Origin of the sequence: Atopobacter sp. AH10, from assembly GCF_003664595.1 — a bacterium.
Taxonomy (GTDB): domain Bacteria; phylum Bacillota; class Bacilli; order Lactobacillales; family Aerococcaceae; genus Atopobacter.
Map to the genome: position 1 here is coordinate 1 of NZ_QXPZ01000015.1, position 115,343 is coordinate 115,343.

Here is a 115,343-nt window from a genome sequence, read left to right on the forward strand (position 1 = left end):
GTTGGTCAAGCGGCTGGATTTTTAATTGCCACTTGGCTGATTTTTAGTTTACCAAATACATTAACTGCTTTTTTAAAAGCATGTTCCATTACTTTTATATCCTTAGATTGAAAAAACACAGAGTGGTTACCAGTTTCCTTATCTTTCATAACAGAAAACTTCACTCCGTGTTTATTTAAAATTTTCTTTAGTTCTTTTAACTCAGGATCTTTTAGATTAATTTCTTCTAACTGTCCCTTTTTAACCATATCTTTTAGTTTTACTTCTTCTCCGTTATTTTTTATTACATTTTTCAAGCCGCCTTGTTCCTCTATTTGCTTGTGTACTTTCTTTAAGGCATCAAGAATTGCTTTACTTGTTGCTTTTGCAAGTCTTACTTCAAGATTAAGACTTGACCTAGATACTTCTTCATTAATCATCTATTCCACCTCCATATAAAAGTAACTCTTTGTATTTTCTTAACTTCTCTTGATGGATTTTTCTTCTAAAATCTTCTCCTGTAACTTTAACTGGTATTGTCATTTCAAGTATTCTTGAATATATCCTCTGATACTCAAGGTCAATATTAGGATTTTGAATAATTTCCAATGATAAGTTTGTAGTGAAAATTGTCGGCCTGCCTTTTAAGTATCTTGAGTTTATAATGTTATATACTTGTTCTCTTGCATAAGATGTATCCCTTTCAATTCCAAGGTCATCTAAGATTAACAAAGGAATATTAGAGAGGTTATTGATAATTTCATTTGAATCTAGCTTAAATGCTGATTTTTGTATTTGGTTTATAACCTGAGATAAATTCATAATTTTAACTTTAACTTGTTTTCTTTCAATTAATTCATTTGCAATTGAACAAGCTAGATAAGTCTTTCCACTACCAACATCTCCATAAAATAAAAGTCCAACATTGTCTTCCTTCATTTGTTCAAAACTTTTAGCATAATTGTAAGCAACCTTGTAAGCTTGACCTTTTTCATTTAAGTATTTATCAAAAGTATATTGGTGTTGGAGCGGCGATGAGAAGCAATCTCTTTTCAATGATGATATTTTCATCAGTCTTTCTCTTTCTTCATTTTCCTTATCTCTTTTTATTTCACATTCGCATATAATTCTGGGAATAAACTTTGTAAATCCAAGGTCAAGTAATTCTCCATCGACTCTTTTACCGCATACCTTGCAATAGATATGCCCATTTCTTTCAATATCATTTTCTCTTAATACAAAATCTTTTAAACTTGTCATAAACTCTCTCCTATATCGTAATTCATTTTCCTTGTTGTATTATCATTAATGTTTTTCGCCTGATCATTAAGATACCAATTGATTATCGTTGCCTTGTGGTCTTGATACTCTCTGTTATTTGCTTTCATATATGACGAGAGCCTATCAATGTATTCATTAATTCTACTTCCTAACTCATTTGTTAAGTCCTTGTATTCTTCATCAGTCAAAAATATATTTTTATATATTCCATAAGGCTTTTGACCTTTACTAAAATCATTCTTTCTTAACTCATTATTATTAATATTGTTATAGTTACCTTCCGATTTTCGGAAATCTTGAAGTCTGTTATTCGGAGTTCTTGAATTCCGATTATCGGAAGTCTGGACTTCTGCTTTTCGGAAATCTGGATTTCTATTATTTGAATCATAGAAAACACTCATAAAATCTTTAACATATATCCTATTTGGTTTTCCAAGTCCTTGTCTTTTCTTTTCTATCAATCCAATTCCTGATTTTGTATCAAGCTCATTTATAATCTTTAAGGCTTTATCATTAGCACAGTTAAATTGCTCTTTAATAGCATCCATTGTGTAGTAAATAAAAACTTTTCCATCTTCATCTATCCAGCCATTTTTATATGAAAGACCCATTCGATTGAGCATATATGAATACAAAACTTTAGCTTCAATAGAAATGCTCTCGAAAATCTCATCTTCCATTAATACCATAGGTAACCTAATGAAGTTATACATCTCAGATTGCCTATTATAAAAATAATCAAAATTCATTCCTACCTCCTCTCTTTAAAATAAAAAAAGACGACAGAATTATTGCTTTCTATCGTCTACGGTTGTCTTATATTTATTTTTCTTCAAATTGATTTTATTGTATAGTTTAATAATTCTAATAATCCAATAACATATATACCTAATTTAGGTAATCCAAATGGACTAAATAAAAATGCTAATATTAGTGCTTCAATTACAATTTGCTTGTCTCCTTGAAAAATGCTAGCTATTCCAATTATAAAAATCAAAGTAGAAACTACGCTTAACAACGCAGTACTCAAACTTAATATGAAGGTTAAAAAAGCTATGAGCAAAACTCAACACTAATCTTATCGGTAATAAAATTATTCTAATTATCCATCTCATACATACTCCTAAAAATTAAACTGGGATTCATAACAAACCCCAGTTTCATAATTAGCGTGTCCTTTAATATAATTTTGATCCTGCTGGAATATTATCATCCAGCATTATTAAGTTAAGTTTTTCTTCACCGTCATACTCACAAATTGCAGATATAATCATACCTTCTGAGTCGATTCCCATCATCTTACGAGGAGGAAGATTACAAATTGCAAGTAGTGTCTTTCCAATTAAGCTCTCTGCGCTGTAATATTCCTTAATACCAGATAAAATAACTCTTTCTTTTTCAGAACCATCATCTAATGTAAATTTCAAAAGTTTTTTTGACTTAGGAACTTCTTCGCAGTTTTTAACCTTTACAACTCTAAAATCAGATTTTGAGAAAGTTTCAAAGTCTACCATATCTTCAAATAATGGTTCAACTTTCACTTTTGAAAGGTCAATTTCTTCTGTCGTAAGTTTGTCGTAAGTTTCGTAAGTTTCTTTTGACAAACCCCCATTTTCTGCCTTTTCTAAGCCTATTGGCTTCATTGTTGGGAATAGTAAAACATCACGAATAGATTGAGAGTCTGTTAATAACATTACTAAGCGGTCAATACCAATCCCTAATCCACCTGTTGGCATCAAGCCATATTCCAACGCTTCAATAAAGTCTGCATCATAAGGATGAGCTTCGTCATTCCCTGCATCTTTTTCTTCCACTTGTTTCATGAAACGTTCACGTTGGTCGATTGGATCTGTTAATTCGGTAAAGGCGTTCGCATATTCGTGCTTCATGATAAACAATTCAAAGCGGTCAGTGAAGCGTGGATCTTCATCATTTGACCGGGCCAATGGTGAAATAGCTTTTGGATGGCCATAAACAAAAGTAGGTTCTAAAAGGGTTGCCTCTACTTTTTCTTCAAAGAATTCGTTCACCACATGACCATATGTATAGTTATCTTCCACTTCAATGCCATGTTCCTTGGCAATCGCACGTGCTTCTTCATCGGTCATTTCTTTCCAGAAATCGACGCCTGTTTGTTCTTTGATCAAATCAACCATGTGGGCACGTTTCCATGGTTTGCCTAAGTTTAATTCGTATCCATCATAAGTGATTTCAGTTGTACCAAGAACACTTTCCGCAGCATATTTGATAATGCCTTCTGTCAAGTCCATCACATCTTTATAGTCCGCATAAGCCGTATAAACTTCAATCGAGGTGAATTCTGGGTTATGGGTGGTGTCAATCCCTTCGTTACGGAAATTACGGCCAATTTCATAAACCCGTTCCATCCCCCCAACAACCAAGCGTTTCAAATGGAGCTCTGTCGCAATACGGAGGTACATTTCCATATCTAAGCTATTGTGATGGGTAATAAATGGACGTGCTGCCGCCCCACCTGCAATAGTTTGCAAGATTGGCGTTTCTACTTCTAAATAGTCACGTTCATCTAAGTAACGACGGATAGCTGTAATGATCCGTGAACGTTTAACAAAGCGTTCCATGCTCTCATCATTAGCAATCAAGTCGAGGTAGCGTTGACGGTATTTTTGTTCGGTATTCGTTAAACCATGGTATTTATCTGGTAAAGGACGTAAAGCTTTCGTCAAGTGCGTCACTTTTTCTGCCTTAACAGTTAATTCACCAGTATCTGTCACCATTAGATGACCTTCTACCCCAATAATATCCCCTAAATCCGCATGCTTGAAGATAGCATAGTTTTCTTCGCCGACTTCATCTTTGCGCACATAGATTTGGATACGAGCCGTGCGATCTTTCAAGTGAGCAAAACCCACTTTCCCCTTGCCACGTTTGGTCATGATACGTCCAGCAATTAAAACATGGATAGGATCCTTTCCTTCAAAGTCTTCTTTCGTTAAGTCCCCATATTCATCAGCTAAATTTTTAGCCAAATGTGTTGGACGAAAACCCATGCTAAAAGGGTTGATCCCATCTTTTTTAAGATTTTCCATCTTTTGGCGTCGTGCAATCAGCTGATCATTTAATTCTTCAGTCAACATTGTTCCTCCTCTATATGTAAAGCCACAAATATCTTTAGTCCTCTTTGTCTCATTCTACCATTACCGGTATTTTTTTTAAACACGAATCCACTCGTCTAAGGAAGCTTGAGCCTTTATCGCTTTCTTTTCTAGACTTTCCCTATAATTGGCCTTCCTTGCTTTCTTCCCTAGACTTTCCTTCGCCTAAGGAAGCTTTGCCCTTTATCGCTTTCTTTCCTAGGCTTTCCCTATATTTTTGCCTTCCTTGCGTTTTTCGCAAGCCAAAACAAAGCTATCCACCAAGTCGACAATCTCTGCTTGCGTGCTAGCTTGGGTGATCGCTGCTTTGGTTTTGGATGCTCTAGGTACTCCCTTGAGATAGTAACCTGCCAATTTACGAAATTCTTTAGCCGCTACATGTTCCCCTTTCAATTTCACTAGACGGTCGAGATGGGTTTTAGCAATCTCCATTTTTTCTCGAACCGTTAATTCGTCTAAGAGTTCTCCCGTTTCAAGGTAATGAACGGTTTGCTTAATCATCCAAGGATTAGCTAGGGCTGCTCTACCGATCATCACTCCGTCTACACCAGCAATTTCTATCATCCGCTTGGCGTCTTCTGGTGTCCTTACGTCCCCATTTCCCATTAAAGGGACTTTTTTCAAAGCAGCTTTGACTTGGCCGAGAATTTCCCAATCAGCTTTTCCTTCATACATTTGTACCCTGGTCCGTCCATGCATGGCAATGGCACTAACCCCTGCTGCTTCTGCCGCTAGTGCATTTTCAACGGCATAGAGATGTTGATCGTCCCAGCCCGTCCGCATTTTTACGGTGACTGGTCGCTTGACACTCTTTACCACTGCATCGACCATTTCATAAATTTTATCTGGGTCAAGTAACCATTTAGCGCCTGCTTCAGCCTTGATGACCTTATTTACCGGGCAACCCATGTTGATATCGATAATAGCCGCATCTGTATGTTCTTCAACATACTGGGCTGCTTCTACTAAACTATCTTTTCCTCCCCCCATAATTTGAACACTGAGGGGGTATTCATTGGGTTCAATATGCAACATCTTTAGGGTTTTTTCGTTATGAAAATGGATCCCCTTGTCGCTAATCATTTCACAGACCACAAGCCCTGCCCCAAATTCTTTCACTGTCACACGAAAGGCAGCATTGGAAATCCCTGCCATAGGAGCAACAACGACTGGATTAACAATTTCCACATCGCCTATTTTAAACATGACTTTAGTCCTCGCTCCCTTCGTTTCTCGCTTTCTTTTCTTGTATCACATGGATTAAGTCCCGCAATTCTTCTTCAGTAAATTGATAAGCGTTATGGCAGAAATGGCAAACAGCTTCTGCTCCATGATCTTCGTCTATCATGGCTTGCAATTCTTTTTCCCCGATAGAGATCAGGCCTCTTGCAAAAATATCCTTGGAACAATTACAACGATAGGCAATGGCTTCTTGGCTTAAGATATGGCTATCCGTGTTTTTGAAAATTTCTTTGACTAAATCTTCTGGTTTTGGATTAGCGGACATAAAGTCTGACAAGGCGGGAAGTTGATTCAAGATCACTTCTAATTCGTTAACCGTTTCTTCATCCGCTCCTGGCAAGAGTTCAATCATGAATCCGCCTGCTGATATAACCGAATTGTCTACATCCACATAAACGGACAAGCCCATCGCTCCATTGATTTGCTCCGACACAGCCATATAGTAGGTGAAATCAACGCCCAACTCCCCATCCACAATAGGGATTTGCCCACTAAAAGGTTCCTTCATCAAAAGGTCTTTCACCACAGTGATGCTTCCCTTAGTTCCAACGACACGGCGGACATCGATCTTTCCTTTATCATTTGGCGGTAAAGTCAAATGTGGCTCTGCAATATAACCTCGGACATAGCCATCAGCTGTCCCTTCTGTCACAATAGCTCCTCCCAAGCCATCCCCTCGTACTTGAATGGAGAGTCTTTCTTCCCCTTTTAACTTTTTGGAAAAAAGTGCTGTTGCAATTAAGCTACGCCCCAAAGCAGCAGTGGAAGCACTCCAAGTATCTAATTTTTCTTGGATTTCTCGGATGGTTTCTGTCATATTCACTGTGTAAAGCCGGACATTATCTTTATATCCTAAAGCTTTCACTAAGTAATCTCCCATGTCTATCCCCTTTTCTCTAATCCTTTCTCAAAAAATGAGGCCGGTTTACACCGGGCCTCATTTTCAATCCTTTAGCTCACTAGATGAAATACTTAGAGAATTTAAATCTATTCTAGCTTATGTCTAATTCTCTTCTTCAGCTTTATCTTCTTTCCCATCAGCTTCATCTACTTTTTGTTCTTCTTCATGAGTTGAATCTGTTGAACTTGTATGGTCATCTTGGTCATTTGTTCTGCGTTCACGTTCCTTATTTTCTAAAGCTTTCTTGCTTTCTTCAAAGGTTTTCGCAGAGTGTTCTCTTTTATATTCTTCATCACTATCTTCTGGCATCTTTCCAGTTTCAAAGAGAGACTTGATTTGACGAGCATCCAAGGTTTCAAGTTCTAATAGTTTTTCAGCAATGATATGTAACTGTTCTTGGTGAGAAGAGATAATATCGATCGCTTGTTGGTAGGATTCTCTCATGATGCGTTGGATTTCGCTATCAATTTCAAAGGCTACCTGTTCAGAATAGGTCTTAGTTTGCCCATAGTCACGTCCAATAAAGACTTGATGGTTCCCTTCATATTGAACAGTTCCTAACTTATCGGACATCCCATATTCCGTTACCATAGAGCGAACAATTCCTGTAGCTTGCTCAAAGTCATTGGAAGCCCCTGTAGTTAGCGCATCAAAAATCAATTGCTCCGCTGCACGTCCACCCAAAAGACCTACAACTTGATCTAAAAGTTCACGTTTGGTCATTAAGAAGCGATCTTCTTTCGGTAACATAATCGCATAACCACCAGCTCGGCCACGAGGCACAATGGTAACTTTATGGACAATACGGGCATCGCTTAAGACCAAACCACAGATGGTGTGACCTGCTTCGTGGAAGGCTACCATGCGACGTTCCTTTTCAGAAATAGCCTTGTCCCGTTTAGCAGGTCCGGCAATTACACGGTCATGAGCTTCATCCACATCAGCTTCATCAATTTCTTTCTTATCTAAACGAGCAGCGAGCAAGGCAGCTTCATTCAATAAGTTTTCCAAGTCCGCCCCAGAAAAACCTGGTGTTTGTTGGGCTAAGACTTTCAAATCAATGCTGGATTTTAATTTCTTATTACGGGCATGGACACGTAAAATAGCTTCACGTCCCTTAACATCTGGACGACCCACTAAAATTTGACGGTCAAAACGTCCTGGTCTAAGCAAGGCTGGATCCAAGACATCTGAACGGTTAGTCGCTGCAATGACGATGATTCCTTCATTACCGGAGAAGCCGTCCATTTCAACTAACAATTGGTTCAGGGTTTGTTCACGTTCATCATGACCGCCACCCATACCGGCGCCACGTTGACGACCCACTGCATCAATTTCATCAATAAAGATAATCGCTGGGGCATTTTTCTTAGCATTGTCAAACAAATCTCTCACACGACTTGCCCCAACACCGACGAACATTTCAACAAATTCAGACCCAGAAATAGAGAAGAATGGTACCCCTGCTTCACCTGCTACGGCTTTAGCTAGCAAGGTTTTCCCTGTTCCTGGAGGCCCTTCAAGTAAGACACCTGCTGGGATACGAGCCCCTAATGCGGTAAATTTCTTAGGATCTTTCAAGAATTCAACGACTTCCACTAATTCTTGTTTTTCTTCTTCTGCCCCAGCTACATCAGAGAAGCGTACCTTGATTTTTTCTTTGGACACGTCTTTTACCTTAGTGCGTCCAAAACTCATCGGTCCCTTGGCTCCACCTTGAGTGGCTTGGGTCATGGAATAGATAAAGAAGCCCACAATTAAGAATGGAACGAGCTGTGCCAAAAGGCCAAGCCACATCCCCGTTTGACTTTCCGGCATAGCGACTTGTTTGGTATTGCTCTTCTTCGCTAAACGGGTGATTTGCTTCAAGGTATCATCATTTGGCAAAATTTTTGCTTCGAAGTGTTTGCTTTTTCCTGATCGATTGTCAAAAATAGCTAAATCCTTCTCTTTACCCTTCACCGATTTTGAGGCTTGGGCTTTATAAAAATCACCAGTAGCTGTGTAAATCCCTTGTTCATATTGCAAGGAGAATTCATCTATTTCTCCTTTTTCAAGGCTCTTCATAAATTCACTACTGGAGATCTGGTTGACTGGTCCATTTAATGAGCCTGTTGCCAGATTAAAGAGGTATACCCCAGCAAGAAGTAGCATGACCACTCCGATGATATTACGGAATATGTTTCTCTTATTATTCATTGTTCCCTCCTACTTGCCCATCGTTTTTATCGAATTCAACGAAGGAAGACTCATGATGTGTCCGTCTAGGCTTTTCCGCGCAGTGGGCAACTGCAGCTTGGCGGATCTCCGTTGATCTCGTTCATCTGTACTTTGTCATGATAACACATTTCAAGAGAAAGACCGAAAGAAAATCTTCATCTTTGTCGATTTTTAGAACCTTTCCCTTCTTTTTTTAATGGAGTCGGCATCCTAACGATACCGACCCCTCTATTTTAGCTGTATTCTTCAATTTCTACTCGTAAATATCTGCTTTTAAAACCCCAATGTAAGGCAAGTTCCGGTAATGTTGTCTGTAATCCAAACCATAACCCACTACAAATTCGTTTGGCACTTCTAAACCGATGTAATCTGGCGTTAAACCAAATTCCCGACGTTCTGGCTTGTCTAAAAGGGTACAGATACGAACAGATTTTGCTTTTCTTAAGGCCAATAATTCTTTCAAATGGTGAAGGGTTCTTCCTGTATCAATAATATCTTCCACGATCAAGACATTCCGTCCGTCCACTGAAGTAGACAAATCTTTAACAATCTTCACTTGCCCACTAGAAACCGTTGCATCTCCGTAAGAATCGATATCCATAAAGTCCATTTCACATTTAACCGTGAGATAGCGAACAAGGTCGGTCATAAAGAAGGCCGCTCCCTTTAAAATACAAATCACCAAAGGATTCTTTCCTGCGTAATCTTTTGAAATTTGTTCACCTAGCGTCTTGATCCTGTCTTGAATTTCTTCCTCTGTCACTAAAATACGTTCGATATCTTGACTTAATTCGTTAATCATGCGAATCCTCCTTGTAAACTTTCAGTTGTAAATAACGATGATCACTCGCTAATTGTTTATCAGTCGTCATCAACCCCAGCAAACCAATCACTGTATTTTTTTCATTCAAAACCAATAAATAAGATTCCCGTTGATCATTTGGAACTTTTGTATTAATAAAAAACCGAGCTACTTTTTGATGAAAAGGCGTCCGTCCTGGGCTGGAAAAGCGTATGATATCTCCATTTTCCCGGTGGCGTACAGTAATTTTTCCTAGGGACTCTATAGGGAATAAGCAGGTCTTGCCCATCAAATCTAAGGCTTCGTCATCCTCTAATTCACGTTCGACTGATAAAAGAACCTTCCCTTCTGGTAAAGGGGCTTGCACTGGTCCATTCAAATGAATTGGATGGGTGAGACGTTCTTTCATCACCCTGGCATCTTTCTTTATATAAGCGACTTGGTAGCTCTTTTCAAAGGTCCAATCATTTGGCAAAGACAGCCTGGCTTGTGGCCTAAAGGGATCCGTCAATAAAGAACTGATATCCTCTACCTGCTGGCGACTCAAGGTCAAATTGTATTGCGTAATCAATCGTTCTGCCAAATACATCAAGGCTAATCGTTGCTGATAGTTAGACCATTTACTATAGACATCTATAGATAAGGAAATCCTCTTTCTGTCAAAGCTGCACAATTCTTCCAGCCAATTTTCACTATACACACGTAAAAGTCGATCAGCTGCTCGAATGTCAAACAAGATATGCCGCATTTGTTCAGGAAATTGCGGATATTTCTCCCTCACCTGTTTAAGTAAAACATTTCTCCACCAATTACGTTCATAGGATAAATCCATATTAGATGGATCTTCAAAAACAGGCAAACCTTTTGCTCTGACATAGTCTTCTAAAGTTTTCTTTTCTTGCATCAACAAGGGTCTGACAATAGGTGATCTTCCCTTGAAGTCAGCTCTTAAAGCCATGGCCGATAAGCCGTTGAGAGTAGAGGCTCTAACTAACTTTAAGAAAAAAGTTTCCATTTGATCATCGAAATGGTGAGCCGTCACAATAGCGCTATTAGGGTATTGATCCGCAATTTCATTTAAGAAACGATAACGAGCATCTCTAGCTGCAGCTTCTGCTCTTTCTGGGGCATCCCACATTTTCATCACAAAGGGGAAGCCACGTCCACTAGCATAATCCATCAAACTTTGTGCTTGTTGTGAGCTCTCACTTCTTAGACGGTGGTCAAAATGCGCAACGACGACATGCTTGTCTTGACAATGTTGTGCCAGCAAATCTAAAAGAGCCATTGAATCAGCTCCTCCAGAAATCGCCGCAACTAGCGTATCAAAGGGTTCTAACACTTCTTTATTCCATTCCATGCTCGTTACTCCTTTGTTTCATCAAAAAAAGGACATGAGAAGCCTCATATCCCAAGCTAGGTCTTCTTAACTCCGACGACCACCACGACCGCCACGTTTACCTTCCGTATTTTTCCGTAAAGAGGCCAAACGATCGTCACTATCCTTCAAAAATGCACTCATCATAGAATCAAAATCATTGCTTTTGGCTTTAGAAGGTGCTGGACGACTTGGAAAAGATGGACTCTTCACTGGACGATGTTCAACCGGCTTGGCTTTCGTTTCTTTTGGTTGAGCCTTGCGAATCGACAAGCTGATCTTCCCATCATCAGCAATCTTAATGACTTTTACCTTAACTTTATCTCCGACAGCAAGATAATCAGAAATTTCTTTCACATATGCATCTGCTACCTCACTAATGTGCACAAGACCGGACTCATTCGCCTCAAGTTGAACGAAAGCTCCAAATTTCGTAATCCCGGTAACTTCCCCTTCAACAACTTGATTTACTTCAACTGACATATAACAAGCGTTCCTCCTTAATTCTTCCATCCCGCTTTAGATGGCATATATTATCCTACTCATTAAATGATTAATTACTTCCCGTTTGCTCGGTGGGTAATTGAAAAATAATTTCATCATCAAAACTATAATGATACTTCGAGCGAGCTAGTTCTAGGATATAGTCTTCACTTTGCAAACGTTCAATTTGCTCATGAAGGTCTTTATTTTCAGCCTTCTTCTTAGCCACAGCTAGACGTACTTGTTCAGTTTCGACTTTCGCTGCCTGGATATCTTGGACATCTTTCATCGTCCGATAAATCACCACCAAGGCAAAAATAGCGCACAGCACGAGGGAGCATTTAACAGAAAATGCATATTCATAGCGAACTGACGCCCCTTTTTTTGTCTTTCTCATGATGATACCCCTCCAAGGATCGAAAAAATTATAATCCTAGCTAAAGTATAGCAATAAAGCCCTAGAACTGTCCAATGAATTCTTGCTTTTTTTTAGATTTCTAAAGGCTTTTTCTAGCCTCTCACTTCTTCTTAAGCTTTTCTATAAAAAGTAACCGTCATTTGATGAAAAAACTTACATTCTCATCAAATTTTTCCTTTCATCCTTATGGATCAATTTTGTGGCTTGTTCCTTTTTCAAAAGCCTTTATTCTTTCAAGGACATTGCCCAGTCAGTTACTTTCTTACAAGTTTCATTCAAGGACTTTGCCCTGCCAGTTACTTTCTTACAAGTTTCATTTACGGGCAATGCCCAGTCAGTTACTTTGTTATAGGCTTCAATCAGAGTCATTGCCCAATCAGTTACTTTCTTACAGACTTCATTCAAGGACAACACCCAGCATTAAAGGCTTCTTTTAGCTAGCCTTTTTCTCTACATGTCTTCTTTTTGAAGGGGAATTTCTTTTAAAATAGTATACATTTCTTTGACATCACTTTTTTTCGTACTGTCCTGAATTTTATCCACCCGAACAGTCAATGTTTTATTGCCATAACGAATGGTCAATTCATCTCCTTCTTTCACATCTGTCGAGCACTTAGCCACACGTTCGTTAATCGTAATACGCCCTTGATCTGCTACCTCTTTAGCCACCGTACGACGTTTGATCAAACGAGAAACTTTTAAAAATTTATCTAATCTCATCTTCTTTATCCCCTCTGGTTTTTATTTATCTGGAGCTGAATTTATACAATAAGCCATTTTTTCTTCATCTAACTTTCATTAGCTCGCTCCTATAAGCTATCTATTTCCTTATAGCTAACATTGGGTTTGTTCTATAAGGCATCTATCCCTTTTCAGCTAACATCAACTTTATCCTATAAGACTCCTATCCCTTTTTAGCTAACATTGGGCTTATCCTATAAGGCATCTATCCCTTTTCAGCTAACATTGAGCTTTATCCTATAAGACTCCTATTTCCTTCTAGCTAACATTGGGTTTGTCCTATAAGACTTCTTTTCTTCTTAGCTAGTGAAAAAATATGGTCTACACAAGTGGCTAGATCTCCTTTACTTAGCGAAAAAATGCTTTTTTAGTCCTAATATTTTTTCTCCTAAGGGCAGGATTTCCCACTCTTCTTTGGTCAAATAGTTAGCTTTCAGGATAAAGAAAATCCCTAGCCCTAAGCCTATTCCTACTTGTAGACCTAAAGTAAGCAAATGCCCCCAGCGATTCTCTGGGCTAATCCCGTAAAATACCGCTAAACAGATAGCCCCCATCAAGCCTACTTCCAAAAGTTGCCGTAGACTATCTCTCATGGTGAAAACAAAGCCTACATCACTTTTCCTCTGCAATTCTAAGGCAATCACCGCTAAAGCAAGTGTTGTAGCTAAAGAAGCCCCTACTATCCCCAAATACCGTGTTAAAGGATAGGTCAAAAAAGCTTTGACCGTTAGTCCTAGAAGAAGGGCTAAAAGGCTATGACGAAAACGACTTTGCCCTTGATAAATGGCTTGCTGGCTCAAGATGAAAGACAGGGGCAAAAGGCCTAAAGCAAAGACTTGTAAAGCAAGGGAACCTGCCGAATCTTCGAATAAAGTAGTATTTAATGCTTTCATGACCGCTATTAAGCCCATCGTTAAATAAAGAGAAGATAGCTGATTGATTCGCAACAATTCTTTCGCTTTTTTCCTAAATATCTCTTTGTCCTCGCTAAAACTTTTTCGTAAAGTCGGCATATAGGTTGTTGCCAAACTAGTGACAAAGACTGCCCCTAATTGAATAATCGGTTGACCCCTATCGTAAACTCCCTTTAAAGATTTAGCCAAGGACGCTTTCCCCTCCAATGCCTTTAAGGCTTTAAAAATACTAAAAGAATCTACAGCTTGAAAGGCAATCAAGAGGGCTGCAAAAGCAATGAATACACTCGCTTGCTCTAGGAATATCTTTGCTTCCTTGAGCCAAAAAGCGATGCGGTTCTCACCCTTTATAGAAGACCGCTTTTTATTTTTTGACCATAAGGGTAGCTTAAGGCCTGACATCATGAGGAGGAAAATAGCTGCTAATCCACCGAAGAATCCTCCTAACATGGCTACAGATGAGACCTGATAAAGAGAATTGGACAAGAAGCCATAGCAGGCATACAGAATAACTCCGACACGCACGGCTTGCTCCACAATCAAACTGTAAGCGAGCAAAGTCCATTGCCCCTTAGCTTGCAATTGCCCTCTCATTAAAGAAAGGGGGGCTATCAAGCAATAAGCCCAACTCACTTGTTTGATTACGCTAGACAAGGCCTTATCTCCCATCCAAGAAGCAATCTCCCCTGCAAAAAAGAATAGGGCTAGAGCCATTAGAAAGGATAAACTCCCTATAAAGATAAAGGATTGACGTAATATATCCCCCTCATCTTTTTCTCCCTGACTCTCCACTAAACGTCCAGCTAAAAATTGGGGTAAACTACTCGCCGATAAGAGTTGAGCAAAGGCATAGAAAGGATAAGCTTGTTGAAAAACATAGAAGCCCGCATCCCCCAACTTGTTTTGGAAAGGAATCCGGTAGACTGCACTCAAGAATTTGACCAAAAAGCCTGCAATCGCAAGCCCTGACGCCCCCTTCAGCAGTCGATTTCCATTTCCTCTTATCATTTGGCCACTATTTCCCTTTTGCCCCATGAGTCATCTCCTCCATTTGCTCATGTGTTTTTTGGAAAAACCGCCTCAATTCCGTGATAAAACTATCTGGAGTCCGCTTAGCTATCCGGAAACATAAAACAAGTTGTCCATCAGCCATTTGTACATTGGCCTTCATTTGCGTTGCAGTTAAACAAGAGAAGAGACTTTCCCCAGCTAATAAGAGGGAAGCTTTCCCATCAAAAATCACAGTGATCTCATCCGCTTTTTGCTTGATGGATAAGCAGCCTGATTCTTGCGCTTCATACCTTAACCAACCAATATCTAGTAGGTGAGCTGCTTCGTCTGGAAAGACACCAAAACGATCAATGAGATCATCCTGAATTTCCCGATAGGCTTCCTCCCCATCGATAGCGTGAATACGTTTATAAAATTCTACTTTTTGGTATTCATCAGCCATGTAAGAAGAAGGGAAGTAGGCAGGCACGTTCAAGTTAATATCCACCTCTTCTTTTTCTTGTTGAGGGGTTTGATGCTCCAACTCAGCCTTCTTTCGATCGACAGCTTCTTTAAGCAATTGCACATAAAGATCATAACCTACCGAATCAATAAAGCCGTGTTGTTGTTGACCGACTAAGTTCCCAGCGCCACGAATAGACAAATCCCGCATGGCAATTTTAAAGCCTGATCCTAAATCGGTAAATTCCCTCATCGTTTCCAATCTCTTTTGACCAATTTCTGTAATAGTCTTATCCGGCTGATACATGAGGTAGGAGTAGGCTAAACGATTGGTTCGCCCTACCCTTCCTCTCAATTGGTAGAGTTGAGAAAGGCCAAAGCGATCAGCATTTTCAATAAAGAGCGTGTTCACATTAGGCAAGTCGATCCCTGTCTCAATAATCGTCGTGGTCACTAAAACATCCAATTCTTTTTCATAAAAATCCATCAATACAGCTTCTAATTCTCGTTCAGTCATCTGCCCATGAGCTATACCTACTCGGGCACTTGGCACTAAACTTTCAATATAGCCCCGTTTTTGTTCAATAGTTTCTACCCGATTAGATAGGTAGAAGACTTGACCTCCACGAGCCAACTCTCTTTCAATAGCATCACGAATGACTGCCCCATTTTGTTCCATCACATAGGTTTGAATAGGGTAGCGATTAGCTGGTGGTGTTTCGATCACCGACAAATCCCTAACCCCTAACATAGACATGTTTAAGGTTCGAGGAATCGGTGTCGCCGTTAGGGTCAGTACGTCTACTTGTGTTTTCAATTTTTTCAGTCTTTCCTTGTGGCGAACCCCAAAACGTTGCTCCTCATCCACAATCAAAAGACCCAAGTCTAAGAAATCCACATCTTTACTTAAGACACGATGCGTCCCTATCACAATAGCCGTCTGTCCCTTTTTCAAGCGTTCAATCGTTTCCTTCATTTGCTTTTGCGTCCGAAAACGACTCATCAATTCAATCTCGAAAGGAAAATCTTTAAATCGATCTTTAAAAGTCTCGTAGTGTTGCTCTGCCAAAATAGTAGTCGGGGTTAAAACAGCCACTTGTTTCCCGTCCATCACACACTTAAATGCTGCCCGCATCGCCACTTCAGTTTTCCCATAACCCACATCTCCAATCAAGAGACGATCCATGGGTTTAGGTTTTTCCATGTCTTCTTTTATTTCTCGAATACTCCGTAATTGGTCTGGCGTTTCTTGGTAACCAAAAGATTCTTCAAATTCAGCTTGTTCCTTTGTATCTTTAGAAAAAGCATATCCCTTTTGGAAACGGCGTTGAGCGTATAAATCAATTAAATCGTCTGCAATGTCCTCTACCTTAGAAGCTACTCTCGCCTTAGTTTTAGCCCATTCTGTCCCACCTAATTTATTAATTTTCGGTGTTTTAGATTCAGAAGCCACATACTTCTGTACCAATTTCAATTGATCGATTGGCACATAGAGATGTCCCCCGTCTTGATAGGCGATAGACATATATTCTCTTGTAATCCCCGACACCACTAATTCTTTAATGCCTTGGTAGATCCCAATCCCATGATTGACATGAACAACATAATCGCCCTTTTTCAACTCCGTATAACTCTTCAAACGTTCAGAGTTGGACAGGTTATTGCCAATCTTTCTTCTCTTTTGACGTTTATTGAATAGTTCTCTTTCGGTAATCACTGCCAAATTATCCATCGGCAACTCAAAACCTGATTGAATTGGCTCTTGTATAATTTGAAGAGCACCTTGGACATATTCTTTTTGATCACTATAGATGAAATTAATCCCAAAGTCTTCTAGAACTTGTGTCACTTGCTCTTTGGCTTTACTTGAAGACAAGGCTAACAGGACTGTCATGTGTTGTTTCTCTAGACGTTTGATTTCTTGTTCTAACATAGGCATTTGAGAGAAAAATTCTAACATAGGTCTAAATTCCACCTGATGAACTGCGTCAAAATGCAGTTGCCCCAAGCCTCGTTGAATGCTGGCTAAAAAGCTGGTCGAATGCTTTGTCGCAAGGATTTCTTCCCGTGGATTGAGCACAAAGTCTGTCTCTGGTAGCCAAATACCTTCTTGTCGTTGATCCACAACCCACTGCCCTGCTTCTTCTAAAATCAAGGCTGATTGTTCACTAAAGCGCGCATAATCATCCACAACAATCGGAGAATCCTTTGGCAGATAAGCCAGCAAACTCTCTAATTTGCTATGAAAAAGGCTCAAATAATAAGCCACATTAAGGGGCTCTTCGCCATTCTCCATTTGCGTGATCAAATCTTCTAAATGCAATTGCCATTTAGCCAATAATTCTGGATATTTCCGTTTTCTCTTCACACTGGCCAAAGCTTCCTTCAACTGCTTTATAACAGCTGGATAGGCTTCTTTTGTAAATTGCCACTCCTGACTAGGCCACACATTAACTGTTTCTATTTCGCCAATAGATTGTTGCGTTTCAGGATCAAATTCCCTTAAACTATCAATTTCTGTATCAAAAAAATCTAAACGAATCGGTAGGTTACGGTTCATGGGGAAGATATCAATAATCGACCCTCTTCTCGCATATTCCCCTGGCCGATTCAACTGGCTTTGCCCTTGATAGCCCAATAATTCTAAACGATCCACCAAAGCTTCCAAACTTCCCCAATCGTCTCCTACTCGAACGGAAAACTCTTGAGCTGCCCAGACCTTTGGCGGCAAAAGTGGCTTAGATAAACTAGCTGTAGCAGCAAAAACAAGCCCCTTACGCCCTTCTAATAAGTGGATCATGGCTTTCAAGCGTTCAATTTGGTGAGGCATGGACGCAATAGCCATTTCAGAGGCTAAAGATTCTTCAACAGGGAACTCTGTCAGTGTCAAATCCTTCCCAGCGTATTGTTCACACTCTTCCTTTAAATCCGTCAAGGCTAATAGGTTCGGTAGAAGGACTAAGACTGGTCGGTCGCTCTGTTCCGCCAACTCCACTAAGCTTAAAGCCTTAGCCGATCCTCCTAAGCCAATCACTACTTGTCTTGAGTATTTCCCCACCCCTTTTAACCACTGACGAATGGGAGATTGTTCTTTTGTTAATTTGAGTATAGTTTGCATCTTTCTTAAAACCCTTTTCCTCTTCCTGTACTCCTTGACTAATTCCTAGTGTCTACTAGTAAAGCCTTACTGCTTATACTGACTCATTACTACTTGCGCTAACTCATTACTGCTTGTGCTGACGCATTACTGCTTGTGCTGAATCATTACTGCTTGTGCTGACGCATTACTACTTGTGCTGACGCATTACTGGTTATACTGACTCATTACTGGTTATACTGGCTCATTACTGCTTCAAATTTCTTTCCTGAAGCCCAATCCTTCAGGGCATCTACACCCGCTAAAACAGCTCCTAATACTGCTTCATGTTCATCTTTTTTGAAGGGGGTTAAGACATGATCAACGACCGCTTGACGCCCATTCGGATGGCCAATACCTAATTTTAATCGTTTGATTTCTGTCGTCCCCATCCATTCTTGAATATCTTTCATCCCCCGATGGCCACCTGCAGACCCTTTAAAGCGTAGACGTAATTTACCAACTGCTAAATCCATATCATCATAAACGACTAAGAGGTCCTCTGTATCTACATTGAAATAGTCCATAATAGGTCCCACACAATGGCCAGAACGATTCATATAGGTCAAAGGTTTGACTAACAAAATCTTCTCCCCATTCACAAACCACTCCGCATATACACCTTCAGCTCGTTCACGATTAAAACTTAAGCCCTCTTGATGGGCTAATTCATCTAAGGTAATAAAGCCCATATTATGCCGAGTATTTAAATATTGACTACCTGGATTTCCTAAACCAACAATAACTTTCATTTTTTCACCTTTCACTCAAAGGGTCATAGTACCCCATTTGAGATTATTCATTATTCTAACGCTTGATTTATTTCTTCTTCGCACACGCTTGATTGCTCTTATTCTAAACGATTCATTTGCCACTTTTCCATCATGCGCTTCATTTGCCACTTTTTCTCATCTGTTTCATTTATTTTTCCTCATACGCTTCATTCGCAGCTGGCTTTCATACGCTTCATTTGTTTATTTCTTTTTTCTCAAACAATTCATTCGCAGCTTATTTTAATACGCTTCATTTGTTTCTTTTTCTCCACTCTTATTTATCCCTTTTCCTCTAGCGTTATTTTATCCGTCTTTAGAAGCAAACTGTTTCATTTTTTTGAGAAACTGTAGTAAACGCTTTCGCTATGTTTAGCGTTTTCATGCTAGCTTATATTAAAAAAGCCTTGTAAGGCAGATTTTCTGAAAAATTTCTGTTTGCTTACATTATAAAATTGTTCATTTCAGAAGACAAGCCGATTCTAAAATGGTATACTAGCAATAAGCAAAAAGTGAATCTAGGAGGTTATTCACCATGGCTAATGCCAACATTAAGAACAAAAAAATCATTCTCGTCGGCGACGGCGCTGTAGGATCTAGCTACGCTTATGCACTCGTTTTACAAAACATCGGTCAAGAATTAGGGATTATCGACATTGCTAAAGAAAAAACTGAAGGGGATGCTTTAGACCTTTCTCACGCTTTGGCTTTCAACTCTCCAAAGAAAATTTACGCTGCTGACTACGCTGACTGTAAAGACGCTGAAGTTGTCTGCATCACTGCTGGTGCTCCTCAAAAACCAGGTGAAACACGTTTAGACTTGGTGAACAAAAACATCCGCATCTTTAAAGGTGTTATCAAACAAATCATGGACAGCGGTTTCGATGGTATCTTATTAATTGCTGCTAACCCAGTTGATATCTTGACTTACGCTGCATGGAAATTCTCTGGTCTTCCTAAAGAACGTGTTATCGGTTCTGGTACTTCTCTTGACTCCGCTCGTTTCCGTCAAACTCTTGCTGAAGAATTGGACGTAGACGCTCGTAACGTTCACGGTTACATCCTTGGTGAACACGGTGACACAGAATTCCCTGTATGGTCACACGCTAATGTCGGTGGTTTACAAATCTACGAATGGGTTAAGAACCACCCAGAAATCAACGAACAACGTATGGTCGAACTCTTCTTCGAAGTTCGTGACGCTGCTTACACCATCATCGAAAAGAAAGGTGCTACTTTCTATGGTATCGGTGCTACTTTAGCTCGTATCACCCGTGCTATTTTGGATGATGAAAATGCTATTCTTCCACTATCCGTTTACTTAAACGGTGAATACGGCGAAAGCGACATCTTCATTGGTGTTCCAGCCGTTATTGGCAACAGCGGGATCAAACGTGTCATCGAAATCCCTCTAAACGATTCTGAACAAGCTAAAATGAAAGAATCCGCTGCTACTTTGAAGGGCGTTCTTCAAAAAGCTTTAGAAGAATTAGAAAAAGAAGCTCAATAAGCTTTACTTTATTGAAACGAAACCATCACCATTATGGGTGGTGGTTTTTTGTTTACCTGGCTCCTGCCCTAAAGTGACGTACGCAAGCTAACGCACCCTTCCAAAAGAGGGGTGCGTTGCTTTTGTCATATTCACTAGTTTTTCTTTTAGTCTTCTCCATCAAATTTTTCATTGAAGAGCGGGCTAACAGACTTATCTTCATGAATCCGGAAGATAGCTTCAGCCAATAATTTAGCTACGCTGACTTGACGGATCTTATCAATTTTCTTTTCTTCAGGAAGTTGAATAGAGTCAGTAACGATAACTTCTTTAATGACAGAATCTTGTAAACGTTGAATAGCTGGACCAGACAAGATTGGGTGAGTGCAGCAGACATAAACTTCTTTAGCACCGGCATCCACTAAGGCTTTAGCTGCCAAAGTAATCGTCCCAGCTGTGTCAATCATGTCGTCGATGATCACACAATATTTCCCATCGACATTACCGATAATATTCATCACTTCTGCCACATTGGCTCTAGGGCGACGTTTATCAATAATGGCAATTGGTGCTTTCAAAAATTCTGCTAATTTGCGTGCACGAGTTACCCCACCATGGTCTGGAGAAACTACTACCACATCGCTGGCATTATTTTTGAATGTCTCATGTTCTAAGAAGTAGTTTGCCAATAAAGGCGCTCCTAATAGGTGGTCAACAGGAATATCAAAGAAACCTTGAATTTGAGCCGCATGTAAGTCTAAAGTCAACACACGGTCAGCCCCCGCAACAGTGATCATATTAGCAACCAACTTAGAAGTGATCGGTTCTCTCGATTGAGCTTTACGGTCTTGACGAGCATAACCATAATATGGAATCACTACATTGATCGTCTTAGCAGAAGCCCGACGTAAAGCATCGATCATGATCAACAATTCCATCAAGTTATCATTTACTGGTTGTGATGTAGATTGCAAAACATAAACATGACAGCCACGGATACTTTCTTCAATGTTGATCTTTACTTCACCATCACTAAATGTTTGGCTTGCCGCTTTGCCTAGTGGAATACCTAACGCTTCCGCCACCTTTTCTGCCAAAGGTTGGTTAGAACTTAAGGCAAATAGTTTAAATCTTGAATCTTTTATTTCGTGCACCATTATTCCTCCTGATATCATATTTTTGCTGAAAACATTTGTGACACATCACATATCATTCTACCACGTTTATCTACGATGTGGCAGTTTTTTCGCATAGTTTTCTTTATTACTTTGACGATTTCTTGCGATAGCTAAGCCATCTGCTGGGACATCCTTGGTAATGACACTACCCGCAGCTGTAAAAGCCCCATCTCCAAGATTAACTGGAGCCACTAATGACGTATCACAGCCAATAAAGCAATCATCCCCTACTGTTGTATGGAATTTATCTTTCCCATTATAGTTGACAAAAATAGTCCCACAACCTACATTGACTCTCTCGCCAACTGTCGCATCCCCAATATAGGTTAAATGACCGACTTTGCTATCTTTCTTAATCGTTGCCTTTTTCACTTCAACAAAATTACCAATATGGACATTTTCACCAATATCCGCTTGAGGACGTAAGCGACCAAATGGCCCAATATTTGACCCATCTGCCATACGTGCAGATTCAATAACAGATTGTGTCACAGTAACCCCATTACCAATCGTCGCATCAATAAGTCTAGACCCCGATGTAATCGTACAATCTTCGCCAATAACCGTTTGGCCTTTAATAGTAACTTGCCCTTCAATCAGGGTATCAGCACCAATTTTTACTCCAGCATCAATAAAAGTAGTCGTTGGGTCAATCATGGTCACCCCATTCAGCATGTGTTCTTGATTGATCCGCTCTTGCATGAAACGTGTCGCCTTAGAGAGAGCTAGTCGATCATTAACGCCAAGCCCCTCACGAACATCCTCCATTGGATAGGCCGAAACAACTTCGCCCCAAGACTTCAGAATGGCCACCACATCAGGAAGATAGTATTCGCCTTGAGCATTGTCATTCTTCACTTCTTCTAAAGCTTTGAACAAGGATCGGTTATCAAAAACGTAAGTTCCAGAATTTACTTCTTTCACTAAACGTTCTTCATCCGTTGCATCTTTTTCTTCCACAATTTTTTGAACAGAACCCTCTTCATCACGAATAATTCTCCCATAACCTGTAGGATTTTCTTCCAAAGAAGTTAAAATCGTGGCTTTTGCTAGAGTTTCATCATGATGCGCCAATAAAGCTTTCAAGGTTTCCGGACGAATCAAAGGCGTATCGCCACAGATGACAATAGTTTTCCCCTCTTTATCCGCCAAAAGGTCTTTAGCCATCTTTACGGCATGGGCTGTCCCCAATTGTTCTTCTTGGAAGCAATAATCCGTGCGATCAGCTAATAAATCTTTGACAGCATCGCTACCATGTCCTACCACAGTAACCAAATGCGATACCCCGGCTTCTTCTAGGCTATCCATTACATGCAAAACCATTGCCTTACCGCAAACAGGATGTAAGACCTTATACAATTTGGACTTCATCCGAGTCCCCTTACCTGCTGCTAGCACAATTCCATACACGTCTTTTTCTTGCATCACTCACTCAACCCTTCTGCTTTATAGTGGTCAAAGAAGGAACCTAAAGTTGTCTGAACCCTTTTTTCTTGCTCATCTAAGTCAGTGATGCGCACGATAGATTCAATTTGCCCCAACTGCTTTTCATCTGGTCGATGTAATTCACAGAGAACACAATTCCCCACAACCTTAGCTCCAAATTCTTCTGCCAAGATTTGCATCCCCTGCATGGTTCCTCCTCCATTTAAAAAGTCATCGATGATAATCACACGATCGCCTTTTTTCAAGGCTCGCTTCGTTACTTCCATCTTTTCAACACGGTTGGTTCGGTAAGATGGATAATTGATCGAGACAGTTGATCCTTCTGTAATCTTTGATTCCCTCCGCACCATCACAAATGGGACAGACAAATATTGTGCCGTTGCTTCTGCAATCGGTATCCCTTTACTAGCTACGGTAACCACAGCAGTCACATTTTCTTTGGCATAACGCGAGGCAATCATCCGCCCAATCCTATTCAATACGGATGGCCTAGACAATAGATCCGTTAAGAAAATAAAGCCCCCTGTCAAAATGCGTTCAGGATTCGCAATGGCAGCTGCCAGATCTTCCCCCACTAACAAGGCATCGCTGGTCTTCATCATAGGGATAAATCGCACGCCACCAGTAGCGCCTGGAACAGTTTCAATCAAACCAATTCCTCGATCCATAAAGGTTTTCTTTACAATCCCTAGATCCTCGCTAATAGAAGACTTAGCCGATTGATAGCGTTCCGTAAAAAAGCCAAGCGTAATTAATTCATGTGGATGATGAGCAAGATAGTATACCATGTCAACCAAACGTTCACTTCTCCGTGTTTTCATCGCTGGCCTCCTCTCTTTCTGCTTTATTATACCGATAATCCTTCCTAAAGTGAACTCATTCTCTCTTAAATGTTCGTTAAATGCATTAAATATCCAACAGATCCTATATGAATGTTCGGAGAAACTTTAGGCCAAGCTATTCGCAAACAAGTGCGCTCCCTCTAAGTTAGGGTTGACTAAGCCCAAAATTTTCCTGACCAAAAAATAAAAACCCTCCTCACTAGGAGAAAGGCTTTTACTCGATTTATTTTTTAAGAGAGAATCTGGCACGACTTTTCCGTAAAGTTATCGCTAAGACTAATAAAATAGCCAAACAAATGGTGATGGTCGCTCCAGGAGGTGTATCAAAAGCATAAGAGGCAAATAAACCTAGATACATCCCCAAAACACCTGAAATCACTCCACTCACTACTGCTGTTTTAAAACTCGTTGCCAACTGCAAGGCAATAGCCCCTGGTAAGATAATCACCGCAGACACTAACAAAGCACCTGCAATTGGCATGATGACCGCAATAACAGCTCCGATAGCTACAGTGAGCAAAGTAGACATCAAGCGCACCGGCAAGCCAGCTGTATGAGCAGTAGCCGCATCAAACATTAAAACATACAATGGTTTTCTGAAAATAGAAAATCCAATCAAGACAAGAAGCGTTAAAGCGGCCAATACAAGCAATTGTTCATTTGTAATCGCAATAATGGATCCAAATAGGAACTGGTTAATGGACATAGATGTCGTACTTTCTTGTAGGCGCATCAAGACCAGGGCAACCGCCATCCCCACTGACATCACAATAGCAATAGATACTTCTGAATAACCCTTGAAGGAACGAGCTACTTCCTCTAATCCTATCGCTGTGAGCACGACTATCAATAGAGTAGTATAAGTTGGATTAAAGCCTAACAAAACACCTAAAGCAATCCCAATCAAAGACACGTGAGAAAGGGTATCCGCCAATAGGGATTGTTGACGAAGAATCAAGAATATCCCTAGTATTGGCGCCAAAATTCCCATTAAACTTGCGGCGATGAAGGCTTTTTGCATGAAGCCATAGAAAAACACTTCCAAGGCGAATCCTCCTTTCTTTCCAAATGAATATGTTGATCCCCATAAAGAATTTCATCATCGTGGTGGGTCACCATTAAGACAGCCTTTTGATGGAGGCGGCAAGAGTGTTGCAATAAATTCAAAAATTTCTTCCGGGATTCTTTATCCATACCAGTCGTCGGTTCATCTAAAACAAAGACATCTGGATCAGACGCAAAAATCCGAGCTAAACAGATCCTCTGCTTTTGACCTCCAGACAAGTCCCCAATTTGACGATGGCGGAAGCTCCACATCCCTACTGACTCCAAGGCTTTCTGAACATGTTCGTCATCTTCTTTTGTTAAAGCTTTAAACCATTTCCCTTGTTGAAAACGACCTGAAGCCACCAATTCCTGCACCGTGCTAGGAAAACCACTATTAAAAGACGCTATCGTCTGAGGCAAATAGCCAATCGAAAGTTTCCGACCTTCTGTATTCTTTTTCGCCCAAGTTACCGTCCCCGTATCTGGTTCTAGTAAGCCAAGTATATTCTTCAATAAGGTTGATTTGGCCGCCCCATTTTCACCAGTTAAAATCGTCAAGTCTCCCGCATCCAAAGTGAAAGAAATATCTTCCAAGACACGTTCGTCATCATAGGAAAAAGCTAGATTTTTCACATCTAAATAGACCACCTTATCCCTCCTTCATTTCTTTTATTCCTGTCAATTCAATTATCCTTGCAACTTGCCTTGAAAATCCTGTCAATTCAACTACTCTTGCATCTCTCTTTGAAAATGCCTGTTACATCAATTATCCTTGCTTATCTCTTTTATGCCTGTCAATTCAACTTATTCATAAGCGAAAAAGATTCTATCAAGAGGGCAGGCAATAGTTTTCTTATCTTGGCTTTTTCGCCAATTCTTTTAGTAAATAATAGCCGTTACGATTTACAGAAAGAATACCCCAATACCCCTCTTCCTGTCAAGCTATAATCCTGCTTTTTGGCATGAAAAAAGACCGAGATAATTCGCGGTCTAGTCTTTCTAACTACTGTGGTCAGGTGATCGGTTATGGTTAGGTCATCCGTCCCACTAGATCTCTAAAGGAGTTTAGAAGGACAATTCTTCATCTTCATAACTAAGCACGATTTCCTTGGTCAAAATATCTGTATAGCTATAAGAAATTCGATCAATCGAGGATTCATTACCTAATTCAATAATAAACACAGATGGGTAAGTCTCGCATAACACGCCATTACTTTCCCGTACACGATTGCGTCCTAATTCAGCTGTAACTTTTAACGTTTTACCTAAATACTGGTCTAAAACCTGCTTAATCGCTCTAATATTTGATGCCATACTCTCACCTCATATAGCTATTATAACATAAAGTCAAGATTTTGTCATTCTTTCCACCTTGCCAGTATGCGTCAACTCATTGGCGGCAAGTTTCAAGAAGTGACTTTTTCCCCTTGCCTGTATGTGTCAACGCATTGTCGGTAATTTTCAAGAAGCGACTTTTTCCCCTTGCCTGTATGCGTCAACTCATTGGCGACAATTTTCAAGAAGCGTCTTTTTCCCCTTGCCAGCTGTCAGCGCAAGGATTTTTCTGTTATCCCCTTAAGACAAAAAGGACTGGTCTAGCTTCCAGTCCCTTCTATGCTCCCCTTCAACTTATCCTACAACACTTTAATCCTGTGCCTTTATTAACGGGCGTAAATCAGTTTTAGAACGAATCGCCTCATATAAACGAGCAAATTCTTGAATAGACAATTGCTCCGCCCGACTTTGTTCTGGTATTTGAGCTTCTTTTAGAGCTTGTTGTAAAGCAACTTTTACCATCTCAGCTTTGCCAAAAGCTTGCGTTAAGTTGTTCCATAGCGTCTTGCGCCGTTGAGTAAAGCATTGACGAACAATCCATTCAAAGGATTCGATAGAATCGACTGGCACTTTTAATTCTTTGCGGCGTTTTAAGACTAACACAGCAGAATCCACACGAGGTTGAGGATTAAACACAGTCTTAGGTACGGTAAAAGCTATTTCACTTTCACATACTAGATCAATGGCAATCGTCAAGGATCCATAGGCTTTGCTATGAGGCTGGGCGGTCATTCGTTGGGCGACTTCTTTTTGCATCATCAAAACAAAGCAATCTACCGGTAGGCCACTATCCAACAAATGCATAATGATCGGTGTTGTAATATAATATGGCAAATTGGCCACAACAGCTAAACGTTCCACCTGTTCTGGTAAATCATCTTTCAGATTGACTTCTAAAATATCTTGGTTAATGACCTTTAGTTTTCCCTTATCTCCTAACTCTGTTTCAAGTAGCGGGATAAAGCGTTGGTCAATCTCAAAAGCAAATACCTCTTTTGCCTTATACAAGAGTTGCTCCGTCAAAGCCCCTATCCCTGGCCCAATTTCAATGACCGTTGTAGACTTATCAATTTTTCCAGCCTCTATCATCTTATCTAGGATATTCGTATCCATCAAAAAATTTTGCCCCAAACTTTTTTTCGCATTGAGCCCATACTGTTTTAGCAATTCAGCTGTTCTCTTAGGCGAAGCGATAGCTTTTTCCATTAGGCTATGTCGTCCCCTTTCCTTTAAACGATACACAATGATTTAAACTTCCCCATTCCCATCAATAGGCCTCACTCTTCTCCCTACACATAGTAAAGAGCGGATTCTATGGCTATTCACTCTAGTCGTTTATTTTTTCTCTTTCACAATATAAACTGGCCTTCTTTTTGTTTCAAGGAAAATTTTCCCAATATATTTCCCGATAATTCCAAGGCAAAGCAATTGTAAGCCTGCAAAAAAGATGACAATCGCCACCAAAGAAGGCCAGCCTGCTGTAGGATCTCCATAAACCAAAGCTCTAAAGACCACAAATAATAAGGCTAAACCCGATAGGCAACAAGACACTAAGCCTACAATCGAGGCGATATTCAAAGGCGCTTCAGAGAAATTCACAATCCCATCAATCGAATATTTCAAGAGGCTAAAGAAAGACCAACTCGTCTCCCCGGCTTGACGTTCCCTATTTTCAAAAGAAATATACTCGGTTTCGAATCCCACCCAAGAAAAAAGTCCCTTGGAGAAACGATTGTATTCACTTAATTCTAAAATAGCTTCCACCATCTGACGGGTCATCAAGCGAAAATCTCTCGCCCCATCTACCATCTTGGTCTCCGAAATAGTCGCAATCAAGCGATAGAAGAGACGGGCAAAAAAGCTTCGAATAGGCGGTTCTCCCTCACGATCCGCTCGTCGGGTTCCAACACAATCGAGTTGCTTTTCCTCCATTAACTTTATCATTTCTGGCAACAATTCTGGTGGATCTTGCAAGTCAACATCCATTAAAGTCACTAAATCTCCCCTAGCTTCCTTGAGTCCGGCATAAATAGCCGCTTCTTTCCCAAAATTACGAGAAAAGGAAATATAATGTACGTTTGGAGCTTCACTAGATAAGGCTCTTAATAAATCTAATGTTTGATCTTTTGACCCATCATTCACGAAAATGTATTCCAAGTCTACAGGCAAGTGTTGGCGTATTTTCTCCATAGCCTCATAATACAAAGGTATAGACTCTTCTTCATTAAAACAGGGAACAATAACTGATAATAGGCGTCTCGACATAAAAAACCTTCCTCATCCAAATTTTTACTCGCTAGTAGAATCTTTTCCATACTTACGCTTTGTAGCTAGCGCTAGTTCATTTTGCCATATATCGACAATTTGTAGCAAGCACTAGTTCATTTTGTTGTATACCGGCAATTTGTAGCAAGCGCTAGTCGCTACTGTATACCGGCAATTTGTAGCAAGCACCAGTGGCTACTATGAAAAGAGTCTTTAGACTAGCTTCTTTACTTTTTCTGCTAATTTTCCTTACCCATCCTAACCATTTTATTAAAAGCCGTCCGATTAAACAAGACAAAAAAGGTGACGTTAGCCTAGTGCCGCTAAAGTTGATCATAAAGGATCAACTTGTTGAAGCTAGCACAGGTCTCGTCACCTTTTGTATTAAAAGTCTATTAGCGTTTGTCTAAGCTTGAAATCTCCAAAGCTTCTTTTTCTTCTTGCATTTCTCTCACATATTTATGGAGGAGAATGATCCCGATAACGTTAGGTACCACCATAAAGGAGTTAAAGAGGTCGGACATGTTCCATACCACATCAATTTTTTGAACGGATCCAAAAACAATACAGAACATGACAAGAATCCTATAAGGCCAAAGAGCTTTTTCTCCAAATAGGAACTTCATATTTGTTTCCCCAAAGTAATACCAGCCAATAACTGTTGAAAAAGCAAAGAAGGCTAGGGATATTGCTAAAGCACCCGCCCCAAAAGCGCCAAACGCACGTTGGAAGGCCTCTTGTGTCACTAAGGCTCCTTCAAGTCCAGAGGTATGGGCTCCTGTTACCAAAATAATTAAAGCTGTTGCGGTACAAACCACGATCGTATCAATGAAAACACCCACCATAGCAATATAGCCTTGGTCAGCAGGATGATCGACCATAGCTGTCGCATGGGCATGTGGTGTAGACCCCATCCCTGCTTCATTCGAGAATAATCCACGTGCCACACCTTTAGTGATAGCTTGACGAACAGTAACCCCCAAAGCTCCACCTAAAGCTGCTTGTGGATTAAATGCTGCTTTAAAAATCAAAGCTAGTGATGGAAGCAATTGCGATCTAAAGTTAAAGAGAATCAAGACGGCTAAGACCAGATAAATGACCGCCATCACCGGAACAATTAATTGGGCAAAATTGGCTATACGCTTGATCCCACCAGCAAAAATGAGTCCCCCTAAAATCGCAATGATCACACCTGACCACAAAACGGGAATTTGGAAGGCCTTTTGCATGGCAGTCGCAATGGAATTAGATTGCACCATATTTCCGATAAAACCTAAAGCAACCGTGATAAATATAGAGAATAAGACAGCTAAAATCTTCCCAAGTTTAGGGAACTTTGCCCCAACACCATAAGTGAGATAGTAGGATGGTCCGCCTACATAGTTACCTTGGCTATCTTTTCTTCTGAACTTTTGCGCCAAACAAGCTTCAGCAAAGATGGTTCCCATCCCTAAGATGGCAGCAATCCACATCCAGAAAATAGCTCCTGGTCCCCCAGCAATAATCGCTGTAGCTACCCCAGCAACATTCCCAGTACCAACCTGAGCAGCGATAGCTACTGCCAAGGCTTGAAAAGAAGATACCCCATCTTCTGACTTTTTGAACACTCCGCCAAAGACGCTCTTAAAAGCTGGGCCTAGTTTTCTAAACTGCACGCCCCTAGTATAAATGGTAAAAAATAGCCCACAGCCTAACAGAGCTAATACCAATATGTTATTCGATAAAACGTCATTAATCTTCAATATCAGATCATTTACCTGATCCATTTGTCTCCCCTCCAAATTAATGCTAATTATCCACAAAAAAGCCCTCTTAAGATAAAGAATGGTCCTCCTCCCTTTTTAAGCAACCGTTTCCATTTCGTTAACTATCATTATAATACAATTAGTTTATTATGTCCATAAATGATGTATGTTTTATGATTGATTTTATTTATCATCCATAGAAGATACTTCTCTTGTTTCTATGCCTTTAAATCCCCTTTGCCAAGGCTTCCTTTCCCTCATTTTAATTACCTAAGCACTGGCTTAACCAAGTCATTAGATCAATTTTTTTAATAAATGTCTCCACTAGATCATTTAGCAAAGTGCCCATAAGAAAAACACCGCCTCAAAAGAAGGAGAATGCTATCCAACTTTTTAGGGGCAGTGTTGATCATGTAGCAGTAAATTTCACTTTTTTTGATAAAATAGTTCACTTGATTTCCTTAAGATTCCTACTTAGAAAAGATAAAGTCAATTCTTCTATCCTCTACCCTTTGTAGAAAAGCTTTTTCTTAATTCATATTGTGCAATAAATAAAACGCAAGCTAGACTAAGAAAGGACACAAAGTAACTTAGCTTTTCATACCATTTATACGGATAAGTTAAGGTCAATCGATGGTGGCCTGGTGGTGAATCCACTTGTATACCGCCATTACGAGAAGAAGCTTTCAACTTTACCACTTGCCCATCTAGGCGAGCTATTCCACCAGCATAATAATAAATTGGTAAATTCACCCTAGCAGTATGTTGAAAAGGATTGATGAAATCGGCTTGATAGTGCGACGGCTCCATCTGTTCTTTGGGATAGAAACGTTTCCCATCAATCGTCGCTTGTCTTTGTTCATAAAAGTTTCTACCCACTTGATCTGCATACGCTTTGGGCGAGTAATCTTGCGTGAAAGTGTTCCGAGTGACTCTCTCAATTTTCCTATAGTCAATTTTACTAAATCGATAACCTTCTTGTTGTAATAAATGCGAAAAGCTATAGGTATGAAGAAACAAGCAGGCAATGATACAGATCATTACCCACCATTTTCCTGAAATGGCACTTTTGGAATAGATCTTGTCTCTTTTATTATTTTTTAAAAAAGCATGATCCACACTAACATATATGAAAAATAACGTTGAAAACAGATTCAATCTAAAAGGAAACTGTATAAAATATAAAGGTGTATATTCTAATAATTTCCATGAAAATTTATTCGTACACATGTACAAACTAATCCCTGCCAAAGTAACGAGTAATTTATTGACTGATGTCAGTTGCGTGAAATGAAGTAGGCAATACATCATCCCCAAGAAAACTACTAGTCCTACGGTATAGCCAGACATGTCATTTTTCAACATTGCCTTTAACAAAATATTAGGCGTTTCCCCTACCATTTCAAATTTAAACGGAAAATTTAGCTGATTTTGCTTCATCCGATAGGCCATCACCGTTATTTGTCCTAAATTCATGCCCAAAGAACAGAACGCCGCAAGACATAATACTTTCAATCGTTTTGTCCGCTCTTTGCCAAATAGGAGAAACACAATTCCAAGTATAGCTAACACACATACAAGCAAGAAAGTCGTCACAACATGCGAAAACATGACGCAGGTCATACCTAGACTTAAAAGAAACCATCTTTTAGGATTGCCCTTGAAAATTTCATACATCCCCCAAAATACAAGTGGCAAAAAACTCATGGCTATAAACTCTCCAATAGCAAAGCGAAATAAGCCATTGATGGCGCGATAGCATGAAAAAGTGTACAGGATAGCAAAAGCCATCCCTTTTATCTTATTTTGAGTTATTTCCCTAACAGACCAATAACTAATCTCCAATGTCAACCAGTTCAGCAAAATGTAATAGACCCAAAAGCCCTTTGCTACATTGTGAAAAAGCCTCGTCAACATATACGCTGGATAGAAAGTCTGCCAAGGATAAAACGGATTAAGCATTATCCCATTCATTTGAAATATCGAAAAATTAACCGGAGATCTAAAGACATTTCCTAAACTCATTAATCGACAAAGATGAAAATTTGTATCTTGCTCTGTAACTAAAGGGTAGTATCTAAAAGACAGCAATGGCCAGCAAAAGGCGATGGCCAAAACTAGGAACAAGGCTATTCTTAAAGCCATCTCTACTTTAGATTCATTCTGATTCATCCCATACCTCCTGAAAATGATTGAAAGTTTTGTCCAATGAAAAGGGTCAAGCTTCTTAATTAATAGAAGAAACTTGACCTACTTTCTCGATTTAACTTTTAGAAAATGACCACATTAGCACCGACCCCAAATGTCCGGTACAGCTTACTTACAGCTCCTAATGGCGTATTCACACAGCCAGCAGACCCATAACCGATCCGATAGCGATTGCCACCGTAACCATTATGTTGCCAATTAGCATCATGAATCCCCCACATATTTCCCTTAAATGGAATCCAATATTTTACCGGAGATCTCCAAGTAGGGCCAACTAAAACAGTAGGAGAAGCTTTATAAGGTTGGATTTTAAAGTGCCCACGTGGTGTATCAGCTCCTGGTCGACCCGTTATAACTGGCGTATCTACAACAATTTTATTATTTTTAACGCCCCAAAGTCTTTGATTTCTGATATCCACTGTGATAAAGTTTTGACCCACATTGTAACGACGGTTGCCTGCATAGAGGACACCATTACGAAGTTGCCATGATTGCGCCCTTAAGCCTCTATCTTCAAAGGCTTGCTTGTCAATCCAGCCAGAAAGACCATCATTTAAAGTAATATAAGCCCAATTAGCTCTAGTCGTCGACACTTCTTTAGTTACTTTTACGGCTTGTCCGTAGTAAGCAGCCATTTGGTTGACTCCTCTCAAGGTACGGAAGCCATCCACTCCCCAAGGTTTAGAATCCAAAGTATGGTGGGTATCTAAGAGATGAGCGCTATAATCCACTTCTTTGACTTCGCTTGTGTATTGATCTCCCTTATGCAAAGGAACTTCTTTAGGCAAAGGCTTTTCTGTCGATGCAGGGAAATCTTTGTCAGCTACTTTCTTCAAGCCATTCTTGTCATACCAACCATTCAACCCATCCTTGAACTCAATAAACGACCAATTAGCTCGTTTAGTTTGAGCAGATTGAGTCACGTGAGCCACTTGACCGAGATAAGGTCTCATTTGAGCCCGAGATCGAATTTGCCTGAAGCCTTTTGTCCCCCAAGGTTTACTATCCAAAGTATGGTTAGTAGAAATGACTTTTGCATAGTAATCTTCTTTTTCTGGTTGAGCTAGAAAAGCTTCGCCAGTGATCGTAATAGCATTTTTATCGATCCAGCCACTAAGCCCTTTATTAACTATATTGATATAAAGCCAAGAAGCCCGATTGGTCGAAACACTCTTTGTCACTAAAACTTCAGCGCCACGGTAGTCTTTATAATCTCTTCTATCTACAATAGTTTTAAAGCCATCGATCCCCCAAGGTAAGCTATCAATCGTATGAGACTTTCCTGTTATTTGACCGACTAAAGCTTCTTCTTTAACTGCGGAAGTATAGTGGTCTGACGGTGCTTTTTCTCTTTTAGTTATGGTAGACAAGGCAACGACATCTATCCATCCAGAAGTTCTGTCACTGAAAGTCACATAGGCCCAAGTTGCCCGAGTCGTTTTCACCACTTGTTGCACCTTTACCGTTTGACCCACTCGTTTGTTCACTTGACTTTCTAGCGTTTTCCAACCTGCTGTTCCATAAGGACGCGTATCTAAAGTATGACGACCTCGAATGACTTTAGCTTGTCCATCAAGCTTCTCTACTTCCCCTAGGTAGTCTTCTGCTTTATAAATAGCTATCCGGTCTACCCAGCCTGTTAAACCATCTTCAAAAGTCACCTTGAGCCAGCTTGCCCGAGTCGTCTTTGCTTCCTTGGTCACTGTCACGGCTTGGCGGTCATAGTCTCTTAAATCATGCTTAAGGGTTCTATAACCAGCTACCCCCCATGGCTTCGTATCAAGAGTATGTTTTGTCCTAACCAGAGTTCCTTTGTAGTTCACTTCTTGGGGCCTTACAAGGTATTGGTCACCTTGCTTTTTAGCATCCTCCGTTGAAGAAAGATCTACTTCATCTCCAGAATCGCTATAATAATTGCTTTTTTCTTCCTTATCAGTAGCCGTAGCTTCTTTATTGTCAACTGCTAGGCTCTCCTTTTCATCCGATGTAGCCTTTGATGCACTAGCACGATCTTCAACAGAAGTATTTGCTTCAGTAGATGTCTCACTGTTCCGTTCATCCTTTTTGCTTTCATCAGTAGCCACTACACTAGTAGCCAAGTCATCTGTTGATGCTTCTTCATCCGCATAAACAGTTTGATTAGCCACGATAGTTCCTAAAGTGAACACACAGGCACTCAAAAGCAAATGCTTTCTCTTCATTCAGGTCATCTCCTCAATCAGTTTCTTACTTTCATTATATCAGTTTATGAGTAAAGAAACCCCAAAATCTACGTTTTTTGTTCAGAAGCTTTAATCATCCCTCCCCTTCCGCCATAAAGAAAAGCTGCTAAGCTTTATAGGCCCAGCAGCTTTTAAATATATCCAGTGACTTTACTAGCTTTTCAACATATAGGCTAGGGCAGTCTTTAATTTAGAATACTTCAACACTATATAGAGAATATATACAGCTAAATAAGCTATCGCTGCAAGAGAAAACGGTAGTCGCCAGCAGATAAGAATAAAACTTGCTGCTATTATACTATCCATAAGAATTCCTTTACCCATATTCATCCCCAATTGTTTACCAAGAAAATACTCAGAAATAATCGCCTTCAAAGCAACCATCAGAGTGATGTTCAGAATAGACAATTGTAGATTTTTCAAGCAATAAGCGGTCAAAAAAGTCATGCCAGCAGATAGCGCCAGCACAGCAAGATTAATCAATAGCATAGCCCTTTCAAAACGCAATGTTTTTAAAAAAGAATTGATCAATAAGACCATCTTGCTTTCAAAGACAATCATCGGAAAAAGTAAAATCATATAGTCGAAACTTGCTGCATAGTGAGGTAACCAACGCCCCAAGATGAATACAATTGGAAAATATCCCCATAAACACGCAAAAAGGGCTGCCATCAAAACTTCTCTAATGGTCTGATAAGTTAGAGCCAATTTATCTTTATTCATTCTCCTAAGCATAGGGAACATGATGACCCCAACTGCATTAACCAGTAACATCATCATATTACTTAAACTCAGGGTTAAAGATACTTGCCCAAAGGTTTTTATTCCCCAATTGCGTTCTACCCCAAATCGGATGATCCCAATAATCAAAATACCTGATAAATTGGCAACCATCAATTTACTTCCGATGCGCATATTGATAAATAGTTCCTTGATTGTCGTCCGCCAATCTGCCATTTCTCCAATAACGATCTCTTTCATTCTAAAAGCCGCAAAAAGGTTAGAGGCTACTCTCCCTAAAATATCTGCTACAATCATCCATTTAAAAGAGTAAAAGCGGAACAATAACATTCCCAAAACGATAAGGAAATACACCGCTTTTTCAATGATAATGGTCACAGCATTGTCTTTAATACGATTGGTTGCCTGCATACAAAAAGTCAGCAAAGATTTTGGAACAGTCAGCAAAGCTACCATACAGACAAATAGAAGAATGAAGGCTCGATCTGCATCTGTGATCCTTGGATAGATAGCCAAATAGGCCCCTACACTCACTAAAACCTCAAAAGCCGCTAAACTCCAATATTGTGCGATCAATTTCTTTCGAGGCAAGTCTTCATACTCTAAACCACCATAACGTAAATAGATCCCATCCGTTATGCCTAAAGACATGTAGGCTATATAACCGGAGTAAAAGACAAATAGTTGCCAATAACCGTATTCTGCTACTCCGATTAACTTAGGAATAATGAGAATAAATAAAGAAGAGACAAAGGTTGAAAAAATATTGGCAAAGAAGGTATAAGACAAGCCTGTTATAAAAGTTTTCTTAGTGCTCTTCATCCTTGCCCCCCCTTCTATCGCTTGCTCCATTTCCTTCCAAAGCTTCTGCTTTCACTTTCCATTTCATCTGAAATCTTCTGAACAAATGCCAAATAAGTAATGGCATATTCCCATAAAAATAGCCCCTATAACGCCTATACTGGCAGTCCATACTTTCCATAGGCAGGCCTAATTCTTTTGCTGTCCCACGATAGCGATGAAGCAAGCGGAATATATTGCGCTTGATCAAAGCTTTTGTCCAAGTATCCACATCTTTTCTATCCAATAGCGGTAGAAAAGCATCCAGATATTTTAAGCGACCATCTATATGAAATAAACCTTTTTTATCTTGAGTAGCTGATTGAGGATCTTTGACATAAGCATAGAGACATTTATTCGATAGATAGACAGAAGAATTTGGATGATCCAGTAACCAATTCAAGCAAAAATTCATGTCTTCGCAATGGCTTAATTCTTCGTTAAAACGATAATTCTTTATCGCTTTAGCTTGGAAAAATTTATTCCATACAGAACCCATGATACGATTATCATATAACATCCGTCTTGCCAATGATAAGGCCGACATTGCTTTTGACTTTTCAAAATGGATCCTTTCATGTTGCCATATACGCCCGGATTTCGCCGCTACTGTGAAGCCAAAAACAAAGAGAGCTTTATTAGGATGATCCTTTACATATTGACTCATTTCTTTCAAGGCTCCAGGAAAGAAATAGTCCCCTGCATCACAAAAGCCAATCCAATCTCCACTAGCCACATCTAAACCCAGATTACGTGCAGCAGAAACCCCTTTTTGTAAACTCTTTTTGACTAAAATAAAGGGGTAGCGTTTAGACCATTCTACAGCTTTATCAAAGGTTTTATCTGTCGAGCCATTTTCAATGACCACTACTTCTTTATGGGGATAATCTTGATCCACAATAGATTGTAAAGTTCTATCCAGATCTTTTTCGGCTTGATAGGCGGGAAGTATCAGAGAAATAAACGGCAAGTGCTCTTGCCCTCTTTTCATTGATGATCCCATTTTATGACTCCTCTCCTAACAGCAGTTTCAAAAACAGTTGCCGCCATTTTTCAGTGACGACTTCTTTTGTATATTGACCTAAATCTTTATTGGCTTTTTTTGAAAAAGCAAGTCGTATTTCTGGATGGTCAATTAAATAATTAATCTTATGCGCTAAATCTTCTTGATCCTGGTCTTTCACCAAATAGCCATTGACCCCATCATCAATCAGCGTACGTGGTCCAATTGGACAATCATATGAAATAGTTGGTAATAGTTGCGATTGGGCTTCTTGGACAACTATAGGGCCTCCTTCATAACGAGAGCAAACGACTAAAAAGCTATATTCACTTAAAATATCCACTGGATTAGGGTGAGATCCCTTTAAAAAAACATGCTTTTCTAAATTAAATTGTCTTATTAAAGATTCTAAATGACTTCGCTCGTCTCCTTCACCGTAAATATCCCAAGTCCAATCAGGATGGCGATCAAATACTTTCGAAGCTACGGCAATGGCATGGTCAAATTGTTTGATTGACTTCAACCGTCCCACGCTAACAATGCGTTTGCAGTCTATACGATAGGGTTGAGTTGGTGGAGTGAAAGAAAAATAATTGGGAATAGCTGTCACAAAATTTTTATCCAATCGGAAAGTTTCACAAAAAAATTGGCGATCCGCTTCTGAAAGCGTCACAATATGACAGGCCGTACGAACCCCAATCCATTGGCGCAGACGGTGCTTCAAGCCATAGGTATTATTTTTTAAATTAGAATGTTCCCAATATAGCCAAGGTAGCTGCGCTTTTCTAGCGGCTAATGCGGCTAAACTGTTTACCCCTGCTGTCACAGCGACTAGCATATCGACTTCTTCTTCTTTCAAAATTTGGGCAATCTTGTTAGAAAAGCCTATCAAATGCAAAGGTATTCTAACGGTCTCATCACTGATCACATATTGCTTTATATCCGGTCTAACCGGCAGGATAGTTTTTCCTTTTTCTTGAAACACACTGATTAAAGTGATGCGATAGTCCTTTAAATCATTGGCTAACATTAAGGAAATGCGTTCTGCTCCCCCTATTAAGGACGTATCATAAATTAACATCGCTATTGAGCGCATTCGTCTAACAGCTCCTTCAAAAAGTCATAGACACGTTGAGAATTATTTTGATCATACAAAGGGAAATAGCGGTCAATTTTAGCCAAATATGCCTCTTCTAATTGGAAGTCATTGGCAAAAGACTTCTCTAAATAGGCCACCACTTGTTTCGCTCCCTCTTTTATCACCGGTCCAAAGCCATCTTTTTCATAATCGAAATACCCCTTAGCATATTGTCCTTTTCGAAATTTTCCCTGATCAAATTGGTAAAACAACATAGGTTTCTTCATATAGGCGAAATCCATAAAGACACTGGAGTAGTCCGTTATCATAAAGGCTGAGCTTTTCAACAAGTCTTGTATATCATGTTCTTTCCAAGAGGCCATTTGGATATGATCAGAAGTTTTCGTAAATTCATTCAAATGCACTTGCATGTTGCGGTGAGGATAGAATATCAATTGTAGATCGTTCTTCTCCAAGAATTCTTTTAAAGTTGGATCAGATAAAAATGCATTCCACTTTATAAAATATTCAGAAGCAGTGAAATCGTCTCCTTCATTAAATTCATAACGAGCATCCGTTTTATTCACTAACCAACTTCTCCAAGAAGGCATGAGTAAAATTTGCCTAGGATTGACCTTTGTCTCATGTAATTGATCAAATCTTGGAAAGCCTAAATACCGTACAGAAGAGTCAGGATAGCCAAAATCGTTCAAAATCGCATCATATTCTGGTTTGGCTCCACAAATAAATCCTGAAAATTTAGTCTGATCATAATAAAGCCACTTCGCATCAGAAATAGTGATCCCATGTTGGAGAAAAACCCGTTTATTTTTTAGAAAACCTGCAACTTCTAAAAAATAAAAGAAGGCTGTATTCGGTCTGCATTCTTTTTGACTCACTGCAATGACCCCACAAGATAGGTAATAGACCCAGTGTTTAAAAGAGCCATAAGGAATACACTCGCCTAAATCCCTTACCTTATCGTAATCCGGAGAATCAAAATCGATCACATAAGCCACTCTTTGTTCAGGAACTTTTTCTCTAATATAGCGAAAAAGCCAGTAGCCATTATCCCTAGCCTCAGCTCTAGATTCCCCAATCAATATCAAATCCTTTTGCTTGCGATAAAATAATTTAGCAACGATATAAGCGAAAGGAAAAATCATAGGGGCAAGCCAATCTTTCGCTTTAAGCTCTCTTAAGCGTTTAAGATAACGTTTCACTGTTTTTCCCTTCCCTCATCCACAGTTCATTGTAATAAAATCCTATCCCCACTAAGAACCAAAAAATTATATTAAAACCACTTGGGGAATACATAATGATACTTTCAACTAATTGCACTGGTAAATAGGCTAGTGCAAGTGCCATAATAATCTTTCCATCCACATTATCCGATAAAAGAATGTACTTGCTGAAGGAAAAGGCAATGTAAGCCAATAAGACGATAAAGCTTACCAAACCAAGCATTCCTGAAGCCACAAATACAGTCAGAAATATGTTATGAAATCCACCGCCTAAAGCCTCTTTCATCTTAAAAGTCTTAAAGAATTTCGCCATATTCGGTTTGATATTCCGGAATCCATACCCAAATACAGGTTGCTTCTGTCCCATTTTTAGGGCTCTCACCCAGATTTGGGAGCGACTACCTGATTTGACACTAAATTCTCTACTTTCCCCATATTCTCCCTCGTCATCTGCAGATTCGAGCCTTTCAATCGATTCTGAACGAATAAATTCCCCATATTTCTCAGCAACTTTTATGGTCATAAAATAAGCAGAAAAAAGAAGTAGGAAGCTCGTCATAAGCAAGAGGATTTGTTGCCGAATTCTTTCCTTCTTAAAAACAAAGGCGGTCAAAAGAAACAAGACCGTCATAGCACATAAGAGCGCCCCCCTACTTTGCTGTAAGGAAAAATAAATGAATTGTAAGGCCATGTTTGTCATTAAAGCTTTTTTATATTGAGGATAGTGACGATAAAGATAGACAGCTAGGGTCATACTAATAACGGCTAACAGAGCTCCCCCATTAGGGTTCAAAAGACCAAACAATCTCCCCCCATGAAACCCTAAACGTAATGCCACATGTTTCCCATAATACAAGGTGGTTGACAGACCAGATACAGCTAATGCAAGAGCGAACACGGAACAAGCAAAAGAGAAAAATTGTAGGCAAATAGCTAGCCATTTTACTAATTTTTCCCCTACTTCCTTATCGCCAACTAGGGTAATCAAGCAAATGCTCATGACGAAAACAATATGTACTAGATTCCCTATTAGATGACTTCTGGCATTAGCAAATGTAGCTAAAAACTGCGTCCCAAGGAAAAGGGCAAAAAGCCATATAAAATGTTTATCCCTATATTTTTTTCCCCATAATAGCCAGCTTGTGATCAAAAAGACCATCATAGTTGCCAATTGATAGGCCGGTTTGATCCAGTCATATACAACAGGTAAACAATTGATGATTCCTAGTAGGCAAAACATCAACTTACTCCACCATTCGATTTTAGATACTGATAATTTTTTCATAGCTTTCCTTTCTAAAACAAGTCCTTATAAAAGAGCTGCTCCCCTTAACAAACGCTCTTATGCTTCATTTTCTCTTTTTCCTTAATAAAGTATCATACAATTTTGCCCTCAACCATCCGGGAGATAGATTCACCAACAATTGAGCTAATTCTCTGATCCATTTATCTTTAGGAGAAGCTAGACCCACTTTATAAATCGTCTGATAGGCCTTTTGACTGGCTAAAAAGTAGCTCAATCCCCCTCTTCTCTTATACATTTCAGCATTGGCTCTTGCATTCACTAAATTCTCTTTTAAATTAGCTGCAATGGCGCCTTTTTTCAGCATCCTCACCCATAAATAATAGTCTTCATAGCCTTTTAGGGCTTGGTAATTTCCTGCTTTTAAGACCACTGATTTTTTATAGACAACTGTCATATGATTGAAAGGATTCCGACGTTTCGCATATTCATATATTTCTTCATGCGTTTCTGGTACGCTTCGAATGGCTTTGATCTCTTTAGGATCTTGATCAAACTCTGTAATATTCGACCCTAAAATATCCACTTCTTTATGTTCACTTAAATAATTTAGTTGTTTTTCAAAACGATCAGGTCTGGCAATGTCATCCGTGTCCATACGAGCGATATATTCATACTTGGCCAATTTGACACCATCTGCTAAAGCTTCTCCCAGCCCTCTATTTTCTTTAAAGCGCTGAATTCTCGTCCTGTCAGGAAATTGATCATAAAAACATGCCAATTCTTGATCTAATTCTCTGGTTAAAGGGCCATCACATATGATCAACCATTCATCAGCTAACAAGCTTTGATTTTTCATGCTTTCTAAACATGCTCTCAAATATTCCGGCTTTTCCTTCTCATAAACAGACATCAAAACGGTGAATTGAGGTGTTTTTGTCATCATTTTCCTCCCTTCCATTGTCTATTCTCCTTTCCATCACTATCTCATTCTTTATAGCTTTTCTACTTCTATAAGCTTGTTTTTCATCTTCACAAGTTTCCTAGCTCTTGTTATACTTGATTTATTAATGCAAGATGGAGGAATTCTCATGAAAGGTATTATTTTAGCTGGAGGTTCTGGCACACGCTTATACCCTATTACGCGATCCATTTCTAAACAGCTACTTCCAGTCTATGACAAGCCAATGATTTATTACCCTCTTTCGGTTCTCATGCTGGCCAATATCAAAGAAATTCTTATTATTTCAACACCAGATGACACCCCTCGTTTCCAAGAATTATTGGGGGACGGGCATCAATTAGGTCTAAAGCTCTCTTACGCCGTCCAATCTTCTCCAAGAGGTCTGGCAGAAGCCTTTATTATCGGTGAATCCTTTATTGGCGAGGATTCCGTCGCTCTCATTCTAGGGGACAATATATTCTATGGCGATGGCCTCAGTCGCCTCGTTCAAAGCGCTGCAAAGCAACAATCTGGTGCTACTATTTTTGGCTATCACGTTTCAGATCCAGAACGCTTTGGTGTGGTAGGTTTTGACGATCAACAAAGGGTGACATCTATTGAAGAAAAACCCTTAAAGCCAAAGAGTCACTACGCTGTCACAGGTCTTTACTTCTATGATAATCAAGTCATTGAAATAGCCAAGTCCCTAAAACCTTCTGCTCGTGGCGAATTGGAAATTACCGATATTAATCGCGCCTATCTCGAACGTGATCAACTTCATGTTCAATTGCTCGGTCGAGGCTATGCTTGGCTAGATACGGGTACTCACGAATCTCTTTTAGAAGCCGCCAACTTTGTCCAAACCATTCAAAAACGGCAAAACTTTAAAATTGCTTGTTTAGAAGAAATTGCCTATCGGATGAATTATATCAACAAAGATCAATTAACTGCAATGGCTGAAGAACTAAGAAAAAATGATTACGGTCAATACCTCTTGCGATTGGCTGAAACAGGGCGTTAGTCCCCATAAAGCGCCTTTTCATCAGGGGAAACAGGGCCTTAGCTCCCATAAAACGACTTTTTCATCAGGGGGGAACAGGGTCTTAGCCCCCATAAAACGACTTTTTCATCAGGGGGGAACAGGGTCTTAAATTCACCACTATACACCCCTTGAAATAAGGAGAAAGGAAGCCCTAGCAACAGCTATCCTTTTCCCACTAGCCAAAAACAAAGTCTTCATCGAATTATGGAGTCCCCAGCAGAACTATCTGCTGGAGGCTCTTTTTTTCACAATTGGGTAGCTCAGTTCATTATAAAATCCGCCATATCCCTTTTTGTCTAAGTTCATTCTAAAATCCGCCATCTTTCTTTTCCCTTTAGCAAGTCAAGCGATGGCTATCCTTCTTTTTTGAGCCTAGAGATAGGACACTCTTCCTCCCCTATCCTTTGCCCTATAACTTTTTACTGTCCTCTTAATTCAATCAGACGCAAGAGTATGTTTTCCTTGAATACCGTCCGAATAACATTATCCGTATTGCTAAAAATCAAGAGTACATAACAGGTCACACAAAGAATTCCAAGTAAAAAAAGACTCAAGACTAGCTTCTCCAATCGCTTGTGCTGAGCTTTCAAAGGCACTAGGAAATAGATGCTAAAGAGCAACCAGTAAAGGGGTAAGAAATTCCGAAAAATACGGAAGAAATCCACGCTTTGGAAGAAGAGTGGCATCAAACCAAAAGATAAATAGCTCAATTTTTTAGCCAATTGACTGAGTGACTGAAAAGCTTTGGGCTTCACCCCAGCTTCTAGCAAGCGATCTTGATCCAAACTATATTGGATAAAATAGACAGCAAGGCATAAGGCTAAAGATAAACTAATGAAGAAAATCCGCCCAGGCAAAGACACTTGCCCCCTAAAAAGATAAGCATACCTCTGCAAAACATGCGAGGAAGATTGGGCTAAGGAGGCTTCTGTTAAAAAGCGAGGGATCAATAGGCTCACTGTAAAAGCCAATCCAGAGCTCAGTATGACCCAAATGCTAGGCCACTGCAGGACTAGCCAAAAAGGAATATAGATAAAAGCGGTATTGTGAATAGTTCCTGCTAATAAAAGCAAAGATAAAGACAAATACCGATAAGTCGGTTCCTCCTTAGCTTCCATCAAGAGACTAAAGGCCCATAAGGCAATCCCCATCACTAAGAAATTCCGCAATTGCACAATATCCAAGAGAAAGGGAAAGACCATATAAAAAGCTAAAGCTAGAGCAGGATATTTGCTATAGCGGTAAAACCAGGCTATGAGGCTAAACAAGCCCAGCCCAGTGATTGCCGTATAAAATTGCTCGTAGGTCAGATTTAATAGTCTTCCCAGCCGTGTTAGCCAGAAAAAGCCCATCTCATGTTGTCTTTTTAAGAAATCATCTTTATCCCAATAAAAATTGCTATAGTTTTGGAAGTCTGGGTTCCCTCGATTCAAGCACATCAAGGCCACTAGCATTAGAATCAGCAAGATAGACAAGGCATGAAAGAGCCAGTATTTTTTCCCTGTCTTAGTCTTCATATGCTTTCCACTCCTCGAGTGCTTGCTTGCCCATTTTCCAACCCTTCCACATGGCGGAAATTTTCTTCTCCTTGTCCTTTTCATAAAGGATTACACCTAAGACATCATGAATCAGGCGAAAGGTCATTAAGCGCTTGAAGCCAGGGAAGGTTTTTCCATAGATCTCTATAGTCTTTCGTCCATTACGGAAAATATAGAATTTCCTCAATGCTCCATGGTGGTTAGGGCGAATCGTCAAGCCCAGGAAATGATGTTCTGTACGATCGCCAATGGTATGCGAAAAAGTCACTCGATTGGTTACCACAATGGCATAGGAACGACTGAGGAGCCGTAAACTCCATTCTGTATCCACCTGATCGATAAAGAATTCTTCCCGGAACAAATCGTCCCCTTCAAAAACTTCTATCGGCATAAAACTTGCCGAAGAAACGACAAAGCTGACTGATTCTGCTTGTTTGATATCATGTAGGGTTTCATAGCCATGCGGAGTTAAACGGGCATAGCGGCCATATTGATGTAAATTAGAGTCATACAGGTTAGGCGCCAAAATCCCAATAGGATAGTTTTTCAGCAAACGATTGTACTCCAAAACCATATCCTTAAAGAAGTGGTCAGGAATAGCTGAGTCTTGATCGAAAAAGAAAATTCCTTCTGCCCCCAGCTCCTTAGCTTTCCTAATGCCTACATTTTGTGCCGCTGCTAGCCCCTTATTTTCCTCCAAGCTAATCCAGTCACTGGCTAAAAGATCCAGCTTTCTTTTTCCTTCTTGGCAAAGTTCTTGTAATTTAGCGGTAATAGCTGAAGCTTTGGACCCATTATCCACAAGGAGAAAGGCTTGCCCTTCATGGATAAAACTTTCTAACAATTGAACAGTCTTTTCTTTTGGTTGGTAAGTCACTAAGACCACCACTGTTTTAGATGTCTCCATGCTTGCTCCTTTCTTCCTCTGACTTTTCTTCAAAAGAAATTTCTCGAATATTTTGTTTTATTTCCCCGCGGATGAGGACAGCCAACCCGACCAAGCCTAGGCTATAAAGAATAAAGCCTAAGCCTACAGATAGACTATTCGCTAGGATGAGATAAACTAGCAAGATAGTCAATTGCCGCAAGTTATCCGGCCAAAGGGTTAGCTTAAGCTGACGATTTAAAAGCCATTCACTCCCCAAAAGTCTAATCATGTAAACCATCAGTAATCCCGCAAAAGTCATCCAGAGATTTCGCCCTAGTTGCAAACTACAGTAGGTCCAAAGAATCGTTAGGATTAAAAGCATCCCATTCCACTTGAGCATGGCCACTTCTTCCCTATAAGCTTTCAAATAAGAATTCGTCAATAAGGCTAATTGCCCTTCAAAGACAAACAAAGGGTAGACAAAAGCAAAGAGTTGCATCACTTCTCCATAATGAGGTAACCAATAACTGATCACTAAGCGAATAGGGAAATAGCCTAGAAGAAGAAAAGCTGTCGCAAAGACAAAAAGTCTCTTGAGCGATTGATAGTTAGCCCTTAGTCGTTCTGCTTTTACCGTTTTGAGGAAAGGGAAAACAATTACACTGACCCCATTCACAAAAAATATCACTAAATTGGCCATAGAAATCATCAAGGATAAACGGCCGAAGCTTTCAATGGAGTAGTTCCTCTGAATAAAATAGCGGACGACCCCAATATATAATCCACCAGCTAAATTAGCTAATAATAAGGCTGCCCCAGCGTGAAAAACGGTTCTAGGAGATAGGTCTAGTTGGCTAAGGCTTTCAGTCTCTGCCTTCTCATTCGACTTCACACTTTCCCCTTGAAGAGAAGCTAGCCCCTCTTTTATCTCAACTGGTTTTTGTTTTCTTCTTAAACCAGCTAGTCCCGGACGGTAAAATTGGCGATAAGCATAGCCTAAACTTATAATTCTAGAAAGAAGATCGGCCCCCAAGAGAAGCCCTAGGGATCTGACTCCAGAAAGAAGGCAAAAAATCATGACCAACAAATAGATCAAGCGGTCTAAGATATTGGTTTTGGCAAATACCACCAGATGGTTCGTCGCTTGCATCAAGGAAAAGAGATAATTCCTTACATTGGTGACTAGAACCGTTAAAGCCAAAGCTAAAGCTACTAAAAGTACAGGCCCTTCCTTAGTGAGTAAAGCCCAGATAGCTATAGCTAGGGATAGGAGTAATTCTACGGTGAAATAGTGGAGGCTATTCTTTTTTAACCAAGTCCAAGGCAAGTCTTCTCGTCTATAGCCCGCAAAAATCAAGTAAAGCCCATCACACCAACCCGCATGGAGGATGCCACAATAGGTTGCATAAAAGACATACAATTGCCAATAGCCAAAAGGTCTAGGCCCAACAAACTTCGCTACGACTAAAATCACAAAGATTTGAATCGCCATAGAAAGCAAGGTGGCTAGGGTATTATAGGAAAAATGTTTAGCAAATAAGCGAGCTTTAGACATATCTTTTCCCTCTTTTCGAAGGTCCTTCCACTTCATCCTTCCCTCTTTTTACAAAAGGCCTAGTCATGAGGCACCACCCGTTCTAAAAATAGGGCGATCTTCTTTTTCACTTGTTCAGCTGTAAAATACTCTTCAAATAACTTTCTCGATTGATCTGACATCCTTCTCCAGTCTTCATCAGTGACCTTTAACAGGTCTTGGCACAAGTCCTCTAAACCCTCTCTTGAAATTTGATAGCCAAATCCATATTGTTTTAGCCATTCTTCTGTATCCCCAGGGATGGTGTTGATAATTGGCAAGCCATATTTGAAATAATCCACTGACTTCATGGTTAAGCCTACCGTTGAAGTTTCCTTGAAGGTGTTCAAGGCATAGTCGACCTCTTTTATAATTTGACGTTTACTTTCGTCGTCAAAAAGCATGCCGTGAGACTTGTAGGCAATCTTTGCTTCCTCTAATCCCTTCAAAAGAAGCTGTTCATTTTCCCCACCACCGATAATGTCTAAATGGACTGGGCGATAAGTATTCATCAACTTCAAGAAACGGACAATCAAGTCAATATCAATCACATTATTGATCGATCCCAAGTAAAGGAAACGAATTGTCTCAAAATTTTTAGCTGGAAATTCAATAGCTTCAACAGAATCCTGTGCTAAATAAAAAGGTGCATGAGGGCGTTTCTTTAAGGTTTCTTGATTTAAATAATTGCTATACCACTTACATTCATAAGTAAATCCATCAGAAGCGGCTAAGGCTTGGTCTCGTAAATTTTTCCATAAGTAAAATGGCAGAGTTCTCAAGAATTTCAAGCGTGAATTAGGAAACGATTCCGGCCACATGTCATAAATATCAAACAAAAGGCACACATCTGGATGCTTTTCTTTGTAACGTCTCAATTGATAGCCCAGAGCATTGGGTGGCATCATGCAAAAAATAACTTGAGGGGCTAGATTTTCTACTGCCTTACGCACATCTCTAGCAAATTTAGCGTGCGAGTATAGTCTCTCGAAAGAAAGATTTCTTTTATAAGGAAGGACGGCTAGTTGTATAGCCCCCTCTTGATTTAGTTGGACAGGTTGCCTTAAAACGGTATCGTAGTCCGTGGTAATGTAGGTCACTTCATAACCCTTACTTTTTAAATAAGCTTCCACATACTTTAAACGTTGCTCGTAATAATGAAAGCAAGAAATTAAGACTGCTCGCATGATCACCCTCCTTTCTTCCTATTTATCTCTTCCTATTCATGAGTCAAGACATCAGTCTCTAGTCGATAAATCCTTTAATATGAGATCTACCGCTTCTTGCCAAGTTTCTATTTTAAAGCCCAAAGCTTTTGTCTTGCTCAAATCTAAAATCGAATAAGCTGGTCGTTTAGCTGGCCTTTTATAAGCTTCACTTGTCACTGGTACAACTTCAATTGCTTGATCTTTTAAGATATAAGATGCCAATTCATACCAAGAACAAGAGCCTTCATTCGCTAAATGATAGGTGCCATAGTCTGCGCCACTTTCTTGTAAATAAATCAAAAAGCGTCCCAAAGTTTTCGTCCAAGTTGGTCGTCCTCTTTGATCATCTACAACCGTCAATTGCTGGTTGGTCTTAGCTAATCGACACATGGTTTTCAAGAAATTGTGCCCATAAACGCCAATAACCCAAGATGTCCTCACAATATAATAGGCCTGACAAATTTCTCGGATCCGTCTTTCTGCTTCAGCCTTTGCTAGGCCATAAGCATTAATCGGCTCTTCTTTTTCATCTACTGCTAAAGGACTGTCATCCTTAGCATTAAAAATATAGTCGGTACTTAAAAAGATTAGAGTAGCTCCATATTTACTGGCAGCTCGGGCGACATTTTCCGTCCCCTCCACATTGACTTGCCAATTGAGTTTTTTCCCTTTGCCTTCTGCTTCATCCACTGCGGTATAGGCTGCACAGAGGTAGACGACTTTTGGTTTTAGATGGTAAAAGATAGCTTGTACGGCTTTTGAATCGGTGATATCCAAGTCTTTTCGAGTCGTTTCATAAAAATCCATTCCCTTTTCTTTCAGCAAAGCTACCAGTTCTTGCCCTAATTGGCCATCTGCACCAATCACTAAAGTTTGGCTCATGACTTATCCTCCAGTCGTTTTAGCTTAGCTCTTTTTTGCAGAGGTCGCCACCAGTCTTCATTTTCTAGATACCAATTGATCGTTTCTTTGATCCCTGTGTCAAAAGTATAGAGAGGTTTAAAGCCTAATTCTTCAACAAGTTTAGTAGGGTCAATCGCATAGCGGAAATCGTGACCTAAACGATCTTTAACATAGGTGATCTTGTCTTTACTATAGTTCATTTGCTTCACAATCGTTTCAACAATTTGATTATTGCTCCGCTCATTGTGACCCCCAACATTATAAATTTCGCCTACCCGCCCTTTCCTTAAAACAAGGTCAATAGCTCGGCAGTGGTCTAACACATGCAACCAATCTCGGACATTTTTCCCTGTCCCATAAACAGGCAATTCTAAACCATCCATCACCTGCCCTATCATGAGAGGAATCAATTTTTCAGGGAATTGGTAAGGTCCATAATTATTGGAACAACGGGTAATATTCACCGGAAGGCCAAAGGTTCGGTGGTAAGCCATGACCAGTAAATCTGCACTAGCCTTACTAGCGGAATAAGGACTGTTTGGCGCTAGAGCCGTCTTTTCTGTAAAGTAACCCTCTTCTTTTAAGCTCCCATAAACTTCATCTGTAGAGACTTGTAAATACCGTTTAACTCCATACTTTTTCGAAGCATTTAAGAGCGTCGTCGTCCCCAAGACATTGGTTTCTACAAAAATTTCTGGATTCAGGATAGAGCGGTCAACATGAGATTCTGCCGCAAAATTCACCACTATATCAAATTGGTATTGCTTAAATAATTCATCTACCAAGTCGCTATCTGCAATAGAACCCTTCACAAAATGATAGTTTTTCTGATCAGCAATATCCTTTAAATTAGCCTCATTACCTGCATAGGTTAAGGCATCTAAATTCACTATTTCTTCTTCAGGGTGTTCCGCTAAATAATAGTGGACAAAGTTACTTCCAATGAAGCCCGCTCCCCCCGTGATTAATACGGTCATCTCTTATTTCCTCCTCGCCCAAGCCTTTCCTGACTTAATCAAAATAATGTTTCTTTGGATCGAAAGGCTCGTGCTGTTTATCTTTTTCAGATAAAATCACTCGATCCATATCTACCGGCCAGTCAATCCCTAACTCTTGGCTATCAAAAGCAATGCCGCTATCGGCTTCTGGATGATAAAAAGCATCTACTTTGTACTGAACATCCACATCATCTACCAAAGTGACAAAACCATGCGCAAATCCTTTTGGCACTAAAAGTTGGCGATGGTTGCTTTCACTTAAAATAACCCCTTGCCATTGCCCAAAAGTCTTCGAACTAGCTCGCAAATCCACGATAACATCGTAAATTGCCCCTTTCGTCACTCGCAAGAGTTTCGTTTGGGCATAGTCTCCCTTTTGAAAATGTAGGCCCCGTAAAACTCCCGCTTGACAAGAACGGCTATGATTATCTTGTACAAAATCAAATGACAAGCCTAGCTCCTCAAAACTTTTGCGGTTATAGGATTCCGTAAAAAATCCACGGTTATCCCCATATACAGGCATTTCAATGATATAGGCATCCGCTAAATTTAAAGCTTTTATTCTCAATCGTTCTCTTCCCTTCTGCTACTTGTCTTTCCTAACGAAAGGGAGATGTCCTACGACATTCTCCCTTTAAAGCTCACTTGTCTTCTATCCATTCACTAATAGATCCGTATCAAGTTTCCATTGTCATCGCTTTGATAACCCATAGGAGGAAGTTCCTCCGCTTCATTTGTTTCAGGTTTATCATAATATTCGCTCATACTAGGCGCATAGACCGTGTTCATGTCCTCTAAGCTCAGTTCCTTTAAGCCTAAATTTCTCCTCAAGGCATTACTAATATCCAATAGAGAAGGTTTAGAGATATAGAGACAGTCTAATTCATCTACTGTCATCGAGTGAACTACCATATGCAAACGGCGTGGATTCTTTACTGCCGTCATATAGCGGGCTTCTAAATCAACTAGTTCTGATAAACTCAGATCCGTTCGAACATTCTTTTTCAAGGTCTTTAAAATCTGACGATAGTTTTTCAACACGTCTATATTTTTTGCTTTTTTCAAGATAGCCTGAACAACAATCTGTTGCCTTTCTTGTCGGCCAATATCTCCCTTTGGATCTTCATGACGCATTCTCGCAAAAGCCAAGGCATGCATCCCATCCATATGGACTTTTTTCCCTTTTTCAAAAGGCATATCATCGAATTCAAAGGTCAAAGGACTTACAATATCCACTCCTCCAACCGCATCAACAATTTGCTTCAAGCCATCCATATTCACCGCCACAAAATAATCAATCGGCACTCCCAATAAATGTTGAACCGAATTGACAGTCATCTCCGCTTGGCCATAAGCATAGGAGTGATTCAATTTTTCATAACTTCCATGGCCTACAATTTTGGTATAGATATCTCTAGGGATACTCACGATCTCTGATTTGCCTTTTTGCGGGTTAATCGTCATCACCATCATGGTATCACTGCGAGCCGGTTCTTCCTTGGAACGAACATCCCCATAACCATTATCCAAGCCCATTAAAAGAATAGAGACTGGCTGACCTTGGGATAAATTGACAGATCCTTGCCGGTAATCATTTTTATTGATTCGTTGGTAGATCGCACTATAAGCAGAACCGACATCCCCATAGAGACGAATCCCCAAAATACAAATGATCCCTATCAAAGACAAGAAAATCAAACGCCAAGTTCTTCTTTTCTTTCGACGTTCCTTTTGACGATACTTTTCTGTTCGTCCTATCGTTTCTTGGTCTTTCTTTCTCATCCCTTCAGCTCACCTCTATTATCACTTTTTCTTTTCATACACAGACTTCATCAGTCTATTCCCCAGCATTTCCTCCATCTGGTGAAGAAGCTTCTGAAGGCTCACTTCCTCTCCCGCTATCAGCTGGAGCACTCCCTTCGTTTGGCTTATCCCCTTCAGTAGGACTTTCGCCTTCAGGAGGCATTTGCCCTTGATTGGATGAGCTAGATTGATTGGATGAGTTACCTTGATTGGACGGACTCGTTTTAGGAGGAGTCGCCTGCTGATAACTAGCTCTAGGCACTTCTGGCGCAACAGATTGAGCATCATTTTGATTTTGTTGGTAAACGTCAACCTTAGCCCCTACATTGCTCTTATCCACTTCGATTTTATTTAAATCCGCTAGGGTAATTTCTTCCATATACAATTCACGACGAATGCGGTTAGAGAATTTCAATAATTCCTTTGGTTCAATATAGCAATAGAAGATGTCATTTAACCACATTTCTCTACCTTCTATGCTCCAAGTTCTAAATTTCTTCACGGCAGCTTGATAGTTCTTCTGAATATTCAAGAGATCAGCAACAGATAAGTTGGTTCGGAAATTCTTTCCTAACACGTCCAAAAACTTGCTAATCCTAGTTACTGAACTTACATGCTTTAATTTTTTTACTAAGGCTTCAATCACCAAACGTTGCCGTTCTTGACGGCCAAAATCCCCTCTAGGATCTTCTTTTCTCATCCGAGTGAAGGCTAAAGCTTCCCATCCCTCTAAATGTTGTCGTTTGTTCTTTTTGAATTTTGCGCCATCATATTCGAAGGTCAATGGACTCACGACATCTACTCCACCAGCCGCATTAACCACATCTTTCAAGCCTTGCATATTGACTTCTAGATAATAATCAATTGGCACGTTCAACATTTTTTGAACGGTCTCAACAGACATTTTAGCTCCACCAAAAGCATAGGCATGATTGATCTTATCTTGAGTGCCATAGCCAACAATTTCTGTATAGCTATCTCGTGGAATAGATAAGAGAGAGGTTCGCCCTTGTTTAGGATTCACAGTGGCTAAAATCATCGTATCGCTCCGACCACCATCGGACAAGCGCCCTTGTACCCCATTATCCACCCCTAAAATCAAGACGGTAAAGGGTTGGGATTTTTTGACATTCAAGGCTTGGCTTCTAATTTGCGTTATATCAATCTGTTGCTGGGTCTTTTTAATGCTATTGTAGGCCTTAAAGCCTAAAGAAAAGAGCAGAACCATTAACATAGAAAGAGCAAGTACAAGCCACCCCATCCACTTTTTCCCTTTCCGTCTCTTTAGTTTACGTGTAATGGGCTCACCATAACGGCTATCCGTATGCTTTTCTTTACTTTTTCGACTCTTCCCATGTGTTGTAGACCGACTTGGCAGATGGCCTTTTGGGTAGCGTTCGCTCATTTATTTTCTCCTCACCTTCTTGAATATCAAACTTCATTATCTCATATTTACCTTGCTATCCTAGTCATTTTTAAAAGTCTTAACTACATCTTAATGTTCAACTGACATTCCTTTTCTACTTTAACTCGTTTCTTTACTTATTTTTCATTCTCTTTGTACTCTTTGTCAACTTAATCTTGTGTAAATTGATCAATTTCTACTAAAATTTGTCCAAAATTGCTCAAAGGTAATAAATGAGTCTCCCTTTCTTCTAACATTTTCCAAGAAGCCTGATAATTCCTCTCGGGGCATAAACCAGTTTTCGTAAAAAAGGCTAGCGCTTCGTTAAAATTCTCCAGTTTTAAAGAAGTAAAAGCACCATCTACAGAAGCTTTCCCTTCTTCCCAATACGACTTTTCTCCATCTTCTTCTGACCTTTCCTGCAGACTTTCCCTTTCTACTAAGTCCAAGACATGGGGCAAATTTCTAGAAAAATAGTAGAGATGGTAGGGTAGCCCTTCAAAAAGATATGGCGTCTGAATTAACTCCTTGATCACCTTTCTTTTCTGTTGACTTAAGCGTTGAAAATTCTTTAAGTCTTCTGGTCGATCAAAGTAGATGTATTCCTCTTGGTAAACGATCCTTTGCCTCATCTTTTGGCAGATAGACGGGTTCACTAGAAGCAATTGCTCCGGATGGTAGATAGATTCAATAGATGTCAGTTGAACTACCCCGCAAAGATCGTCCATTCTTAGGTGGTGGTTGGCCATATACTCTTTTACAAAATGTTCCATCGTCCTTTTCGCTCGATCGACTGTTGATCGTCTGGATAAGAGATCTGATCGCATCAAGGCAAATCGCATCAAGAACTGACCATTTTTCTCTCGTAATAAGGGATAGAGAAGATCTTCCTCATCCGCATCTTGAACAATAAATAATAATATCTGTTTCATCCTCTCGCACGCTCGAACCCTTTTTTGATGTCGTAAACTTCACTTCTCGAATGATACACACCATCCGAATCGCTTAAAGCCACTAAACGCAAATAATAATCCCGCAAATTCAATTCATCATAAGGTAAAGTTAGCTGCTTAAGACGATCACTCGCTTGATGAGTGGAAATATAGACTTGTTCAGGCGATAGAATTTCCATCCCTCTTAAACTAGGTGAAGAAAAGAGCAACTGCCCCTTCCCCTTTTTGTCAATAACTTCTAACAATTGACCGAAAATAAGTTCATCCAACTGATCATCTAAATGATCCACAATGGCAACAGTCCCTTCTTGGTTATAGACTGCTATCAAAGTGGTTAATTTCATGATTAAATGCCTAATCCCTTCTGACTCTCGATCAAACAAGCGAGATAAGCCCGGACGATTCACCAGAAGTTGGTAGCCTTTTGTCGAGCGGACAATTTCAATACTGGCATTTTCCGCCAAACTGCTTAAAACGTGATTCATCTGAGTTTCGAACCGTCTCAATAGGGGCCAGTCAGCTTTTTGCGCTAAAATTACCGCCCCATCCATCTTAAAGACTCGAATATTCGTCGGTGAATTAATGGCATAACGATAATCTTCTGCCCTTGTTGTTTCAATATAGAGCCCATCCTCGCCCGTATAATAAAGAACAAGGACTTGATGGACGAAAGCATCCAAAACTTCGCTATCTGTTATCCCTTTCGGATGGATGACTTGGTGTTTCACACGAATTTCATGAAATGACCCATAAGTCAGCACTAAACGCAAGGTCCAAGGGATTGACCTGAGCAAGCCTCGAATGAGAATTTCTCCAGATTCTTCTCCCTCCTTAAGGGCTTGAAAGAAATCATCTAAAGCAAAGCCTTTTAAATGCGCTAAAGTTAATCGAATAGCGGATAAGAAGGTGGATTTCCCCGTCCCATTTGGCCCCATTATCCCCACAATAGATCGTTCTAGCGGAAAATCCAAGCGAGCGTGACCAACTGCCCCTAGTCCATTCACTTCAATTCGGGTTAACCTGAAACTTTTCTCCATCTTCTCACCTCCACTCTAGCGGCAATTAACTTTATGCCACTCGTCAACTTTTTCGGCTTCGAATCGTACGCTTGCACTCGTTCTTTTCATTAATATATTTCTTCAAACATGAACAGTCCTTATTTTACCATACGGGGGATAAAAATCAGTAAATTTTTCAGTCTAGTTCATAGCTTCTATGCCTTTTGCCGTTCAACTACCTTGTTCAATTGATCCGTTCGATCCCCCTGAAATATATCCCCCAGCCGATCCACTTAATCGATCGAAGGATAGTTGAAGTCATCTACATCTTAGCGATTGGGGGAATTAGCTGTGAGCGGTCTAGTAAGCGGTCTATAGTGAGCTACAGTGTAAACCGTCGATAGAGAGCCACATTGTAAAGTGGTTAATAGTGAGCTACATCGTAAGAGATGTCGATAGCCACGTAGACTGCTTGTTATTTCGTGTGATGGATTGCTTCTAGACAGCAACTAGAGTTTTTAGAACTGCCCCTATAAAAAGACACCAAGAAGTTTCCCTCCTGATGTCTTTTTTAGCTATCTATATTCTTTAGCCTAAGAAGTAAAAATTACTTAGCTTTTAATCTTTCTAAAGCTTCTTTCAACTTCAAACTAAGGCAAAATAGTTCCATTACTTCTTCTCAATTGTTTAGATCCCCATTATTCACAAGGATCCGTCAACACATCAGCTAGTTGAGATGGAGTGCCTTTAGGATCCAATCCCAATTATGCTTCAGGATTCGTTAAAGCTTCCGGATAGTGTTCGTGAACAATATCGTAGCAACGTTGGCACAGTGTAGGAGCACCCTCGATAGTTCCGACTTCTTCACGAGTTGCCCGACAACGTTCGCAAACTTCCCCTTTGGCATGTTCCACCACAACTGATTGACGTTCATAAACATCTGCTGTGTCTTTAGCTTTGTCTGTTGTAATGTCCAAACCAGCGACGATCAGGATTTGCGACAAATCACTTGATAAAGCTTCATAAACTTCTTTTGTTGCTTGGTCTGTATAGATCGTCAATTTGGCTTCAAAGCTCTTCCCAATCTTCTTAGCATCACGAGCAAGTTCTAAGGATTTGAGCAAGTCTAAACGCAAGGTCATAAATTCATGCCATTGAGCCAATACTTTTTCATCTTCCTCTACTTCTTCTACAAGTGGGAAGTTGGCTAATTGAACGTAATCTTCTTCTTCCTTCAAATAGCTCCATACTTCTTCACAGGTATGCACTAAGATAGGGGTTAAGAGTTTCGTCATGGCCACTAAGCTGTCATAAATAACAGTTTGCATGCAACGACGGTTGTAGCCATCAGCCAATTCGATATAAACGACATCTTTAGCAAAATCAAGATAGAATTGCGACAAATCTGCCGTAACGAATTGCATGATCGTCTTGTAAACATTGGAGAATTCATAGGCATTGTAAGCTTCAGTAACCTCACGAATCACTTGACGCAAACGAGCCATCATATAACGGTCGACTGGACGCAAGTCAGCTTCTTTTACTCGGTCTTGACTTGGTTCAAAGTCAGTCGTGTTGGCTAACATAAAGCGGAAGGTGTTACGGATCTTCCGGTAGCCTTCAGCAACTTGATCCAAAATTTCATCACTGATCCGAACGTCACCCGTGTAATCCACTTGGGCAGTCCAAAGACGGATAATATCTGCCCCTCTTTGTTTCATTACGGTATCTGGACTGATCACATTCCCCACAGACTTACTCATCTTCCGACCTTGTCCATCATTAACGAAACCTTGGCTTAAAACAGCCTTATAAGGAGCGCAACCATGAACCGCCACAGAAGTTGTTAAGCTAGAGTTGAACCAACCCCGATATTGGTCAGAACCTTCCAAGTATAAATCAGCTGGGAAGGAGAGATTGTCACGTTCTTCCAAGACCCCTGCATAAGAAGAACCAGAGTCAAACCAGACGTCCATGATGTCATTTTCTTTTGTAAATTTCCCATTTGGAGAACCAGGGTGAGTAAAGCCTTCTGGTAATAATTCTTTGGCCTCTTTTTCAAACCAGATATTAGACCCGTGTTCAGCAAAGAGATTAGCCACATGTTCAGTTGTTTCTGGCGTGATGATTTCTTCCCCATTTTCAGCATAGAAAATTGGCAAAGGTACACCCCAAACCCGTTGACGGGAGATTACCCAGTCTCCACGATCACGTACCATATTGTGAATACGACGTTGACCAGATGGATGTAACCAGTTCACTTCTTCATCAATCACTTGCAAGATATCTGAACGGAATTTATCAATAGAAGCAAACCATTGTGGAGTTGCACGGAAGATAACCGGCTTCTTCGTCCGCCAGTCATGTGGATAACTGTGGACGATCTTTTCATGAGCTAATAAGCTACCATTTTCACGCAATAGTTCAATCACTTCTTTGTTGACATCAGCGTAAAATTTCCCTTCAAAACCAGGAGCTTCAGCAGTGAATTTCCCTTCATTGTCTACTGGAGAAAGAGGCTCGATCCCATATTGTTTGGATACATAATAGTCATCTTCCCCGTGGCCAGGAGCTGTGTGGACTAAACCAGTACCGGCATCTAAGGTAACGTGATCCCCTAGCATTAACAAGGATTCACGGTCATATAGAGGGTGAGTAGCGGTCAAATATTCTAATTTTTCCCCTTTGAAAGGTTCAGATAATTCATAGTCCGTCACGCCCATCTTTTGAGCCAAATTAGCTGCCAATTCTTCTGCTACAACTAATTTACGACCCTTAGCCGATAGAATGACATAGTTAAAGTTTGCATTAGCACAGATACCTAAGTTTGATGGGATAGTCCAAGGCGTTGTGGTCCAAATAACAAATTCTGCATCAGCTGGAAGAACATCCTTCCCATCTCTCACTTTGAAAGCCACAAAAATCGTATCGGATTCCACATCCTTATATTCGATTTCTGCTTCCGCAAGAGACGATTCACTAGATGGAGACCAGTAGATTGGTTTCAATCCTTTGTAGATATAGCCTTTTTCAGCCATCTTCCCAAAGACACGGATTTGTGCTGCTTCGTATTCATGATGGAGGGTGAGGTAAGGATGATCCCATTCCCCTTGTACCCCCAAGCGTTTAAAGGTTTCTTTTTGCCCTGCGACTTGTTTTTTAGCGTATTCTTCGCAAAGTTCCCGGAATTTCGCCACAGAAAGTTTTTTCCGGTCGACCCCTTCAGCGTTTTTCAAGGCTTGTTCAATAGGTAGACCGTGCGTGTCCCAACCAGGAACAAATGGGGCATAATAACCTTGCATGAGTTTCGAACGAACAATGATATCCTTGGATAGTTTGTTCAAGGCATGTCCCATGTGGATGGCGCCATTCGCATATGGAGGCCCATCGTGCAAGATGAAGCTGTCATGCCCTTCATTTTGTTTTAGGCGGCGTTTCGTTACCTCTTGCTCTGCCCATTCTGCCTGCCGTTCTACCTCTTTAACCGGCAAATTCCCACGCATAGGGAATTTTGTTTTACCAAGTTGCAATGTTTCTTTCATTTTCATAGAATCGCTCTCCTCCTCTTTTTTCTTTTTGGATCATTTCTTTTTATTCTCGCTAGCTAAAACAAAGATATTCTCCGACTATCCTTTTTGGGGATCAGTTCAGCATTTGGCAGTTACAGTTCAATAACTATAGCTTTTAGTCAAAAGACTACAGTTAAAATTCAATGCCTGCAGCTTTTAGTGGGAGGATTAGAGTCAATCTCCTTCATTTGGGGATAAAAAAATAGCCCTCCCCAAAAGGGACGACTGACTACCGTGGTACCACCCAAATTTGAAATCTACTGAGATTTCCTCGACTAGCTTAACGCGCATTTCAACGACGGTTCTTACTTAGCTTTCACAACCGTAGCTCAAAGGGGATAGGCTCTAGAGAGACTTTATCGGTTTCCACCAGCCACCGACTCTCTTTGAAAGGGGCTCTCCTGCCGACCTTATCTGCTTTTAAAGAAATTCCCTCTCCTTTTTATAGGAGATGGCTTGGCACTCATTATACAAAGATTAGAAACAAATAGCAAGGCTATTTTAGCGCAATTCTGTGTCAACTCATTTATTACAATCCTTGACTTTAAGTATAATTCTGCTATTATTTAGTTAAGGAACAAGCCCTTGCCATACGTGGCGGGGCTTTTTTTATGAGGTGTGTATATGAGTAAACCGTTTAAAACTTATGATGAACAAATTGAAATACTCTCAAATAGAGGTTTATACATTAATAACCCAGAATATGCTAAGATTATTTTATCACAAGTTAATTATTATAACCTTATCAACGGCTATAAAACTCCGTTTTTAGATAATACATCTTCTAATGAGGTAGAAGATGTATATAAAGCTGGTAGTAGTTTTGAAGAAATTTATGCTCTTCATGAAATGGATCGTGAATTAAAAGAAGTGGTTTTTTCTTCTCTGCTCCGTTTTGAGAAACTTCTAAAAACATCCTGCGCCTATCATTTTTCAGACCTACACAGAGATGGACTATATCCTTACTTACAAATTGAAAATTATTCTGCATCAAAGCATCAACTAAATTATGTTTTGAAAAATATAGGGACATTATCCAATGCCATAAGTAAAGAAAATAAAAATTCAAATGGCAAGAAACCTATTAAGCATTATATAAAAAAACATGACCATATTCCTCTTTGGGTTCTTGTAAATTTCCTTACTTTAGGGAATATATCTTATTTTTATAATTCCCTAGATGAATCTCTTCAAAATAAAATTGCTAGAGATTTTGGTAAAAGATATAAAGAGAGCTATCAGTCTAAAGAAAAAATTAGTAAAACTGAGCTTATAGACATAGTTAAAATCTCTAATTTTTTCAGAAATGTTTGTGCCCATGATGAAGTCATGTATTCTTTCTCTTTGAATAAAGCTGGTCAAACCGCTATATTTGAAAAGTTTTTTGATGAGAATTATACCGGTAAAAATTTACATGATTTAATATTGGTTCTTAAACTAGTTATTCCCGAAAAAGATTACCAATCTTTAATCACATCAATTTCCTCCATTAAAAATAAATATAAAGATAAATTTACTAGTGTCCCAATTGAGGACATATTTGCAATTTCAGGATTTTCTAGTAAGTAGTTATTAACTTAGCTACTTATTTTTTATTTGATCACGATTATCCTCAATTGCTTGATAATATTATACTATTTATATTAAGACTATTAAGCAAAATCAAAAGAACCGACTTGGTCCACGGTAAAATGTAGTTGGGTCATTTTTGCCTCCTGGTTGTTTTGTTTTTTGTCTATTAACATTGTACCAGTTTAGGCTTAAATGGCCTTTTTCTTTTTACACAATTATATGGACTCTATCCTCATTATTCAGTTTTTTTGACTCTAAACTTACGTCACGATACTAAAAGGGAGGAATTTAGATAGACTAGTTTCCAGCAAAGAGACGATCTAAGGCAAATTGTTAGATCCCCTTTTCTGACTTTGACACTTAAAAAATAAAAAAGCGAGTATAGATGTTGATTTAACAACGTTTGTACTCGCTTTGCTTTTTTTGATCTGTATATACTAGACTTTCACTTGTGTGTTTCTTCCGCTTTCTTCTACAGCCTAGTAGAGATAGATATCCTCGTAAGCCGGATTTGTAAAGTTTGGACTTTCCACTTTTACTTCTGTGAGTAGACGGTCACTTAATAAGTCGAAACGTTGATAGGTCCATTTCGTGTTTTTACCCTCTTGTTTCCCCTTGCTAAAGGTGACCAAGCGATCCCCGTCCACATAAACGGACGCCCATTTCTTTAGCGAATAGTTTCTCTCCCTCACTTGATGCAATTCTACCTTCCCATTTCTGATACGATAGGTCCAAACTAAAAGCTTAGATTCTTGATCCGTCCCATTCAAAGAAAAGAGCGTAGACCCTGCCTGACCCATGGAGTAATCCCTTTCTAAAGGAAGCGGGAGAGTTTGCCCATTTGTCAAATGAACTAATTGCCATACGACCTGCCCATCTTTACCGGCATCATTGGCTAATAACCATGGCTCTTCATCCTTCTTGAAAGATTGTAGCGTGTCCCCACTGACAATATTATCTATGGTCGAAACGTTCAAACTCTTTGTGGTAATCTTTTTACCATCTTGAGACACTTGAATGTCCATAGAATGTGAACTTGCCCCATCTTTTTTCTGGTTGGCTTCCACTAAGAAATGATAATCAGACCCATGACGAACAACATTCCTCAGATAAATCATCTTCAGACCCAGTTTATCCAAGTCGATCTTTTCTCTTCTCGCTTGATCTTTTAGACGATTATAAAAAATCACATGCAGCACTTTCCCACCGGATTGCCCGTCAAAAGCGTAGACCGTTTCATTTTGCCCATCAAATTTTTGCACTGCCGTATCAAAAGTTTTTCTTTCTTGTCTATTCAATAGATCGAGTACCTTTTGTGAAATGGTCATTATCTTTTTCACAGGGAGGTCGAAATCTTTAGCTTCACTATAAATAGGAGCACTCGCAGCGCTTAAATAGAAGCTGTCTCCTTGAGAGGCCACCTGTTCTTGCAGAGCTTTTGCATATTCCAAATTCCCCTGTAAGACCAAATCTTTTTTCAAGTTTTCCTTATCTTTTGTGACGGTCATCTTGAAAGTCGGCAATTGTTTAAATTCAGCTTGCCCGTATGCCATAAAAGCAAAGATAATCGCTAAGGCCAAGCCCATCCAAACAAGCGGTTTAAAATACTTGCTATTCATCCTCTTCACCTCCTTATATGGCTATACGATGTTTGCTAAGATAAGATCCACAAACGATCGCTAAAGCATTGGCTACTATCAATTTCAGTATCGTCTCGTAGGACAGGAATTTCGGAAATAGGGTAATGTTTGGCACTAGTTCTAAAATAGGCACTAAACATAGCGCTAAAAGACCGAGCCCTAAAATAATTTTCCCAAGAGGTCTTAAACTTTTCCCAAAAATAAGTAGGTCAAAGGCTAGTAAAATCGACAAACTTGCCAAAAGGAATAAAAGTAGTGTCACTTGCCATTGGATTTGTAAAAATAATGATCCTGCTTGTACTCCACCAGCATTTAAGCCAAATAATTGAGAAAAGCGGAGAATATAGCCTTGATAGTGAGGAAGAATCCCCTTTAAACACAGGTAGTAGACCAAGACTTCTCCTAGATCAATCATCAAAAAGCCCAAGAAAAAGAGGATACTCGTCGCCCACTTGGCCAAATACATATCAAATCGTTTCAAAGGAAATAGCATCCACCTTGTCGCAAAGTGACCTTTCCCATACCAATCCACTAGCCAAATATAAAGGGAGAAAGCTCCAACAAAGCCAATGATCAGCAAATCCAAGCCTATCATGGTCATCCCCTTATAAGGTATAGCTCCAGCTCCTCTGACGGCCATATGCCCCAAAAAGCCTTTCCAAGCTCGATAGTTCATCCCCAATAAGCCTGCCTTGACTACAGCATAGACGAGATAGCTTGCCACTATAAAAAGTCGGTGCCGTTTCCATTCTAAGTTCCAACATTTGAAGAAATTCATCCTTGATACACCTCCCTCATGACATCGGTGATGGATTTATTTTCCTGTTCTCTGACTTCTTCTACGTCAAATGCCCTTACAATACTCCCATTTTTCAACAAGATGACCCGATCAGCTAATTGCTCCACTTCTTCAATCGCATGAGTCGTTAAGAGAACCCCACGTCCTTGAAGAATATCACTGGTAAAGACATTGAGCAGTTCCTCTTTTGAAAAAATATCAATACCCGAAAAAGGCTCATCCATTAAGAGGTATTGGAAATCTAAACTCAAACTCATGAGCATATTTAATTTCATTTGATTCCCTTTTGACAAGTGACTGATCACATCTTTTTTATTCAACTTGAAAAATTCCAACAAACTTTCCGCCCGTTCTGGATTGTAGTTACTATAAAAAGTATCCATCATCTCCAAGGCTTCTTCCACTCTTTGCCCTGGCACCATGGCTAAGTGGTCTGGAACAAGGGTAACTTTTTCTAAACTTTTTTCCGACCAGCTTTCCCCATCAACCAATACCTTGCCCGTAGCATTATTCAATAATCCTACCATCGCATTCATGATGGAGGTTTTTCCTGACCCATTTAAACCGATTAAAGCCGTCACACTATTCTCAGGAACCGAAAAAGAAACTTGGTCAACGACTTTTTTCCGCCCATAACGAACAGTTAAATTTTCAACGGTTAACATGCTTTCCACCTCCGTTTGACTCTTTAGCTTCTTTTTCCAAATCTTGACTTTCTTGCTTTAAATAATTGGTAATATCCTCTACGCTATTCCCTAAACGTTTCAAGCGATCTACCAAGTCTTTTAAGGCGGTTTGACTCAATTCCTTCCGTAAGGCCTTGATTTTCTCTTCATCCTCCGTCACCCGACTTGGGACATTCCTTTCAGTAATAATCCAGCCCTTGTCCTCTAAGACACGATAAATCCGTTGCGCCGTATTAGGATTGATGGATAACTCTTGTGCCAACTCTCTTCTTGACGGCACCGTCGACCCACTCGGCCATTCTTGACTAGCAATCAATTCTTGAATCCGTTCTACTCCCTGTTGATATATTGGTAAGCGACGATCAAATTGCAAGGTAAAAACCCCCTTTCCTTTGCCTATTGGACTTAAATTTTACAGCATGCACTAGCCCACTTTTTTCCTAAAGTTAAACTTGACGTCATGACACTCAGCTGTTTCCTATTATTCTTTACCAGTCGAGTCATCATTTGAAGAAAGTTCTTTTACGCTTCTTCATGTATCATTGTATTAAGTCATTAATACATTGTCAATAGACAAAAGCGCTTTTTCGCCACTCTCCTCTTAAAAGTTTTTACCCTCATTAAAGCAGACCATTTTCTAATCAAGCAGCTAAAAAACTGAATCTTCTATAATAAGTCTTCTCAAATCTATCTTTTCTTGATAGAATGAGCCAGATGAAGCTCTTCTAGACGGCTAAGTTTCACTTCCAACTAGTCGTTTCTATAGCGTTGGAATCAGGCTTTTCTACAAGCGCTAGACTCTAAGCCTTTTAAAAGAGATCTTAGCCCCTATTTCACCTAAAGAATAAAGAGCTGATTAAGCCTAATACAAGAACTACCATCAGCGATCTTATAAGCTCGCTAAGTTAAAAGGAGGACCTATGTTATCAGTTAATAATGTTTCTGTACAATTCTCAGATCGCGTCTTATTTAGTGAAGTGAATTTAAAATTCACTCCCGGTAACTGCTACGGAATTATCGGCGCTAATGGGGCAGGTAAATCTACTTTCCTCAAAACCCTCTCCGGCGCTCTGGAACCTACTACAGGGACAGTTACACTAGACCCTAACGAACGTCTAACCGTATTGGAACAAGATCACTATGCCTACGACGATATGACTGTTTTAGATACGGTCATGATGGGTCACAAAGAACTTTTTGCCGTTAAACAAGAAAAAGATGCCATCTACATGAAAGAAGATTTTTCTGACGAAGATGGGATCCGTGCCGCTGAATTAGAAGGTCGTTTTGCTGAATTAAACGGTTGGGAAGCTGAGGCCAATGCTGCCATGTTACTAGAAGGGTTGGAAATTTCTGAAGCCCAACATTATTTCTACATGCGTGACTTAGACGAAGCTGAAAAAGTGAAAGTCCTTTTGGCTCAAGCCCTATTTGGTACACCTGATGTCCTCTTATTGGACGAACCTACTAACGGTTTGGACGGACGGGCTATCCACTGGTTAGAAAACTTCCTCATGGACTTCCCTAACACCGTCATCGTTGTCAGCCACGACCGCCACTTCTTAAACAATGTCTGCACCCATATGTGTGACGTGGACTACGGTAAAATCAAACTCTTCGTCGGGAACTATGATTTCTGGTTAGAATCTAGCCGACTTGCCGCTAAACTCCTCGCCGACCAACGTGCCAAAAAAGAAGAAAAAGTCAAAGAACTCCAAAACTTTATCGCGCGCTTCTCTGCCAATGCTTCTAAATCTAAACAAGCCACTAGCCGGAAGAAACTCCTAGAAAAAATCACCTTGGACGATATACAGCCTTCTTCCCGCCGTTACCCATTCGTTGGTTTTAAACCTCACCGTGACATTGGGAATGACGTCTTGATGGTCGAAAAACTATCCGCTCAGGGAGAAGAAGGTATTTCTTTCAGCAACGTTTCCTTCCAATTATCCAAGACAGATAAAGTGGCCTTCCTTAGCCGAAATGATAAGACCATCTCGCAATTCTTCGACATTATCACAGATAAGCAAGCAGCTGAATCCGGCAGCCACAAATGGGGCGTTACCACTAGCTATTCCTACTTCCCTAAAGATCTAGGACGGGAATTCCAACAAGAAGATCTCACCATCTTGGATTGGTTACGCCAATTCGCTGAAAAAGAAGAACAAGATAACACCTTCTTACGGCAATTCCTAGGGCGCATGCTCTTCTCAGGAGAAGATGTGAACAAAAAAGTTAAAGTCCTCTCTGGGGGAGAACGTGTCCGTTGCTACCTGGCTAAAATGATGTTGGAAAAAGTGAATGTCCTCATCCTAGACGACCCAACCAACCACTTGGATTTGGAATCGATCACCGCCTTAAACGACGGCTTGAAAAATTACTCCGGCGTGATCCTCTTCTCTTCTCACGACCACGAGTTCATCCAAACCATTGCCAACCGTCTCATCGTCTTAGGTCCAAAAGGGATCGTCGACCGTCTCCAAACGACTTACGACGAATTCTTAGACGACCAAGACAGCCAAGACCGTGTCGATGCTCTTTATCAATAAACTTTAGTCAAAACAAAAGTCTGTTAATTGAGTGAGTTCCAACAAAAAAGTACGTCAAATCAAGCTTATCAAAGCTTAGAGTGACGTACTTTTTTCATTTTTATGACTTTTGTCCCAGCCCCATTTTTTTATTCTAGGAGCCCCTATTGGTCAAAGTTTAATTCTTCTTGATAAGTTAAGCCCTCAAAAGTTTTTCCAAGAGCGATTTCGCCAAGTTGCTTCAGGCTATGACGGCCATCATTCATCGTATAGAATCTGACCCCTTTAATCCTTAGCCCGTTGATCTGGTCTTCAAAGACTAACTCCCCTTCTTGTTCGTTGATAAAGAGGAGTAAATCTTCTTTCCATTGATCTTTTTCCAGCAAATTGATTCCCTTAGGCTCGATGAAGATTTGCAGGTAGCTATCTTCATTAGCTAAAAGCAAAATAAAATCTGGTTGGAAGGCTTCATAGTGGACTTCTCGTGGGTGAGCGTCAAATTGATAGAGTTTCAATTTTTCATTCTTGGCTGATTCTCTATGCATATTTTCATCCATCCGAATCAAATACACTTGATCGTAAACTGCCAAAAGCTCTTGCACTCTTTCTTTAATCCTATCCACTAACTGGGCTTCTGTTTGGTTAATAATAGCCGAATCATAGACAAAGAAGTCCTCGTTAGCATAGGTCTGCCGTCTCACTTGTTGCGGCGCAGAAGCCATCAGTTTCATTTTACCCGTATCATAGTTCGGTACCCGTTTATTGTAGTCAGCCACATATTCTTTAATCGCAAAGCCTTCGAATTTATTCGTCCCTATAGCTTTACGGTAGCCAGAACGGATCTTTTTCTCCACTTCTAGCAAATAGGTCGACAAAATACCGAGCCGATCCTCTGGTGTGAGGTCTTCTTTCCTGATAGTCTTAGGCGCTGTGGCTCGCAAGGTTCGAGCAGACAAATTCAACCATTTTTCACCTAAAAATTCTTCTCGTGTTTTAAGTAAAGGCAGATATTGTTTCAAGCGATCAAAATGGAAAAAACTGTTCTTGTTCAAGGCCTTGTAGATCAAGCGATCGTCCACTTCAATCGCTAGCAATCTCACTTCTTCGTAATCTTTATTCAAGGATTTAGCGGCATAATTCAACTCTCTCGTCGCTAGTTTCCACTCAATTGTTATGTCAGAGGTGTTATCGATCCCATATTTGGACAAGTTATCGTAATAGTCATCGGACACCTCCACCACTTGATTGTAGTAGATAGCCCCCTCTTGATAGAGCTTGGTCTTTTTAAAAGAAGGCTTTACTTTAATCGCTATCGGAGGGTTCTTTTTATCTTCCCCTGTCGGTAAGTCCATCGCATCAAGTGACGCCACAAGGTTTTTCAAGTACTGAGGCTCGTTAATCGTATGGTAGTGGAGAGTTTCTAGGATAAGATTATCTCGACTCGCTTCTTCAAAGCGTCTGGTATAGGATTTCTTCCCTTCTAAGACGAAAGGATAATACCTAGCCCCACGACCAATTAATTGGGCTTCCGAATTGGTCGAAGTCTTTGTCCCTTTAGCGGATGGTGTATCAGAAATACGCACAATATCATAGAGATTAAGGACATCCCAACCCTCTGTTAATTTTGCTACCGCAAAGACCACTCGATAAAGATTCGAGGGGCTTTCAAGGGTGTTCAAGGCTTGATATTGGTCATTTTCCAGCAAATTAGTTGTATTCGCATTGATCACCCGTTGCCGACTAAACTGCCTTTTCATCTCTCGAACGATTTCCCCTAATTCTTCTTCATTTTTTAGGTAATAGCTGTAAGTTCGTGAGAGAGTTTCCGAAAACTCCTCCGTTGTCTCATTATTATTTATCTGGATAAAAGATCTCACTTGATCAGCCGATAAATTCTCGATGAGTTCATGGAATTTTTCTTCAGCCGCTAGGGAATCCGCCACCCGTGGAGACTTAAAGAGAATCACTGGCTTAAAGGGAATCCCATACATCTCTAAAGCATACCTCCGCCTAAATTCACTTAGGAGGATGGCATTCATCATGTTATCCCTATCCGTATTGGAGGATTGAATCCTGCGAATATTTTTGGAGTAGCCGTCACGGATATACCTATCTAAGGCATATTGATAGAGGACTTTATCTTGATACTTGTCAAAGACCTGCTTGTTATCTAAGTCAATCGTCGCCGTAAATTCCAAGAGGCAGTTGTCCTCATGACTCTTTAAAATTAAGTCGATCGTTCGCTCCCAAGACTTTTCATCTTCCTTTTCCGCTTTCGTAGATGCCGAATAGTGGTGGGCTTCATCCGCTAAAATAGCCGTCTTATGTTTCTTATACTCACTTAGTCCCATGGTATTTTCTTTTTGTGTGAATAAATCACTAGCTATCCCTTGAATGGTATCCAATTTGATATAGATCACATTCTTCCTTGGGGTGGCTGGAAATTGTTTAACCGGCTCTATCCTTACCCTCTGCCCATCAATTTCTAGGGGGACTTGGTAGAGGTACTTGCTAGAAGAAGGATTGGTCAAATTGTCGATGGTCTTTTTCAAGACGGATGTCGTATTGACGGTAAAAACAAATTGTTGATAGCCTAGCTCATGGTAAAGATAGAGGACTAAGCCGGCCATTAAATCCGTTTTCCCTGACCCTGTCGCCATATTAAAGAGGACATGGTTATTTTGTCTATATTTAAAGGCTTTTGCCTGACGAACATAGTGGTAATAACGCATTGCATCATTTTGATAGGCACGGAAGCGGTGTTTCATGTTATCGACAATATAGGCAGGCGTTTTATAGCCTAGGAATTCGTTATCCAAGTAGGACTGGTCGAATTTCTTCAAAGCTTCCAATAAGCTGAGGGTCACTTTTGTTGCTGTCTTCTTTTTAGCCAAGCTCATCATCCTCCTTATAGAAGGATTGGTTGAAGGCATAATCAGAATCCGATATTAAATCACGAACAGTGGCATCATCAATTTCAGAATAATTGTAGTAAAGTTGGTTCTTATCAATCACTTTCAGTAAGATCTTTTTCTTATCATCCAGTCCGATGGTTTCATCCAGTAACTGCTCCACCGCTTCAAGATCCACACGGAAATCTAAAGAGACATTTTCCTTCATCATTTGATAGATCTGATTTAATTCAGTTGTATCTTCAGCCGATTCAATCATTCCAATGTAGCCGCGGGATTTTTCCATCAGTTCTGCATAAACGAAGGAGCCGCCACCTTGCCAATCTACATCCTTAGAAATGCCACCTTGTTCTCCTTCGATAACCTTTTGAAGGCGAGGAACTGAGACTGTGTTAATATAATCCATCTGTTCAATTCCAATGAATCGGCGATTCATCTTCATGGCAACTGCTTGGGTGGTAGCGGAGCCCATGAAGAAATCTAGGATGAGGTCGTTTTCATCCGTAACCATTTCTAGAATTCTTTTAATTAACGCTTCTGGCTTTTGGCCACTACCGAACTCTATCCTTTCTGTTGACATTGGATTTATTACAAATATATCATTCCATAAAGAATTAATAGGCTGACCTTTATATTCATCTAAAAATACTTTTCGATTTATATTTTTATCTTTTGAATCAGGAAAATCTAACCTACCTTCTCTATCCCATTGTTCCATTATTTCTCTCGAAATTGAATAGCCCTTTTTTGGAGTCTTATATCCCTTGTAATCATAGATGAGATTTGGTCTGTAATTAGGACTTTGTATTGGAGATTTCATAAATTTTCTTCCAGATTCATCAACATTAGTAAATCTTTCCTTAATATATTTTTGAGTATTTTCATCATCTTTAGAGTAAACTTGTTCATATTCCATCAAATCTACGTCTTTTGCATACCATAAAATATAATCAACTACATTATTAAGTTGTTTAGCTGGATTAGCGCTACCACCCCTACGCTTCCATATAACTTTATTTCTAAAATTATTCTCTCCAAATACTAAATCCATTAAAACTTTTAAGTAAGATTCTTCAAAAGAGTCTATCTGAACAAATATTGATCCCTCAGGCAGTAAAAGATCTCTAGCAATTTCTAGTCTATTTTTCATGAATGTTAACCAAGTTGAATGATTAAAACTATCATTATATTTAAAAGAATCATTTCCAGTATTATAAGGTGGATCAATATAAATCAACTTAACCTTCCCCGCATACTTCTCTTTCAAAGTATGCAGTCCCAGAAGATTATTCCCCTTTAAGATCAAATTATCTTTATCCGCATCAAAGTCTATCGCTTCTTCAACACCCTCTGCTGTATAGCGCTTAGTATTAACCAAGATCTTCTTATCCAACATGACATCAATTTCTTCCGCAGCGATGATTTCGTTATAAAAAGGCTCGTCAGGTTTTAGATCATCTTTTTCGACATCTTCTTTAGACATACCAGCTTTCAACACCGTATCTTTATAAGGAAAATCAAGCACCACATCGGTGGATTCATCTAAAAATCTGCCATTGACTGTTAAGCCAATTTTTTTAGAGTACTTGGTATGGGAATCAAGCCAATACTCATTCATTTCAAAGGTTTCAATTAACTTATTCACTTCAATCAGGGTATAGTCCCCAATCACTTTAGTGTAATGTTTTTTGACTATATCATTGGCCATCAAGGCTCGTACCAAATCTTCCTCGTATCTATCTAAATCTTCAATGATTTTTGCCTTGTTAATTTTCTCCCCTACATAATACTTGTCCCCTAAAGTCTGGATAACCTCATGCAAGGCCTTCATTACTTTTGTTTCCAACTCTATCCCTCGTCTCTTTCATATTCATTTCCATACTATTCGTCTATCTCTTTAAAAGCTGAAATAACTAGCAAGCAACAGAGAGCTAAATTAGCATGATCTCCCCTATAGCTAAGGAAAAGGAAATCCCTCAAGCTCCTAAATACAATCAGTTTCATTGTAACAAAAAAAGCCTCTGAATACCGCTACTTAATATTAAGAAGAGAGGCTAGGATATTCATTAATTCTAGGCTATCTACGCCATCAAGGACTGCTCCATCTGAAAGCTCATCTGCATCAAGTTCATATGGAGTAAATCTCCTAATGTTATTTCATATGACTTCTACTTCTTTTCCTTTTTGTATTTTATCAATGCTAGCTTATGTTTTACCATCTTCTTTTACCCAACGTCCAGATCTATATGTTCCATCTTTTGCGATAGTGTCACTTCCATGTTTTTTTACTTTAGTGCGTACTATTGATATCTAATTTTTCTATGCTATAATTCATTCAACAGAACCTCTCCACACTTAATGTAGATTTCCTACATGCGAACCACGGAGAGGGCTTTTTATATTAAGGAGTAATTTTATGGAATTAAAGCTTGCTTTATGTTATAAGGAACAAATCAAAAAGCTAAGAATTGATCATAACCTTTCTATCTCCAATGATACTTTTTTACAGAAGAGATTTAAAAAAAGTGAACTATTGGCTATCAGGTTATGGATTTGATCTTTCTAACCATGGTTCTTTTTCTTCATATCCTAATACTCGCCAGTCTAAGATTAAATCTATATCTTCAGAAAATCTTTCTATAAGTCCAAAGCACTTTGAAAGTGATGTGCCGCCTTTAAAGGTAAAATATTCTTTCCATTTATTTTCATTAAATAAATAGTCTAAGATAAAAGTAACCCAATAGTCTTTTTCGATGATTGCTTCAGATATGTTTTTCTTTCTTGCAGTATTGACTATTAAAACCCTTAGATCTTCTTTGTTTTCTATATAAAACTTATTCATCTTTAGCCTCGAAAATTTTCCTTATTACTCCATATATCCATGATGGAGCAGATTTCGACTCTTTCATTAAGTCTGTTCTTTCTTTTTCAGTTAAGTTTTCTCTTATCTTTTGTATAACTTCGTTAGTTATATTTTCTTTGCCCAAAGACCTAATTGCCTGAATAACTGTTGCCGTCTTTAAGGACATATTGGAAATTTCTCCTGGATTTACTTTTTTAAATTCTAAAATGCTATCTCCAATTTTATATTCTTTGTATCTTCCACTAGATATATATTTATAGTGAGTTGGAACTTGTGTGGATAGTCCTAATAAGTTTAAGGCTGTGCTATTATATGGTGCAATATTCCAATTGTATTTTCTTGCTATAGCAAGTGCTAACTCGTGAATTGATACTGCTTCGTACTCTCCAATTAATTCACTATATCTTGGATTGTAATAAAAACCATCAATGATACGCTGAATCTTTCTTTCATTTACCATCCTATTTAATGTCTTTCTAGCTGTATCATAAGATGTAATATCCAAGAAGTCATTGGCAAAAAACACCTTATTTGTTTCCAAACTATTTATCTTATCTGAAATTTTTTCTGTATAGGAACTCATTACAATCCTCCTTTGTCCCAAATATCATATCATATCTGGGACAAAAATTCCTCATCTTCCTATTGCGAATTCTTCGTCACCCATTTTTTCTTCATCCGACCAGCGGCTAGCCCATCAATAAGCATCTACTTTAATCCTTGTGTATCATTTCTAGCAAAATATGATCCTCCTAAACAAGTAAAGACCTTATATATACAAACAAGAAAAAGCAAAGCGAGTATAAACGTTGTCAAATCAACATCTATACTCGCTTTTTTCATTTTAAAGTGTCAATCTTAGCCAATCATTCCATCTGAAAGGCTAATTCACAAACCCTCAAAATATTCTAAAAGAACCCTTTTCTCCCTTTGTTATCTTTCCTTATTTCCTTGAGTAAACAAGTCATAAATTCTCTTCGGATCTTTCGCTTCCTTCAACTGATGAACAAAGTCTTCATGCATAAGCAATTTAGAGGTTTGAGAAAGATAGCGTAAGTGGTCTCCTCCTTCTGCTGGAATTAAGAAGGAAATTATCGTATCAACTAAATTCCCATCAAAGCTAGGCCAGTCCACTGGATGTGTCAATTTTATAATAAGCATAGCTGATCTCTTTATACTTTTATCTTGAGCATGGGGGATAGCCAAACCTTTTTCCATTCCTGTAGATCCTTGCGCTTCACGTTCCTTATATTTTTGTGCAACAGCTATAGGATCGTTCACTAAGCCAAGCTTTCCCCCAAATGTAGCTAAATAGGATAATACATCTTCTTTTGTTTTAAGATCCACATCCACTTGAATTTGTTCTAGAGTTAATATGTCTTCCATTCCACTCGTCAATCCACTGGGCATATCATGACTAACCTTGTTATCTAGCTGATCTTTTTTATCCAGGTCATCCCCACTTACATTAGCTTGGCGTTTTTGTTGTCGCCCTGCAATTGCCGCAAGTAAGGCGCCAGCTACCACAGCTCCAACTAGAATAGATAAAACCCAGAGAAATGGTTTATTGACTAATGGAAGGACAATAAATCCACCATGAGGAGCAGGAACTGAAATATGGAAAATGTAAGACAAAGTTGCTGCTATAGCCGATCCTAACATAAAGCTTGGCAAATTAAGCAATGGGTTCTTCGCCGCAAATGGAATAGCCCCTTCTGTAATATGTGTAGACCCTAATAGGAAATTCACGTATCCTGCAGATCTTTCATCAGCTGAATAAGCTTTCTTATTGAATAAAACAGCAAAACCAGTTGCTAGAGGAGGGGCAATACAGGCGGCAGAAACACCTGCCATGAAATAGTAATTTCCTTGGGCAAGCAAAGCAGTCCCTGTTAAATAAGCCGCTTTGTTGATTGGACCACCCATATCAGCTGCGCACATAATCCCAACAATTATCCCTAATAGAATTGGATTGGAATTTTCCATAGATTTAAGAAAGACCATCATTCCTTCATTAATCGATTGCATTGGATGTGAAAGGTACCACATAATTGCACCAGAAATAAAGACCCCAAAAACTGGGAATAGGAAAATTTGTTTCAATCCATTTAGAGATTTTGGCAAATTAGCAAAAACTCTTTGCAATCCCTTAATGACATATCCTGCTAAAAAACCACCTACAATACCGCCTAAGAACCCCGTCCCATTCGTATAGGCGATCATACCAGTTGCAAAACCGACGATTAAACCCGAACGTTTGGCAATAGCTTCAGCTATGTAAGCACAGAGAACTGGTACCATAAGATTCATAGCAAAGCCACCGATTTTCATTAACAAAGCAGCGAAAGAGTTAAATTCTGGGCTCTTTGGGTCAGCAGAATTAATCCCCCAAAAGAAAGATATAGCGATTAATACCCCACCAGCTACGACTAAAGGTAGCATGTGAGAAACACCATTCATCAATGACACATATATATTTCGCAAGAATGAAGGACTATCTGATGTATGTGCCCCAGATTGGGTTCGACTTGCTTCTGTAGCATGGTGAATGGGAATATTCGGATCATTCAAGATTTGATCCAAAAGAAGGTCTGCTTCTTTCATACCTCTCCCAACAGAAACATTTAACACACGTTTCCCATCAAAACGGTCGATGTCAACATCTTTATCCGCAGCAATGATTACTCCATCTGCTTCAGCTATTTCTTGAGGGCTCAGCTCATTTTCTATTCCTCCTTGACCATGCGTTTCAACTTTAATCCTTATCCCTCGTTCCTTTGCCGCTTTTTCTAAGGCTTCTTGTGCCATAAAGGTGTGCGCTACACCAGTAGGACAACCTGTTGCTGCAATAATCTGATATTTTGCCACTATAAAAACCCCCTCTTAAGCTAATGATTCATCTTATGTCACTTTAGTTAATATTTTATATCTTATTTCTGTATTTTCAAGATTTTTATCTTACGTCTCTCTTCCATTAATTCCTTGATTACTGAAATAATTTGACTTCCTCGATAGTGACCTGTCTGCTTAATTCTTCTACATCTGAAAAATCAGTTAATCCTGGTCTGAAGGCTGTAGAAGATCCTGCCGCTAGAGCTCGTTTCAGGTTTTCTTCCATTTCTATCCCTTCAACAAGCCCTGCTAAAAAAGTACCTAACAGTGTATCCCCAGAGCAAGCGGTATTGACCACCTCACCTCTCGGAGCATTCCCTTTCAATATTCTTCCCTTACTAATCCACCAAGCCCCCTTATCACCAAGTGTTAGTAAAACATGTTGCGCTCCTTTATGGATTAAATCTAAGCTATAGCGTTCGAGTTCTTCTTCTGACAAGCGATGATCGATACCGCACCACTTAGCTAATTCGACCTCATTGGGTTTAAGCAAAAAAGGGTTATACCTTAAAGTGTCCATCACTTCTTTATAAGAAGAATCAATAACTAGGCTAAATCCTTTTTCTTGACTAATTTTCCCTATTCCTTCCAACAACTGATGGGGAATTCCTTCTGAAAAGCTACCAGAAATAATCACCATATCCTCTGAAGTTAGTTTTTCTAACCACTCTATGTATTGTTGTATAACTTCCTCGTCTACTTTAGGCCCTGGATTGACCAGTTTGTACTCTTTATCTGTACTCTTTACCCGAGTAAAAACATTTATCCGAGTCACTCCATCCACATGAACGAAATGATGTGCAATCCCTTTGTTTTCTAAAACCTCTTCGATATAATGTAAGGTAAATCCACCACCGATACCGCTTGCAACATTCTCAATGCCAAGCATTTTCAAAACAAACGATACATTGACACCCTTACCATTAGCTATTGCTTCTGAATAATTGGTTCGATTTACTGCATTACTTTCCATTTGATCTGTTTCGACAAACAAATCTATCGCTGGATTTAATGTGACCGTATAAATCATAGCTACCTCTCCTTTACACTTCTTATTATATAGGCATACTCTCTGATAATTTTTTCAATCTCATCCCAAAATAAGTAATTCTGAAAAAATTTTAACAAGTTCTTTCATCCGCATCATTATAAGGAGGCTCCCATGTCTAAAGATACTCTCACCTCAACAGAACGTTACGCTTGGAACTATATTCAAGACCATCAGCAAGAAATTCCTCATCTATCCATTACTCAATTAAGCGAAAAAGCCAATACTTCTACAGCTAGTATCATTCGTGCCTTACGGAAAAAAGGCTACTCCGGATATACGCCTTTCAAACAACAACTCATTCAAAAAGAACAGCACTCCGATCTGCATCAACATTTTTCTGAAATTGATGGAGAAATACGACAAGCCATCTTAAAAAACGAATTAGAAGTGGTCAATACTTTGAAATCTCTAGATCCTCTTCTTATCGAAGAAGCCGTCCAACTCATTCAGCAAAGTCAGTTTATTTATATCTTTGCCCGTGGTTTTTCAGAAATGGTTGGGCAAGAAATGCAACTGAAATTAACTTTGGCCTATAAAAATTGCACCCTCTTTACTGATCCTAACATTATCAAAATTATAGCCGACCGCTTAACCCCAAAAGATCTCCTCATTAATCTATCGCTGAATGGAGAAACAGAGGAACTCATACAAGGTAGCCAAGTCGCGAGAATCCACAATGTGCCTATTCTAACTCTCACCACTAATCCTGACAGTCGTCTCGCCCGTCTCAGTGACGTCCTCTTTGTCGGTTATAAATCACAAACTTCCTTTATTCCCGATTTTGAAGTTCGTTCTCGCCTTCCTTTACATATTATGAGCCGCATTTTGCTAGACGCCTATATCATTAGGCAAGCCCCCAAAGCTAAGTCATTTTATCCCTAAATTTTCCAATTTCTCCAGCACTTTTCCCTCCTAGTCCTTTCACTTGTGCTATGATGGAATTAGAGTTTGGTAAAAAACATTCTTAAAAAATGAATTTTCTACACCAGCTCGCATTTTATATTAAGGGGAGGTCTACCATGTCAGTAAAAGATGAAATATTTCGTTACATTGACAGTCATAAGGAGGAAATGATCGAAAGGCGCCGTCACTTGCACGAAAATCCAGAACTTTCTTTCCACGAAGATGAAACGGCTCAATACCTTGCCGAATTTTATCAAGATAAGGCTGTCAGTCTTGAGACAGGTATTGGAGAAAGAGGGCTAAAGGTGACGATTGATTCTGGTCGTCCAGGTAAAACGGTTGCCTTACGGGCTGATTTTGATGCTTTGCCTATAGAAGAAGCTACTGGTTTACCTTTTGCCTCCAAGAATAAAGGGGTTATGCACGCCTGTGGTCACGATGGTCATACCGCTTATTTAATGACACTTGCAGAGGCTTTCCTTTCAATCAAAGATCAACTCAAAGGAAAGATCGTCCTCATTCACCAACCTGCAGAAGAAATGCCTCCTGGTGGCGCTCTACAAATGATTAAAGATGGGGTACTAGATGGTGTAGACAATGTTTTCGGTGCCCACGTCATGACTAGTATGAAATTGGGCACAGTAGCCTACCATCATGGAGAAACTCAAAATAGTCGTGCACGTTTCAAAGTGACCGTACGAGGAAAAGGTGGCCATGGTTCATCACCACATGAAGCGAATGATGCGATCGTTATTGCCTGCCAACTCGTTATCGCTTTACAAAATATCGTCAGTCGTCGCCTCAGCCCATTTGAAAATGGTGTTGTAACTATTGGTTCCTTTGATGGGAAGGGTTCTTTCAATGTGATCAAAGAAACTGTCACGATCGAGGGGGACGTTCGGGCTATGTCAGAAGAAACTGCCTCGACTATCGAAAAGAATGTCAAAGAAATCTGTGCTGGTATTGCTAGCGCCTATCACTGTGAGATTGACTGTGACTATGTTCGAGACTACCCTGTTCTTTATAATGACCCAGAAATGACAGACCTTGTCATCGATGCCATTCAAAAAGCAGATATTCCGGAAGTCACTGATCTCATCGATTGTGGCCCACAAGCACCGTCTGAAGACTTTTCATACTTTGCTAAAGAACGTCCTTCCTGCTTCTTCTACATCGGCGCTACCAGAGAAGGAGAAACGGCCTACCCTCACCACCATCCAAAATTTGATATCGATGAAGATTGCTTAGTCGTTGCCGCTAAAGCCATGGGGGCAGTTGCCCTCCATTATCTTGAAATCGATTAAAGCTCTAAAACTTACGATTGAGTCTTTATTCCTATAGATCAAGCTCTACCCATACAAAAAGGAGCAGTCCCTTAAAGGTGACCGGCTCCTTTTTCTTGTGCTCTGTTTTTTCCTCATTTACTGTCTTCAATTTCAAGGCGTTCTATTGAAGCAAGGGCTAGATAATCCCTTGTTCACAGAGATAGGTATAGACCCCATCATCTTTCACATGCCCACATGTTGTCTTAGCTACAGCCTTCAACTCTTCTGAAGCATTCTCCATCGCTACCCCATGACCTACCGCTTGTAACAAAGGAATATCATTATTGCCATCCCCAAAGGCCATTGCTTCTTCTTTTTCGATGTGATAATGCTTCAAAATACTTTCAACTGCCCTACCCTTGCTACTTGCTTTTGGAATCAAATCCATGGCACGATCCCACCAAGCAACAATCTTACTTTCATTAACGTCCTTTACGATAGCGTCATATTCATGCTGACGTCCAGCTATCATCATTTGATAGATATCTTTTTGGGCAGAGAAATCCTCAATGTTATCTATATGTTCAGGTTGAATCACTCCAAAGCTCAGATATTCCTCTAAGTCATCGTCCAAGCCATTGCAAACTAAACGATCCTCTGCTGCCATAATGATGGGGCGGTCTAAACGATGGCTATTTTCTAAAATTTGTTGGATATCTGTTTTAGCTAAAGGTGTAGAAGCAATAAGCCCCTCTCTATCAAAGACATAGGATCCATTAAAACAAAGGAAAGCATCAAATTCCACCCGATCAAACTTTGGCAATTGAATGGGTCCTCTCCCTGTAGCAATCACCAATTTGATACCTTTATTTTTCAAACGTATCAAAGCTTCTTCCACTTTTTCAGAAATCTGGTGAGCATGAAAATTGACTAAAGTCCCATCGATATCAAAGAATACTATTTTAATTTCCCCCATAACTGTCTTCCCTTCATCAGTTTTCTCTCGCTATTCTAGAGTCTATTTAAAAGCATTCTATCCCTTTCAACTGGAAAAGAACTCATTTTTATGACGATTGCCTTAGACCGTCTACAAACTGTCTTGCCCAAATTTTTCTTTTACGCCATCCTTAATTTACGCCATCCCTATTTTACATCATCCTTATTTTTCGCCATCCCTATACCGTCTACTTCCTCCGCCATTTCACCCGTATAGTCGCATGCAAGTTTCCCTCTGACATCAAGCGGAAGTAGTTTTCTCCTTCTCCACTTTCCGTATGAAGCTCAATAGGGGTATGGCTAATGGTGACTCTTGTATCTGGCAAAACTTCCTTCAAATATTGAATGGTGACTTGGCTCATTTCCCATTCCTTGTGTGTTTGAAAGGGCATACTGTCCACCAGCCAGTCCATATAGGCGGTATTATTGACATGACCATTACTATCTAAAGTAGAAAATCCTGCTGTTATAGTTCTTTCTTCAGCTTCCTTTGGCCATTCCGGTAGTTTCGTTCGTTTCAAGGGACGGGCATCACTTGGAACACCCCAATCCTCCTTCATCTGCTCCACAAACTCTCTCTTGATCCGTTGCAAACTTCTCGTTTCAAGATCCATCAAGCAGTAAAGGCCCCAATTTTCGATGATCAGTTCACCTTTTTGGTCACGTATTTCAAATAAGCGGGATCCGTACATGCTATTGAAGAAATCTGGGCGTGTACTGATGCGAATACTTTCTCCTAACTTTGGCCAGCGATGAATTTTAATATCTTGTTCAATGTAGACCCAAGTGTTCCCATCTAGGCTGAAAGGTCTATCAAGCGCTCTATCTTGTTCCCTCATGGTTTGGTTCATCCACTGAAGAACTCGACGCAGGTGCAAGTCTCCGAACATATTGACATCATAATCCGACACGGTAAAAGTTGCTGTATAGGCCTTTTTGCCCATTCTAATCCCCCCTAAAAAAAAAGAAAACTATCCTTTATTTGTCCCTTTAAAAAGGATAGTTTATCTTCTTTAATGATATGCTTACATGACAATCAAGCTAACCACAAAAATAGTCCCGATGACTGCCAAATGCACCATTCGATTGACATAAAGGATGGCTACCCACTCCTTAAAGAAATGTCGCAGGTAATCTTCTAAGGTATATAAATCATATGTCGATACCCCAAGTCCCACTGCTTGTAAACCAGCCCTTTGCGCATACAAGGATGAGCGCACAAGATGATAATCACTCGTCACAAAAATCCCTGTTTCTTCTCGCTTGCGGTAATTAATGAGTCGATAACTATAGAGCATGTTGGTCCTGGTATCTCGGCTTTGATCTTCAATCATCACTTTTCCTTCTGGAACCCCTCGACTAATCAAATAGTCCGCCATTAGTTGCGCTTCTGAACGGTCAGAGTTTTCTGCCCTTCCCCCAGACACAACGACTAAGGGTTGCCCCTTAAAAGCTTGAAAAATGGCAAAAGCTTGATTTAAGCGTCTGACTAGATTACGAGTCATCTTATTCTGAATCAATGCTTGGCCTAGAATCACAATATATTCTGGTGATTCTTGCTGAACATTTCTTATCAAAATGATATGACTAATGAGATTGCTGATGAAATTAAAGGTAAAATAGAACAAGAGAAGGCTACATACCCTATTAAAGCAAGCAATAAGGGCAAAGTCCCCTAAAGAGGTGTTATTGGTCACTAAAAAAATGATCAAGGTCAAAATAGCTATAGGCACTATTTGAACATAAAGTGGGGCTTGCTTCAACCACCGCCAGGCACTTCGACTAGTGACTACTTTTGGCCAATAATGCTTGATTTGATAACTCATCGTCATAAAGCAAATGGTATACATGAGAAGATAGCTCATTAAGGTCCAGATAAAATAAATCGTATCTGCGCTTAGGCCTACTAGCATACCCATTCCTGAAATGAAGACGATCAAGGCTAAAGACAGGAAGAAGCCCGTTAACAACTGCCGTCTATCCATTACATGTAGGATAAATGCAATTAAAAGCAATAAAATTTCTCCCGATAAGAATATAGCCAGCACTTTATTTCTCCCTCCTTTACTCGATCTTTTAGAAAATATACTGCCACAACATTTGTTTCATTGATTAGTTGAATTTCTTTCAGTTTACCATATTTCAAGACCTATTTCCCTTGTTTCTCCTAGTCGTTTAGAAAGTTCTTCACTCTTCTCATGCTTTAGTAGTAAAATGGCATTGATTCCCTATTGTTTCTTATTTTTAGAAAGGCCTTTAACATTTATTTATATCTATAAAAAAGTAGCTCTTGAACTGATCTAGCTTTTTTAATCTAGTCCTAAATTAGCTACTAAAAAGGAGATTCCCTATGACTGAAGCTAAAAATCGTAAATTTTATCAACTATCCCCAAAAGAACGACTGGCTATTCTAGCTGACCGGCATAACTTAAGCCAAGAAAGTCTAGCTAACTTAAAAAATCCTCAAGCCTTTAGCCTAGATCAAGCCCAAGGAACCGTTGAAAATGTGCTAACTTGCTACGGTCTACCTTATGGGGTGGCTCCTCATTTAATCGTCGATGGGAAAAGTTATGATGTCCCTATGGTCACAGAGGAGCCTTCTGTTATTGCCGCTGCTAGTAATGGTGCCAAGCACTTCAGCCAAGCAGGTGGCTGTGTCACTAAGGTACATAAAACAGCCATCGGTCACATTACATTTTATCCAGTCAAAGATCTGGATAGGCTCGTTCACTTTATAGAGGAAAAAGAAGCTGCCATTCTGGATCAAGCTAGAGCCACTATGCCCAATATGGTCAAACGAGGCGGTGGTCCCTTAACTTGCTTCCACAAAGTCTTCAAAGAAGGGGAAGATATCTATCTTTCGCTCTATATCACTTTTGATATGCAAGCTGCTATGGGTGCCAATGGGATGAACACCGCTTTAGAAGCAGTCGCCCGCTGGTTAGAAGAAGAAACTGGCGAAGTAGTCCTTTTAGCCATTCTTTCCAATCTTCTTAAAGACATCACTGCAAGTGCTCGTGTTAGCTTGGATCTTGCTCTTTTAGCGAGTGGTGACTGGTCTGGTTTAGACGTTGCCAAACGCCTAGTAGCTGCTAGCCGATACGCTCAGCTCGATCCCTATCGTGCAGCCACCCACAACAAGGGGATCATGAATGGAGTCGATGCCGTCGTTATGGCTACTGGCAACGATTGGAGAGCTGTCAATGCTGCCAACTACACCTGGCATCAAGGCCGACCTTTTTCCTCTTGGTCGCTTAATCAAAAAGGGCAATTAGAAGGTCATATAGAGCTCTGCCTCCCCCTTGGCGTTGTCGGCGGTACTTTAAGTAACCATCCAAGCGCAAAAGCTTCTTTAGACTTACTCGACCAGCCTAGTGTCGAAGAACTAGCCAGCGTTATCGCTAGCATCGGTTTAGCTCAGAATTTTTCTGCTCTAAAAGCTCTCGTCACTAAAGGCATTCAACAAGGTCACATGGCTTTACAATATAAAAGTTTAGCCCGAGCTGTTGGAGCTCAGGCTAATGAAATCGATCAACTGGTGGATCGTCTAATCCATGCGAAACGAGTAGATTCTACTGTCGCAAAAGACCTTTTATTACAGATGCGAGAGGAAACGACGCACTTGCCGTTTGGAGAATAAACCCTCATCCGTTAACTTAATCACTTGAATAGTCTTATGGCGACAGGTCACTTCAACTTGTCGCCATTTTTTGTCGACCTGTTTGATATCTTCTTTCAAAGATAGCCTCTCAGGTTCAGCGACTAGCCAATCCTCGCTTTCTCCATGAGGGAAGACGTATAAATAGCCGGAATAGAGAACAAGAAGTCTGTCTTTATCAGCCCTTTCTCCCTTTTCTCCTCCTGTTTTATAGCTTACCGTCCCAGAAAATACATCTTCTTCCTTCAAGTCTTTTGGGAAAAAGACCCGCATCAGTTGTAATTCATCTGTCATCCCCCATCCTCCTTATTCAGAATAGAATAAGTGGAGGGAAGCTTGTTCAAGTCTTTCGACTCCCCACTAGCTTGTCCCTCCAACTTCTGTCTCTTTTCTAAACTTTCAGTGCCTTATTCGCCCATTAACTCTTTTGGCGCACGAGCTTCAGCTTCTTCTCTATCGCCATCATGAGTAATATCATCCTGAAGAGTTGTAATAAATGGACCATCTTTGGTAATGGCAAAAGTATGTTCAAATTGGCAAGACATTCCACCGTCTGCAGTGACGGCTGTCCAGCCATTGCCAACCATTTCTGCTTCCCAACCACCAGTATTTACCATTGGTTCTACCGTTATGGTCATTCCTTCTTTCAAACGTAGACCCTTATGAGCTTCGCCATAGTGATAAACAGCTGGTTCTTCGTGAATCGTAGGCCCAATACCATGTCCGATAAAGTCACGAACCACGCTATAGCCTTGAGCTTCCACATAAGTTTGGATAGCATGTCCAATATCCCCGATACGATTGCCAATCTTTGCCTGTTTAATCCCTAGATACATGGCTGTCTTAGTGACATCGTATAGGCGTTTTAATTCATCACTAGCTTCCCCAACAATATAGCACCAGCAGGAATCAGATAAGGCCCCATTGAGGTCTACACAAAAGTCTACCTTGACCATGTCGCCATTTTTCAAGACACGGTTACTTGGCAAGCCATGACAAATTTCATCATTGACAGAGGTACAAGTCGCAAATTCATAGCCTTCAAAACCAATTTGCGGTGCAGTTGCCCCAGCTTCTAAAATCTTTTTGTGCACGAAATCATTGACTTGTTTGGTCGTTAAACCTGGTCTAATGTAGTCTCTTAAAGCAACATGAATTGATGCTAAAATTTGACCTGATTGATACATTTCATCAATTTCACGTTGCGATTTAATTGTGATCATTTTTTCACTCTCTTTCTCTTGAAATAAAGCCAGATAACCCACTGGCAGGGGAAAAATAATTTCCACATTTAATATATATATGAATCCCCAAGTTCAAAAACTTAGGGCAATTGACTCTATCTCCATAGCTAATCTTGGACCGAGAGTCGATCGAACAGGCAGTCCTATTGCTTTTTTCAAGCCTCATTGGATCTAGCCTCTAGCTTTTTCAAGCCTTATTGCTCGTAACCTTTAGGGTTTTGCTTTTGCCAGCGCCAGGAATCAACAACCATATCTTTCAAGCTTTCTTCTGTTGTAAAACCTAATTCACGTTGAGCTTTTTCACAACTCGCATAACAAGTTGCAATATCCCCATCTCGTCTTTCGACAATTTCATAAGGGATTTTAATGTCATTGTATTTTTCAAAAGCCTGCACTAACTGTAGAACTGAAACGCCTTCCCCAGTCCCCAAGTTGTAGGTCTTAACACCCTTAACGGCTGCATTCTTTTGAAGAGCTTTCACATGGCCACGTGCCAAGTCTAAAACATGGATGTAATCTCTAACCCCTGTGCCGTCCACTGTGTCATAGTCATTCCCAAAAACACGCAGATGGTCTAATTTACCTACAGCTACTTGCGTAATATAAGGCATTAAGTTATTAGGCACCCCATTAGGTAATTCCCCAATCCGCCCAGATTTATGCGCTCCAATAGGATTAAAGTAACGCAAAAGTGTAATCGTCCATTCCGGATCACTCTTTGCGACATCGCTTAAAATTTGTTCGATCATGACTTTGCTATAGCCATAAGGATTGGTTGCACTAGTTGGCATTCCTTCCGTGAATGGCACCTGGTTATTGGAGCCATAGACAGTTGCCGAGGAACTAAAGACGATATTTTTAACCCCTGCCTTTTTCATGGCCTTCAGTAAAGTAACCGTACCAGAAACATTATTATCATAATATTCAATAGGCTTTAGAACGGATTCCCCCACTGCTTTTAAACCAGCAAAATGAATCACACTATCGATAGAATGTTGTTGAAAGAGATCATCTAGGCGCTCTTGGTCTCTAATATCCCCTTCTACAAAAGGAATAGCCTCTCCGCTTAATTCTTCCAATCGTTCTAACACTGCCTGAGAACTATTTGAAAAATTATCATAAATTAAGACGTCATAACCTGCAGACTTCAAAGTCAATACCGTATGACTACCGATATAGCCAGCGCCACCAGTAACTAATACCTTCATTTGGTCATCTCCTTTCATCATCTCTAACCATTATAACAAACTCCACCCTATTAAGAACAACTTCCTTTAAATTTCCCCCTCTTTCCTTTATCTTTAAAGACTAGAAAGATATTTTTTACACAATCTTTAGGGAATAAGGATTGACGGCTTACCTCTTTATTCAGTATGATTAATGTAATTCGTATGCTATTTCAGCATAAATAAGCAAAAGTAGGATGTGACTAGAATTGATGAATAAAAAATGGATGACTGCCAGCATGGCTAGCTTAAGCGCCTGCTTGCTTGTTGGTTGCAGCAATGGCGGAGCTCAAGGTAAGGAAGTTGCTTCAACAAGTGCCGGCAAAATCACTAGCGCACAATTGTATGACAAGATGAAACGTGACAATGGGGAAGAAGCGCTTCAATTCCTGATCTTACAATCCATCTTAGAAAAGCAAGTCAAGGATCCTAAGAAAATTAAAAATGAAGTAACCGCTCAAGTCGCTCAACAAGTGGCTCAATATGGTGGTAACAAAGATCTTGTTAATGCAGCCTTGCGTCAATCTGGCATTGCCAACCAAAAAATGTATGAAGATTCCTTGTATGTCGCTAAAATGATGGACGAATACCTCAAAGGCGAAATCAAGACTTCTGATAAAGACTTAGAAGCCTACTATAAAAACTGGGAACCTCAAATCACTGCAAGCCATATCTTAGTTCAAACAGAAGATGATGCCAAGAAGATCATCAAGGAATTAAATGACGGCGCAGACTTTGCTAAACTTGCCAAGGAGCGCTCTCTTGATACTGGTTCTGCTCGTAACGGTGGCCAATTGAAGCCATTCAAGAAAGGACAAATGGATCCATCCTTTGAAAAAGCTGCCTTCGACTTGAAGAAGGAAGGGGAAATTACACAAGAACCTGTTAAATCCCAATACGGCTTCCACATCATCCGTTTAGACAAGAAAGCTGAAAAAGGAAAATTCGAAGCTATCAAAGACCAATTGAAGCAAGAACTCATTGCGGATAAATTGAAGAACAAAGCTTTCCGCCAAGATGCTGTTGCTGCTTTAGTGAAGAAGAGCAAGGTTAAAATTTCTGATAACGATCTTAAAGGCGTGATGAAATACTTCATGTCCACACAAGAACAACAAGCTGCTATGCGCAAACAACAAGAGCAATTCAAGCAACAACAACAAAAAGCTCAACAACAACAAAAAGACAACAAAAAATAAAGTCGCCTCAATAACAAAAAGGTCAGGATCTTTTAAGATCCTGACCTTTTTTATCGTCTTTCCTAGTACTTTTCTCCTACTGCTTATGGACTTTTGCGGATTCGAGAGCTAGGCAAGCCAAAGCAAGTACTTTTCTCCTTCTGCTTATGGACTTTTGGCTAGTAGAATTTAGCGTTCAGCTGGCTTATAAAAAGCTCGATTATCTAAGCCAAAAATTCGATCGGAATAACTAGCGGGCGCTGTCTTGTCTAGGGCGGTTTGTATCATATTGCAGGTCGCATCTAAATTATCCAAGCAATGCAACACTTCCGCTTCAAATAATTGTGGACGAACTGGAGACCCATATTCCAACAATCCATGATGGCTCAAAATCATATGTTTTAAGAGCACGACTCGTTCATTATGTTGATCAATAGATAGATCTTGACAAGCTTTGGTGATGGCATCTTCCATCAAGACAATATGCCCCATCAAATTACCCTCTATCGTATATTCTGTGCCAATAGGTCCAGAGAGTTCCACCGTCTTCCCCATGTCATGTAAAAGCGCCCCACCATATAAAAGAGAAGGATCTAAACTAGGATATTGCTTGACCATATGCTCAGCCAATCGCAGGATAGATAGCGTATGAAAGCCCAGCCCGCCAGTAAAGGCATGGTGGTGACGTTTGGCTGCAGGGTAGGTAAAAAAGGCTTGCCCATATTCTTTTAAAATATGGCGGACAATCCGATTAATCGTGCTATCAGTAATTTTAAAAAGAAAACTTTGCACTTCTTCTGTCATTTCTTGATAGGACATTGGAGGTTCATCCATATACAAGGCAGGATTTCCATCAGGATCGCCTTCTTTTAGGACCCACAATTGTTCAATCCTTACTTGGGCTTTTTGATTGTAGACTTCTCTTTTACCTATTAAATGCACCACACGGCCACTTTGGAAACGATTAATTTCCTCCTCTGTGGCACTCCAATACTTTCCTTCCATCGCTCCAGACCTATCTTGGAAGGTAAAGGCAATATAAGGATTCCCGTTCTTGGCCGTACGTACGTCGGCTTGCTTGATCAAGACCTTGGTATTAATCTCTGCATTGACATCTACTTCATATAATTTAGCCATCTCACTTCTCCTTTCTTGTAACGACAGCTTTTCTCATCCCCTTGATAAGGCTCTATCTCATTAACTCCTTATCATAAGCACTCGCTCTACCCCTAGAAACACTTCACTAAGGTCAATCAAACAAAGCTTTATGAATAGCTTTCTAAAGGCCTAGAGATAAAAGACTATTTCCCTAGTTCAACCACTTGGTCAGCATATTGACAAGCTAAGTGATCAAAAGTCATAAGGAGAATTTGCTGCTTTTGCCCTAATTCCTTTAATAACTCGTAAGCTTCTCGCCGTCTAACGGGATCAAAATTGACAAAGGCATCATCAATCAGAAGTGGTAATTCCTCCCCATGAGCCATAGCCAAACGCAAAGCGGTGTAGAGCTGTTCAACTGTCCCGACGGATAGGTCTTTTAAGGCATAGCGGTCACCGTCTTTTGATAAAACATCTAATTGCTTCCCTTTTGAAACTAATCTGACATAGCGTCCTTCTGTCAAGCGGGCTAAATAGCCTTCCGCACGTTTAAAGACAGTCTGTATTGATTGCCCTAAACGCAAATCTAGGGCTGTTTGAACCCAAGATAAAGCCAACTGATTACTAGCCCATTCTTTCATTTTTTCTCTAATCTCTTGTCTTACTTCTTCGCTTTCAGAAAGGACCTCTTCATAGCGGCCATCCTCTTCCATTTGTTTGAGCCTAGATGAAACTTCCATCCATTCCTTTTGACATTCTTGTTTTGTAGCAAAAAGGTTTTTTAAATACTCTTTTTGCTGGATTAGATCACTTGCCTCTATTGGCTGATCCATCTCTTCTAAGCTTTTCAGATAGTCCCCCATTATTTCCTTAAATTGTAAGCGACTAGCCTTAGCCTCTTGCCGTTTACTATCTCTTTCCACTTGCTCTAAGAGACTCTTCACATCATCAACTTGAACCAAGTCTTCTAATTTGATCAATCTCTCTTGTATGCGAGTCATTTCGTCTGACAAGCGGGCTAATTGTTGCCGATATAGACTTAGGGTCTTTTCCTTCTCAGCCAGCTGTTGACCTAAACTTTGCCCTTCTTGGCGATAAGCCCTCACGTCTTTCAATAAACTTTCGAGGCTATTTTCTGCATTCTTGACTGGTATTTGCTCAAAAAGCGGAGATAAGCTCTTTCTCACTCGATTGACCACTTGCTTTTTCTCTTCCGCTAACTGTTGAACTTCTATTTGACCCTTTCTTACTTGATCCAACAAGTCGCGTCCACTTTCAAATTGTTTACTGTCAATGAGGTCATCCCTATCACTAATCGGGAAAGTAGCATTCGCAAGAATTCTTTCTAAGTCTTCTTCCACACAGTCTTTTTTTCTCTGAATAGACTGGAGCCGCTCTTGGGCTAGACTTTCTTTTGCCCCCATACTTTCTGAAAGTTCTGCCTTCATCTTATCTACTTTAACTGTTAAATACACTCGACTTAAAAATAAACAAAAGAAGATAAAAGCTAGGACAAATCGAAAGACCCCTAGACTAGTCATACAAAAAGCTATCCCCGCCAATCCTATTCCAGAAAGAGTTGACACATAGTCCATCAGCTTTTTCTTCTTTTTATCTTGAGAAGACTTGCCTAAATCCACTTTCGCTTTTTCTAAAGCTTCTTTAGCTTCCTTTTCTTGATAGGCTAAATGCTCTCTCTCCTCTTTCAAAGCGATGACTTGATCAAAATCTTCTTCCTCTAAAGCCAGCTCTCCCTGCCAATCTTCTGGCAAATGGTGTTCTTCTTTATAAAGAAGTAGTCGGCCTAGCAGTTGACCGTTACTTTCCTTTAAATGGTTGAAGTAACTTTCTTCTTGCTGGATAGCCTCTAGTTCTTCTTGCCCTTCTAAAAGATTTTCTTCAAAAGCCTGCAGGACTTTATAACGTTCTTGATTGATTTGACCTTCTTCTTCCGCTTCTTTCAATCGTTCTTGATAAAGCGTCTCTTCTTCTCTTAAATTGGCCAAACGATCTGGAGCTTGACTCACAAAGAGACGATCCTCTTTTGTCAAGGGTGTTTCTTCCTCTTGGGCTAGTTCCTCTAAGGCCTTATAGCGTTGATAAGTCCCCTCTAGAGACATTAATTGTTCCTTGTGATGATAATCTTCCAAAGCTTTTTGATAAGTTCCTTCAAGCTTCTCTAGTTTCTCCCCTAATGTGTCCTTCTGTTTTAGGATATTTAAATAGTCAACTTCTTGCTCCTTGAGCACTTTTTTCTTATCCGCTAAGGCTCGATAGTCTTGAACAAGTTGATCCATCTCTCTCTTCTTCGATTGGGGTGTATAAATTTCTTCGGCTCGTTTTTCAAAAGATTTGCTGATCCGATAGAGGGTCAAACTCCCTGACCCACTCAAGGTATAAAACAACTGTTGCCATTCTTCTTTTGTCGTGGCTGTCAATTCATGCAATTGTTCCTGATTAAATTCCTGTAATTCCAAAAAATGTTCCCGAGTCATCCCCTTAAGGTAGCGATCTAAAACTTCTGGATCTACTTCTTCTCCCCATTCATTTCTGATACTGAGGCTCGCTGTCTTATCCTTACTCCGTTTGATCTTCAATTCCCCAAATTTCTCAGTTTTTAAGGTCAAAGTCCCGGAAATTAAGGCTTGTCCATTCTGGTAATGCGCCATTTTTTTCTGATTTTTATTGCGGAAACCAAATAAGAGGGATTCTATAAAGGCGGTCAAAGTCGATTTCCCTGCCTCATTGGCTCCATAGAAAACAACAAATCCCGGAGAAAGTTCTACAGAATAGTCTTGAAAGTGGCCAAATTTTTCAATATGTAGGTCCTTAAGCATCTATTTCCCTCCTAGTTGATCTTCTAATAAAATTTTCTGACTCATCTCTTCCACTTCTTGTTGGAAGTCTTCATCCAAGAGATCTAATAAATGTAAGGATTGGAAGGATTTATCCGCTAAAAGTCTGGAAAGAACCTCTTGATACAAATTAGGCCAGCCATCTGACTTACGTACTTTTTCTAAATCTTCTGAAAAAGATTGGTCGACGATTAATTGTCGCTCGGCTTGCTCTATAAAAGTCACCTTAGCTAAGTAGACCTGATTAAAATAGTGGCAAAGGTCAATCTCTCTAATGGCCTGTTTAACTGAAAGAGGAAAGTCTTTGTGAAAGATAAAGGACACATCGAGCGCCAATTCCTTAGCTACTGCTGCCTGTTTTCTTTCGATAAAATGTTGAAAATCAGCCAAAGCCTCTTGAAAATTATCCCTTACAGGAGCTTCATAGGTCACTTTTTCAAAGAAGAGAGGGGCACAGGGCACAAAGTTTAAACGGGCACCATCAGGGTTAAGTTCCACTAAATAGCCCCCTTTTTCCCCAACTTCCTTTCGATGACGGCCTTGAATATTCCCAGGGTAAATAACAGGTGGTTGCTCATTCAAACAAGACCTTTGATGAATATGACCCAAAGCCCAATAATCATATCCTTTTATTAGCATGTCTGCTAGTTGAAAAGGTGCGTAATGATCTTCATCCACATTTCCTGTTGCTTCTGCCCCATGCAATAAGCCAATATGGTAGTCCACTTGATTTCCTTTAGAAGGGAAATCTTGTATGAGATCTTTTTCAATCCATCTCGTATGATAAGAAAAGCCGGACAAAGCCACTCTTTCCCCCTTCTTTGTGGTAAAGAGCATGGTTTCAACTTTTTCTCCAAAAACATGGACATTGCTTGGCCAAAGCTGATCCCACTCTTCCCGATCGACATAATCATGATTCCCGTGAATCAAATAAACAGGAATATCTGCTCGATCTAGTCGACTAAATTCACTAGCAAGTCGCTTGAGCTTTGCGATCGACCGTTCTGCCGTGTGATACAAATCACCCGAAATAATCACCGCATCTACTGCTTTATCAATGGCCAAATCGACCGCTTTTTCTAAGGCTTCCTCTGTTGCACTCTTGATCCGTTGCCTAAGCCCTTGAGCCTTGCTGGAGAAATGGGATTCTTCCAAGTGAAGATCCGCCAAATGTAAAAAAAGCATCTCTTTCTACCTCTACTCTCTTTCTGTCTTTGGCAATTGAAAGAAGCTGGCTCCTATTAGAGCCAGCTTGCCTTTGCCAGTTAACCAAAATTAGGCCTAGCGACCTTCGTAAATATCTTGGATTGGCTTTGTGATCAGCCGATTGATATCTTCTAAGACTTGGCTCAATTGTTGTTCAGCCGCCATCAGATCTTTTACATAAGCATTGCCACTAGCTTTTTGCCCGACTTCTTGGGCTTTTTGAATATCTTCTGGATGTATATCTTGCCCTTCCAAATGTTTCTTTTGTAAGTCTAATTGCACTTGACGAAATTCTTCAAAAAGTGACTTAGCTTCCTCATCATTTTGAATGGCTTGATAAGCTTCTTTCAAGGATTTGAAGGCTGATAATTCACGTAAATCCCGTTCTAATTGATTCGCTGTATCATAAATATTATTGGTCACAATACTTTCCTCCACTTACTTTTCATTGCTTTTAGTATAGCGAAAATCCTTGTCAGGGACAAGAAGACTAGCTCTTTCTTTTCAGGCTTATCCTGTCCTAGTTCTTTTAGCCCCTCCTCCTTAACTATACTTTTCTCATCCACGGAAAGAGAAGTGTTATCTAGCGTGTCTCCTAAAATAACGAACGAGTCATTTGCGCATCCATGGAAAGAAAAGGACTTTTGATCTGTATATTTCGCCATTTCTAGTATTTAACGACGGAAATTACTAACTTTTGAATGATAATGAACTATTTTATCGACTTTTCGCTTATACTCTAAAGTGAATACACCCTAATAGGAGGGGATGTCTAATGTTATCATCTGAAAGCAAAACCCTATTGCGTTCTCTGCACGGGTGCTTACGCTTAACTATTTATCATTATGATACAAAAAATCAAGAACAATTCGTCTTGCCTTGCCAAAACTATTGTCAAGAAATTTACGACTATAAAGGCATGGTAGACTACAGCAACAATTTAGAAGAAGCCTACACTTGCTTATTCGGGGAATTAAACGAAGCCTTTTTGAGCTGTCGGACTGAAGCAGGAGTGACGATTTTAGGGCCATTCCGCTACGACACACTAGCGAAAAAGGATTTAGTCAAACTCCTTGAAAAGCAAAATGTTGATCCTATTAAAGTTGACCAACTGTATAAAATCTTATCTACTTTACCCATCTATTCTATAGATAAGACGACAGAACTTCTTACCCTTTTACTCGCCTGCTTAGGTCAAATTCAAGAAGAAATTGATCCTCATAAACTACGCCTGTTTGGTAACGCCTATCGTGTGAAAGTAGATCTGTCTCGTCTTCGAATTTTAACCTCCAAAGATAATGAATATGAATTATCCTTATACGCTCATGAAGCCGCCATTAAGGAGTATGTCAAAGAAGGCAAGGGAGCGGTTGATATTGCTCAACCTTTTACCCAAACCTACGCTGGTAATTCCATTCGCTATGAAAAAGATTACTCCTTGATCATCTTAGAATTGTTAACCCATACAGCGATCACTTCTGGCTCTACCATTACCGATGCCTATAAACTTCGTCAAGCTTACCTTGCTGAGAATGAAAGTGCCCAAAGTTTGGAAGAAATTATGGTCGTACGTGCTGCAGCTATCTCTGCCTTTAAGTCTATTATTAGCGACGCAAAGAAAACCTGCTCCAACCCATTTATTACATCCGTTCTCCAATACATCGACTTGAACATCCACACAGATCTGAAAGTTAATGCTATCGCCGACTACTTCCACATCAGCGGAACCAACTTGCGCAAACAGTTCAAACAAGAAGTGCATGTGCCGATCAAGCGCTACATTTTAAGTTGTAAAATGGATTTAGCGAAAAAGATGCTTTCGTCTGGCGCCTCTTCTACAGAAATTGCCAAGGCTCTCTCTTTCTCCGACCAATCCCACTTCTCCCGCTCCTTCAAATCTTTTGAAGGGATTACACCAATGGAATACAAGCGGGCTAATATAGGTAAAATTATTCCTTAATCTAGCCTTTCATCCTATGTTTCTTATAAAACTACCCCCATCAATCGAGAGGGGGTAGTTTTTTTCTTTCCTAAATCTGTCGTAATATTTTTTTACAAACTGTCTAGGATCGAGTGGGGGGTAGTTTTTTCTTCTTTCCTAAATTTCCCCAAAACTTATCCAAGGCTCAAAAGAACATGGTGAAAAAATTTAAGGGGATTTTGCTTACTTTGAAACTTAAAAGACAAGTCGCCTTAATGCCTGACTCCCCCTAAAAAAACAGCGAGTATAAATGATGTTCAATCCTCATTTATACTCGCTAGCATTTTTATAGGGCTAGTGTCAACTAACTTGTAAGACTGTAGATATAAGAAGACTGCCCTTTGATTTTTAAGGCATAAGCCTCTTATTGACTAATGCTGCAAAAGCCTATGAATTTACCTTTTCGAATCCATTAGTCCTTTTTCTTGATAAAACGAGCTACTGCCCCAGCTGCAAGCAGGCTTAAACCAGCAAAAGAGCTCAGCAGAACTTCACCAGTTTGTGGCAATTTCTTTTTCTTGTCCGTCACAATAGTCGCTGGTGATTTAGCTTTTTTCGTGCTTGGATCAGATGGCGTCTTTTGGATTTTCAAAGATGGAATTCCCTTAGCCCCATTTTCTTTCTTGTCTTTAGACCCCTTAACTTTCTCTCCATTGGAATCTTTACTACTTGCTTTTTCTTTTCCTTTTGAAGCAGTAGCTGAATCTTCTTTCTTCTTATCTTGATCTTTTTGGCTAGCAGTTAGATCTTCTTTTTTCTTATCTTGATCTTTTGGGCTAGCAGCTGGATCTTCTGTCTTCTTATCTTGATCTTTTGGACTAACAGCTGGATCTTCTTTCTTCTTCCCTTGATCTTTTGGGCTAACAGCTGGATCTTCTTTCTTCTTATCTTGATCTTGATGTGCCTTCAATAGTTCTGCCACTAAATTCATCACAGACTCTTTCTTTTTAGCACGATCAATCTGATCATGATACATCTTGCCAACTATTCCTGCCTTGTTCAACTGCTGATGAGCTAACTTTTTAGCAGCTTTCAAGTCTTCTTTTGCCTTATCTTTTTCTGCTTCAGCCACTTCGCCATCATTCTTTTTATCTTTATCTGCTTCTTTTGCAGCTTGTTCTTTTTTAGCTTCTTCAGCCAATTCTTCCGGAGTCATTAATTCACGGTAAGTTTTGCTGAGTTCTTTCATCATTTCATCTTCTTGATGAGATTGCGCCTTTACTGCTTTATAAGCTGTTTTGAAACTGCTGATAGCTTTTTTTAGCTCATCTTTCTTCTTCGTCAACTCTTTTTCTGCACTTGCTAATTTTTCCTCTGCTTCTTTGACTTCTGCTGTCAATTCTTCCCATTTGATGGCATCGACTTTCTTTTTAGCTTCTTTCACTTGTTGAGTCAAGGCGCTAGCACTTGCTTTGAAATCTTTTTTCTCTTGTTCAGCGGCTTCTAAATCGTTTTCCACTTCTCCTTGCTCAACTAAACGGTCTCCCGATTTCTTTTGCGCACTTTCATAGATCGTTGTCTTTTCCTTCACCAGCGCCTCAGCAGCTTTGACTTTCTCCATAGCTGCCTTTTTTTCATCCTCTTTATCACTCTTCAGTTTTGGATCAGCTTTAGCGGCTTCTAGGGCTTTTTCAGCTTGGATCAATTCTGCATTAAACTTCATCACTTGTTCATTAATCTTTTCTAGCTCTTGCAGGAGAGATTCATTTTTTTGATCTAACTCCTTCACTTTTTTCTCTAGTTCCGCTTGTTTAGCTGCATCCGCTTCTTTGGCCTTGGCTTCTTTTTCCTTTAACTCTTGCAATTCTTTTACCGATAAATTAGCTTCTTCTAAGGCTTTCAGAGCTTCTTTTTTTGTTTCATCTATCTTCTTCACATCATCTACCTGACTAGCAATAGCCTTCTTCACTCTTTCCACATTCTGTTTAGCTTCTAAAACATCATGCAAGAGTTTGCTGCTAGTGCTGTCGGTCGTATAAGTTCCAGTAGCTTGATCGCCATCCTTTGCATGAATGACAGGCGTGCTGACTAATAAGCCAGCTAGGGCTAAACTAGCTGCAGATAAGGTAGTTAGTTTACTCATAGGGATTCCTCCATTTAGTGACAAGTACTTGTCAATTGTTATATTCAGAATTCTAGAAAAAGCATACCAATAGCCATAAAGCGCTACAATCTAAAAAAAGAGATCTTATCTTTTACTTAGAAAAATCTTATACTGTCTAAGATTTGTTTACTTTTTTAGATTTTGACTTGATTTACCCGCTTTCGTTTCTCCTTGATGGCTTCTTCTAGGTCAAACAGATACTTCCCTAAAGACTCTAAGTTCTCCCTTGATCTTTCTCCTTTAAACCATACAATCCACTTTGATCTATCTCCTTTAAACCCTAGAGGCCACAAATAAACCCTGAATTTCACTTTCATCTGTCTCCCTTTGCGAAAAATTTAGGGGGGTGGCTAACTTGAACTTGAAATTTACGACACAAAAGTTCAACCAGTAAATCTTGGCTCTTTTTTAGAATGCGGGAACACAAAAAGGAGGGGCTATTTAGTCAAAGACTAAAGCATCCCCCTCCATCTTTCAATTTTAAAACCTGACTATTCCAACAAAGAACTGCTAAGTATTGCCAGTTTAAGCCTTTTCCTCCGTCTTTCTCCCTTAATCTTATTCCAGCTATAGCTAAGAAAGTGGATCCCCCTTAAAATAGCTTTCCCTAAGCAGCTGCTATTAGGTCACTTTAAGGCATCTTTTCTTCCAGCCATTGACCTGCTTTTTGCAAGAACTCTTTACCTTTTTCACCAAGTTTTTGGCCTAAACGATCACCAAATTGTTTAGCCCCTTCTCCAAAGCCTTTCAGTGTCGAGTTCAATCGCTCTCTCACCGCATTTTCCCAATCATTTGGCCAGTCAGGTTGGGTACCAAATGGTGTCTGCTTGGTAACAGAAATGATATTAGCCATTTCTTGCCCGAATAATGGACCGATATGATTTTGGCTCCCACCTTCTAAGTGGTGTTCAGCATCCGTCTTGTCATAACCCAACCAGGTAGCTACTACGATATCTGGAGTATAGGCAATCATCCATTGGTATCCAGCCTTATCCTCATCCCCAGCTTTAGCAACTGTCGTCCCTGTCTTCCCTGCCATTTGATAGCCATTTTGGGCAGAAGCCCCTGTCCCATTATTACTATAGACATTCAACAACATAGACGTCATCACTTTAGCCGTATTCGGGGTAGTCACCTTGTAGGTCGTCGGTCGTTTATTGGAGACAATCACTTTGCCTGAAGCATCTACGATTTCACGAATTAAATAACCCTTCGCTCGAATCCCTTTATTGGCAAAAGCGGTATAGGCACTGGCCATCTGCATAGGGGAGACCCCTTCTGTCAAACCACCTAAAGCTACCCCTAAATAATGGTCTTTTTCATCCGTATGAATCCCAAATTGTTTTAACTTATCAATACCTTTGTCCAAGCCTACTTTATCCATCAACCACACAGCTGGAGCATTCCAACTCAAGGCAATCGCTTCACGCATCGTCACTTGTCCTTGATAAGCATGGTTCCAATTTTCTGGAGTGTAGCGATCTTTCCCATAAGATAACTTTTCGTCTTTCAACAAATCATCTGGTTTATAACCTGCTTCTAAAGCTGGTGTATAGACAGCGAGAGGTTTTAAAGTAGAAGCTGGTTGAACACGCATTTGTGTGGCTCGGTTAAAACCACGGAATACATGCTCTCCCTTATCACGTCCTCCATATAAAGCTCGTACACCACCTGTTTGTGGATCCATAGCGACTGAAGCTGTTTGAACCATCGTTCCATCTGGATGATCCGGATAGTAAGCCCCATTCATCGCCCTATCCATTTGCCCCTGCATGTTTTGATCAAGAGCCGTATAGATAGAATAACCTCTTTCCATAATTTCTTCTTCGGTTAAGCCATAGCGATTTATCGCTTCATTAATGACGGCATCGAAATAACTTGGATAGCGATAATCAGAATTTGCCTGATAGGTGTTCGCTAAATGCAAATCACTCGCCTGGGCAGCTTGTTTATCCGCCTCAGATATCACGCCATTTTTTGCCATCACTTCCAAAACGGTATTGCGCCGATTAATGGCTTGATCATAGTGATCAATCGGGTTATATAAGGAAGGACCTTTCAACATGCCTGCTAAAGTGGCCGCTTCACTGAGATTGAGGTCACTTGCCGGCTTCCCAAAATAACGATGAGAAGCATCTTCTACCCCATAAACCCCATTTCCAAAATAGACGTGGTTGAGGTACATTTCTAAAATTTCATCTTTACTATAGTTTCGCTCAATTTCAAGCGCTAGGAAAAGTTCCTTCATCTTTCTCGACAACTTTTGATCCAATGACAAGTAGGCATTTTTTGCTAGCTGCTGAGTGATCGTCGAGCCACCCCCACTAATTCGGCCAAAATGTACAATATAGCCCACAGCAGCACGCCCTATCCCCTTAAGGTCAAATCCTTTATGTTGATAAAAACGTTTATCTTCTGTAGCTACGACAGCCTTGGATAAATTAGGAGAAATCTTCGCCATTGGAACAAAAGCCCCCTTATTCCGGCTCACTGTTCCTGCTTGATCACCATCTTTATCATAAAAAACAGTTTCTCGACTTAAGCCATCTTTTAAGCTGGACACATTGGCACTTTTAGCCAAAAATACCATGTGGATACTCGCTATTAGGACAAGCAGTAAAAAAAGTAAGAGAACAACTTTATTCAGTCTATATTTCCGCCACAAGTTAATCCATCGACTTTTTTGCCCGGATAGCGTTCTCTTTAAGTCTTCATTTTCATTCATCTTTTTAAAAGAGGTCACTAGGAAATCTTTTATCTTTTTAAGAACTTCTTTTATCTGATTCATCAATAAAAATCACTTCCATTATAAATGTCCCTACTATTCTACTCTGTTTCTGACTCAATTGCCTCATACTCAGTGCCTATTTTTGCAAATTCTTAAAAGCGATTCAAATTCTTCATCAAAAAATATGATACACTTAAGGATGAAGAGAAAGGAGACGATGACATTCATGAACCGAAAAAGATCTAAAAGTTCCGATGCTTACATCGAAGAATTTCTTAACGATTCCTTGTTAGCCAAACTGACTCCAGACGAAAAACAGTCGCTGAAAGAACATCTATTTTTCCGGTCTTATATCAAGGGTCAAATACTCTTTGATGAAGGAGATGCTAGATCTCGCGTCTATTTTCTCTGTGATGGCTTGATTCGATTAGAAAATTCCGATCAAACCGCTTCTTATTCCTACATTGACTATGTTAGCCCTCACAAGTTTTTCCCATACGGTGGCCTATTCAGTGATAAATACTACCGCTATTCTGCCTTTGCCTTAACTTCTATCAAGGTGATCTACATCCCAACAGCATTTTTCGAGGAATTGATTAAGGGCAACAAAGATACTCTAGTCACCATGTACACCCACCTTTCAGACGTCCTCAGCTATCACGAACTCCGCATTCGTAACACGACCACCTCTAGCGCTAGCGACCGTGTCATGCAGGCCTTAGCCATCTGGGGGAAAGATATTGGGGTGAAACAAGAAGATGGCTCTATCAAAATCCCTTACAAATTAACTGTTACTGAACTTGGGCTGATGAGCGGAACGACAAGAGAAACTGCTGGAAATGTGATCAAAAGCCTGAAAGAAGAAGGACACCTCGAGTATTCGGGTAAAATTTTGCATTTCATTGACCCCGACTATTTTTCAATTTATTTGGACTAATAGCTTTTATTTCCCTCTACAATAAGCCTGTTAACTGATGCTATATTCTTGCACTCATTCTTAACTGAAAAACATAGTCGGCATCTTTCAATTTTATTCCCTCCCACTTTAAAAAAATAGATGCTGGCAAAGTTCGGAAACATTTAGCTTTATATATTAACAAAAAAAGCTCGACCTATCATGAAATAGGCGAGCTTTTTTGCTCATGTCCCAACCCTTGACGTCGATCATCAAGATGGCAGCCTTGATGAGGGATAGTCATGAAATAATGGAGAATAGATAGTTACTGGTCTTGTCCTCAACAAGTCCCAGCTCTCCAGCGATCAAGTCGCAAAACCTAAACGACTTGGTCTTGATTTAGCTAGTTTACATTTCTTTTGGTGCATGAACGCCCAAAAGACCTAAACCATCTTTAATGACAGTAGCTGTCGCTTCAACTAAACGCAAACGAGCATACAAAGCTTGGTCTTCCACCAAAATTTTGCTGTTAGCATAGTACTTGTTGAAAGCTTGTGCCAAGTTAATCACATATTTAGCAATAATAGATGGTTCGTATTTTTCAACAGCTAACTTGGTGATATTTGGATAGTTTTCCAATAATTTAATCACGCTCCAGCTGTAGTCATCAGACAATTCGTAAGTTTCGTTTTCAATCTTCAAGCCTTTTGCTTTTTCTAGAATACTTTGTGTTCTAGCATAAGTATATTGCACGTAAGGACCTGTTTCTCCTTCGAATTGAACAACTTCTTCCAAGTTGAAGTCAAAATTATTGCGACGGTCGTTCTTCAAGTCGTGGAAGACAACAGCTCCAACCCCTACTTGATGAGCAACTTCATCTTTATTTTCGAGATTTGGATTCTTTTCTTCAATTTGCTTCTTAGCAAGGGCAACAGAGTCTTTTAAGACTTGTTCTAGAAGGACAATCTTCCCTTTACGAGTAGATAATTTCTTCCCACCCAAAGTAATCAAACCAAATTCGATATGATGCATATCCTTGCTCTTTTCAAAGCCCATTTCGTTCAAAACAGCTTTTAATTGCTTGAAGTGGTTAGCTTGTTCGCTCCCCACAACATAGAGTGATTGAACAAAATTAAAGGTTCTATTCCGGTAAAGAGCAGTAGCCAAGTCCCGTGTAATATACAAGGTAGAACCATTGGTCTTCATAATCAAGGCTGGATTCAAATCGTATTTATCTAATTCAACGATGTGGGCTCCACGGTTAACCTTTAACAAGCCTTTGTCTTTCAAGATATCAATAACTTCTTGCATCTTGTCATTATAGAAAGATTCCCCTGTGTTATGGTCAAATTTCACATCTAACATATCGTAAACTCGGTTAAATTCTTTCATGGATTCATCCTTGAACCAAGTCCACAATTCTTGTGCTTCTTCATCCCCATCTTCTAATTTCTTGAACCATAGACGTCCTTCGTCCTCTAATTCTGGATGAATTTCAGCTTCTTCGTGGAATTTTACATATAAGCGAAGTAATTCCTTGATCGGATCAGCCTTGACTTCTTCTGGTGTCCCCCAGAGTTTGTAAGCTACGATTAACTTACCAAATTGGGTTCCCCAGTCCCCCAAGTGGTTGATCTTAATTGGATTATAGCCTGCTTTTGCCATCAAGTTAGCAATAGCATTCCCAATCACAGTTGAGCGCAAGTGCCCCATAGAAAATGGTTTAGCAATGTTAGGGCTGGACATATCAATAGTGACATTTCCCCCTTGGCCAATGTTTGAAGAGCCATATGCTTCACCTTTTTCATGGATCTCTTCTAAAACATTACTAGCGACCACTTGACGATTCAAACGGAAGTTGATGTAAGGCCCAATAGCTAGCACCCCATCAAAGTCTGCTCCGTCAATTTTTTCGGCTAATTCTTGAGCAATTGCAACTGGAGATTTACGAAGAGCCTTGGCTAAAGTAAAGCAAGGAAAAGCCAAGTCCCCATGATCAGCATTTTTAGGTTTTTCAACCAAGTTGTAAATTTCTTCTTTGGATAGAGAGCCTTCTAAAACATTCGCTAAAGCTCCCGCAACTAATTCTTTATAATCCATCTTTTTGCCTCCTTTTAATGAACAAAAAAGCACCTCAATCGTCATCAAAAACGATAGAGGTGCTTTGCACGGTACCACTCTATATTGACCTATCATAGGTCCTCGACATCCATAACGGGGATCGTCCGGAGAGAACTACTGGTGTTCATTCCCTCGTGCATCAAGTGCGCTTCATTGCAGATATAAGCGTCGGCTTCCACCCTCCCGACTCGCTAGAAACTTACTCTAGACAATTACTCTCTTGATGATCACTTTCTTGATTACTGCTTCATCGTATCAAGCTAATTCACTTTTGTAAAGGGACTTTTTAACTTTTTTTAATTTTATTTCATGCTATTTCTCTTAAAAGCGCTTTTCCCCAGTTATTTCCGCCCTAATCCCTCTTAAAGGTCAGGGTTATTCTTCTTTTTTCTTATTGACGCTTAAAAGTAAAACCCCAGTTGTCAAAACAAGTAAGTAAATTGCCCCTATTTGTTTGTCTCCTGTTTGTGGTAATTTCCCATGACTTAATGGCACAACAGCAAGAACTTCCCCTTCAATACCCTCTTGATCACTAGTTTTACCTAACTCTTGATCACTAGTTTTATTTAGCTCTTGATCACTAGTTTTACCTAACTCTTGATCAAGTTCATTTTTCTTTTTGCCAGTAGTTGTTGGATCATCATTCTTTATTTCACCATTATCCGTGGATTGGTCGACTGATGGATTCAAAATATCATTTTCACTATTATCTGAATCTGTTTTAAGAGATTCTATCACTTTATTCTTATCAGCTTCCCTCAATGTATAGTGGTAAATAGCATTAGAAATCAGACGATAAAAGGCATGAGTATGCATCTTATTAAGTGGTGTCCCCGCATAAATCAAAGTTGGCATCCCATTTATTTTACCTTCTAACACAACAGATTGATTATAGGCTTTTTCATGTCCTGGCCACCATCCAGCAAGATAAGCTCCCTCTCCTTTAAGTTTGAGAACTGAATGGAAATCTTTATTATCATTGATCAGCCATGCTCCTGATGTAGTATAGAAATATCCATCTTCTGTATAGCCTGATGTCAATGGATTCTTCGTGTCTAGGAGTGCCTTCAACAAGCCCTCATGGCGATCATCTGTGTATCGGAGAGAAATTCTAGGCAATTTACCATTTTCAATCGCTTTTACTATTGCTTCTCCACCCAAAAGAATCATCGGTTTTTTACCAATCCATTCTGGGTTCAATTGCTCATCGTCAGCTATGACTAAGTCAGCATCTTCAAAATTATCCACCAAAGTAAAGCCCATTTCCTTTAATGCCCGACTGGATCTGGATGGACTATTATATCCTAAATGTAGGTTTGGTTGGCCTGGTGCAAAAATCTTTTTAGTCATTAAGCGATTAGCAATGGTAGTCCCATAAAAAGCTTTCGCTTTCAAAGCATAGTCATCAAAGACAGCTTTCAAAGTCTTGGCACTAAAATAATAACCGCCATTCGTCAAATAAACAGGCAAGCCTTGCTCTAAAGCCTTATTGACTGCTTTCACAGCATATATGGAATTATTCTCCACAAAGTAGAATGGAGCGACAGCTGGAATATCTCGTGGCGCTTTTTCCCAAGTGACATCAGTCAAATATCCCTTGAAGAATTCAGGTTTATTGACCCTTTGAATATCAAAGCCACGCATGAGTGGAAAGTTCACAACAACTTCTGCATACATAGAATCCCATGCAGAGTCATCACTACCACGCCAAAGGGCCATATTGGCTACACCACGTTTAGCTTGTGCCATATCAATAATTAAATCGCCCTTCTTAAAATTCGTCCCTTTGATATCTTTCTTCAGCTGTTTAACAACGACTCCGTTTCTCTTAAAGTAAGCGATCATTTCAAAGGCTTCATTCGGATCCTTTTGTAAGGCTGGTTGCATAGGAATGACATAATAATTCGGGAAGAATTTACCATTATTTAATTTTGGCCTTCCAACTACTTTCCCATCAGGCCCAACAAATTCTTTTTCGGTTTTTGGATCTTCAATTCCCAAAACCCCTCTTTGCATAGCCAATAGTTTAGCTTCCATTAGTCTATCTCTATTGGTTAAAGCGTAATAGATCCCACCTAATCCGGCATACAAGCCAGCTTTATAAGATTCTTCGTTGCCCTCTGGAATTTCAATGGTGTGCCCCATCACATGATGGTAAACGGAATAAACTGCTGTATAGCCTGAAAAATCATCATCCCAACCCGAAGGCCAATCTTCACGAGGCGTCATATAAGCATTGTATAGCGAATTAGCCACACCAGCACGCCCCATTGCATGGGCATGTTCCAACATATTATGAACCATCAAATCATATTCAAAATTAGGGTCATGTGGCGCTGTACATGGTTCTATTAAGAATTGCTTTTGAAAACCATGGAAATCCAAGAAAGTTAAGGGGTTATATTTACTAATTTGAGCAACCATATTCTTAGCTTCTGCTTGCGTTTGATAACCATGGTCACGGTTGACATCGAAGCCGTTAGCATTGGAGCGTTCATTATGATAACGTCCATCAGGATTCTCTACAAAACTAAAAAGGAAGAAGAACTTATCTAAAGCGTCTTGGGCTTTGTAAGCACGCTCAACAAGATTTCCTGCATCATCAGTAGTCTTAAAAGTAATATTGTCTGCTGTTGCAAATTTTTCATATAAGCCTACAACAATATCAATGGCTGGTTGTTCATCGGCATGGGTATTGTTAATAAAGATAGGGACTTTGTAATTTAACTGGCCTGCTTTTATTTTTTTGAGAACATCTAAAGGATGATTCAGCATTTCCGGCGTAAAATTCTTCAGATAATTTTCAACATCTTCTTTATTCTTAGCGACAATCCCTAATCTTTGTGGGCGATTTTGAAGGGAGCGACCGTATTCTTCAAGTGCTACATAGCGATCTTTCTTAGCATTTTTAGTGATTTCTTCGGTCTTCTTGACCATTTCATCATAAGTATGGAAATGCTCATAGGGGCGAAGATGGTAGATTTTTTTATACAGTACTGTTCCATCTTTTTTATCTTTCACCACTAATTCAAAATCCTTTATATAGTCTGTATACATACGACGAAGATTATGTGGCCAGCGTTGTGATAAATCAGTGATACCAAATATTGGCTTCATTTCAAAGTTAATGGTATCTGTATCCTTTTTCTCAAGGTTGAAAACATTCCCTCCATCGAATGCACCACTTTTAATATTCCATTGTTTCCATTCATCCGTTTTTTTACCGCCAAATGAAATTTCGACATCCTCTAAGCTAGTAATCTTTTTATTTAATTTCAAATCCCCTCGTTGAGATTCTGCCATGTACAAAGTGTCATTTTGAATAGCAATGACTGGTCTAACGATAGTGTTGGCTTTTTTCTTATCAATCTTTTCACTGACAGGAGCTATATTAGCTTTGATTTCGTTATCAATAGAACTTTTATCAGTGCTTTCTCCTGTTGCCTTTTCGACTTCTGGCTCATTATTCTTTTCACTATCAGCTGCTTCACCTGCTTGTGGCTTGTCAATTGACTCATCTGTTTCCTTTTTTTCTACCGAGGGGGGCGTAGTTGTCCCTGATGTAGCCGGCTGACTCGTGGTCGCTTCAGCTGGATTTGCTTGTTTATTTTCTTCAGCACAAACCTGACTTTGCGATAGAGTCAACATAGCTCCAGTCAATAATACCGCTGCTGACAATGATGGTTTAAATTTCATTACTAGCCCTCCATTTCATCTATAAAAACATACACTAGACCACTTATTTATTGTTTACTCAAACAATCTCTTTTCTTCAAGCTAATCGTCCAAAGTTTACGATTATAGCTAAAGATATCTCTCTTTATTTTATTCCTATCAAATCCCTCTTAAAGGTCAGGGTTATGATAAACTGTTGTTTCATCGGCTAAGGCCTTCATCAACTTATTGCTTAACTTATCCCACTTTTTCAACATTTTATCCGCACGTTTTTCAGAAGCTTCCGTCAAGAATTTAGCCCGCTTCTCTTTGTCTTTTATCTTCAAAGCTTCTTTATCTGTTTCAGCTAGATCTTTGGCCAATTCTTCTCTAGCTTTCTCTTGGACTGGTTGCACGTATTTTTTCTTGAATGGGTCGAAATGCGCACTCACAATAGCGTTCACCCTACGGAAAGTCCAGTAAGCTCCATCGTCAGCTGGATTATCTGTTCCTGTCTTATAAGCTTTAGGCGTATCCGTAATCCCTGAGTAGAAAGGTACATAAACTGATGTTTCAGGTACCCCTAGAGATAACCAGTGCACCCCAGCTAGGTCAGCAGGCATATTTGGCCTAATTTGCAAAATATGTGATTCCATGGTTTGTGGCACAGAGGCTGGACGCAATTGACTTTCTTTGTTCACTTGATAGTCATACTCCGTTCCTTCAAAGTGAGAAGTCAAAACTTTTTCAATGTCTGCTGTCCCTATCTTCTTATCTGCCTTCAATACAAATGGGAAGTCGTAACTCTTTAAATCTTGTTCCTTGCTTGGGGTAAGAAGTTTTTGCCCATACCATACCCGTGGATAATTATATTGCTTGTCAGCATCTGTATTAGTTCCATAGGCTTTTTCGAAATTAAACTTTTCCCCTTCTTTATAGGTCCCAGCTTTTTTTGCAGTCTCGATCAAATCCTTAGACCCTAGGAAGTTGTCTTTATCGTCTAAATCCACTTCTTCAATCACGATTTGATTGGCAATGACCGCATAGCTATCATCTGGAATTCGTTGGGCAACCCATTGATGCCCTGTCCCAATTTCCATATACCACACTTCGTCTTTATCAGAGAAGATAACCCCATTACCCTCTGCGGCTCCATATTTTTCTACGATTTTCCCTAAGCGTTCTACACCCTCACGAGCTGATTTTATATAAGGGAGCACGACGCTATTCATGCTATCTTCGCCAATCCCTTTCTTGACTAAGGGGTCTACTTCTAAGACTTTTTTGTTGGCCTCAAGAGATTCCGTCCCACTCATCGCAACGCCTTTTTCATTGATCCCTGCTTCATCAAATGTTCCTTCTGATTCATCCCACTCAGGAGTTGCCGTCATCTTGTAGCGTTCTTCTGGAATAGTCATGGAAAAGCCATTCCCTTTTGACACATATTTCGTTGATTTATTTTTCCCAGCTGGACGTACAACAAAGTATTTAGGCCAGGACGTCCCCATATCTTCATTACGCGCAATCATCGTTGACCCATCTACTGTTGCCCCTTTACCAACGATAACTGTCGTGCAAGCCTCGATTGCTTGTAATGGGGCTAAGACAGCCATAGCTAGAGTAGTGCTACAAATCTTTTTCAATAACTTGTTCATCCCTATCCTCCTTATCTCCTTGTTCCAATCATTTGCTCCATTGACTATAAACTATAGATTAACTCCAAAAATGCCCTAAAGAGATGCTTTTTCATTGTGTTTTGTCCAAGAAGTGACCTTTTTTACACAAAATCACGTTTTGATAGCGCTCTTACCCCAAAAAAGGGTAGATGAAAAGGCCCATAGGATAATGAGCCTTTCATCACTCTATTATTTAGTGATAACTGTTCCGCCATCAGAAGCGATAACTTGTTGAATGTTTTCCAAAGAAGTTATAATTGCCTTACCATCTTTGGCATTTTCAACAAATTTGATTGCCGCCTCCACTTTAGGCAACATGGAACCTGGGGCAAACTGTCCTTCTTCGATATATTTCTTCATGTCAGCAACAGTTACATGTTCCAATTTTTCTTGGTTTTCTTTATTGAAGTTGATGTAAGCATTATCTACCCCTGTCAAGACAAGGAAAATATCAGCGTCTACATCTAAAGCCAAGGTTTGAGAAGCAAAGTCCTTGTCAATAACAGCTTCTACACCTTTCAGTTGACCTTCTTCATCAATAACAGGGACACCACCCCCACCAGCCGAAACGACGATATAGCCATTGTCTACCAAGTTCTTAATGACATCAATTTCACTAATAGCTACTGGAATTGGACTTGGAACTACCTTACGCCAACCACGGCCAGCATCTTCCTTAAATTTAGCCCCTGTTGCAGCCATTTCTTTCTTAGCATCTTCTTCTGACAAGAATGGGCCAATTGGTTTAGTTGGATTTTCAAAAGCGACGTCATTTTTATCTACAACGACTTGGGTTACAACAGACGCAATAGTTTTCTTGATCCCTTTTGCCCGTAATGCATTTCCCATCGCATTTTGTAACCAGTAACCAATGGATCCTTCTGTCATCGCTACAGCTGAATCTAATGGGAAGGCTGGGTTCTTTTCAGAATCTGCTGCGGCCATTTGCAAGAGCAAGTTCCCTACTTGAGGCCCGTTGCCATGGGTAATGATTAATTCATCCCCATTTTCAATAAATTGAACTAAGTAGCTGGCTGTTTCTTGTAGGGCTTTTTGTTGCGCTTCTGCACTAGCATCCTTTGATAAAATAGCGTTACCACCTAATGCAACTACAATTTTTCTTCCCATAGCTTACTTCTCCCCTTCTACAGTTACTAATTGATACAAAGCATCAGCATAGATTTCCATAGCCACTTTGACATTATCCAATTCGATAAACTCATTAATTTGGTGTTCTGTTTCTTCATATTGAGGTAAATGAGCACCAAAAGCCACACAATTGTCCATCGTACGTGCGAAAGTCGCCCCGCCACTTGAAATAGCTTCTGTCATATCTCCAGTATGTTCACGATAAACATTCAAGAGAGTCGTGACCAGTTTACTATCAAGAGGCACGTATAGAGAATCTAAATAGTCAAATTCTTCATATTCCACACCATATTCTTTAGCTTTATCAATGATTGGTTGAGTCATTTCATCTTTTTCGATCTTCACTGGCATACGAAGGTCTAGGCAAGCTTCACTATGGTCTTTATCTAAAGTCACACGAGCCACATTTAGGGTTAATGGTCCAGATACATCATCTTTTTTGTCAGTCCCTACAAGATCATAAGCTAAGGCATTTTCCCCAATCTTTTCCACCAAGAATTTAACTAATGGATGGTCAATGACTTCATTCAACCCAATGAGATAACGCATAACAGCATTAATCCCTTGATCAGAGTCTTTACTATGAACGGATTTCCCTTTGATATGCAACTTTCCATCTTCAAGATCATAAGGAATATCTTTCTTCGATAAAGCTTCTGCCACTTTTTCATTAATTGGATCTTCAATAAGAACTTCATCTGGAACCATATTGAAGGCTCCACCTAAATCAGCTTGAACTTGTTCGCATCCAGGGCCGTGTAATTTCACTTGAAGCAATTTCTTTTCAGCAAAAGTTAATGGGAAGCCAGAGTCAGGAGCAAAGCCCATGGTCGCTTTTTCTTCTTTTTCAGCATAACGGTTTAGGCAACGCCATAAGGTTTCTTCATCTGTCCCAAAAATAAAGCGCAAGCGTTTATTAAAGGTAACGTCTTTATCTAAGAGAGACTTCAAGGCATAAAGAGCAATCATTGTAGGACCCTTATCATCTTGGGTGCCCCGTCCGTATATACGACCGTCTCGAATATTTGCTTCAAAAGGAGGTGTTGTCCATTTGCTTTCATCACCAACTGGAACAACATCTAGATGGCAAAGGACAGCAAATAATTCTTCACCTTCCCCAATTTCCGCATAGCCATAGTAGCCTTCAGGATCAATATAAGTTCTCATCCCTAAGGATTTACAAAGTTCCAGTGTGTCTTCCAAACAATCCTGGATAGCTTGCCCAAATGGTGTCCCATTTTCTCCTTCATTACAAACAGATGGGAAACTTACGACATGTTTAATCGCTTGATAGCATTCTGTTAAATGTGATTCTTCTACAAATTGACCCATAGTAAAACTCCCTTCTTTAGTTGAATCCCACTACACACCCTCTCAAGTTAAGCGGATTCAATTGTTTCCGTTCTATTAAAGATACAAGACCTGATTAAAGAATTGTATCAAATATCTTTATTGAAAGCATCCACCCTGAACAAAATCGTCCAGGGTGGTCTTTCTATAATGTTTCATCCATTTAGCTTAGAGGAATAGTCAAATCTATTTCCTTGTCTTAAATCATTGTTCCAAGGACTAAGACAATTACTGTCCCAACAACCACAGCGCCGATCAATGGCATAACGAATTTCCACCATTTTTCAATTGGCACGTTAGAGAGTGACAAACCACCCATAACGATAGCACTTGTTGGTGAAATCAAGTTCAAGAGCCCATTAGCAGATTGATAAGCTGTGATAACGAGGGAACGAGCCACACCGTTAAATTCACCCAATGGAGCCATAATCCCCATTGTTGCCCCTGCCAATCCAGATGTAGATGGGATCAAGAAGCTTAATGGTAAGTAGAAAATGTAGGTGAGGACAATGAAGACTGGTTTGGATAAACCGCCCAAGGATTGTTCACCCCAGTAAAGAACTGTCGCTGTAATTTGACCATCGTTCATGATAACTTGAATACCACGAGCAACCGCAACGATCAAGGCAACTGATAGGAGGTCGGCAGCACCATGTAAGAATACATCAATAAAGCGTTCTTCACTAATGCCATAGATAAAGCCAACCAAAACAGCCATAAAGAGGAAGAGCATAGTAATTTCTGGGAAGTACCATTCCCCAAAAGGCAAGAGATCTTTCCCTAGAATCGTCCCAATAGCTGGCGCATTGGTAAGGCCTTTGACGGAATTAGAGAAGAAGTTTGTCCAAGTCCCCCAAGGAATCAAGCTCATAATCATGATGACAAAAGTTAAGGCAAAGACCATCAACACGTGGGATTGTTTCTTCGTTAAAGTGCGAACATCCCCGTCTGAAGCTTCTAATTCCATGGCATGGCGTTCAGGTGTTTCCAAGCCATACACAATGGAAGCTTTAGGATCTTTTTCAACTTTAGACGCATAACGCCATACATAGGCAACCCCTAAAACAACCACCATAGCAAAGATAAGTAAGCGTAAACCGATACCATCAGCTAGAGAAACCCCTGCAATGTTTGAAGCTACCCCTGTTGCAAATGGATTAACTGTTGAAGCCAAGCAACCTAATTGAGACCCAAGCAAGATAATTGCTGTCCCAACAACAGCGTCAAAACCAACAGCCATCATAACAGGAACGATCAATGGATAGAAAGCCATTGTTTCTTCAGCCATCCCATAGGTCGAGCCACCAAGAGCGAACAAGAACATCAAAACAGGAATCAACATTTTTTCTTTACCCTTGTATTTGCGGACTGTTGAAGCAATCCCTGCATCAAGAGCACCTGTTTCATTAACAACGCCAAGGAATCCCCCAACCATCAAGATAAAGAAGGCTACTTCAATAGATCCACCCGTATCTCCTTTACCAAGCATACCGTGAATTGGTGCCATTAAGACATCCCAAATCCCTTGTGGGTTACTTGCCACTTGTTTATAAGTCCCTGCAATCAAGTTCCCTGCTTTATCGACATCATATTTACCGGCTGGAATAACCCAAGTTAATACAGCCATAACTGCGATAATGAGGAACAGAATAACAAAGGATGAGGGCATTTTAAAGCCTTTTTTCTCATTTGTTTCCATAATCGTCCATCCTTTTCTTTAATTAATGCTCGTAAAAGAAACTTTTATAGCCAATTGAAAAGCTCTTTACTTTAAAGTAATTCATCGACTTGCCATGTGATAATACCTAATAGCCTATAAATACTTGTTTCCTGACAAACCTTCGCTTACTTTCTATAAAAATTGGCGGGCGTTTCCGCCCGCCACAGCTTAAACTTTCCTAATTGAATAAGTTAACTGGTGTAGCAGCTACAACCGCTTATAGGCGGTTTTCAGCTTGTTCGATTTGATGAACGTATTCTAGAGGTGATCTTAAATCGGATAACCCCAAACATTCGACAAGACATCCCTAGCCATTCAGTCAAGGAGAATACTCCCCTGCCTTTAAGAAACTTTCCTCTCTAGCCTAGGTCTAAATAAAACCTAGTCCTAATAGCTAAAAATGGCAACCCGTAAAGTTATTTTCAATCAACACTTGTCCTCTAAAAGTAAGCGTTAGCTCGCCAAAAACCGCACCCTTAAAAGTTTCTGCCATACCAACTGACTTAGCTATTTCAAGAACACCTTTCCTTTTTGACTCGGATCAAGCAGCCTCTACACTGCCAAGCATCGATCCATTTAGTCAAATAGATCGGTCGAAGCGCCAATTGTGAAATAAGCTCCTAACAAATGGTTTACAAGCTAATTACCCTATACTAGTTGTATCTAGCTACAGCCCTATGCTATTTTTCCAATGGTTCACGGAACAATGGCATAGACATGCAACGAGGACCACCACGACCGCGAACTAATTCGGATCCTGGGATAACGTGCAAGTTCAATCCATGGGCTTCAAGAGCCTTGTTCGTGATAACGTTGCGGTCATAAACAACAACTTCACCTGGTGCAATTGTCAATGTGTTAGAACCGTCATTCCATTGTTCACGAGCAGCAGCAGTAATGTTACCATTTCCGCAACGGATCAATGTTACTTTTTCTAAGCCGAGAGCTTTACATAAAATGTCTTCCAATTTAGCTGTTTCTTGTACGATATGCAATTCTTTGTTTTCATCACGAGTAATGGAGTAAACTGTCAAGTCGCCTTCAATTTCTGGGTGAATAGTGAATTTATCGTAGTCAACCATTGTAAATACTGTATCTAAGTGCATGAATTTACGGTTAACAGCCAAGTCAAAGGCTAAGATCTTTTCAAAGCCCATGTCAGCATCAAAGAGATGTTGAGCCAATACTTCGATAGATTCTGGAGCCGTCCGTTGACTCATCCCAACTGCCAATACCTTATTAGAAAGAACTAGTTCGTCCCCACCTTCAATACGGCTAGTATATTCTGGGCTATATAAGCGTGGAACATAAGCATCTTTGTATTTTGGATGGTAGTTAAAGATGTATTTCGCATAAATCACTTCACGGTTACGAGTAACAGAGTACATACGGTTTAAGGAAATCCCATACCCGATAGAAGCAAAGTTGTCGCGTGTGAAGTATAGGTTAGGCATTGGGTCGATAGCGAATGGATAGTCGGAATCAACCATGTCAGAAAGGTTCTTTTCTTCCAATTCTGGCAATTCAGCTTTTTGAATCCCAGCCATTGTCTTAAGGATGAATTCTTTGTTGTCTTCAATCCCCAACAATAATTCGCGGATTTGAGCTTTTGTCTTAACCCCACGAATATTAGCTTGATCTAAATACTCATCCAAGAATTGTTCCTTCAATTCAGGAGTGCTTAGAGCTTCTGCAGCTAGGTCTTCGAGGTAAACAACCTTGACACCATTTTTTTCCAAGACTTTTGCAAAGTTGTCATGTTCTTCTTGAGCACGTTCCAAATATGGAATGTCATCGAACAGCAACCGTTCCAAATAGTCAGGTACTAAGTTTTCCAATTCTTTCCCTGGGCGGTGTAAAAGAACTTCTTTTAGCTTGCCAATTTCAGAAAAGACTTGGATTGGTTTTTCTGCCATAACAAAATCCACCTTCCTTTTTGTTTTTTCGAGATCCGACGTCACTCGATCTCGAATACAGCTATATTTTACCATTAGCTGTAAGCCTTTGCACGAAGAAGAAAGCCTTTCAATTGCCAAATTCCTCACACTTTAATCATTTTATCATTTAATTTATTTTGTGACTAGACTTTTTTTGCCTTATTTTTTATTTTTTTCGCCGTCTATTTTATCTATTTTATCATTGGCGTAGTGATGGGTTTGATCCAAACCTTGAAAAGCTTGTTGTCTCAGTGCTTCATACACCATAATAGCAGCACAATTGGACAAGTTTAAAGCCCTTACATGGCTATCGTCCATCGGTAAGCGGATGGCACTCTCAGGGCGCTCTCTCATAAAGTCTTCTGGCAAGCCGGTCGTTTCCTTCCCGAAAAGGAAGAATATCTCGTCATCTTTGGTGAAATCTTGGTCACTATAGACCTTGTTCCCAAATTTAGAAATCATGTACAAACGCCTATCTCCCAAGTATTCCATGAAATCGTCCAAAGAGTCATGGTGAACAATATCCACCTTATCCCAGTAGTCTAAACCCGCTCTTTTCAAATGCTTGTCATCGATCTTAAAGCCCAAAGGATGAATAAGATGAAGCGTTGTGTCAGTTGCTGCGCATGTTCTTGAAATATTCCCAGTATTAGCAGGAATTAACGGTTGATATAGTACAATATGGTTTTTAGTCATTTTTCTTTTCCTCTCTTCTAAGCTTTTTCGTTTTTGGCAATTTTTTTACCAGTTAATTTCTTACAACATTTTTTATTATAAAAGTTTAGTAAAATTTATTCTGCTATTATCAGCTGATTTTTATATTTACATAGTACTGAAAACCACGATATAAGACAAAAAACGGGGAATCTTTATGAAATACTGCCCCACTAACCTCTAGCTATTCAGAAAGCCAAGCCACAGTTTCCCTCATTTAAAGGGCTGCTTCTTCATGTTTTCGCCATTTTAAACGATATTTACTCTTTAAATTCTATAAAAGCTAGCCTCTCCTATCTCTATTTAGTCGACTAGTCTTAAGGAATTTCAAAAGTAAGGCGAACTTTCATCTAAGGATTCTACACGTCCTTCTCTTGATTCAATCTTTTATCAACTTGATCTATCAGTTTCCTTCTCCCTTAATCTATGTAAAGCCTGATTCATTTCCGTCTGAAAGTCCTCGTCTTCTGGGAAGCGTTCTTGAACTTCCTTAAAAAATCTCTCCAACTCTACTGAAGAAGTGGCAATAATTTCTGCCACCGCCCAAGCTGAAGTCCCCACAATAACTGGCCTAGCATCCTTTTCCATCAACTCCAAGAGACTGGGCACAGCTGTTTTGTCCTTATAATTTGCCAAGGCTATAATAGCATTCCTCTGAAGAGGCTTCTTTCCCCTCCAAGCTCCTGATAAGTGGCCAAACTTTTCCTTAAACTCCCTATTAGACAAGGTCAATAACTCCGTCAATTCAGGGAAAATCGTCTGAGGATCATCCTCCATTTCAGGATGCAGATGGAAATCCATCCCCCTATTATATGGGCAAACTTGTTGGCAAATATCGCAACCATAAATAACGTGCGACATTTTTCGTCGAAACTCTTTCCCCATAAACTGCTTATTTTGCGTTTGAAAAGATAAGCAACGATGCGGATTCATTGAGCCGTTCCCTAGCAAGGCTCCTGTTGGGCAAAATTGCACACAACGTCTACACTCTCCACATTGATTAGCCATAGCTTTATCAGGAGGCAAGGCTACACTTAATATCATATCTCCTAAGTAGACATAAGACCCATACTCTTTTGTCACAAGTAGTCCATTATAGCCAATGAAGCCTAGGCCAGCTCGTTGCGCTACAGCAACATCAATTAATTCTCCAGTATCTACCATACTTTTGCAGCGGACGCCAGGAATTAACTCCTTGATATAGTCTTCCAAGAGAGCCAATTTTTTGGCCATTAGGGTATGGTAATCTACTCCCCAAGAAACTCGTGCAAAGGCCCCTCGCCTCTCTCCTTTTTTCCTTTCTAGCTTCTCTTTTGGCTTAGTAGGATAGGCAAGCGCAAGCGAAAGGATGGTCTTGGGCTGGTCAAAAATACGATCTGGATAAATTCTTTCTTCTATTATAGGGTGTTCAAAGCCACTCAATAGGCCTTCCCTTTGCTTTTTCCTCAAGCCTTCCTCATATTCCAAAAAAGGAGAAGCATCCGTAAAACCAATTTTTTGAATATTTAATTCTTCCATCGCATAGTGACGGATAGCCTGCTTATATTCTTCTGCTTTCATTTGCTCACCTCCATAAAAGAAGATCCCTAATTTTCTTATGAAAAAAGTAATGCTAGAGAGCCTATTAAGGGGCTTCCTTATCGCTCACATTGTTATTATACCATGCTTATAAAAGGCACCGAATTAAAGAAAATTTACTCCTCTATAAAAGAAAAAAGCTAACCAGACGTGAGCCTGGTTAGCAATATCATGCGTAAAACCTCGGTACAAGACAGCAAGGGATTACGAACGTCTCTTGACGACAGAATTTATTATACTAATGTAAAAATTTTTGTCAAGATAATTGACTCTTTTCTTCCGGTTTTTTTCTCATTTGAAGAGACCAATCAAGTAATTGGAAAGGAAAAGCTTAAATACTTTCGCTTGCAGGGATTTATGCTAAAATAATTAGCGAATACGCCCTCTGTACTAGGGCTTTTTAAGGAGGAAGCAGAAATGCCACAAATTCCTGTCAGCATTATCACTGGCTTTTTAGGAGCGGGAAAAACAACTTTAATTAACCATATTTTGAAAGAAGACCATGGGCAGGCTGTCGCTGTCATCATCAATGAATATGGTGAAGAAAGCATCGATCACCGTCTTGTGATGGCAGTTGAAGAGGATATCTACC

General features: G+C 39.8%; 84 protein-coding genes, 4 pseudogenes and 1 other annotated feature (1 of these 89 running past the window's edge). Of the genes and pseudogenes, 12 read left to right on the forward strand and 76 right to left on the reverse strand.

Annotation, left to right across the window (positions count from 1 at the left end; genetic code table 11):
- Positions 1–62: 62 nt before the first annotated feature.
- From D3H64_RS03110 to pth, 17 genes and pseudogenes are all read right to left on the reverse strand, one after another.
- Positions 63–419, reverse strand: a pseudogene (locus D3H64_RS03110) (PcfB family protein); the annotation flags it as partial.
- Positions 412–1,239 (reverse strand): ATP-binding protein, encoded by an 828-nt coding sequence (locus D3H64_RS03115; protein WP_070607665.1) that lies wholly within the window; start codon positions 1,237–1,239, stop codon positions 412–414. The pseudogene D3H64_RS03110 and the gene D3H64_RS03115, both read right to left, overlap by 8 nt.
- Positions 1,236–2,009, reverse strand: coding sequence for a replication initiator protein A (locus tag D3H64_RS03120; protein WP_070607668.1), 774 nt, complete (start codon positions 2,007–2,009; stop codon positions 1,236–1,238). Before D3H64_RS03120 ends, D3H64_RS03115 begins: the two co-directional genes overlap by 4 nt.
- A gap of 83 nt (positions 2,010–2,092) precedes the next feature.
- Positions 2,093–2,375, reverse strand: a pseudogene (locus D3H64_RS10560) (CD1845 family protein).
- 63 nt (positions 2,376–2,438) lie between these two features.
- Positions 2,439–4,373 carry a lysine--tRNA ligase gene (gene lysS, locus D3H64_RS03130; protein WP_370448445.1) on the reverse strand — a complete coding sequence of 645 codons (1,935 nt, stop codon included), beginning with the start codon at positions 4,371–4,373 and terminating at the stop codon, positions 2,439–2,441.
- A gap of 219 nt (positions 4,374–4,592) precedes the next feature.
- Positions 4,593–5,600, reverse strand: a complete 1,008-nt coding sequence (gene dusB / locus D3H64_RS03135; protein ID WP_121564710.1) for a tRNA dihydrouridine synthase DusB — start codon at positions 5,598–5,600, stop codon at positions 4,593–4,595.
- A 4-nt stretch (positions 5,601–5,604) separates the two neighbouring features.
- Positions 5,605–6,516, reverse strand: a complete 912-nt coding sequence (gene hslO / locus D3H64_RS03140) for an Hsp33 family molecular chaperone HslO (protein ID WP_121564712.1) — start codon at positions 6,514–6,516, stop codon at positions 5,605–5,607.
- Positions 6,517–6,639: 123 nt separating this feature from the next.
- Entirely contained in the window at positions 6,640–8,736 is a 2,097-nt protein-coding gene (gene ftsH / locus D3H64_RS03145; protein WP_121564714.1) for an ATP-dependent zinc metalloprotease FtsH, read from the reverse strand.
- A gap of 274 nt (positions 8,737–9,010) precedes the next feature.
- Positions 9,011–9,559 carry a hypoxanthine phosphoribosyltransferase gene (gene hpt, locus D3H64_RS03150; protein WP_121564717.1) on the reverse strand — a complete coding sequence of 183 codons (549 nt, stop codon included), beginning with the start codon at positions 9,557–9,559 and terminating at the stop codon, positions 9,011–9,013.
- On the reverse strand, positions 9,552–10,919 hold the full coding sequence (tilS, locus tag D3H64_RS03155) for a tRNA lysidine(34) synthetase TilS (RefSeq protein ID WP_121564719.1): 1,368 nt from the start codon (positions 10,917–10,919) through the stop codon (positions 9,552–9,554). Before tilS ends, hpt begins: the two co-directional genes overlap by 8 nt.
- 66 nt (positions 10,920–10,985) lie before the next feature.
- Positions 10,986–11,420: a S1 domain-containing RNA-binding protein gene (locus D3H64_RS03160; protein WP_121564721.1), complete on the reverse strand. Its 435-nt coding sequence runs from the start codon at positions 11,418–11,420 to the stop codon at positions 10,986–10,988.
- 70 nt (positions 11,421–11,490) lie between these two features.
- A complete protein-coding gene (locus D3H64_RS03165) occupies positions 11,491–11,817 on the reverse strand; it encodes a septum formation initiator family protein (protein ID WP_121564723.1) in 327 nt (108 codons plus the stop codon).
- 246 nt (positions 11,818–12,063) lie between these two features.
- Positions 12,064–12,243, reverse strand: a complete 180-nt coding sequence (locus D3H64_RS03170) for a hypothetical protein (protein WP_121564725.1) — start codon at positions 12,241–12,243, stop codon at positions 12,064–12,066.
- Between the two features lie 45 nt (positions 12,244–12,288).
- Positions 12,289–12,558 (reverse strand): RNA-binding S4 domain-containing protein, encoded by a 270-nt coding sequence (locus D3H64_RS03175; RefSeq protein ID WP_121564727.1) that lies wholly within the window; start codon positions 12,556–12,558, stop codon positions 12,289–12,291.
- A gap of 365 nt (positions 12,559–12,923) precedes the next feature.
- The gene (locus tag D3H64_RS03180) at positions 12,924–14,528 is read right to left on the reverse strand and encodes a polysaccharide biosynthesis protein (protein WP_121564729.1); all 1,605 of its coding nucleotides are present in this window, start codon (positions 14,526–14,528) and stop codon (positions 12,924–12,926) included.
- On the reverse strand, positions 14,509–18,063 hold the full coding sequence (gene mfd, locus D3H64_RS03185) for a transcription-repair coupling factor (RefSeq protein WP_121564731.1): 3,555 nt from the start codon (positions 18,061–18,063) through the stop codon (positions 14,509–14,511). The genes D3H64_RS03180 and mfd overlap by 20 nt, the downstream gene beginning before the upstream one ends.
- Positions 18,064–18,269: 206 nt before the next feature.
- A complete protein-coding gene (gene pth, locus D3H64_RS03190; protein ID WP_121564733.1) occupies positions 18,270–18,833 on the reverse strand; it encodes an aminoacyl-tRNA hydrolase in 564 nt (187 codons plus the stop codon).
- Between the two features lie 553 nt (positions 18,834–19,386).
- On the opposite strand from pth, the gene D3H64_RS03195 reads away from it, so the two are divergent.
- Complete coding sequence (locus D3H64_RS03195) at positions 19,387–20,361, forward strand: L-lactate dehydrogenase (RefSeq protein WP_121564735.1); 975 nt, start codon at positions 19,387–19,389, stop codon at positions 20,359–20,361.
- A 146-nt stretch (positions 20,362–20,507) separates the two neighbouring features.
- On the opposite strand, the gene D3H64_RS03200 is transcribed toward D3H64_RS03195, so the two are convergent.
- The 17 genes from D3H64_RS03200 to D3H64_RS03285 form a co-directional block, all read right to left on the reverse strand.
- On the reverse strand, positions 20,508–21,497 hold the full coding sequence (locus D3H64_RS03200) for a ribose-phosphate diphosphokinase (RefSeq protein ID WP_121564736.1): 990 nt from the start codon (positions 21,495–21,497) through the stop codon (positions 20,508–20,510).
- Positions 21,498–21,563: 66 nt separating this feature from the next.
- Positions 21,564–22,946, reverse strand: a complete 1,383-nt coding sequence (glmU, locus tag D3H64_RS03205) for a bifunctional UDP-N-acetylglucosamine diphosphorylase/glucosamine-1-phosphate N-acetyltransferase GlmU (RefSeq protein ID WP_370448446.1) — start codon at positions 22,944–22,946, stop codon at positions 21,564–21,566.
- On the reverse strand, positions 22,943–23,785 hold the full coding sequence (gene purR, locus D3H64_RS03210; protein ID WP_121564739.1) for a pur operon repressor: 843 nt from the start codon (positions 23,783–23,785) through the stop codon (positions 22,943–22,945). The genes glmU and purR overlap by 4 nt, the downstream gene beginning before the upstream one ends.
- A 244-nt stretch (positions 23,786–24,029) precedes the next feature.
- Positions 24,030–24,845, reverse strand: a complete 816-nt coding sequence (locus D3H64_RS03215) for a metal ABC transporter permease (RefSeq protein WP_305000256.1) — start codon at positions 24,843–24,845, stop codon at positions 24,030–24,032.
- The gene (locus D3H64_RS03220) at positions 24,797–25,501 is read right to left on the reverse strand and encodes a metal ABC transporter ATP-binding protein (protein ID WP_121564743.1); all 705 of its coding nucleotides are present in this window, start codon (positions 25,499–25,501) and stop codon (positions 24,797–24,799) included. Before D3H64_RS03220 ends, D3H64_RS03215 begins: the two co-directional genes overlap by 49 nt.
- Before the next feature lie 417 nt (positions 25,502–25,918).
- A complete protein-coding gene (locus D3H64_RS03225; protein ID WP_121564745.1) occupies positions 25,919–26,167 on the reverse strand; it encodes a Veg family protein in 249 nt (82 codons plus the stop codon).
- 330 nt (positions 26,168–26,497) lie between these two features.
- Positions 26,498–27,394 (reverse strand): 16S rRNA (adenine(1518)-N(6)/adenine(1519)-N(6))-dimethyltransferase RsmA, encoded by an 897-nt coding sequence (rsmA, locus tag D3H64_RS03230; RefSeq protein WP_121564747.1) that lies wholly within the window; start codon positions 27,392–27,394, stop codon positions 26,498–26,500.
- 129 nt (positions 27,395–27,523) lie between these two features.
- Positions 27,524–28,453, reverse strand: coding sequence for a glycosyltransferase family 2 protein (locus D3H64_RS03235; RefSeq protein WP_121564749.1), 930 nt, complete (start codon positions 28,451–28,453; stop codon positions 27,524–27,526).
- Between the two features lie 395 nt (positions 28,454–28,848).
- On the reverse strand, positions 28,849–30,219 hold the full coding sequence (locus tag D3H64_RS03245; RefSeq protein ID WP_121564753.1) for a sodium:alanine symporter family protein: 1,371 nt from the start codon (positions 30,217–30,219) through the stop codon (positions 28,849–28,851).
- Between the two features lie 477 nt (positions 30,220–30,696).
- Complete coding sequence (locus tag D3H64_RS03250; protein WP_121564755.1) at positions 30,697–32,370, reverse strand: hypothetical protein; 1,674 nt, start codon at positions 32,368–32,370, stop codon at positions 30,697–30,699.
- 98 nt (positions 32,371–32,468) lie between these two features.
- Positions 32,469–34,607 carry a L,D-transpeptidase gene (locus D3H64_RS03255; RefSeq protein ID WP_121564757.1) on the reverse strand — a complete coding sequence of 713 codons (2,139 nt, stop codon included), beginning with the start codon at positions 34,605–34,607 and terminating at the stop codon, positions 32,469–32,471.
- A 174-nt stretch (positions 34,608–34,781) separates the two neighbouring features.
- On the reverse strand, positions 34,782–36,191 hold the full coding sequence (locus tag D3H64_RS03260; protein ID WP_121564759.1) for a hypothetical protein: 1,410 nt from the start codon (positions 36,189–36,191) through the stop codon (positions 34,782–34,784).
- On the reverse strand, positions 36,178–37,212 hold the full coding sequence (locus tag D3H64_RS03265; RefSeq protein ID WP_121564761.1) for a glycosyltransferase family 2 protein: 1,035 nt from the start codon (positions 37,210–37,212) through the stop codon (positions 36,178–36,180). The genes D3H64_RS03260 and D3H64_RS03265 overlap by 14 nt, the downstream gene beginning before the upstream one ends.
- A gap of 1 nt (position 37,213) precedes the next feature.
- Positions 37,214–38,308: a glycosyltransferase family 4 protein gene (locus D3H64_RS03270; RefSeq protein ID WP_121564763.1), complete on the reverse strand. Its 1,095-nt coding sequence runs from the start codon at positions 38,306–38,308 to the stop codon at positions 37,214–37,216.
- Entirely contained in the window at positions 38,296–39,513 is a 1,218-nt protein-coding gene (locus tag D3H64_RS03275; RefSeq protein ID WP_233554872.1) for a CDP-glycerol glycerophosphotransferase family protein, read from the reverse strand. Before D3H64_RS03275 ends, D3H64_RS03270 begins: the two co-directional genes overlap by 13 nt.
- Entirely contained in the window at positions 39,497–40,819 is a 1,323-nt protein-coding gene (locus D3H64_RS03280; protein WP_121564766.1) for an O-antigen ligase, read from the reverse strand. The genes D3H64_RS03275 and D3H64_RS03280 overlap by 17 nt, the downstream gene beginning before the upstream one ends.
- Before the next feature lie 64 nt (positions 40,820–40,883).
- Entirely contained in the window at positions 40,884–41,738 is an 855-nt protein-coding gene (locus D3H64_RS03285) for a glycosyltransferase (protein ID WP_233554873.1), read from the reverse strand.
- Positions 41,739–41,868: 130 nt separating this feature from the next.
- On the opposite strand from D3H64_RS03285, the gene rfbA reads away from it, so the two are divergent.
- Complete coding sequence (rfbA, locus tag D3H64_RS03290; protein WP_121564768.1) at positions 41,869–42,741, forward strand: glucose-1-phosphate thymidylyltransferase RfbA; 873 nt, start codon at positions 41,869–41,871, stop codon at positions 42,739–42,741.
- 440 nt (positions 42,742–43,181) lie between these two features.
- Here rfbA and D3H64_RS03295 read toward each other — a convergent pair whose 3' ends face one another.
- From D3H64_RS03295 to ileS, 12 genes are all read right to left on the reverse strand, one after another.
- Positions 43,182–44,279: an EpsG family protein gene (locus tag D3H64_RS03295; protein WP_158589211.1), complete on the reverse strand. Its 1,098-nt coding sequence runs from the start codon at positions 44,277–44,279 to the stop codon at positions 43,182–43,184.
- The gene (locus D3H64_RS03300; protein ID WP_121564772.1) at positions 44,269–45,207 is read right to left on the reverse strand and encodes a glycosyltransferase; all 939 of its coding nucleotides are present in this window, start codon (positions 45,205–45,207) and stop codon (positions 44,269–44,271) included. Before D3H64_RS03300 ends, D3H64_RS03295 begins: the two co-directional genes overlap by 11 nt.
- Positions 45,194–46,759 carry a hypothetical protein gene (locus D3H64_RS03305; RefSeq protein WP_121564774.1) on the reverse strand — a complete coding sequence of 522 codons (1,566 nt, stop codon included), beginning with the start codon at positions 46,757–46,759 and terminating at the stop codon, positions 45,194–45,196. Before D3H64_RS03305 ends, D3H64_RS03300 begins: the two co-directional genes overlap by 14 nt.
- Positions 46,760–46,782: 23 nt before the next feature.
- Positions 46,783–47,928, reverse strand: coding sequence for a hypothetical protein (locus D3H64_RS03310; protein ID WP_121564776.1), 1,146 nt, complete (start codon positions 47,926–47,928; stop codon positions 46,783–46,785).
- Positions 47,929–47,979: 51 nt separating this feature from the next.
- A complete protein-coding gene (gene rfbD, locus D3H64_RS03315) occupies positions 47,980–48,831 on the reverse strand; it encodes a dTDP-4-dehydrorhamnose reductase (RefSeq protein WP_121564778.1) in 852 nt (283 codons plus the stop codon).
- Positions 48,828–49,829, reverse strand: a complete 1,002-nt coding sequence (gene rfbB, locus D3H64_RS03320; protein ID WP_121564780.1) for a dTDP-glucose 4,6-dehydratase — start codon at positions 49,827–49,829, stop codon at positions 48,828–48,830. Before rfbB ends, rfbD begins: the two co-directional genes overlap by 4 nt.
- Before the next feature lie 34 nt (positions 49,830–49,863).
- Positions 49,864–50,412 (reverse strand): dTDP-4-dehydrorhamnose 3,5-epimerase, encoded by a 549-nt coding sequence (gene rfbC / locus D3H64_RS03325; protein WP_121564884.1) that lies wholly within the window; start codon positions 50,410–50,412, stop codon positions 49,864–49,866.
- 101 nt (positions 50,413–50,513) lie between these two features.
- On the reverse strand, positions 50,514–51,632 hold the full coding sequence (locus D3H64_RS03330; protein WP_121564782.1) for an LCP family protein: 1,119 nt from the start codon (positions 51,630–51,632) through the stop codon (positions 50,514–50,516).
- A 55-nt stretch (positions 51,633–51,687) separates the two neighbouring features.
- On the reverse strand, positions 51,688–53,058 hold the full coding sequence (locus D3H64_RS03335) for an LCP family protein (protein WP_121564784.1): 1,371 nt from the start codon (positions 53,056–53,058) through the stop codon (positions 51,688–51,690).
- Between the two features lie 170 nt (positions 53,059–53,228).
- Positions 53,229–53,990: a hypothetical protein gene (locus tag D3H64_RS03340; protein ID WP_121564786.1), complete on the reverse strand. Its 762-nt coding sequence runs from the start codon at positions 53,988–53,990 to the stop codon at positions 53,229–53,231.
- Positions 53,987–55,048 carry an AAA family ATPase gene (locus D3H64_RS03345; protein ID WP_121564788.1) on the reverse strand — a complete coding sequence of 354 codons (1,062 nt, stop codon included), beginning with the start codon at positions 55,046–55,048 and terminating at the stop codon, positions 53,987–53,989. The genes D3H64_RS03340 and D3H64_RS03345 overlap by 4 nt, the downstream gene beginning before the upstream one ends.
- Before the next feature lie 725 nt (positions 55,049–55,773).
- The gene (gene ileS / locus D3H64_RS03350; protein WP_121564790.1) at positions 55,774–58,557 is read right to left on the reverse strand and encodes an isoleucine--tRNA ligase; all 2,784 of its coding nucleotides are present in this window, start codon (positions 58,555–58,557) and stop codon (positions 55,774–55,776) included.
- A 235-nt stretch (positions 58,558–58,792) separates the two neighbouring features.
- Positions 58,793–59,002 (reverse strand) — a binding site (T-box leader).
- A gap of 200 nt (positions 59,003–59,202) precedes the next feature.
- On the opposite strand from ileS, the gene D3H64_RS03355 reads away from it, so the two are divergent.
- Positions 59,203–60,147 (forward strand): Abi family protein, encoded by a 945-nt coding sequence (locus D3H64_RS03355; protein ID WP_121564792.1) that lies wholly within the window; start codon positions 59,203–59,205, stop codon positions 60,145–60,147.
- Positions 60,148–61,584: 1,437 nt separating this feature from the next.
- Positions 61,585–61,833 (forward strand): annotated as a pseudogene (locus tag D3H64_RS10565) (hypothetical protein); the annotation flags it as partial.
- On the opposite strand, the gene D3H64_RS03370 reads toward D3H64_RS10565, so the two are convergent.
- Genes D3H64_RS03370 through D3H64_RS03380 form a run of 3 tightly spaced genes read right to left on the reverse strand, consistent with a single transcriptional unit; the run spans position 61,783 to position 63,648 of the window.
- On the reverse strand, positions 61,783–62,568 hold the full coding sequence (locus D3H64_RS03370; RefSeq protein ID WP_121564796.1) for a hypothetical protein: 786 nt from the start codon (positions 62,566–62,568) through the stop codon (positions 61,783–61,785). The pseudogene D3H64_RS10565 and the gene D3H64_RS03370 sit on opposite strands and share 51 nt — an antisense overlap.
- On the reverse strand, positions 62,565–63,254 hold the full coding sequence (locus tag D3H64_RS03375; RefSeq protein WP_121564798.1) for an ABC transporter ATP-binding protein: 690 nt from the start codon (positions 63,252–63,254) through the stop codon (positions 62,565–62,567). Before D3H64_RS03375 ends, D3H64_RS03370 begins: the two co-directional genes overlap by 4 nt.
- Entirely contained in the window at positions 63,241–63,648 is a 408-nt protein-coding gene (locus tag D3H64_RS03380) for a GntR family transcriptional regulator (protein ID WP_158589212.1), read from the reverse strand. Before D3H64_RS03380 ends, D3H64_RS03375 begins: the two co-directional genes overlap by 14 nt.
- Positions 63,649–64,195: 547 nt before the next feature.
- Between D3H64_RS03380 and D3H64_RS03385 the strand changes: the two genes are divergently transcribed.
- Complete coding sequence (locus tag D3H64_RS03385; protein WP_121564802.1) at positions 64,196–65,821, forward strand: ABC-F family ATP-binding cassette domain-containing protein; 1,626 nt, start codon at positions 64,196–64,198, stop codon at positions 65,819–65,821.
- Positions 65,822–65,964: 143 nt separating this feature from the next.
- Here the strand turns inward: D3H64_RS03385 and D3H64_RS03390 are convergent, their stop codons facing one another.
- From D3H64_RS03390 to pfkB, 6 genes and pseudogenes are all read right to left on the reverse strand, one after another.
- Positions 65,965–68,703: a DEAD/DEAH box helicase family protein gene (locus tag D3H64_RS03390; RefSeq protein ID WP_121564804.1), complete on the reverse strand. Its 2,739-nt coding sequence runs from the start codon at positions 68,701–68,703 to the stop codon at positions 65,965–65,967.
- Entirely contained in the window at positions 68,687–70,558 is a 1,872-nt protein-coding gene (locus D3H64_RS03395; RefSeq protein WP_121564806.1) for a site-specific DNA-methyltransferase, read from the reverse strand. Before D3H64_RS03395 ends, D3H64_RS03390 begins: the two co-directional genes overlap by 17 nt.
- 705 nt (positions 70,559–71,263) lie before the next feature.
- Positions 71,264–71,554 (reverse strand): annotated as a pseudogene (locus tag D3H64_RS03400) (nucleotidyl transferase AbiEii/AbiGii toxin family protein); the annotation flags it as partial.
- Positions 71,547–72,158, reverse strand: coding sequence for a DUF6088 family protein (locus tag D3H64_RS03405; protein WP_121564808.1), 612 nt, complete (start codon positions 72,156–72,158; stop codon positions 71,547–71,549). The gene D3H64_RS03405 and the pseudogene D3H64_RS03400, both read right to left, overlap by 8 nt.
- A gap of 350 nt (positions 72,159–72,508) precedes the next feature.
- Complete coding sequence (locus D3H64_RS03410) at positions 72,509–74,443, reverse strand: fructose-specific PTS transporter subunit EIIC (protein WP_121564810.1); 1,935 nt, start codon at positions 74,441–74,443, stop codon at positions 72,509–72,511.
- A gap of 118 nt (positions 74,444–74,561) precedes the next feature.
- Entirely contained in the window at positions 74,562–75,497 is a 936-nt protein-coding gene (gene pfkB / locus D3H64_RS03415; protein ID WP_121564811.1) for a 1-phosphofructokinase, read from the reverse strand.
- 132 nt (positions 75,498–75,629) lie between these two features.
- On the opposite strand from pfkB, the gene D3H64_RS03420 reads away from it, so the two are divergent.
- Positions 75,630–76,400, forward strand: coding sequence for a MurR/RpiR family transcriptional regulator (locus D3H64_RS03420; protein WP_121564812.1), 771 nt, complete (start codon positions 75,630–75,632; stop codon positions 76,398–76,400).
- Between the two features lie 137 nt (positions 76,401–76,537).
- Positions 76,538–77,725 (forward strand): amidohydrolase, encoded by a 1,188-nt coding sequence (locus tag D3H64_RS03425; protein ID WP_121564814.1) that lies wholly within the window; start codon positions 76,538–76,540, stop codon positions 77,723–77,725.
- 157 nt (positions 77,726–77,882) lie between these two features.
- Here D3H64_RS03425 and D3H64_RS03430 read toward each other — a convergent pair whose 3' ends face one another.
- The 3 genes from D3H64_RS03430 to D3H64_RS03440 all read right to left on the reverse strand — a co-directional run bounded on the left by D3H64_RS03430 (position 77,883) and on the right by D3H64_RS03440 (position 80,730).
- On the reverse strand, positions 77,883–78,662 hold the full coding sequence (locus D3H64_RS03430) for a Cof-type HAD-IIB family hydrolase (protein ID WP_121564816.1): 780 nt from the start codon (positions 78,660–78,662) through the stop codon (positions 77,883–77,885).
- A 208-nt stretch (positions 78,663–78,870) separates the two neighbouring features.
- A complete protein-coding gene (locus D3H64_RS03435; protein ID WP_121564818.1) occupies positions 78,871–79,626 on the reverse strand; it encodes an acyl-[acyl-carrier-protein] thioesterase in 756 nt (251 codons plus the stop codon).
- Positions 79,627–79,707: 81 nt separating this feature from the next.
- The gene (locus D3H64_RS03440) at positions 79,708–80,730 is read right to left on the reverse strand and encodes a YdcF family protein (protein ID WP_121564820.1); all 1,023 of its coding nucleotides are present in this window, start codon (positions 80,728–80,730) and stop codon (positions 79,708–79,710) included.
- Positions 80,731–81,032: 302 nt separating this feature from the next.
- On the opposite strand from D3H64_RS03440, the gene D3H64_RS03445 reads away from it, so the two are divergent.
- Positions 81,033–82,322: a hydroxymethylglutaryl-CoA reductase, degradative gene (locus D3H64_RS03445; RefSeq protein WP_121564822.1), complete on the forward strand. Its 1,290-nt coding sequence runs from the start codon at positions 81,033–81,035 to the stop codon at positions 82,320–82,322.
- On the opposite strand, the gene D3H64_RS03450 is transcribed toward D3H64_RS03445, so the two are convergent.
- The 3 genes from D3H64_RS03450 to galE all read right to left on the reverse strand — a co-directional run bounded on the left by D3H64_RS03450 (position 82,278) and on the right by galE (position 84,792).
- Positions 82,278–82,634, reverse strand: a complete 357-nt coding sequence (locus D3H64_RS03450; RefSeq protein WP_121564824.1) for a hypothetical protein — start codon at positions 82,632–82,634, stop codon at positions 82,278–82,280. The genes D3H64_RS03445 and D3H64_RS03450 overlap by 45 nt on opposite strands.
- 113 nt (positions 82,635–82,747) lie before the next feature.
- Positions 82,748–83,563 (reverse strand): type I methionyl aminopeptidase, encoded by an 816-nt coding sequence (gene map / locus D3H64_RS03455; RefSeq protein ID WP_121564886.1) that lies wholly within the window; start codon positions 83,561–83,563, stop codon positions 82,748–82,750.
- 215 nt (positions 83,564–83,778) lie between these two features.
- Positions 83,779–84,792, reverse strand: a complete 1,014-nt coding sequence (gene galE, locus D3H64_RS03460; RefSeq protein ID WP_121564826.1) for a UDP-glucose 4-epimerase GalE — start codon at positions 84,790–84,792, stop codon at positions 83,779–83,781.
- 230 nt (positions 84,793–85,022) lie between these two features.
- Here galE and D3H64_RS03465 point away from each other — a divergent pair, with 230 nt between their 5' ends.
- The gene (locus D3H64_RS03465) at positions 85,023–86,006 is read left to right on the forward strand and encodes a peptidylprolyl isomerase (RefSeq protein WP_121564828.1); all 984 of its coding nucleotides are present in this window, start codon (positions 85,023–85,025) and stop codon (positions 86,004–86,006) included.
- Between the two features lie 168 nt (positions 86,007–86,174).
- On the opposite strand, the gene D3H64_RS03470 is transcribed toward D3H64_RS03465, so the two are convergent.
- The 4 genes from D3H64_RS03470 to D3H64_RS03485 all read right to left on the reverse strand — a co-directional run bounded on the left by D3H64_RS03470 (position 86,175) and on the right by D3H64_RS03485 (position 91,567).
- The gene (locus D3H64_RS03470; RefSeq protein WP_121564830.1) at positions 86,175–87,122 is read right to left on the reverse strand and encodes a 3'-5' exoribonuclease YhaM family protein; all 948 of its coding nucleotides are present in this window, start codon (positions 87,120–87,122) and stop codon (positions 86,175–86,177) included.
- Positions 87,123–87,286: 164 nt separating this feature from the next.
- The gene (locus D3H64_RS03475) at positions 87,287–89,920 is read right to left on the reverse strand and encodes an AAA family ATPase (protein ID WP_121564832.1); all 2,634 of its coding nucleotides are present in this window, start codon (positions 89,918–89,920) and stop codon (positions 87,287–87,289) included.
- Positions 89,921–91,123, reverse strand: a complete 1,203-nt coding sequence (locus D3H64_RS03480; RefSeq protein WP_121564834.1) for a DNA repair exonuclease — start codon at positions 91,121–91,123, stop codon at positions 89,921–89,923.
- Between the two features lie 96 nt (positions 91,124–91,219).
- A complete protein-coding gene (locus D3H64_RS03485; RefSeq protein ID WP_121564836.1) occupies positions 91,220–91,567 on the reverse strand; it encodes a YlbF family regulator in 348 nt (115 codons plus the stop codon).
- A 352-nt stretch (positions 91,568–91,919) separates the two neighbouring features.
- Here D3H64_RS03485 and D3H64_RS03490 point away from each other — a divergent pair, with 352 nt between their 5' ends.
- Positions 91,920–93,104, forward strand: coding sequence for a YSIRK-targeted surface antigen transcriptional regulator (locus D3H64_RS03490; RefSeq protein ID WP_121564838.1), 1,185 nt, complete (start codon positions 91,920–91,922; stop codon positions 93,102–93,104).
- Positions 93,105–93,537: 433 nt separating this feature from the next.
- Here the strand turns inward: D3H64_RS03490 and D3H64_RS03495 are convergent, their stop codons facing one another.
- Together D3H64_RS03495 and D3H64_RS03505 are read right to left on the reverse strand one after the other, a co-directional pair.
- A complete protein-coding gene (locus D3H64_RS03495) occupies positions 93,538–95,208 on the reverse strand; it encodes an LPXTG cell wall anchor domain-containing protein (protein WP_121564840.1) in 1,671 nt (556 codons plus the stop codon).
- Positions 95,209–95,860: 652 nt separating this feature from the next.
- A complete protein-coding gene (locus D3H64_RS03505; protein ID WP_121564844.1) occupies positions 95,861–98,017 on the reverse strand; it encodes a transglycosylase domain-containing protein in 2,157 nt (718 codons plus the stop codon).
- Positions 98,018–98,183: 166 nt separating this feature from the next.
- On the opposite strand from D3H64_RS03505, the gene D3H64_RS03510 reads away from it, so the two are divergent.
- Positions 98,184–98,894: a Crp/Fnr family transcriptional regulator gene (locus tag D3H64_RS03510; protein WP_158589213.1), complete on the forward strand. Its 711-nt coding sequence runs from the start codon at positions 98,184–98,186 to the stop codon at positions 98,892–98,894.
- A gap of 366 nt (positions 98,895–99,260) precedes the next feature.
- Here D3H64_RS03510 and argS read toward each other — a convergent pair whose 3' ends face one another.
- The 9 genes from argS to queG form a co-directional block, all read right to left on the reverse strand.
- Positions 99,261–100,952, reverse strand: a complete 1,692-nt coding sequence (gene argS / locus D3H64_RS03515; protein WP_121564848.1) for an arginine--tRNA ligase — start codon at positions 100,950–100,952, stop codon at positions 99,261–99,263.
- A 396-nt stretch (positions 100,953–101,348) separates the two neighbouring features.
- Positions 101,349–104,669, reverse strand: a complete 3,321-nt coding sequence (locus tag D3H64_RS03520) for a M14 family zinc carboxypeptidase (protein WP_121564850.1) — start codon at positions 104,667–104,669, stop codon at positions 101,349–101,351.
- A 149-nt stretch (positions 104,670–104,818) separates the two neighbouring features.
- On the reverse strand, positions 104,819–106,282 hold the full coding sequence (locus D3H64_RS03525) for a C69 family dipeptidase (protein WP_121564852.1): 1,464 nt from the start codon (positions 106,280–106,282) through the stop codon (positions 104,819–104,821).
- 210 nt (positions 106,283–106,492) lie between these two features.
- Positions 106,493–107,431 carry a carbamate kinase gene (gene arcC / locus D3H64_RS03530; protein ID WP_121564854.1) on the reverse strand — a complete coding sequence of 313 codons (939 nt, stop codon included), beginning with the start codon at positions 107,429–107,431 and terminating at the stop codon, positions 106,493–106,495.
- A 3-nt stretch (positions 107,432–107,434) separates the two neighbouring features.
- Positions 107,435–108,784 (reverse strand): M20 family metallopeptidase, encoded by a 1,350-nt coding sequence (locus D3H64_RS03535; RefSeq protein WP_121564856.1) that lies wholly within the window; start codon positions 108,782–108,784, stop codon positions 107,435–107,437.
- A 217-nt stretch (positions 108,785–109,001) separates the two neighbouring features.
- Complete coding sequence (locus D3H64_RS03540) at positions 109,002–110,501, reverse strand: YfcC family protein (RefSeq protein WP_121564858.1); 1,500 nt, start codon at positions 110,499–110,501, stop codon at positions 109,002–109,004.
- Between the two features lie 701 nt (positions 110,502–111,202).
- Positions 111,203–112,438, reverse strand: coding sequence for an arginine deiminase (arcA, locus tag D3H64_RS03545; protein WP_121564860.1), 1,236 nt, complete (start codon positions 112,436–112,438; stop codon positions 111,203–111,205).
- Positions 112,439–112,618: 180 nt separating this feature from the next.
- Positions 112,619–113,155: a tRNA (uridine(34)/cytosine(34)/5-carboxymethylaminomethyluridine(34)-2'-O)-methyltransferase TrmL gene (trmL, locus tag D3H64_RS03550; RefSeq protein WP_121564862.1), complete on the reverse strand. Its 537-nt coding sequence runs from the start codon at positions 113,153–113,155 to the stop codon at positions 112,619–112,621.
- A gap of 408 nt (positions 113,156–113,563) precedes the next feature.
- Entirely contained in the window at positions 113,564–114,733 is a 1,170-nt protein-coding gene (gene queG / locus D3H64_RS03555; protein ID WP_121564864.1) for a tRNA epoxyqueuosine(34) reductase QueG, read from the reverse strand.
- Positions 114,734–115,168: 435 nt separating this feature from the next.
- Here queG and D3H64_RS03560 point away from each other — a divergent pair, with 435 nt between their 5' ends.
- On the forward strand, positions 115,169–115,343 hold the start of the coding sequence (locus D3H64_RS03560) for a GTP-binding protein (protein WP_121564866.1). It continues 980 nt past the right edge of the window; the window shows 175 of its 1,155 coding nt (coding positions 1–175); the start codon lies at positions 115,169–115,171; its stop codon lies off the right edge, out of view.

Coding starts and splice junctions, on each gene's coding strand:
- D3H64_RS03115 (WP_070607665.1), bottom strand. CDS start 1,239: ATGACAAGTTTAAAAGATTTTGTATTAAGAGAAAATGATATTGAAAGA.
- D3H64_RS03120 (WP_070607668.1), bottom strand. CDS start 2,009: ATGAATTTTGATTATTTTTATAATAGGCAATCTGAGATGTATAACTTC.
- dusB (WP_121564710.1), bottom strand. CDS start 5,600: ATGTTTAAAATAGGCGATGTGGAAATTGTTAATCCAGTCGTTGTTGCT.
- hslO (WP_121564712.1), bottom strand. CDS start 6,516: ATGGGAGATTACTTAGTGAAAGCTTTAGGATATAAAGATAATGTCCGG.
- ftsH (WP_121564714.1), bottom strand. CDS start 8,736: ATGAATAATAAGAGAAACATATTCCGTAATATCATCGGAGTGGTCATG.
- hpt (WP_121564717.1), bottom strand. CDS start 9,559: ATGATTAACGAATTAAGTCAAGATATCGAACGTATTTTAGTGACAGAG.
- tilS (WP_121564719.1), bottom strand. CDS start 10,919: ATGGAATGGAATAAAGAAGTGTTAGAACCCTTTGATACGCTAGTTGCG.
- D3H64_RS03160 (WP_121564721.1), bottom strand. CDS start 11,420: ATGTCAGTTGAAGTAAATCAAGTTGTTGAAGGGGAAGTTACCGGGATT.
- D3H64_RS03165 (WP_121564723.1), bottom strand. CDS start 11,817: ATGAGAAAGACAAAAAAAGGGGCGTCAGTTCGCTATGAATATGCATTT.
- D3H64_RS03175 (WP_121564727.1), bottom strand. CDS start 12,558: ATGAGATTAGATAAATTTTTAAAAGTTTCTCGTTTGATCAAACGTCGT.
- D3H64_RS03180 (WP_121564729.1), bottom strand. CDS start 14,528: ATGGGGCAAAAGGGAAATAGTGGCCAAATGATAAGAGGAAATGGAAAT.
- mfd (WP_121564731.1), bottom strand. CDS start 18,063: ATGCAAACTATACTCAAATTAACAAAAGAACAATCTCCCATTCGTCAG.
- pth (WP_121564733.1), bottom strand. CDS start 18,833: ATGAAAGTTATTGTTGGTTTAGGAAATCCAGGTAGTCAATATTTAAAT.
- D3H64_RS03195 (WP_121564735.1), top strand. CDS start 19,387: ATGGCTAATGCCAACATTAAGAACAAAAAAATCATTCTCGTCGGCGAC.
- D3H64_RS03200 (WP_121564736.1), bottom strand. CDS start 21,497: ATGGTGCACGAAATAAAAGATTCAAGATTTAAACTATTTGCCTTAAGT.
- purR (WP_121564739.1), bottom strand. CDS start 23,785: ATGAAAACACGGAGAAGTGAACGTTTGGTTGACATGGTATACTATCTT.
- D3H64_RS03225 (WP_121564745.1), bottom strand. CDS start 26,167: ATGGCATCAAATATTAGAGCGATTAAGCAGGTTTTAGACCAGTATTTA.
- rsmA (WP_121564747.1), bottom strand. CDS start 27,394: ATGGAAAAAGCTATCGCTTCGCCTAAGAGAACAGCTGAATTGCTAAAA.
- D3H64_RS03235 (WP_121564749.1), bottom strand. CDS start 28,453: ATGTCGAGACGCCTATTATCAGTTATTGTTCCCTGTTTTAATGAAGAA.
- D3H64_RS03245 (WP_121564753.1), bottom strand. CDS start 30,219: ATGGATCAGGTAAATGATCTGATATTGAAGATTAATGACGTTTTATCG.
- D3H64_RS03250 (WP_121564755.1), bottom strand. CDS start 32,370: ATGAATCAGAATGAATCTAAAGTAGAGATGGCTTTAAGAATAGCCTTG.
- D3H64_RS03255 (WP_121564757.1), bottom strand. CDS start 34,607: ATGAAGAGAAAGCATTTGCTTTTGAGTGCCTGTGTGTTCACTTTAGGA.
- D3H64_RS03260 (WP_121564759.1), bottom strand. CDS start 36,191: ATGAAGAGCACTAAGAAAACTTTTATAACAGGCTTGTCTTATACCTTC.
- D3H64_RS03265 (WP_121564761.1), bottom strand. CDS start 37,212: ATGGGATCATCAATGAAAAGAGGGCAAGAGCACTTGCCGTTTATTTCT.
- D3H64_RS03270 (WP_121564763.1), bottom strand. CDS start 38,308: ATGCGCTCAATAGCGATGTTAATTTATGATACGTCCTTAATAGGGGGA.
- D3H64_RS03280 (WP_121564766.1), bottom strand. CDS start 40,819: ATGAAAAAATTATCAGTATCTAAAATCGAATGGTGGAGTAAGTTGATG.
- D3H64_RS03285 (WP_233554873.1), bottom strand. CDS start 41,738: ATGGAAGGGAGGAAAATGATGACAAAAACACCTCAATTCACCGTTTTG.
- rfbA (WP_121564768.1), top strand. CDS start 41,869: ATGAAAGGTATTATTTTAGCTGGAGGTTCTGGCACACGCTTATACCCT.
- D3H64_RS03295 (WP_158589211.1), bottom strand. CDS start 44,279: ATGAAGACTAAGACAGGGAAAAAATACTGGCTCTTTCATGCCTTGTCT.
- D3H64_RS03300 (WP_121564772.1), bottom strand. CDS start 45,207: ATGGAGACATCTAAAACAGTGGTGGTCTTAGTGACTTACCAACCAAAA.
- D3H64_RS03305 (WP_121564774.1), bottom strand. CDS start 46,759: ATGAAGTGGAAGGACCTTCGAAAAGAGGGAAAAGATATGTCTAAAGCT.
- D3H64_RS03310 (WP_121564776.1), bottom strand. CDS start 47,928: ATGCGAGCAGTCTTAATTTCTTGCTTTCATTATTACGAGCAACGTTTA.
- rfbD (WP_121564778.1), bottom strand. CDS start 48,831: ATGAGCCAAACTTTAGTGATTGGTGCAGATGGCCAATTAGGGCAAGAA.
- rfbB (WP_121564780.1), bottom strand. CDS start 49,829: ATGACCGTATTAATCACGGGGGGAGCGGGCTTCATTGGAAGTAACTTT.
- D3H64_RS03330 (WP_121564782.1), bottom strand. CDS start 51,632: ATGAGAAAGAAAGACCAAGAAACGATAGGACGAACAGAAAAGTATCGT.
- D3H64_RS03335 (WP_121564784.1), bottom strand. CDS start 53,058: ATGAGCGAACGCTACCCAAAAGGCCATCTGCCAAGTCGGTCTACAACA.
- D3H64_RS03340 (WP_121564786.1), bottom strand. CDS start 53,990: ATGAAACAGATATTATTATTTATTGTTCAAGATGCGGATGAGGAAGAT.
- D3H64_RS03345 (WP_121564788.1), bottom strand. CDS start 55,048: ATGGAGAAAAGTTTCAGGTTAACCCGAATTGAAGTGAATGGACTAGGG.
- ileS (WP_121564790.1), bottom strand. CDS start 58,557: ATGAAAATGAAAGAAACATTGCAACTTGGTAAAACAAAATTCCCTATG.
- D3H64_RS03355 (WP_121564792.1), top strand. CDS start 59,203: ATGAGTAAACCGTTTAAAACTTATGATGAACAAATTGAAATACTCTCA.
- D3H64_RS03370 (WP_121564796.1), bottom strand. CDS start 62,568: ATGAATTTCTTCAAATGTTGGAACTTAGAATGGAAACGGCACCGACTT.
- D3H64_RS03375 (WP_121564798.1), bottom strand. CDS start 63,254: ATGTTAACCGTTGAAAATTTAACTGTTCGTTATGGGCGGAAAAAAGTC.
- D3H64_RS03385 (WP_121564802.1), top strand. CDS start 64,196: ATGTTATCAGTTAATAATGTTTCTGTACAATTCTCAGATCGCGTCTTA.
- D3H64_RS03390 (WP_121564804.1), bottom strand. CDS start 68,703: ATGATGAGCTTGGCTAAAAAGAAGACAGCAACAAAAGTGACCCTCAGC.
- D3H64_RS03405 (WP_121564808.1), bottom strand. CDS start 72,158: ATGAGTTCCTATACAGAAAAAATTTCAGATAAGATAAATAGTTTGGAA.
- pfkB (WP_121564811.1), bottom strand. CDS start 75,497: ATGATTTATACGGTCACATTAAATCCAGCGATAGATTTGTTTGTCGAA.
- D3H64_RS03420 (WP_121564812.1), top strand. CDS start 75,630: ATGTCTAAAGATACTCTCACCTCAACAGAACGTTACGCTTGGAACTAT.
- D3H64_RS03425 (WP_121564814.1), top strand. CDS start 76,538: ATGTCAGTAAAAGATGAAATATTTCGTTACATTGACAGTCATAAGGAG.
- D3H64_RS03430 (WP_121564816.1), bottom strand. CDS start 78,662: ATGGGGGAAATTAAAATAGTATTCTTTGATATCGATGGGACTTTAGTC.
- D3H64_RS03435 (WP_121564818.1), bottom strand. CDS start 79,626: ATGGGCAAAAAGGCCTATACAGCAACTTTTACCGTGTCGGATTATGAT.
- D3H64_RS03445 (WP_121564822.1), top strand. CDS start 81,033: ATGACTGAAGCTAAAAATCGTAAATTTTATCAACTATCCCCAAAAGAA.
- D3H64_RS03450 (WP_121564824.1), bottom strand. CDS start 82,634: ATGACAGATGAATTACAACTGATGCGGGTCTTTTTCCCAAAAGACTTG.
- map (WP_121564886.1), bottom strand. CDS start 83,563: ATGATCACAATTAAATCGCAACGTGAAATTGATGAAATGTATCAATCA.
- galE (WP_121564826.1), bottom strand. CDS start 84,792: ATGAAGGTATTAGTTACTGGTGGCGCTGGCTATATCGGTAGTCATACG.
- D3H64_RS03465 (WP_121564828.1), top strand. CDS start 85,023: ATGAATAAAAAATGGATGACTGCCAGCATGGCTAGCTTAAGCGCCTGC.
- D3H64_RS03470 (WP_121564830.1), bottom strand. CDS start 87,122: ATGGCTAAATTATATGAAGTAGATGTCAATGCAGAGATTAATACCAAG.
- D3H64_RS03475 (WP_121564832.1), bottom strand. CDS start 89,920: ATGCTTAAGGACCTACATATTGAAAAATTTGGCCACTTTCAAGACTAT.
- D3H64_RS03480 (WP_121564834.1), bottom strand. CDS start 91,123: ATGCTTTTTTTACATTTGGCGGATCTTCACTTGGAAGAATCCCATTTC.
- D3H64_RS03490 (WP_121564838.1), top strand. CDS start 91,920: ATGTTATCATCTGAAAGCAAAACCCTATTGCGTTCTCTGCACGGGTGC.
- D3H64_RS03495 (WP_121564840.1), bottom strand. CDS start 95,208: ATGAGTAAACTAACTACCTTATCTGCAGCTAGTTTAGCCCTAGCTGGC.
- D3H64_RS03505 (WP_121564844.1), bottom strand. CDS start 98,017: ATGAATCAGATAAAAGAAGTTCTTAAAAAGATAAAAGATTTCCTAGTG.
- D3H64_RS03510 (WP_158589213.1), top strand. CDS start 98,184: ATGAACCGAAAAAGATCTAAAAGTTCCGATGCTTACATCGAAGAATTT.
- argS (WP_121564848.1), bottom strand. CDS start 100,952: ATGGATTATAAAGAATTAGTTGCGGGAGCTTTAGCGAATGTTTTAGAA.
- D3H64_RS03520 (WP_121564850.1), bottom strand. CDS start 104,669: ATGAAATTTAAACCATCATTGTCAGCAGCGGTATTATTGACTGGAGCT.
- D3H64_RS03525 (WP_121564852.1), bottom strand. CDS start 106,282: ATGAACAAGTTATTGAAAAAGATTTGTAGCACTACTCTAGCTATGGCT.
- arcC (WP_121564854.1), bottom strand. CDS start 107,431: ATGGGAAGAAAAATTGTAGTTGCATTAGGTGGTAACGCTATTTTATCA.
- D3H64_RS03535 (WP_121564856.1), bottom strand. CDS start 108,784: ATGGGTCAATTTGTAGAAGAATCACATTTAACAGAATGCTATCAAGCG.
- D3H64_RS03540 (WP_121564858.1), bottom strand. CDS start 110,501: ATGGAAACAAATGAGAAAAAAGGCTTTAAAATGCCCTCATCCTTTGTT.
- arcA (WP_121564860.1), bottom strand. CDS start 112,438: ATGGCAGAAAAACCAATCCAAGTCTTTTCTGAAATTGGCAAGCTAAAA.
- trmL (WP_121564862.1), bottom strand. CDS start 113,155: ATGACTAAAAACCATATTGTACTATATCAACCGTTAATTCCTGCTAAT.
- queG (WP_121564864.1), bottom strand. CDS start 114,733: ATGAAAGCAGAAGAATATAAGCAGGCTATCCGTCACTATGCGATGGAA.